The organism is Pseudomonas sp. JL3 (assembly GCF_031570575.1).
GTDB lineage: Bacteria > Pseudomonadota > Gammaproteobacteria > Pseudomonadales > Pseudomonadaceae > Aquipseudomonas > Aquipseudomonas cucumis.
The window spans coordinates 1-95,175 of the sequence record NZ_JAKWJK010000020.1; the positions used below are offsets into that span (position 1 = coordinate 1).

Annotated in this window: 63 protein-coding genes and 3 pseudogenes; 30 read left to right on the top strand and 36 right to left on the bottom strand. The window is 61.2% G+C overall.

Going from position 1 to position 95,175, the window contains the following annotated elements; all coding sequences use genetic code 11:
- Positions 1–263 precede the first annotated feature (263 nt).
- Complete coding sequence (locus MMG91_RS24970) at positions 264–491, top strand: DUF6555 family protein (RefSeq protein ID WP_305446257.1); 228 nt, start codon at positions 264–266, stop codon at positions 489–491.
- Positions 492–563: 72 nt separating this feature from the next.
- On the opposite strand, the gene MMG91_RS24975 is transcribed toward MMG91_RS24970, so the two are convergent.
- From MMG91_RS24975 to MMG91_RS24985, 4 genes and pseudogenes are all read right to left on the bottom strand, one after another.
- Positions 564–722, bottom strand: coding sequence for a metallothionein (locus MMG91_RS24975; RefSeq protein ID WP_223488708.1), 159 nt, complete (start codon positions 720–722; stop codon positions 564–566).
- 96 nt (positions 723–818) lie between these two features.
- Positions 819–1,640, bottom strand: coding sequence for a methyl-accepting chemotaxis protein (locus MMG91_RS29040; RefSeq protein WP_370694714.1), 822 nt, complete (start codon positions 1,638–1,640; stop codon positions 819–821).
- An 84-nt stretch (positions 1,641–1,724) separates the two neighbouring features.
- Positions 1,725–2,624, bottom strand: a pseudogene (locus tag MMG91_RS29045) (cache domain-containing protein); the annotation flags it as partial.
- Positions 2,625–2,688: 64 nt separating this feature from the next.
- Entirely contained in the window at positions 2,689–4,005 is a 1,317-nt protein-coding gene (locus MMG91_RS24985) for a Na+/H+ antiporter NhaC family protein (protein WP_310661011.1), read from the bottom strand.
- A gap of 631 nt (positions 4,006–4,636) precedes the next feature.
- Between MMG91_RS24985 and MMG91_RS29050 the strand changes: the two are divergent.
- Positions 4,637–5,707: pseudogene (locus tag MMG91_RS29050) on the top strand (HAMP domain-containing protein); the annotation flags it as partial.
- A gap of 102 nt (positions 5,708–5,809) precedes the next feature.
- Positions 5,810–6,565: a methyl-accepting chemotaxis protein gene (locus tag MMG91_RS29055; protein ID WP_405046561.1), complete on the top strand. Its 756-nt coding sequence runs from the start codon at positions 5,810–5,812 to the stop codon at positions 6,563–6,565.
- A 147-nt stretch (positions 6,566–6,712) separates the two neighbouring features.
- Here MMG91_RS29055 and MMG91_RS24995 read toward each other — a convergent pair whose 3' ends face one another.
- Genes MMG91_RS24995 through MMG91_RS25010 form a run of 4 tightly spaced genes read right to left on the bottom strand, consistent with a single transcriptional unit; the run spans position 6,713 to position 9,323 of the window.
- On the bottom strand, positions 6,713–8,026 hold the full coding sequence (locus MMG91_RS24995) for an ATP-binding protein (protein WP_310661013.1): 1,314 nt from the start codon (positions 8,024–8,026) through the stop codon (positions 6,713–6,715).
- Positions 8,023–8,691, bottom strand: coding sequence for a response regulator transcription factor (locus tag MMG91_RS25000; protein WP_305446261.1), 669 nt, complete (start codon positions 8,689–8,691; stop codon positions 8,023–8,025). Before MMG91_RS25000 ends, MMG91_RS24995 begins: the two co-directional genes overlap by 4 nt.
- A 3-nt stretch (positions 8,692–8,694) precedes the next feature.
- Positions 8,695–9,015 (bottom strand): PepSY domain-containing protein, encoded by a 321-nt coding sequence (locus MMG91_RS25005; protein ID WP_310661014.1) that lies wholly within the window; start codon positions 9,013–9,015, stop codon positions 8,695–8,697.
- Positions 9,015–9,323: a PepSY domain-containing protein gene (locus MMG91_RS25010; protein ID WP_305446263.1), complete on the bottom strand. Its 309-nt coding sequence runs from the start codon at positions 9,321–9,323 to the stop codon at positions 9,015–9,017. The genes MMG91_RS25005 and MMG91_RS25010 overlap by 1 nt, the downstream gene beginning before the upstream one ends.
- A 204-nt stretch (positions 9,324–9,527) precedes the next feature.
- On the opposite strand from MMG91_RS25010, the gene MMG91_RS25015 reads away from it, so the two are divergent.
- The 5 genes from MMG91_RS25015 (at position 9,528) to codA (ending at position 14,883) form a co-directional block, all read left to right on the top strand.
- Positions 9,528–10,607, top strand: coding sequence for a patatin-like phospholipase family protein (locus MMG91_RS25015; RefSeq protein WP_310661015.1), 1,080 nt, complete (start codon positions 9,528–9,530; stop codon positions 10,605–10,607).
- 95 nt (positions 10,608–10,702) lie between these two features.
- Positions 10,703–11,059 carry a 6-carboxytetrahydropterin synthase QueD gene (gene queD, locus MMG91_RS25020; RefSeq protein WP_003173033.1) on the top strand — a complete coding sequence of 119 codons (357 nt, stop codon included), beginning with the start codon at positions 10,703–10,705 and terminating at the stop codon, positions 11,057–11,059.
- Positions 11,060–11,285: 226 nt separating this feature from the next.
- A complete protein-coding gene (locus MMG91_RS25025) occupies positions 11,286–12,110 on the top strand; it encodes an alpha/beta hydrolase (RefSeq protein WP_310661016.1) in 825 nt (274 codons plus the stop codon).
- A 242-nt stretch (positions 12,111–12,352) separates the two neighbouring features.
- On the top strand, positions 12,353–13,624 hold the full coding sequence (codB, locus tag MMG91_RS25030) for a cytosine permease (protein ID WP_310661017.1): 1,272 nt from the start codon (positions 12,353–12,355) through the stop codon (positions 13,622–13,624).
- Between the two features lie 14 nt (positions 13,625–13,638).
- Positions 13,639–14,883, top strand: a complete 1,245-nt coding sequence (gene codA, locus MMG91_RS25035; RefSeq protein ID WP_310661018.1) for a cytosine deaminase — start codon at positions 13,639–13,641, stop codon at positions 14,881–14,883.
- Positions 14,884–14,984: 101 nt separating this feature from the next.
- Here codA and MMG91_RS25040 read toward each other — a convergent pair whose 3' ends face one another.
- Positions 14,985–15,974: a diaminopimelate epimerase gene (locus tag MMG91_RS25040; RefSeq protein WP_310661019.1), complete on the bottom strand. Its 990-nt coding sequence runs from the start codon at positions 15,972–15,974 to the stop codon at positions 14,985–14,987.
- A 167-nt stretch (positions 15,975–16,141) separates the two neighbouring features.
- On the opposite strand from MMG91_RS25040, the gene MMG91_RS25045 reads away from it, so the two are divergent.
- Positions 16,142–17,293: an MFS transporter gene (locus tag MMG91_RS25045; RefSeq protein ID WP_310661020.1), complete on the top strand. Its 1,152-nt coding sequence runs from the start codon at positions 16,142–16,144 to the stop codon at positions 17,291–17,293.
- A gap of 41 nt (positions 17,294–17,334) precedes the next feature.
- Here MMG91_RS25045 and MMG91_RS25050 read toward each other — a convergent pair whose 3' ends face one another.
- The 3 genes from MMG91_RS25050 to MMG91_RS25060 all read right to left on the bottom strand — a co-directional run bounded on the left by MMG91_RS25050 (position 17,335) and on the right by MMG91_RS25060 (position 21,371).
- A complete protein-coding gene (locus MMG91_RS25050; protein ID WP_310661021.1) occupies positions 17,335–19,758 on the bottom strand; it encodes a TonB-dependent siderophore receptor in 2,424 nt (807 codons plus the stop codon).
- 97 nt (positions 19,759–19,855) lie between these two features.
- Complete coding sequence (locus MMG91_RS25055; RefSeq protein WP_310661022.1) at positions 19,856–20,830, bottom strand: FecR family protein; 975 nt, start codon at positions 20,828–20,830, stop codon at positions 19,856–19,858.
- Positions 20,831–20,870: 40 nt separating this feature from the next.
- A complete protein-coding gene (locus MMG91_RS25060) occupies positions 20,871–21,371 on the bottom strand; it encodes a sigma-70 family RNA polymerase sigma factor (protein WP_007907700.1) in 501 nt (166 codons plus the stop codon).
- A gap of 287 nt (positions 21,372–21,658) precedes the next feature.
- Here MMG91_RS25060 and MMG91_RS25065 point away from each other — a divergent pair, with 287 nt between their 5' ends.
- Both MMG91_RS25065 and MMG91_RS25070 read left to right on the top strand, forming a co-directional pair.
- Positions 21,659–22,780, top strand: a complete 1,122-nt coding sequence (locus tag MMG91_RS25065; RefSeq protein ID WP_310661023.1) for an HlyD family secretion protein — start codon at positions 21,659–21,661, stop codon at positions 22,778–22,780.
- Entirely contained in the window at positions 22,777–24,369 is a 1,593-nt protein-coding gene (locus tag MMG91_RS25070; protein WP_305446274.1) for a DHA2 family efflux MFS transporter permease subunit, read from the top strand. The genes MMG91_RS25065 and MMG91_RS25070 overlap by 4 nt, the downstream gene beginning before the upstream one ends.
- A 23-nt stretch (positions 24,370–24,392) precedes the next feature.
- Here the strand turns inward: MMG91_RS25070 and MMG91_RS25075 are convergent, their stop codons facing one another.
- The 4 genes from MMG91_RS25075 to MMG91_RS25090 all read right to left on the bottom strand — a co-directional run bounded on the left by MMG91_RS25075 (position 24,393) and on the right by MMG91_RS25090 (position 28,247).
- The gene (locus MMG91_RS25075; protein WP_305446275.1) at positions 24,393–24,833 is read right to left on the bottom strand and encodes a carboxymuconolactone decarboxylase family protein; all 441 of its coding nucleotides are present in this window, start codon (positions 24,831–24,833) and stop codon (positions 24,393–24,395) included.
- A 172-nt stretch (positions 24,834–25,005) separates the two neighbouring features.
- Positions 25,006–26,451, bottom strand: coding sequence for a mechanosensitive ion channel family protein (locus MMG91_RS25080; protein WP_310661024.1), 1,446 nt, complete (start codon positions 26,449–26,451; stop codon positions 25,006–25,008).
- A 189-nt stretch (positions 26,452–26,640) separates the two neighbouring features.
- Positions 26,641–27,267: an isochorismate family cysteine hydrolase YcaC gene (gene ycaC / locus MMG91_RS25085; RefSeq protein WP_052963111.1), complete on the bottom strand. Its 627-nt coding sequence runs from the start codon at positions 27,265–27,267 to the stop codon at positions 26,641–26,643.
- Between the two features lie 113 nt (positions 27,268–27,380).
- Complete coding sequence (locus tag MMG91_RS25090; protein WP_310661025.1) at positions 27,381–28,247, bottom strand: pirin family protein; 867 nt, start codon at positions 28,245–28,247, stop codon at positions 27,381–27,383.
- Positions 28,248–28,352: 105 nt separating this feature from the next.
- On the opposite strand from MMG91_RS25090, the gene MMG91_RS25095 reads away from it, so the two are divergent.
- The gene (locus tag MMG91_RS25095) at positions 28,353–29,261 is read left to right on the top strand and encodes a LysR substrate-binding domain-containing protein (protein WP_305446278.1); all 909 of its coding nucleotides are present in this window, start codon (positions 28,353–28,355) and stop codon (positions 29,259–29,261) included.
- 137 nt (positions 29,262–29,398) lie between these two features.
- Positions 29,399–30,202 carry a 2,5-didehydrogluconate reductase DkgB gene (gene dkgB / locus MMG91_RS25100; RefSeq protein WP_310661026.1) on the top strand — a complete coding sequence of 268 codons (804 nt, stop codon included), beginning with the start codon at positions 29,399–29,401 and terminating at the stop codon, positions 30,200–30,202.
- 3 nt (positions 30,203–30,205) lie between these two features.
- Here the strand turns inward: dkgB and MMG91_RS25105 are convergent, their stop codons facing one another.
- The 5 genes from MMG91_RS25105 to MMG91_RS25125 all read right to left on the bottom strand — a co-directional run bounded on the left by MMG91_RS25105 (position 30,206) and on the right by MMG91_RS25125 (position 36,939).
- Positions 30,206–33,424, bottom strand: a complete 3,219-nt coding sequence (locus tag MMG91_RS25105; protein WP_310661027.1) for a transporter substrate-binding domain-containing protein — start codon at positions 33,422–33,424, stop codon at positions 30,206–30,208.
- A gap of 12 nt (positions 33,425–33,436) precedes the next feature.
- The gene (locus MMG91_RS25110; RefSeq protein WP_310661028.1) at positions 33,437–34,057 is read right to left on the bottom strand and encodes a response regulator transcription factor; all 621 of its coding nucleotides are present in this window, start codon (positions 34,055–34,057) and stop codon (positions 33,437–33,439) included.
- Positions 34,058–34,200: 143 nt separating this feature from the next.
- Positions 34,201–34,647: a response regulator gene (locus MMG91_RS25115; RefSeq protein ID WP_310661029.1), complete on the bottom strand. Its 447-nt coding sequence runs from the start codon at positions 34,645–34,647 to the stop codon at positions 34,201–34,203.
- A gap of 327 nt (positions 34,648–34,974) precedes the next feature.
- Positions 34,975–36,312, bottom strand: coding sequence for a lysine N(6)-hydroxylase/L-ornithine N(5)-oxygenase family protein (locus MMG91_RS25120; protein ID WP_310661030.1), 1,338 nt, complete (start codon positions 36,310–36,312; stop codon positions 34,975–34,977).
- A gap of 144 nt (positions 36,313–36,456) precedes the next feature.
- On the bottom strand, positions 36,457–36,939 hold the full coding sequence (locus tag MMG91_RS25125) for a sigma-70 family RNA polymerase sigma factor (protein WP_310661031.1): 483 nt from the start codon (positions 36,937–36,939) through the stop codon (positions 36,457–36,459).
- A 301-nt stretch (positions 36,940–37,240) separates the two neighbouring features.
- On the opposite strand from MMG91_RS25125, the gene MMG91_RS25130 reads away from it, so the two are divergent.
- The 3 genes from MMG91_RS25130 to MMG91_RS25140 are packed head-to-tail and all read left to right on the top strand — an operon-like array spanning position 37,241 to position 41,777.
- Positions 37,241–38,401, top strand: coding sequence for an efflux RND transporter periplasmic adaptor subunit (locus tag MMG91_RS25130; RefSeq protein WP_310661032.1), 1,161 nt, complete (start codon positions 37,241–37,243; stop codon positions 38,399–38,401).
- Positions 38,402–40,375, top strand: a complete 1,974-nt coding sequence (locus tag MMG91_RS25135) for a MacB family efflux pump subunit (RefSeq protein WP_310661033.1) — start codon at positions 38,402–38,404, stop codon at positions 40,373–40,375.
- 7 nt (positions 40,376–40,382) lie between these two features.
- Entirely contained in the window at positions 40,383–41,777 is a 1,395-nt protein-coding gene (locus tag MMG91_RS25140) for an efflux transporter outer membrane subunit (RefSeq protein ID WP_310661034.1), read from the top strand.
- Positions 41,778–41,917: 140 nt separating this feature from the next.
- On the opposite strand, the gene MMG91_RS25145 is transcribed toward MMG91_RS25140, so the two are convergent.
- Positions 41,918–43,543, bottom strand: a complete 1,626-nt coding sequence (locus tag MMG91_RS25145) for a PvdJ/PvdD/PvdP-like protein (RefSeq protein ID WP_310661035.1) — start codon at positions 43,541–43,543, stop codon at positions 41,918–41,920.
- Between the two features lie 214 nt (positions 43,544–43,757).
- Here MMG91_RS25145 and pvdM point away from each other — a divergent pair, with 214 nt between their 5' ends.
- The 5 genes from pvdM to MMG91_RS25170 all read left to right on the top strand — a co-directional run bounded on the left by pvdM (position 43,758) and on the right by MMG91_RS25170 (position 51,742).
- A complete protein-coding gene (gene pvdM / locus MMG91_RS25150) occupies positions 43,758–45,128 on the top strand; it encodes a pyoverdine-tailoring dipeptidase-like protein PvdM (protein ID WP_305446289.1) in 1,371 nt (456 codons plus the stop codon).
- Positions 45,125–46,411 (top strand): aminotransferase class V-fold PLP-dependent enzyme, encoded by a 1,287-nt coding sequence (locus MMG91_RS25155; protein WP_310661036.1) that lies wholly within the window; start codon positions 45,125–45,127, stop codon positions 46,409–46,411. Before pvdM ends, MMG91_RS25155 begins: the two co-directional genes overlap by 4 nt.
- Before the next feature lie 43 nt (positions 46,412–46,454).
- Positions 46,455–47,342 carry a formylglycine-generating enzyme family protein gene (locus tag MMG91_RS25160; RefSeq protein ID WP_310661037.1) on the top strand — a complete coding sequence of 296 codons (888 nt, stop codon included), beginning with the start codon at positions 46,455–46,457 and terminating at the stop codon, positions 47,340–47,342.
- Between the two features lie 156 nt (positions 47,343–47,498).
- A complete protein-coding gene (locus MMG91_RS25165) occupies positions 47,499–49,148 on the top strand; it encodes a cyclic peptide export ABC transporter (protein WP_310661038.1) in 1,650 nt (549 codons plus the stop codon).
- A gap of 113 nt (positions 49,149–49,261) precedes the next feature.
- Positions 49,262–51,742, top strand: coding sequence for a TonB-dependent siderophore receptor (locus MMG91_RS25170; RefSeq protein ID WP_310661039.1), 2,481 nt, complete (start codon positions 49,262–49,264; stop codon positions 51,740–51,742).
- 616 nt (positions 51,743–52,358) lie between these two features.
- On the opposite strand, the gene MMG91_RS25175 is transcribed toward MMG91_RS25170, so the two are convergent.
- The 6 genes from MMG91_RS25175 to MMG91_RS25200 form a co-directional block, all read right to left on the bottom strand.
- Positions 52,359–53,315 carry an alpha/beta hydrolase gene (locus MMG91_RS25175; RefSeq protein ID WP_310661040.1) on the bottom strand — a complete coding sequence of 319 codons (957 nt, stop codon included), beginning with the start codon at positions 53,313–53,315 and terminating at the stop codon, positions 52,359–52,361.
- Between the two features lie 76 nt (positions 53,316–53,391).
- On the bottom strand, positions 53,392–67,050 hold the full coding sequence (locus MMG91_RS25180; RefSeq protein WP_310661041.1) for a non-ribosomal peptide synthase/polyketide synthase: 13,659 nt from the start codon (positions 67,048–67,050) through the stop codon (positions 53,392–53,394).
- Between the two features lie 12 nt (positions 67,051–67,062).
- On the bottom strand, positions 67,063–74,892 hold the full coding sequence (locus MMG91_RS25185) for a non-ribosomal peptide synthetase (RefSeq protein WP_310661042.1): 7,830 nt from the start codon (positions 74,890–74,892) through the stop codon (positions 67,063–67,065).
- Positions 74,889–78,296: an amino acid adenylation domain-containing protein gene (locus MMG91_RS25190; protein WP_310661043.1), complete on the bottom strand. Its 3,408-nt coding sequence runs from the start codon at positions 78,294–78,296 to the stop codon at positions 74,889–74,891. The genes MMG91_RS25185 and MMG91_RS25190 overlap by 4 nt, the downstream gene beginning before the upstream one ends.
- A 228-nt stretch (positions 78,297–78,524) precedes the next feature.
- The gene (locus MMG91_RS25195; RefSeq protein ID WP_310661044.1) at positions 78,525–79,508 is read right to left on the bottom strand and encodes a TauD/TfdA family dioxygenase; all 984 of its coding nucleotides are present in this window, start codon (positions 79,506–79,508) and stop codon (positions 78,525–78,527) included.
- A gap of 41 nt (positions 79,509–79,549) precedes the next feature.
- The gene (locus MMG91_RS25200) at positions 79,550–80,290 is read right to left on the bottom strand and encodes an alpha/beta fold hydrolase (RefSeq protein WP_310661045.1); all 741 of its coding nucleotides are present in this window, start codon (positions 80,288–80,290) and stop codon (positions 79,550–79,552) included.
- Positions 80,291–80,505: 215 nt separating this feature from the next.
- Here MMG91_RS25200 and MMG91_RS25205 point away from each other — a divergent pair, with 215 nt between their 5' ends.
- Positions 80,506–82,329 carry a glycoside hydrolase family 15 protein gene (locus MMG91_RS25205; protein ID WP_310661046.1) on the top strand — a complete coding sequence of 608 codons (1,824 nt, stop codon included), beginning with the start codon at positions 80,506–80,508 and terminating at the stop codon, positions 82,327–82,329.
- Between the two features lie 158 nt (positions 82,330–82,487).
- On the opposite strand, the gene MMG91_RS25210 is transcribed toward MMG91_RS25205, so the two are convergent.
- On the bottom strand, positions 82,488–82,862 hold the full coding sequence (locus MMG91_RS25210) for a DUF6124 family protein (RefSeq protein ID WP_310661047.1): 375 nt from the start codon (positions 82,860–82,862) through the stop codon (positions 82,488–82,490).
- A 696-nt stretch (positions 82,863–83,558) separates the two neighbouring features.
- Here MMG91_RS25210 and MMG91_RS25215 point away from each other — a divergent pair.
- Entirely contained in the window at positions 83,559–83,948 is a 390-nt protein-coding gene (locus tag MMG91_RS25215; RefSeq protein ID WP_310661048.1) for a hypothetical protein, read from the top strand.
- A 36-nt stretch (positions 83,949–83,984) separates the two neighbouring features.
- Positions 83,985–84,089: pseudogene (locus MMG91_RS25220) on the top strand (alpha/beta hydrolase); the annotation flags it as partial.
- Here the strand turns inward: MMG91_RS25220 and MMG91_RS25225 are convergent.
- Positions 84,058–85,050, bottom strand: a complete 993-nt coding sequence (locus tag MMG91_RS25225; protein WP_310661049.1) for a GlxA family transcriptional regulator — start codon at positions 85,048–85,050, stop codon at positions 84,058–84,060. The pseudogene MMG91_RS25220 and the gene MMG91_RS25225 overlap by 32 nt on opposite strands.
- Positions 85,051–85,141: 91 nt before the next feature.
- Here MMG91_RS25225 and inhA point away from each other — a divergent pair, with 91 nt between their 5' ends.
- Positions 85,142–85,828: an isonitrile hydratase gene (gene inhA, locus MMG91_RS25230; protein ID WP_310661050.1), complete on the top strand. Its 687-nt coding sequence runs from the start codon at positions 85,142–85,144 to the stop codon at positions 85,826–85,828.
- A gap of 40 nt (positions 85,829–85,868) precedes the next feature.
- Here inhA and MMG91_RS25235 read toward each other — a convergent pair whose 3' ends face one another.
- The 3 genes from MMG91_RS25235 to MMG91_RS25245 are packed head-to-tail and all read right to left on the bottom strand — an operon-like array spanning position 85,869 to position 87,785.
- The gene (locus MMG91_RS25235; RefSeq protein ID WP_310661051.1) at positions 85,869–86,705 is read right to left on the bottom strand and encodes an SDR family NAD(P)-dependent oxidoreductase; all 837 of its coding nucleotides are present in this window, start codon (positions 86,703–86,705) and stop codon (positions 85,869–85,871) included.
- Positions 86,706–86,758: 53 nt separating this feature from the next.
- Complete coding sequence (locus tag MMG91_RS25240) at positions 86,759–87,016, bottom strand: Atu4866 domain-containing protein (RefSeq protein WP_305446306.1); 258 nt, start codon at positions 87,014–87,016, stop codon at positions 86,759–86,761.
- 31 nt (positions 87,017–87,047) lie between these two features.
- Entirely contained in the window at positions 87,048–87,785 is a 738-nt protein-coding gene (locus MMG91_RS25245; protein WP_305502684.1) for an SDR family oxidoreductase, read from the bottom strand.
- Positions 87,786–87,988: 203 nt separating this feature from the next.
- On the opposite strand from MMG91_RS25245, the gene MMG91_RS25250 reads away from it, so the two are divergent.
- Positions 87,989–88,918 (top strand): AraC family transcriptional regulator, encoded by a 930-nt coding sequence (locus MMG91_RS25250; RefSeq protein ID WP_310661052.1) that lies wholly within the window; start codon positions 87,989–87,991, stop codon positions 88,916–88,918.
- Between the two features lie 533 nt (positions 88,919–89,451).
- Here the strand turns inward: MMG91_RS25250 and MMG91_RS25255 are convergent.
- Positions 89,452–89,937, bottom strand: coding sequence for an SRPBCC family protein (locus MMG91_RS25255; protein WP_007907615.1), 486 nt, complete (start codon positions 89,935–89,937; stop codon positions 89,452–89,454).
- A 198-nt stretch (positions 89,938–90,135) separates the two neighbouring features.
- Between MMG91_RS25255 and MMG91_RS25260 the strand changes: the two genes are divergently transcribed.
- From MMG91_RS25260 to MMG91_RS25275, 4 genes are all read left to right on the top strand, one after another.
- A complete protein-coding gene (locus MMG91_RS25260; protein WP_310661056.1) occupies positions 90,136–91,083 on the top strand; it encodes an ADP-ribosylglycohydrolase family protein in 948 nt (315 codons plus the stop codon).
- Positions 91,076–91,474, top strand: coding sequence for a GFA family protein (locus tag MMG91_RS25265; protein ID WP_310661053.1), 399 nt, complete (start codon positions 91,076–91,078; stop codon positions 91,472–91,474). The genes MMG91_RS25260 and MMG91_RS25265 overlap by 8 nt, the downstream gene beginning before the upstream one ends.
- A gap of 102 nt (positions 91,475–91,576) precedes the next feature.
- A complete protein-coding gene (locus MMG91_RS25270; protein ID WP_310661054.1) occupies positions 91,577–91,978 on the top strand; it encodes a lysozyme inhibitor LprI family protein in 402 nt (133 codons plus the stop codon).
- Positions 91,979–92,127: 149 nt separating this feature from the next.
- Positions 92,128–92,382 carry a DUF1652 domain-containing protein gene (locus MMG91_RS25275; RefSeq protein WP_305449834.1) on the top strand — a complete coding sequence of 85 codons (255 nt, stop codon included), beginning with the start codon at positions 92,128–92,130 and terminating at the stop codon, positions 92,380–92,382.
- Positions 92,383–92,433: 51 nt separating this feature from the next.
- Here MMG91_RS25275 and MMG91_RS25280 read toward each other — a convergent pair whose 3' ends face one another.
- Together MMG91_RS25280 and mrdA are read right to left on the bottom strand one after the other, a co-directional pair.
- Entirely contained in the window at positions 92,434–92,790 is a 357-nt protein-coding gene (locus MMG91_RS25280; protein ID WP_305446312.1) for a hypothetical protein, read from the bottom strand.
- Between the two features lie 276 nt (positions 92,791–93,066).
- The gene (gene mrdA / locus MMG91_RS25285; RefSeq protein WP_310661055.1) at positions 93,067–94,959 is read right to left on the bottom strand and encodes a penicillin-binding protein 2; all 1,893 of its coding nucleotides are present in this window, start codon (positions 94,957–94,959) and stop codon (positions 93,067–93,069) included.
- Between the last annotated feature and the right edge of the window lie 216 nt (positions 94,960–95,175).

A 95,175-nucleotide genomic window follows, 5' to 3' on the forward strand; every position in this document is an offset into this window, starting at 1 on the left:
TAGACGCCTCGGCGTGGGCGAGTCCATTCAATTACAGGGAGCGAGCCTGCTCGCGATAGGGCCAGAACATTCAACATAAATCCCGACTGTGACGGTTCCGCCGGCGCACCTTGGGCCATAGGCTAGGATCATCGGGAGTCAGGAAGGCTCCATGATCACGAGGCGTCCGGCTGTCGCCAGTCACTGTCACCATCCGACAACTCGACTGAATTTTCCGCGCGCCGAACGATCCCTCTATAACAACAGGGAGGAATACAGGCTTTATGAACAACGCAAAACTTTTCGTCATTGAATACACCCTTCACGGCAAGCCCAAGTCTTTCATTATCCGCCTGGACAAAATGGACAATGCAGAAGCTTGGCACTGGGCAAGTTGCGACGCCGGAGTTGGCCGGATCCCGCGCTTTGGCCGTGAGAGGGTGCAAAAGACCAGTAAACCGCTGGCGGAGAAATTCGGCGTCGAAAATGTGACCTGGCGACCGGCGAATTAAGCTTTGAAAGGGAGGGTAAGGATTCAAACTGAAAGTGGAGCCTGGATGGCTCCACTTTTTTTGGCTGAACGGTCAGTGCTTGGCACATTTGCAGCCTTTGGTGGAACACTCTTCGCCGTGTTCATGATGCTTGGCGCAGCCTTCACAGCAATAGTGCTTGCCGTGACGCACGATGGGGTGTTCACCCAGTTTGCAGGAGCATTTCGGGCAGTCGCAGGTACCGTCGTTCATAGTCTGACTCCATGGTGATGGTCGTCTGGGTGCGACGGATGCGCACCGTAATACCAGTGTAGGAGTTTGTGTCAGCTCTGGCCCCCATTCATGACCTCAAATGCGGAACTGCCCGACCAATTGCCCCAAGCGCTGACCAAGGTCGGCCAGGCTGCGTGAGGTCTGTGCGCCAAGCTGGGTTTCGTCGGCGACGCTGTCTACGGCCACGGCAATTTGATGCACGCTGCGGTTGATCTCTTCGGCTACGGCGGTTTGCTCTTCGGCGGCGCTCGCGATCTGGGCGTTCATCGAGTTGATGGTGCCGATCAACTGGGCCATGGCGTCCAGAGAGGCCCCCGCCTCGTTGGCCTGGGCCGACGTACCGTCGCCGGCCTCGCTGGAGCGGCGCATGGCCTCGACTGCCGATTGGGTGCCGGCCTGCAAGCGGTCGATCATGCTCTGGATTTCCTGGGTGCTGATTTGCGTGCGACTGGCCAATGCCCGCACTTCGTCGGCGACCACCGCAAAACCACGCCCGGCCTCACCGGCGCGGGCCGCTTCAATGGCGGCGTTGAGCGCCAGGAGGTTGGTCTGTTCGGCAATCGAACGGATCACCCCGAGTACGCTGACAATCGACGACACGTCTTTCTGCAGGCTGTCGAGAGACACGCCGCTGCTGCGAATGTCGTTCACCAACGCATGAATCTTCACGATGCTGCCAGCCACCACGCGCTTGGCGGCCTGGCCTTCTTCGTCGGTCTGCTGGGCAGCGACCGCCGCGTTTTGCGCGCTTTTGGCCACTTCCTGAGCCGCCGCCGACATTTCGTTGATTGCCGTGGCCACCTGATCGGTTTCGTGACGCTGACGCTCCATGGCTTGATCCGAGCGCTGGGCCTGATCGGACACCTGATTCACCAGCCCGGTCAGTTGCGAGGTCATTTCAGTGATCTGCCGCACCAAACCGTGGATCTTGTCGACGAAACGGTTGAACGAGCCGGCCAGTTCGCCGAGTTCATCCTGGCTGGTGATGGACAGGCGTCGGGTCAGGTCGCCCTCGCCCGCCGCGATGTCGTCAAGGTTGGCTTTCATCAGGTTCAGCGGACGCAGAATGGTGTTGGCCAGCAGCATCCCGGCAGCAGCAATCGCCAACAGCACCACCACGGCAATCCCGACAATGCTCAGCACCACGCCTTGCATGCGTTCCTGGACCTTGGCCTCAACCACCGCCACTTGAGCTTCGATGCCGTCGAGGTTGACCGAGGTGCCGACCGCCATGTCCCACTTCGGCAGGTATTCGGTGTAGCCGAGTTTAGGCACCAGCACTTGGGTGTTACCGGGCAGCGTCGAGCTGTATTGCAGGTAGTGAGTGCCGTCCTTGGCGACTTTCACCAGGTCACGGTTGACATAGACGCCGTTCGGGTCGCGGTTGTCCTTGAAGCTCTGGCCCACGCCTTCGGGGCTGCTGGCCTTGAACAGGCGCACGGTGTTGGAGTCGTAGCCGAAGAAATAGCCGTCCTTGCCGTAGGTGATGCTCGACAGCAACTTGATCACCTGCGCCCGCGCCGCATCGTCGCCGGGGGCGGCTGCGTCGTAGAGCGGTTTGATCGTGGTCATGGCCACGGCGACGTAGCTTTGCAGGGTCGCCTTGGCATCGCTGAGCAGGCGCTGACGGGTTTCCTCGACTTCCTTGCGGGCCTGCTCTTGCAGGATGAACAGCGTGGTCAGGCTGATGACCAGCGCAAAGAGCAGCACCGGGAGGACGGCAAGGGACAGGACTTTAGCCTTCAGGCTCATGCGCATGACGTTCACTCTTATGATTTTGTTGGCGTGGTTAAAGGCTTTAACGGCAGGCCAAATCAAAAGTTGAGTCAGGGTCACATTGATCCTGTGGGAGCGGGCTTGCCCGCGATAGCGTCGGTACATTCAGTATCAATGCGACTGAAAGGCCGCCATCGCGGGCAAGCCCGCTCCCACAGGGTTAGAGGTGTTACAGAACCATCGCCGCCACCCAACCGAACGCCAGCAGCGGCAGGTTGTAGTGCAGGAAGGTCGGGACCACGGTGTCCCAGATGTGGTGATGCTGGCCGTCGATGTTCAGACCGGAGGTCGGGCCCAGGGTCGAATCCGACGCGGGTGACCCGGCATCGCCCAACGCACCGGCAGTGCCGACGATGCACACGATGGCGATCGGGCTGAAGCCCAGTTGCACGCACAACGGCACGAAAATCGCCGCCAGAATCGGTACGGTGGAAAACGACGAGCCGATGCCCATGGTCACCAACAATCCGACCAGCAGCATTAACAGCACGCCGATGCCTTTGCTGTGGTTGATCCACGACGCCGAGGACTCCACCAGCGTCTGCACATGACCGGTGGCCTTCATCACTTCGGCAAACCCGGACGCGGCGATCATGATGAAGCCGATCATCGCCATCATCTTCATGCCTTCGGTGAACAGGTCATCGGTGTCGCGCCACTTGACGATCCCCGACACCGAAAAGATCAGGAAGCCCACCAGCGCCCCGATAATCATCGAGTCCAACAGCAACTGAACGATGAACGCAGCGGCAATGGCCAGACCGGCGACCATCAGGCTCAACGGGTTGTACTGCACCGCGACCTGCTCGGCTTGCTCGATCTTTTCCAGGTCGTAAACGCGCTTCTTGCGATAGCTGATGAACGCTGCCGCCAAGCCAAACACCATGCCCAGCGCCGGAATGCCCATGGCATGGGTGACGTTGATGCCGCTGATGTCCACGCCACTACGGGCGACGTTGGCCAGCAGGATTTCATTGAGAAAGATGTTGCCGAAGCCCACGGGCAGGAACATGTACGGCGTGATCAGACCGAACGTAATGACGCAGGCAATCAATCGACGGTCCAGTTGCAGTTTGGTCAGCACATATAACAGTGGCGGCACCAGCAACGGGATAAAGGCGATATGAATCGGCAAAATGTTCTGGGAGGCGATGGCCACCACCCACAGCAGGCCGATCAGCAGCCATTTGACATTTGCGCCACCGTTAGCATGCTGGCGATCGACCATGGCCAAGGCTCTGTCGGCCAGCGCATGGGCCAGGCCGGACTTGGCGATGGCCACCGCGAACGCGCCGAGCAAGGCATAGGACAACGCAACCGTCGCCCCGCCACCGAGGCCGCTGTTGAAGGCTTTCAGGGTCGCGTCGATGCCCAGGCCACCGGTCAAGCCACCGACCAGCGCACCCACAATCAGCGCGATCACTACATGCACGCGGGACAGGCTGAGTATCAGCATGATGCCGACCGCGGCAATTACTGCATTCATTGTTGTTACCTCAAAAGCAGCGCGGTGAGGCAATCACCGCCAAACGGAATGAGTCCGGCCAGCAGTCTGTATGAGCGCCGCCAGCGGATGGAGAAAAGGGTTTTATTAGAGGGCGCGCACTGTGCCGGACCGATGCCACCTTGTCAAAGCCAACACCCCGTTTAGACCGGGGACATGGTTTACACCTGTGGCGAGGGGGCTTGCCCCCGTTCGGCTGCGAAGCAGTCGCAAAACCTGCCGATGCGGGTTGCCTGACAAGATGCTGGGGGCCGCTTCGCGACCCAACGGGGGCAAGCCCCTCGCCACAGGTAAGCCCCTCGCCACAAAGCTTCGGCTTACGACATAAAGAAAGCCGAATTCCGGCCGCTACAGTGCAAAGTCTCAGATATTTATCGAACAAAAGGACGTTCCCATGTCGCTCAGACAACTTTCCATTCAATGGAAAATCACCCTGCTGGCCGGGCTGTGCCTGGCGGGCATCGTGACCCTGCTGGTAGGGCTTTCGCTGTATCGCATGGAGCACAGCTCCGCGCTGGTGAAAGCCTCAAGCATGGAGATGCTGACCGAAGCCGCCCAGGCGCGCATCGAGTCCCAGGGGGAAGTCCAGGCGCTGGGCATTCGTCAGCAATTCATGGACGCCTATCAATATGGCCATGGCTTCTCGCGGCAGGTGCTGTTTTTGCGCGATCAGGCCGAGAAGCGCTTTCTCGATGCCTTCGACCTGCGTGAAGACCTGACCCGGCAGGTCAAGTCGGCCCTGCAAGCCAACCCGGAACTGCTCGGCCTGTCGCTGGTGTTCGAAGCCAATGCGCTGGACAACAAGGACGAACTGTTCGCCGACCAGGCGGAGCTGGGCAGTAACGACAAGGGCCGTTTCGCCCTGTACTGGTCGCAACCGACACCCGGCAAAGTGACTTCCATGGCCCTGCCGGAAAGCGACATGGCCGACACCAGCACCGGCCCCAGCGGCGAGCCGGCCAATGCCTGGTTCACGTGCCCGCGCACCACGCTAAAGCCTTGCGTGATCGAACCCTACTTCTATGTGATCGACGGGCAGAACGTGCTGATGACCAGCATCGTGTTCCCGCTAATGGTCAACGGCAAAGTCATCGCCTCGCTGTCGGTGGACATCAACCTCAACAGCCTGCAAGCGATCAGCCAGAGCGCCAGCAAAAAACTCTATGACGGCCAGACCAGCGTCAGCATCGTCAGCCCGGTCGGCTTGCTCGCCGGCTACAGCCCGGACGCCAGCAAACTCAGCCAACGCCTGGACGTCGTGGACACAACCGATGGTGCCGAACTGCTCCGCCGGCTGACCACCAACAGCAAGACCGAAAGCCTGCACAGCAACCAGCAATTGAAAGTGCTGTCGCCGTTCCAGCCGATCCCCGGTGGCAAATCCTGGGGCGTATTGCTCGACGTGCCGGAGAAAGTCCTGGTCGGCCCCGCCGAAACGCTGAAAAAACAACTCGACGACAGCAACACCGCCGGTACGCTGATTGAATTGTGCCTGGGTGTGCTGGCGGCGCTCATCGGTTTGCTGTTGGTGTGGCTGATGGCGCGCAGCGTGACCCGACCGATCCTCGGCGTGGCCCGCATGCTGGAAGACATTGCCAGCGGCGAAGGCGACCTGACCCGGCGCCTGGCCTACGACAAGCAGGATGAGCTGGGCCAGTTGGCCGGTTGGTTCAACCGTTTCCTCGACAAGCTGCAACCGATCATCGCCCAAGTGAAACGCTCGGTGCAGGACGCTCGAAGCACGGCGGATCAGTCGTCCGCCATCGCCACCCAGACCAGCGCCGGCATGGAGCAGCAATACCGTCAGGTCGATCAAGTGGCCACCGCATCCCACGAAATGAGCGCCACCGCCCAGGACGTCGCCCGCAGCGCCGCGCAGGCGGCACAAGCGGCGCGTGATGCTGATCAGGCGACCCGTCAGGGTTTGACCGTGATCGACCGCACCACCGCCAGCATCGACCACCTCGCCGCCGACATGAGCGCGGCCATGGTGCAGGTCGAAGGCCTGGCAGCGAACAGCGAGAAAATCGGCTCGGTGCTGGAAGTGATTCGCGCCATTGCCGAACAGACCAACCTCTTGGCGCTGAATGCCGCCATCGAAGCCGCCCGGGCCGGTGAAGCCGGACGCGGTTTCGCCGTGGTAGCCGATGAAGTTCGCAATCTGGCGCGGCGCACTCAGGAGTCCGTGGAAGAAACCCGTCTGGTGATCGAGCAGTTGCAGAGCGGTACTCAGGAGGTGGTGAGTTCGATGAACAATAGCCATCGCCAGGCTCAGGGCAGTGTCGAGCAGGTCGGTCAGGCAGTGACGGCGTTGCGGCAGATTGGTGATGCGGTGACGGTGATCAGCGACATGAACCTGCAGATTGCCAGTGCGGCTGAAGAGCAAAGCGCGGTGGCTGAAGAGATCAATAACAACGTAGCGACCATTCGGGATGTGACCGAATCGCTATCGGGGCAGGCCAATGAATCGGCGAGGGTGAGTCAGTCGCTTAACAGTTTGGCCAATCAGCAGCAGAGCTTGATGGATCAGTTTCGCGTGTAACGCATATTCCGCGTCCACCGAAGATCCAAATGTGGGAGCGAGCCTGCTCGCGAAGGCGTTGTGTCAGGCGACATCGATGTTGACTGTACTGCCGCATTCGCGAGCAAGCCCGCTCCCACAGGATAATCGGCGTTCTTTGGATTGGTGTTAGCGTTTGGGTAACTCGATCATCACCTTCAGCCCGCCCCACTCGCTTTCCTGCAACTTCAACACCCCGCCCCATGTGTCGACGATGTCGCGCACGATGCCCAACCCCAAACCATGTCCATCCGTCTGTTCATCAAGCCGGGTACCGCGGCTGAACACCTGAGCGCGCTGGTCTTCGGGAATCCCCGGACCATCGTCTTCCACGCTTAGCTCAAACCTTTCGGCCGTTTCGACCACGCTCAACCGCACCTCGGCATCCGCCCATTTGCAGGCGTTGTCCAGCAGGTTGCCGAGCAACTCCAGCAAATCTTCGCGATCCCACGGCAGTTGCAAACCGGCCGGTGCCCGGTAGCTCAGGTCAAGGTGTTCGCCGTGAATCATGTTCAACGTGGCCAGCAACCCAGGTAGCTCGGCATCACATTCAAACAACGCCCCCGGCAGTGCATCGCCGGACAACCGGGCACGGTTGAGTTCACGATTGAGCCGTTGCTGAACCTGCTCCAGTTGCGCCTGCATGACTTTGCGCAGCTGCGGGTGAGCATCGAGTTTTTCGCTGGAAACCAGGCTCAACAACACCGCCAGCGGCGTTTTCAAGGCATGGCCAAGATTACCCAGCGCATTGCGCGAGCGCTTGAGACTGTCTTCGGTGTGGGCCAGCAAATGGTTGATCTGCGCCACCAGCGGTTCCAGCTCCAGCGGCACTTCTTCGTCGAGTTGCGAGCGCTGGCCCTGTTGCAATTGGGCGATTTGCTCGCGGGCCTTTTCCAGCGGGCGCAAGGCGCGGCGCACGGTGATCCGTTGCAGCAGCAGAATCAGCAGCAACCCAACCAGCCCCAACCCCAGACCGACCTGCTGCATGCGGCAGAAACTATCGCGCACCGGGGTGTAATCCTGGGCGACGCTGATGGAAATCGCCTGACCCAGCCGACGATAGTCCGAACGCAACACCAGCAGCAGCTGCCCTTCCGGCCCCAATTGCAGGTTGCTTTGCAGACCTGCGTGTTCGAGCCGCGGCAGATCCTGATCCCATAACGAGCGGGAACGCCAATGGCGGTCGGCAAAGTCGATACGGAAGTAATGCCCGGAGAATGGTCGCTGATAGGCCGGCGACAGGTGACGCTCATCCAGCTGCACCCCTTGCGGGCCACGCACCAGCGCCACCAGCAGGTTTTCGCTGTCGTTGCGCAGCCCGGCTTCGAGGTAGCGCTGCAAACCCATTTCGAACAGCCACAGGCTGGTTTGCGCCAGCACCAGGCCGACGATCACCATCACGCTGATCAGGCCCAGGCTCAAGCGGCGCTGAATCGACCTCACTGGGCTTGCCCGCCAAACAGGTAACCCTGACCGCGACGGGTTTCGATCACGCTGCGGCCGAGTTTGCGTCGCAGGTGATTGACGTGGACTTCCAGCACATTGGAATCGCGCTCGGTTTCACCGTCGTAGAGGTGTTCGGCGAGGTGGCTTTTGGAAAGGATCTGTTCAGGGTGCAACATGAAATAACGCAGCAGGCGAAACTCGGCGGCGGTGAGCTGGATGTCGGCGCCGTCGCGGGTCACGCACTGGCGAGCTTCATCCAGATGCAAACCGGCGGCCTTGAGTGTCGGCTGATTGGCGTGACCGTGGGAGCGACGTAACAGTGCCTGGACTCGCAGGTGCAGCTCTTCGGGGTGAAACGGTTTGGTCAGGTAATCATCGGCGCCGGCCTTGAGGCCTTCGATCCGCTCGGCCCAGGAACCGCGCGCGGTGAGGATCAGCACTGGCGTGGCCAAGCCCCCGGCCCGCCATTGCGCCAGCACGTCGAGCCCCGGCAAACCCGGCAGGCCAAGGTCGAGGATGATCAGGTCATAAGGCTCGCTGCTGCCCTGGTACACCGCATCGCGGCCGTCGGCCAGCCAGTCCACGGCGTAACCCTGCCGGTTGAGGCCGGCCATCAATTCGTCGGCCAGCGGCACGTGGTCTTCCACCAGGAGCAAACGCATCGGTCAATCTTCCTTGTCTTTCAGTAAATGGCCGGTGGTGGCGTCGAGGTCCAGCTCGCGCACTACGCCTTCGGTGGTCAGCAGCTCGACCTCGTAAATGTAGACGTCGTGTTTTTCCTCAAGCTCGGCTTCCAGCAGCTTGGCCCCGGGATAGAGGTCCAGCGCTTGCTGCAAGAGCTGCTCCAGCGGCAGGATCACACCTTGTTGGCGCAGGCGCAGGGCCTCGTCCTGATCCAGATCACGGGCCATGACCACCGAGCAAAAAGCCAGGAGCGCCAGCGCCATATGACTGCTGGCGCGCCGATTAAGAGAAAACACCTTCATTACGTATCCTGATGATCCTTGAGAACCTGCCCGCTGACAGCGTCCAACTCCAGGTCCCACTCAAGGCCCTGCGAGTCGCGCAGTTCCACCTGGTAGATGTACTTGCCGTACTCTTCTTCGAGCTCGGTTGCGGTGATGTTGGCGCCGGGGTGTTTGGCCAATGCCGTGGCGTTGAGCTTCTCGAAAGACACAATGGTACCAGCGTCGCGCAGTCTCAGGGCTTCGTCGGGGCCCAGGTCGCGCGCGTGAGCGATGCTGGCGGTCATGGTGATGAGGGAGGCGGTGAACAGGGCAGTCAGGATTTTCATGGGGTGTCTCCGTATTTTTTATGTGTTGCTACCAGCGCCACCTTAGCGATTCGAACTTAACTGAAACTGAATTGCCATCATTAATGATTGCAACGTGACATCACTGACACCCACGAATCCCGGCAAGCCTGGCTCCTACAGATTGTGCGCTGCGCTGTCCGACACGCGCTTATAATCCCCCGCCTGCCAAACATCGAGACCGGTATGACCGCGATCCACATCAAGTTCCCTTCCCTGACGCTCAAGGCCGGCCCGCGTGCCCTGGCGCGCATCCGTGAAAACGGCTTGAGCGCCGCTGATGTGGGCACGCTGCCGGGCGCCGCCGGTGGCCCGAAAGCGTTGGGAATTCAGGGGCTGGATCTGGCGCTGTTCGGCGAATGGCTGCCGGCGGCACCCCGGGAGCGTTCGCTGATTGGCGCCTCGGTGGGTTCCTGGCGGTTCGCCAGCGCCTGCCTGCCGGATGCCGCTGAAGGCATCCGCCGCCTCGGCCATCTGTACACCGAGCAAAACTTCGCCAAGGGGGTGACCATGGCGCAGATCAGCCAGAGCTCCCGGCGCATGCTCGATGACTTGCTCGACGGCCGCGATGCCTCGATTCTGGCTAACGCCGACTACCGACTGAACATCATGGTGGTCAAAAGCCACGGCCTGCTGGCGGACGATCATCGTGGTCGGCTGGGGCTGGGCCTGTCGTCGGTGATCGCCGACAATCTGCGCGGTCGGGCGCGGCTGTCGCGGCATTTCGAGCGGCTGATCCTCCACGACCCGCGCCTGGCGCCACCGGTCAACGCGCTGAATGACTTCCCGTCGCGCTTCGTTGCGCTGGATGCCGGCAACCTGCGCCAGGCCTTGCTGGCCTCGGGTTCGATCCCGATGGTGATGCAAGGCGTGCGCGACCTGCCGGGCGCAGGCGCGGGGACGTTCCGCGATGGTGGTCTGCTGGACTATCACCTCGACCTGCCCTACAGCGGCAACGACATCGTGCTGTATCCGCACTTCACCGACCGGGTGATCCCCGGCTGGTTCGACAAGACCCTGCCGTGGCGCCGCGCTTGCCCGGCCCGTTTGCAGGACGTTCTGTTGCTGGCGCCGTCAAAGGAATATCTGTCGCGCCTGCCCTACGGCAAACTGCCGGACCGTAACGACTTCAAGCGCTTCATGGGCGATGCCCCGAGCCGGCAAAAATACTGGCGCACGACGATGGATGAAAGCCGGCGCCTGGGCGATGAGTTCCTTGAACTGGCCGCCAACGGTCGCCTCGGCGAGCGCTTGCTGACCCTTTAGTCAGTGTTTTCCCGCATCGCCAAACACAAGCTGGTAAACTCGCCACCTGCCCCTATCGCCGCGGCGATCGCCACCTGACAGAGCTGAACATCACTGTGGAAATCTTCAAAGAATTTACCTTCGAATCCGCCCACCGCCTGCCCCACGTGCCGGACGGCCACAAGTGCGGTCGTCTGCACGGGCATTCGTTCAAAGTAGCGATTCACCTGAGCGGCGACCTTGATCCGCACACGGGCTGGATCCGTGACTTCTCGGAAATCAAGGCGATCTTCAAGCCGCTTTACGAGCGCTTGGACCACAACTACCTGAACGACATTCCTGGCCTGGAAAACCCGACCAGCGAAGTGCTGGCCAAGTGGATCTGGAATGAATTGAAACCCCTGCTGCCGGAACTCAGCGCGATTCGTATCCACGAGACCTGCACCAGCGGTTGCATCTATCGCGGTGAATAAGCCGACCCCAAGCACAACATAAATCCCTGTGGGAGCTGGCTTGCCTGCGATGGCATCAACTCGGTTCGACGTTAAACCGAGCCGTCTGCATCGCGGGCAAGCCCGACTCCCACACAAGCCCGACCACACAAGAAATGCGTTTCGTCAGTGAATAGAGAAACAGCCTTCAATGGCTGTTTTTTTATGCCTATGCTTCTTGGCTCGCACATGCCAAGAGGACGTATCCATGGCTGACTGGCCGCTGGCTCAGACCTATCGCTTCAACGGGCACTCCGTGCGCTACGCCGTACGTGGCGACGGTCCGCCGCTGGTGTTCGTGCATGGCACGCCCTTCTCTTCTTATGTGTGGCACAGGATTGCGCCGCACTTCATCACCACGCACCGGGTGCACTACTTCGATCTGCTGGGTTACGGGCAATCCACGCAGCCGGACGGCGATGTGTCGCTGGGCGTACAAAACCAGCTGTTGGCGCAATTGCTGGAGCACTGGGGCCTGGAACGGCCAGACGTGGTGGCCCACGATTTCGGCGGCGCCACTGCGTTGCGCGCGCACCTGCTGAACGGCAAGGATTACCGCAGCCTGACGCTGATCGATCCGGTGGCGCTGTCGCCCTGGGGTTCGCCGTTCGTGCAGCATGTGCGTCAACATGAAGCAGCGTTCAGTGGACTGCCCGATTACATTCAGCAGGCGATTGTGCCGGCCTATATTCGCGGCGCGATCAAGCGCAAGATTCCCGATCATGAGCTGGCACCTTACGTGCGGCCGTGGCTCGGGGAGCCGGGGCAAGCGGCGCTCTATCGGCAGATCGCGCAGATGGATGAACGTTATACCCGCGAAGTCGAAGAGCTGTACCCGACGGTCCGTTGCCCGGTGCAGATTCTTTGGGGGGAAGACGATCAGTGGATTCCCATCGAGCGCGGCCGGGCGCTGCATCAGATGATTGCCGGATCGCAGTTTCACGCCATTGCCAATGCCGGGCATCTGGTTCAAGAAGATGCGCCGGAGGCAATTGTGGCAGCGATATTGCGGTTTTTGCCGTTGGCAGGGTGATTAAAAATCAAAAGACCGCTGCCTTCGGCAACGCCTACAGGGATCGGTGCAGGAGCTGCCGAAGGCTGCGATCCTGGCAACTTCAGCAACGCCACAAATGTTCCAATTTGACTCAACCCCGCACCGCTTTCGAGCCCTCCTCGGGCCAAATCCGCCTGCTCGTCTATAAATAACAACACCCTCGCGCCATTGGCACGAGCACTGCAACACCCCCGCGTCCTCCATCCAGCAAGGAACGCCACATGACGCAGAACGATCCGGGCAACGATTACCCCCTCAGCGAAGTCCCGATGCATGCCCGCAAAGGGCTCGCCTCCACCGCCATGGTGCTACTGGGTTTTACCTTCTTCACCGCGACCATGTTTGCCGGCGGCAAGCTCGGTGTGGCGTTCAGTTTCGGCGAGATGATGGCAGTGATTATCGTCGGCAATCTGCTGCTGGGGATCTACGCCGCGGGGCTGGGCTACATCGCCTTCAAGAGCGGCCTCAACTCGGTGCTGATGGGACGTTTCTGCTTCGGTGAAGTGGGCAGCAAACTCAGCGACCTGATCCTCGGTTTCACCCAGATCGGCTGGTACGCCTGGGGCACCGCGACGGCGGCTGTGGTGCTGGACAAGTATTTCGAACTGAGCGAGGGCACCGTTCTGGGGCTGATGGTGCTGTTCGGCCTGGGCTTCTGCGCCACGGCCTACATCGGCTATCGCGGGCTGGAGATTCTGTCGTACATCGCCGTACCGGCCATGATGTTGCTGCTGATGCTGTCGATGTGGATTGCGACGGTGAAGGTCGGCGGTCTCGAAGGTTTACTCGCGGTAGTCCCGACGGGAACCCTGGATTGGTCGACCGCGATTACCCTGGTGTTCGGCACGTTCGTCAGCGGTGCGACGCAAGCAACCAACTGGACACGCTTCTCCCGTTCGGCGCGGGTGGCGGTGCTGGCGAGCCTGATCGGTTTCTTCGTTGGCAACGGTCTGATGGTGCTGATCGGGGCCTACGGCGCCATCGTCTATCAGCAGCCGGATGTGGTCGAAGTGCTGCTGTTGCAAGGCTTCGCCATGGCCGCAATGGCGATGTTGCTGCTCAACATCTGGAGCACCCAGGACAACACGATCTACAACTTCGCCGTCGCCGGCTGCAACCTGCTGCGCACCGGCCGGCGCAGAACCGTGACCCTGGCCGGTGCGGTGATCGGCACACTGCTGGCGCTGCTGGGCATGTATGACATGCTGGTGCCTTACCTTATTCTGCTGGGCACGGTGATTCCGCCGATTGGCGGGGTGATCATGGCGGACTTTTTCTTCCGCTATCGTGGTCGCTACCCACGCCTGGCCGACACACGGTTGCCCGCGTTCAACTGGCCGGGGCTGAGCGCTTATGCAGTCGGCACAGTCGCCGCCTTCAGCTCGCCGTGGGTCGCGCCGCTGGTAGGGATTGCCGTAGCCGCGCTAACGTATGTGCTATTGACCGGGGTACTGGGTGCCCGTACCGCCGAAGCACCACTACAAGATCTCTAACAAGGATTCGCCTGATGCACATCATCAACGCCCGCCTGCGCAACCAAGAAGGCCTGCATGAGTTGCACCTGGAAAACGGCCTGATTCACAGCATTGCCCGGCAAACCGAAGCCCCGTCCCTGGGGCCTGACGACCTGGACGCCGGCGGCAATCTGGTGGTGCCGCCCTTCGTCGAGCCGCACATTCACCTCGATGCCACCCTGACCGCCGGCGAGCCGCGCTGGAACATGAGCGGCACGCTGTTCGAAGGCATAGAGTGCTGGGGCGAGCGCAAGGCAACCATCACCCAGGAAGACACCAAGACCCGCGCCAAGAAGACCATCCAGACCCTCGCCGCCCATGGCATTCAGCATGTGCGCACCCACGTCGACGTCACTGACCCGGAGCTGACAGCGCTCAAGGCAATGCTCGAAGTCCGCGAGGAAAGCCGTCACCTGATCGACCTGCAAATCGTCGCGTTCCCTCAGGAGGGCATCGAGTCGTACCGCAACGGTCGAGAACTGATGGAAGAAGCGATCCGCCTGGGCGCCGATGTCGTCGGGGGCATTCCGCATTTCGAGTACACCCGGGATCAGGGCGTGAGTTCAGTGAAATTCCTGATGGACCTGGCCGAGCGCACCGGTTGTCTGGTGGACGTGCATTGCGACGAAACCGACGACCCGCATTCACGCTTCCTTGAAGTGCTGGCCGAAGAGGCCCGCAGCCGCGACATGGGTTCGCGCGTCGCCGCCAGCCACACCACGGCCATGGGCTCCTACGACAACGCCTACTGCGCCAAACTCTTTCGGCTGCTCGGGCATTCGGGGATCAGCTTCGTCTCCTGCCCTACCGAAAGCATTCACCTGCAAGGACGCTTCGACAGCTTCCCGAAACGCCGTGGCGTGACCCGGGTGAATGAGTTGCTCGAAGCGGGAATGAATGTGTGTTTCGGCCAGGACTCGATCGTCGATCCGTGGTATCCGCTGGGCAACGGCAACATCCTGCGGGTGCTCGAAGCCGGGCTGCATATCTGCCACATGCTCGGTTATCGAAATCTGCAGAGCGCGCTGGATCTGGTGACCGACAACAGTGCCAAGGCCATGAACCTGGGCGATCGCTATGGGCTGGAACAAGGGCGACCGGCGAATCTGCTGATTCTGTCGGCGGACAGTGATTATGAGGTGATTCGCAGCCAGGGTTTGCCGCTGTATTCGATTCGTGGGGGCAAGGTGTTGATGAAGCGGCAGATGCCGGTGGTGGAATGGGCCGATCGGCTCTGAATTTTCGTTGACAGAGCGGGCGTCATCGCGGGCAAGCCCGCTCCCACAAGGATCACGCTGAACCTGTGGGAGCGGGCTTGCCCGCGATGGCGATGTCGACTTCACCTCATCAACCGCGCCGTACCAAACAACCTGACCCGGCTCAATTCGCCGCCCCGCTCTTCCAGCAGAATTGGCGCGGTGCCGCCGGGCATGACCACCTTCACTTCCCCCGCCGCCACCCAACCCACGCGCCACGCCACACACGCCACCGCACTGGCGCTGGTGCCCGACGAGGCGGTCGGCCCTTCGCCGCGCTCGAACACCCGCGCAACGATTCGCCCCTCGGATTCAAGCATCGCCCATTGCAGGTTCACACCTGCCGGACACGGCTGCCCTGCCCCGGTCGGCATGGCATAGGCGATGCGGGTCAATGATTCGGCCAATCCTGACTCACGCATCTGCGCGTTACTCGGCAACGCATCGACGCCGGTCACCAACGTCACGCAATGGGGATTACCGATGCGCACGAACTGGCTGTGGTTCCAGGCTGGGTCGAGCGTCGACAACGGCGGCACATGACTGACTTCGCGCCCCTTCAACATCACGGGTTCAACCCCTTGCGCAGCCACCGCTTCGGGCCCGAACGATGGCTGCCCCAGGTCCAGCCAGAACCCTTGCACGCCGTCGATTTCAGCGGGTGTCACTGAAGTCTCCACCGGCGAAACCGCATCGCTCTTGTCGTGATGAACCCGGAGCTGACAGGCCTCTGCCGGTATCAGCCCTTGTTCGCCAAGGGCCTGGGAAAAAATCGTCAGCCCATTGCCACTGCGCTCGGCCAGGGTACCGTCGGTGTTGACGATCAACAGGTCAAAGGGCGGCGACGATTGAAACGGCCCCACCAGCAGTCCATCGCAGCGATGCGCCTTGCTGCCGGGCGGTTGTGTACCTGGGGCCCAAGCGCAGAACGCCTCGATGGCCAACATTGCCCAGGCCTCACGGGTCTGCGCGGCATGGCTGGCCAGCACAGGCAAATCGATACCGCTACCGCGCACGTTGTCTGGCGTCACGACCGCATAGATATTCCCTCGAGCATCGTACATCCGCGTCATGGCGCCCCCTCTATGAACAATTGATACGTCGACGATATCGCGAAACAGCGGCTGGCTGTGCAAGGATGTCACCCTGCCTGACTGCGACCCGCCCGGACGAGGTGATCGAACCCTTTGCGGTTGTTCACTGTCCGTTGGGGATGCGACGTTTTTTGCCAAGGATCGATATGACCAACCTCAACACCCAAGCCACCTTCGTCCCCGGACGTCTGGAACAGATGTCCACCCGCATCGCCTTTTTCATCGCGGGTGTCGGCATCGCGGCCTGGGCGCCGCTGGTGCCTTACGCCAAGGCGCGGGCCGGGCTGGATGAAGGAACCCTCGGGCTGTTGCTGCTGTGCTTGGGGGTGGGCTCGATTCTGGCGATGCCCATGGCCGGGATTCTGGCTTCGCGTTTTGGCTGCCGTCGGGTGTTGAGCGGCGGGACTTTGTTGATCTGTGCGGCACTGCCGCTGTTGGCGACGGTGTCTACGATTCCGGCATTGATCGCCGCGTTGTTCATGTTCGGCGCGGGCCTGGGCACGGTGGATTCGACGGTGAACCTGCAAGCGGTGATCGTCGAACGGGCCAGCGGCAAGACCATGATGTCGGGGTTTCATGGGTTGTTCAGCCTTGGCGGAATCGTCGGCGCGGCGGGTGTCAGCGCCTTGCTCGGTTTGGGGATGTCACCGCTGGGGGCGATGCTGGTGGTGATCGTGCTGCTGGTGGTGGCGTTGCTCAAGGCCGCGCCGCATCTGTTGCCCTATGGCAGCGAAAGCTCCGGCCCGGCGTTCGCCGTTCCTCACGGCATCGTGCTGTTTATCGGCGGGATGTGTTTCATCGTGTTCCTGGCCGAAGGCGCGGCGCTCGACTGGAGCGCGGTGTTCCTGGCGCAGGAGCGCGGGATCGACACGGCGTATGCAGGGCTGGGTTATGCCGCGTTTGCGCTGACCATGACCGTCGGACGTTTGACCGGCGATGCGATTGTCCGGCGCCTCGGTGCGACACGAGTGATTGTGTTTGGTGGATTGACGGCCGCGGCGGGCCTGACACTGGCGACATTCGCACCGAGCTGGGAAGCGTCACTGGTGGGTTATGCGCTGCTGGGCGCTGGCTGTTCGAACATTGTGCCGGTGCTCTATACCGCCGTGGGCAAACAGACCGTCATGCCGGAGAGCATTGCCGTGCCGGCCATTACCACCCTGGGTTATGCAGGGATTCTCGCCGGGCCTGCGGTGATCGGCTTTATCGCCCATGGCAGCAGCTTGAGTTTTGCCTTTGGGTTGATGGCGGTGTTGCTGGTGGCCGTGGCGATTGGTGGGAAGGTGTTGAGGGTTTAAAAGCATCGCGGGCAAACCCGCGATGAAGTTAACTCGGTCGATCAGAACCCGACGCTGGCCTGCACGAAGAACGTACGCGGTGCGCCGACGTACATCCCCGAGTTGTTGTCGCTGGAGCGGGTGAAGTACTGCTTGTCGAAAATGTTCTTCACTCCCGCCCCGACCTTCAGGTGCGACAGTTGCGAGCCAAAGTCATACCCCCCACGCACGTTCCAGGTGACGTAACCCGGGATGTCGCCGTACTGGCCGTCCGCGCTGCCTTCGGTGATGTAGTTGCCACTGAAACTGCCATCTGCGTTCACCGCGGTGCCCGGCGAGCGCTGTTTGGATTGGGCAAAGGCATCGAGGTTGTAGGTCCAGCGGTTGACGTCGTAACGCAGGCCGGCGGTCGCCACCTGACGCGAGTAGAACGGTAGGTCACGGCCCTTGAAGCCTGGGATCTCACCTTCATAAACCGCGCGAGTGTAGGTGAAACCGGCGTTGGCGGTCAGACCGTCGAGCCGTGGGTCCAGCGCCGCCATGTCGTAGTGCACCGAGGCTTCAAGGCCCTGGTGCGTCGTCGCGCCGAGGTTGGTCCAGCCCACATCGTTGCTGATGTATTGCAATTCTTTATCGAAGTCGATGTAGAACAGCGTCACTTCCCCGCCCCACACATCATCGTTGTAGCGCGTACCGATCTCGTAGGTCTTGGCCTTTTCCGGGTTCAGGCCATTGGCGGTGTTGTCACCCGAGCCACCCTGACCGAGCTGGAAATATTGCAGGCTGCCAAACGAGGTTTCGTAGTTGGCGAACAACTTCCAGGCCTCGGACATGTGATACATCACGCTCAGCGCCGGCAGCGGCTCATTGCTGTCGATGCTGCGACGTTTCTCCTGCACAGGTCTGCCGGCGGTATCGAGAACCGACCGGTCGTGCCATTCGGTGCTGATGCTTTCAAAACGGATGCCGGGGGTCACGGTCCAGTTGCCGACATCGATCTTGTCATCGATGTAAACGGCGTGGGCTTCGGTGCCGCCGGTGCGATCCTGGAACACATGACCATCGGAGGTTCTGGTGACCACCGGCTGATTGTTCACCAGCGCCAGACGGCTCGCCTCTTCATGCATGCCTTCTTTCAGGTAGCGATAACCGACGCTGGCTTCCTGAGTGGTCGGGCCCAGATCGAACACATGGGACACACGTGGTTCGATGCCGAAGGTGTAGTAAGTGCGCGGATAGGAACTGAGAGTTTTCTGATCGCGCGCGGCGATGGTGCTGCCACGGAAGCTGTCGGAATAGTAGGTCAGCACTTCGGCCTGGGTGCGGTCGTCGATCTGCCGAATCCACTTGAAGGACACGTCTTTGCGGCGGCCGCTGAAGTTGTCGTGGTCGCGGTCGGACTGGAACGGATCGGCGTCGTACTGCTTCTGCGTCAGGCCGCCGGGCATGTCGGCGCTGGCGTCGTAGTAATGGAAATTGAGGCTGAAATCGTCCTGATCGGTGGGCGCCCAATGGGTCTTGAGGATCACGTCGTCGATGTCATTGCTGTTGTTGCTTTTGCGATAACCGTTGCCGTTCACGCCGGAATACAACAGCGCCACGCCCATGCCGTTATCGGCGGTGCCACCGAGAAACGCGGTGTCGATGTGCTTCCAGCCACCGCGCTGGGTGGTTTCCAGGGTGGTGCCGATTTCGCCCGTGGCTTTCTCCGGAATCGCGCGGGTGACGAAGTTGATCACGCCACCGACGTTCTGCGGCCCATAACGTACGGAACCGGCGCCACGCACCACGTCAATGCTGTCGAGGTTACCGGAAGAAATCGGAGCCATGGACAGCTGCGGTTGGCCATAAGGGGCGAAGGCAGCCGGCACACCGTCGATCAGCACGGTGGAGCGTGGCGACAGCCGCGAGGTCAGGCCGCGCACACCGACGTTCAGGGAAATATCGCTGCCGCCGGTGCCGTTGGCGTCCTGCACTTGCACACCGGGGACGCGACGCAATACGTCGCCGACGTTCATGGCGCCCTGCTCGACCATGGCTTCACGACGGATCACCGTGCGCGCGCCAGGATGGTTTTGCACCACGGCAGCATCGGCATCACCGAGCCAGTCGCCAACCACTTTGATGTCGGTCACGCCAAGTTCCAGCGGGCCATTGGCGGCGGAAGTCGGGGCTGGCATCAGGGTCACCGAGCCTTCATCGATCTGATATTCCAGACCGCTGCCTTGCAGCAATTGGCGCAAAGCCTGTTCCGGTGAGAGGTTGCCATCGACCGCCGGGGCCTGTTTGCCCGCCACCAGTTCCGGGCTGAAAAAAACCTGCAGCGAGGTTTGCTGGCCCAACTGACTCAAGGCCTGACCCAGCGGCTGCGCCTGAATATGAATGGCGTCGGCAGCGAACGCCTGGGGCAGCGCCGAGCTAACCGCCAAGGCGAGAGCAAGGGGCAGCCAGGATGATTTGTTATTTTTAGCGGTGGTTTTCTTCACGTCGAACATTGTCCTGTGGATCGCAAGAGTGTGCGGCTGTTAATGCAAACCAGTTGCAGTTGGACAAGAAGACGAAGAACTCGAAAAAAACCTGAATCTATCGGGCAATTATTTCCTGACTGCCGTCATCGAGGGTGCGGATGGCCACCGGCAGAATGCTCGGCAAGGCCTTGAGCAGTGCATCGGTGTTGTCGGACTTGAACACGCTGGTCAGGCGCAGATTGCCCACTTTGGCGCTGCCGACCGTCAGCGGTTTTTCACGATAGCGCGACACTTCTTCGGCCACTTCGCTGAGGCTGGCGTTGTTGAACACCAGTTTGCCGCTACGCCATGCGGTCAGTTCTGCAGGGTTAACCGTATAGGCGGCGGCCACTTTCCCCCGGGCATCGACGCGAGTGCCGAGGCCGGCGGTGAGGCTGATGAAATCGGCGCCGTTACCTTGAACCTTGACCGTGCCCTGTTCTACTACGACGCGGGTTTCGGCGCTGTCGCGACGCACGTCGAAACGGGTACCGGTGACTGTCACTTTGCCGCTGCCCGCCTCGACCACAAACGGTCGGTTGCTGTCGTGCTCGACGCTGAACATTGCCTCGCCTTGCGTCAACTCGATGCCGCGACGGTCCTTTTCATAGCGCACCTGCACCCGGCTGCGGCTGTTCAGATCGATCACCGAGCCGTCCGGCAACGCCACATGACGACGCTCGCCAAGGGCCGTGGAATATTCAGCCGTGTAGGTCGCCGGATGATTCAAGCCACTGAACAACCCCAGGCCAAGCGCCACCGCCAACACACTGGCGGCCACTGCATAACGCACCAGCGGATGACGTGTGCGGCGTGCCGGCGGGGTTTCGCACAACGCGTGCAAACACTTGGCCGGCAGCAGATCGGCCGCCGCCCACAGGCTCTGGAGCATTTGATATTCGTCGCGATGCTGAGGGTGTTCGTCCAGCCAGATCTCGAAGCGCCTCTGCTCTTCGGCGTTGACGGCAGGCTCCTGCAAACGCACAAACCACCGCGCCGCGTCGTCGCGAACCGTTGTTTGCCCGCACGCACAATCACGAGTATCCATCATGGAAAGTCCTGTTGGGCTGGGGATGAAAAGGCGCGGCAAATCATGGTTGTAACCCGTCCAGACGATCACGCAAATGCCGCAGGGTGCGGATCATATACTTTTCCACCATGTTCTTGGACAGCCCCAGGCGTTCGGCGATTTCGGCCTGGGTCAGGCCTTCGATCTTCTGCCAGACGAACACCTTGCGGCAGTTGACCGGCAACTCGGTGAGCGCCCGTTCGATGGAATCCGCCAACTGGATCGCGTGCATGAAATGCTCCGGGTCGCCGGACGACGACACACTGTGATCGATCGCCTCGGACTCCATGGCGCCCCGCCGATCCTCACGCCGATAACCGTCCACCGCAATGTTGCGCGCGGTCTGGTGCAAATACGCCCGAGGTTGTTGCACCGCCGCCGAATCGGACTCAAGCACCCGCACGAAGGTGTCGTGGGCCAGGTCCTCGGCTTGCTGACGATTTCTCAGGCGACGGGTCCAGGTGCCGATCAACTCTTCGTAATGCTCGAAAAAGCCGTGTCTGCGGGGCAGCTTGGGGGTCATTGCGGTGTGCTATGGAGAGGAGGCGTGAATAGTAATGCTTCCTATTAACTGGAAGCAATGGATTCCCTCGATCCCCGGTGTTGTGGCCCGTCGAAAGACTGGATGCAACGTTGAACCAGAATCAAAAACCGAGAACGGGCGGCCAAAGCGTTCGATAAAGAAGTCCGCCATACATGCTGCAACTCATAGCCAACCTGACGACCGGCAGCAGAAACCCATTGCCACACAATATTACCCACGTCATATTATACCTGTAATAAAGCATCGTTTCTTACAGGTATTTCTCCATGACCAGCATGCCCAGCCTTGAACCCGACCTTGCTGTCGCGGTAAACACACCCAAGCCTCCCCTGCTTAAAAGGCTGCTCTTGCTGACGGCGGCCATCGCGGCCCTGGTGTTCATCGGGCTGTACGCAGCCCATTGGTGGACCACCGGCCGTTTCATCGAAGAAACCGACGATGCCTACATCGGTGGCAACGTCACGGTGATCGGGCCGAAGGTCGCGGGGTATATCGAAGAGGTGCTGGTCACCGACAACCAGAGGGTCAAGGCCGGCGATGTGTTGATTCGGCTCGACGCCCGTGACTATCGCGCCAACCTGGCCAAGGCTGAAGGCGCGGTGGCCGCTGAAGAAGCGCTGCTCGCCAACCTCGACGCCACCGAACAACTGCAGCACGCAGTGATCGGCCAGGCCCGCGCCAGCATCGATGCCGCGGGCGCCGAAACCGCGCGCTCGCGGGACGATAACGCCCGCTACAAACGCCTGGTGAACAGCAATGCTGTCTCGGTAGAAAGCGCGCAACGGGCCGACGCTACCTTCAAGACTGCACAGGCGCAGAGTGCCCGGGCCCAAGCCGAACTGCTGGCCGCGCAACGCCAATTGAACGTGATTGAAACCCAAAAACAGCAAGCGCGCGCGGCGTTGATCCAGGCACGGGCCGAGCGTGATCTGGCGCAATTGAATGTCGGTTACACCGAGTTGAAAGCCCCCGTCGACGGCGTGATCGGTAATCGTCGGGCACGGGTCGGCGCTTACGCCCAGGCCGGTTCGCAACTGCTGTCGGTGGTGCCGGCCAGCGGGCTGTGGGTCGATGCCAACTTCAAGGAAGATCAGCTGTCGCGGATGACGCCGGGCCAGCGCGTGATCGTTCATGCGGACGTGCTCAAGGGGCGTGAATTCCACGGTCATCTGGACAGCCTCGCGCCGGCCAGTGGTTCGCAGTTCAGCGTGCTGCCACCGGAAAACGCCACCGGCAATTTCACCAAAATCGTCCAGCGGGTGCCGGTGCGGATCCTGCTCGATCCCGCTGACGGCGTACTCGGCCATCTGCGTCCCGGTCTGTCGGTGACTGCCGAAGTGGACACCCGCGCCGAACCTGAAACCCCGACTGTGGCCAGCGCACCATGAGTCGCGCCCTCGCCGCCCCCGCGCAGCCGTTCGACGCCGCCAACATGGCAACGGCGACCAAGGTGTTCGCCTTCGCCACGATGTGCATCGGCATGTTCATCGCGCTGCTGGACATTCAAATCGTCTCGGCGTCGCTGCGTGACATTGGCGGCGGGCTCTCGGCCGGCACTGACGAAACCGCGTGGGTACAGACCAGTTACCTGATCGCCGAAATCATCGTGATTCCGCTGTCGGGCTGGCTGTCCCGGGTGTTCTCGACCCGTTGGTTGTTCTGCGCCTCGGCGGTGGGTTTCACCCTGGCCAGCCTGCTCTGCGGCGCGGCGTGGAACATCCAGAGCATGATCGTCTTTCGCGCCTTGCAAGGATTTCTCGGCGGCTCAATGATCCCGCTGGTGTTCACCACCGCGTTCTTTTTCTTCACCGGTAAACAACGGGTGATCGCCGCCGCGACCATCGGTGCCGTGGCCTCGCTGGCACCGACGCTGGGGCCGGTGATCGGTGGCTGGATCACCGACATTTCGTCCTGGCACTGGCTGTTCTACATCAATCTGGTGCCGGGGATTTTCGTTGCGGTGGCGGTGCCGATGCTGGTGAAAATCGACCAGCCGGAACTGTCCCTGCTCAAGGGTGCCGACTACCTGAGCATGCTGTTCATGGCGGTGTTTCTCGGTTGCCTGCAATACACCCTCGAAGAAGGCCCGCGCTTCAACTGGTTCAGCGACAGCACGATTCTGACCACCGCCTGGATCAGTGGCCTGGCCGGATTGGCCTTCATCGGTCGAACCTTGCACGTGGCCAATCCGATCGTCGATCTGCGTGCTCTGAAGGACCGTAACTTCGCCCTCGGCTGTTTCTTTTCATTCGTCACGGGGATCGGCCTGTTCGCGACGATTTACCTGACGCCACTGTTTCTCGGTCGTGTACGTGGCTACGGCGCGCTGGACATTGGACTGGCGGTTTTTTCCACCGGGGTGTTCCAGATCCTGGCGATTCCGCTGTACGCCTTTCTGGCCAACCGCATCGACCTGCGCTGGGTCATGATGAGCGGCCTTGGGTTGTTTGCCCTGTCGATGTGGGATTTCAGCCCGATCACCCATGACTGGGGGGCCAAAGAATTGATGCTGCCGCAAGCCTTGCGCGGGATCGCTCAACAACTGGCGGTGCCGCCAGCGGTGACCCTGACTCTCGGCGGACTGGCGCCCGCGCGGCTCAAACATGCTTCGGGGTTGTTCAACCTGATGCGCAACCTCGGCGGCGCGATGGGTATCGCCGCGTGCGCCACGATCCTCAATGACCGCACCAACCTGCACTTCACCCGGTTGGCGGAGAACCTCAACAGCACCAACGAAGCGCTGAATCAGTGGCTGTCCCAGGTCGGCAATAACTTCGCCGCTCTAGGCCAGAGCGGTGACATCGGCGTCACCGCCAGCCTGCGTCAGCTATGGCTGCTGACCTACCGCGAAGCACAGACGCAAACCTACGGCGACGCGTTCCTGATGATCATGGTCTGCTTCATCCTCGCCACGGCGATGGTGCCCTTGATGCGCAAGGTACAACCACCGGCCGCGCCGAGTGCTGATGCGCATTGAGCCTGGTCGCCACTTCAAAAAAATCAGGCCTGAGGCATTTTACGAAAACCCACGGCCAAGCGGTTCCAGCTGTTGATGGTGGAAATTGCCACGGTCAGGTCGACCATTTCCTTGGGGCTGAACTCGGTGCTGAGCAGTGCATAGTCTTCGTCCGGGGCATGGGTCAGGCTCAGCTGCGTCAGGGACTCGGTCCAGGCCAGGGCCGCACGTTCACGGGGGGTGAAGAAGGGTGTTTCACGCCACGCCGACAAGGTGTACAGACGACGCTCGGTTTCGCCATCCTTGCGGGCATCGGCGGTGTGCATGTCGAGGCAGAAGGCGCAGCCGTTGATCTGCGACGCGCGCAGCTTGACCAGTTCGATCAGCGACTTTTCCAGCGGCAGTTTCGAGACGGCGGTTTCCAGGGCGATCATGGCGTTGAGGCCGTCCGGGGAGGCCGTGTAGAAATCGATACGAGGTTGCATGGTGAGCTCCAATCACAGGTGGGATTGGCGCTACGTTAATGCCGACCTGACGTTGAACAAATAGCCAATTATTGGGAAGTTGAGGATGCCAATAGACCAGAAGATTTTCAGTGACTGTTCCGGTTCTTTCGCGAGCCAGCTCGCGAAGGGGCCGGAACAGGCAACCGACACATCAATGGCTACGGCTGCGCAACCACTGCAAAAACCCTTTCTTCTCCACCACCTTGGGTGTTTCCTGAATCAGCGTCTGAGCCGTATGCATCCGGTAATCGAACAACGCCTTCATTGCTTCGCTGATGTCATGACGCGCATCCAGGCACGGCTTGAGGTATTCCTTCTCGATGCGGTAGAGGGTGCAAAAGGTCTTGGCCGAAAAGTCGGCGAGCGCCGATTCATCGGACAGAATCCCGGCCTCGCCAATCACCTCACCCGGCCCCATGCGCCCGGCCTCGAACTTTTTGCCACCGCGGCTCAGGGCGACTGACACCACGCCGGATTCGATGATGAACAGGTGATCGCTGACCTCTCCCGCCGGCAGGATCATTTCACCGGCGCGGAAGGTTTGCAGCTTCATGTTCTGGCTGAAGGTTTCTTTCTCTTCCTGACGCAGGGTCGAGAAGATGTTCGAGCTATCCAGCAGCGCCCGCGGGCGTGACAGTGCAACAGGCGCGTTGGGTTCGACGCTCGACAACAGGCTGACACCGGACGCCTGCAAATGCCGGAATGCCAGGTCGAACAACTGATTGCGCACCATGCGCTTCTGATCCATGGAGATTACAAATCCGCTGATTTCGTATTCCATGCCAGCGCTGCCGGAGCTTTTCAACGACACACTCGGCGCCGGTTTGGCCAACAGGAAGCGGCAGCCCTGCATGGCCCGCTCCAGTGCATCAATCACCGTTTGCGGACGCGCATGGGGGCTTACTTGCAAGCTGATTGATACCCCGAAAATGTCACTGGGTCGGCTGAAGTTGATGATCTTGGCCTTGGCCGCCAATGAGTTGGGAATCACCGCCATGCTGCCTTGCGCGGTTTGCAGGCGCGTGGCGCGCCAGTCGATGTCGGTGACCCGGCCTTCGGTGCCATCGATGGAGATCCAGTCATCCAGTTGATAGGGTTTTGTAGTGTTCAGGACGATCCCGGAGAACACGTCGCTGAGGGTACTTTGCAAGGCCAGGCCGACGATGATCGCCAACGCACCGGACGTTGCCAGCACGCCCTTGACCGGCAATTCGAGCACGTACGCCAGGGCAGCGATGACTGCGATCAGGAAAATCACCGCGCCGAGCAGATCTTGCAGCAAACGCCCGGTGTGCCCGACCCGTTGCATCATCACCGCGCCGATCAACACCGTCAGGGTGCGCGCTGCATACAACCACCAGCCGATCTGCAAACCGGTGGCCGCCAGGTGCAACGGCACATTGTCGACCCAAGGCGCCGGCGCCATGGGATTCAAGCCTTCGTTGAACAGCAGCACGCTGAACAACGAGAAAATCACCAGTCGTACCGCCAGTTTCCAGTTGCTGCCGCTGGCTGTGATCAAACGCCACAACACCAGATCGACCAGGATCAGGATCAGCGCGCTGAGCAACGGATGATCGGTGAGCAGTGACAGCATCAAGCAACTCCAGCAAGGGTACGGATGGGCACAGTGTAGGAGGATTTGATGTCTTCAGAACAACACAAAACACTGTGGGAGCGGGCTTGCCCGCGATGGCAATTGGTCAGTCACTGTGATGTTGACTGATCGACCGCTATCGCGGGCAAGCCCGCTCCCACAAGTTATGTGTGTATGTGCTGCCAGGGTTTACTTGGCGTTGGTCAGGGTGTTGTAGCTGGTCATCAGGTTGCGGTAGTCCGGGATGTGGTTGGAGAACAAAGTCGCCAGGCCTTCCACGTCGTTGCGCCAGTCGCGATGCAGCTCACAGGCCAGGCCGAACCAGGTCATCAGTTGGGCACCGGAGGACGACATGCGATCCCATGCCGATTGACGGGTCAGTTCGTTGAACGTGCCGGAAGCATCGGTCACCACGAACACTTCAAAGCCTTCGGCCAAAGCCGACAGCGCCGGGAATGCCACGCAGACTTCGGTCACCACACCCGCGATGATCAGTTGTTTCTTGCCGGTAGCCTTGATCGCCTTGACGAAGTCTTCGTTGTCCCAGGCATTGATCTGGCCTGGGCGAGCGATGTATGGCGCGTCCGGGAACAGTGCCTTGAGTTCCGGCACCAGTGGGCCATTGGGGCCGGTTTCAAAACTGGTGGTCAGAATCGTTGGCAGCTTGAAGTACTTGGCCAGGTCGGCCAGGGCCAGCACGTTGTTCTTGAAACGGTCCGGATCGATATCGCGCACCAGAGAAAGCAAACCCGCCTGGTGATCGACCAGCAGAACGGCGGCGTTATCTTTGTCGAGACGTTTGTAGGAAGTAGTCATGGGGTAATCCTCGCTTTTTATCGATGCCGAACGGGCCGGCGTAAGTGAACTCTGATTTTTCGTTTAAACGTGGCCAGGCAAGCCCGGTACGCCACAGCGCTACAACAATGATTTCAAACGGGCATCCGGCCGAACTGGCCCGACTGGAAGTCGGCAAAGGCCTGGTGAATTTCTTGCTCGGTGTTCATCACGAACGGGCCGTGGCCAACAATGGGCTCGTCAATCGGCTCGCCGCTGAGCAACAACACCACGGCGTCGTTATTGGCTTCCAGGCTGAGCTGATTGCCATGGCGTTCGAACAACGCCAACTGCCCTTCTCGCACCAGTTCCAAGCCGTTGACCTGAACCGTGCCGCGCAGCACCACCAGTGCGGTGTTGCGTCCTTCGTGCAGATCCAGGGTCAGCAACTTGCCGGCGTTCAAGCGAACGTCCCATACGTCGATCGGCGTAAAGGTGCGCGCCGGGCCGCGATGGCCTTCGAATTCACCGGCGATCAAGCGCAGGCTGCCAGTGTTGTTCTTAAGTGCGATGTTCGGGATGTCACCGTCGAGAATCGTCTGGTAACCGGGCGCGGCCATCTTGTCCCTGGCCGGCAGGTTGACCCACAGCTGCACCATTTCCAGGGTGCCGCCGCTCTTGGCGAAATCTTCGGAGTGGAACTCTTCATGAACAATCCCCGAGGCCGCGGTCATCCATTGCACGTCGCCGGGGCCGATCTTGCCGCCGCTGCCGGTGGAGTCGCGGTGTTCCACTTCGCCCTTGTAAACAATAGTCACGGTTTCGAAACCACGGTGAGGATGCTGACCAACACCACGACGCTCGGTGGTCGGGCTGAATTCAGCGGGCCCTGCGTGATCCAGCAGCAGAAACGGGCTGATGTGTTTGCCCAGGTTGTCGTAGGAAAACAGCGTGCGAACCGGAAAACCGTCGCCGACCCAATGGGTTCGTGGGCTGGTGTAGACACCGATGATGTTCTTCATCTTTTCCTCCAAATCTGTTGTGTGACGCGATGGACAAAGCTTAAAACCGGAGCCTTTGGTGCGCTAGACTGCAAAAATCAGCCTTAGCGTTCTATTTGGAGAACGATGGTGGAAGACCTCAACACCCTGTACTACTTCACCCAAGTGGTGGAGCATCGCGGTTTCGCCCCGGCCGGGCGGGCGCTGGACATGCCCAAATCCAAGCTCAGCCGACGCATTGCCGAGCTCGAAGAACGCCTCGGCGTGCGCCTGCTGCACCGCACCAGCCGGCATTGCTCGTTGACCGAAATCGGCCAGGCCTATTACCAGCGCTGCCTGGCCATGCGGGTGGAAGCCGAAAGCGCCGCCGAACTGATCGAACGCAATCGCTCCGAACCCCAGGGCCTGGTGCGCATCAGTTGCCCGACGGCGCTGCTGAATTCCTGGGTCGGGCCGATGCTGACCCGCTACATGCTCAAATACCCGTTGGTGGAGTTGTTTATCGAAAGCACCAACCGCCGGGTCGACCTGATTCACGAAGGGTTCGATATCGCTCTGCGCGTGCGCTTTCCACCGCTGGAAAACACCGACATGGTGATGAAGGTGCTGGGCAACAGCACCCAATGCCTGGTGGGCATTCCGGCGTTTTTGCAGCGCTTGTCGTCACCGGCCACGCCGGCTGATCTCAGCGGTCTGCCGAGCGTGCATTGGGGTGGCGCGCAGCGTGAATATCAGTGGGAATTGTTCGGTGCCGACGGTGCCAGCGCGCTGATTCGTCATACCCCTCGCATGGTCACCGACGACTTGCTGGCCTTACGTCACGCGGTGCTCGCCGGCATCGGCATCGCCCATTTGCCGAGTGTGGTGGTGCGTGATGACATTGCTGCCGGTCGACTGGTGGAACTGGTGCCGGGCTGGACACCCAAGTGCGGGATCGTGCATGCGATCTTCCCGTCACGACGCGGATTGTTGCCGTCGGTGCGGGCCTTGATCGACTTTCTGGGCGAGGAATTCAGTCATAGTGATATTGCTTAAGAGCTGCGATCTTTTGCGCTTAGCAATTCTCCATTCATGACTTTCGGTAAACAGTGCTTTGCCGATCCAGCGGTTTTTCTCAAGGATTCAGCCGGGGATACTCCCGCTCATTCCCACTGCAACCCCTGGAGTCATTGATGTCTATCCCCGCATTCGGTCTTGGTACGTTTCGCCTGCAAGGCCAGGTGCTCATCGATTCAGTGAGCACCGGTCTTGAGCTGGGCTACCGGGTCATCGATACCGCGCAAATCTATGAAAACGAAGCCGAGGTCGGCCAGGCCATCACTGCCAGCGGCATTGCTCGTGAAGAGCTGTTCATCACCAGCAAAATCTGGGTCGCCAACTTTGCCAAAGACCGGTTGATCGACAGCCTCAAAGAGAGCCTGAATAAACTGCAAACCGATTACCTGGACCTGACGCTGATCCACTGGCCGTCGCCGGAAGATCAGGTGCCGGTCGAAGAGTTCATGGGTGCGCTGCTCGAAGCCAAACAACTGGGCCTGACCCGGCAGATCGGGGTGTCCAACTTCACCGTTGACCTGATGCAACAGGCCATTGCCGCCGTCGGTGCCGAGAACATCGCCACCAACCAGATCGAGTTGCACCCGTACCTGCAAAACCGCAAGGTTGTCGAATTCGCCCAAAGCCAAGGCATTCAGATCACCTCTTACATGACCCTGGCCTACGGCGAAGTGCTGAAGGATCCGCTCATCCAGCAGATCGCCGATCGCCTTCAGGCGACACCGGCTCAGGTCACGCTGGCGTGGGCCATGCAGCAGGGGTACGCGGTGATTCCTTCCTCCACCAAACGCGCCAACCTGCAAGGCAATCTGCAAGCCTGCGCCTTGCCCCTGAGCGATGCCGACATGGCGCTGATTGCAGGCCTGGATCGCGGCCAGCGCCTGACCAGCCCCAAAGGCATTGCGCCGCAGTGGGATTGAACCTCAGCCTTGGTTCAAATGTTTGTCCAGCGATGACATGGCTTGCTGCAACCGATCGACGGCTTCGTCGAGCAGCGCCGTGTTCTCCTCATCGACGACACGCTCCAGTTGTTCGCAATGCTCGATCAAACGCACCGCCCGGACCATACGCGCACTGCCCTTGATGCGGTGCGCCAGGTCTTGCAGACCTGGGCGATCGCCACTGGCGTGCGCCTGGAGCAGATTGATCCGATCACTGCGGTTTGTCACCGCCAGTTCGCGCACCAAGTGATCAAGCAGCGTGCGGTCCGCACCGACGTATTGCTCCAGCCCACTCAAGTCCATTTCGGGTATAGGTTGCTCTTCGAGCGTCTCTGGCGCTTGGCTCACAAACCTGGACGCCAGCCATGCACTCAAATCCGCCAGCAGGATGGGTTTGAACAGGCAGTCGTCCATACCTGCCTCCAGGCAGCGGACTTTTTCCTCGGGCTGCGCATTGGCGGTAAAGCCCAGAATCACCGTCGGCGGCAATCCCTGGGCACGCTCTTCATCGCGGATTGCACCCGCCAGTTCATAACCACTGAGCCCGGGCATATTGCAATCGGTGACTACCAGATCGAACTCATGTTCGCGCCACAGCTCAAGCGCCCGTGCGCCCTCTTCGGCCTCCAGAACACGATGTCCAAGGTGGCTCAGTTGCCGTGAAAGCAACAGGCGATTAGGCGGGTGATCGTCAACCACCAGAATCGTCAGTGGCCGCGTCGGCACCTGCAACCCGTACTCCACGGCCTCAATGGAAGGCAACGCTTGCAATGCGATCAGCTCAAGGTTGATGTCGACCTGTGTGCCTTGTCCGAAGACGCTATCGAGTTGCAACCGGCCGCCCATCATTTCGCACAGGGTGCGACTGATCACCAACCCCAGGCCAGAACCGCTTCGAGCTGACTGCCGGCCGTTATCGGCCTGAATGAACGGGCTGAACAACCGTTGTCGGTCGACGTCGCTGATGCCAATACCGGTGTCTTCAATGCGCACACTGACCGCCAGATGCTCCGGCGTCACGGGTGTCACCCGCAGCGTCAGGCTCACCTCGCCTTCACGGGTGAACTTGATGGCGTTGCTCAGCAGATTGGACAGCACCTGCTTGAAACGGGTGGGGTCGATCAACACATCGCCGTCGCTGTGTTCATCCAGATCGATTCGCCACGCCAGCTCTTTCTGCCGTGCCAGGCCTTCGAAAACCCGACACACCGATTCCACCAGCCGCCGAAGATTGGCCCGCTCAGGTGTCAGGGATAAATGCCCGGACTCGATACGGGCGATATCCAGAATGTCGCCGATCAGCGCCAGCAATTGTTGTGCGGCACTGGACGCCACCTCAATGGCGAAACGATCGGTGACGCCCTCGTCGGCACGTTTCAGGGCCAGTTCAAGCATGCCGATCAGGGCGTTCATCGGTGTGCGGATCTCATGGCTCATGGTGGCCAGAAAAGTGGTTTTGGCGCGGTTGGCATCGTCGGCCTCGTTCTTGGCATCCTGCAATTGCTGCAACCACTGCTGACGCTGGCGGATCTGTCGGCGCTGCCAGGCAATCCAGCCAAAAGCGAGCAACAGCAAGGCGCCAGCCACGGCAAAGGCCTGAAGAATGCCCTGACGATGGCGCAGCCAATAGCTGTCATCCAGCACCACATCATGACTCCAGCGAGCCACCAGAACGTCCATTTCCTGAGGCGAAATACTCAGCAATGCCTTGTTCAGAATCGAGTGCAACTCCAGCGCACCACGGTGAGTGGCCAAGGCGATACGGGCAGGTTGATCACCCACGGTGCTGCTGACGCGCAGGCGATCCCGGTAATGCCGGGCAATCAGGTAACGGGCGACGATCAATGAACTGAGCGTCGCATCAGCCTGCCCCTTGATCACCCATTCCATGCCCTCGGCCGGGCTTCGCGCTTCGACCAGGCGAACCTGCGGCGCCCGGGTCTGTATATATCCGAACAACGGATGGCCACGATAAATTGCCAGGCGTTTACCGGCCAGATCGTCCAGTGTCCTGGGGCTGCCCGTGGTCGTTGCACTGACCAGCACAAATGGATTGCTCAGGTAGGCGCGGGTAAAGAGCAACGCGTCTTCACGCTCGCTACTGGGGGTGACCACAGGTAACAGGTCGATCTCTCCGGCCTGGAGTTGCTCGATTTGCCGGTCCAGTGAGCGGCCGCGTTGTACCTGAAAGGTCAAACCGCTGCGCTGGCTGATCAGCATCAGCAACTGCGCCGTCAACCCGCTGAGCCGGCCTTGGGCATCGTAGAACGTCAGCGGAGCAAAGTTGTCGATCGCGCCGACAGTGATCGTCGGATGCCGCTCCAGCCAGCGCTGCTCACTGACGCTCAAACGCACCGGTTGCTGGCCCATCGTATTGGCCCTGCCGGCACTCCAGCGCACCTCGATGACCGCGCGCTGTTCCATCGGTATTGCCGCCAGAGCCTTGTCGATGATGCTTTTGAGACGCGGATTGTCCATCGCCAGAGCGAAGCCGAACGGATTGGCATCCAGACCGGAAGGCCCCGCCAGATGGACATTGTTGAGGTAGTTATTGTTGATCAGATAATTGGCGCTGATGAAGTCGCCCAGGTACACATCGTCCGGCCCGAACGCTACTGCTCCGAGCGCATCGAGTGCCGAGGGATAAAGCTGCAAGGTCGCGTCGGGGTAGAACGCTTCCACAGTCTGGGCCGGCAAATAATCTTCGACCATGGCGATACGTTTGCCGCCAAGATCGACAGGCATTCGCTCGTCCAGTCGAGTGACCAGCATCGGCTGATCTTCGGCATAGGCTCGGGACCGGTTCAGCGCCGGGTCCGCCGCTTCGAAGTTGTTCGATGTCCCGAGCAGATCCAGCTCATGGCGTTTCAGGGCGTCCATGGCGGCTTCACGGGTGGCATAACGCAACACGTCAATCTTGACGTGCAGCAGTTGCCCCAGCAGATCGGCGTAATCGGCCGTGATGCCCTCCAGCTCACCGCGGTGGCGCGTTACTTCGAACGGCGGGTAATCCGCCCCCGTTACACCGACGCGCAAGGCCCGTTTATCGCGTAGCCATTGCCAGTCCCTTTCATCCAGCTTGACCTGAAAACCCTCCACCGTGGAACGACCCAGCAGGTGCAACTGCTGCGGTTCGTCGGCCATCGCCGCAGGCAACTGCGTTAAAAGGCTCAGTGCCAAGGCCGACAGAAACAGGCGCATGATCGGGGTCATTCAGATCAAACGATTACGTTTGGCGAAGTCTCGCAGGTGCACCGCCGCGTTCACCCCCAGCTTTTCGATCAAGCGAGTCTTGTAGGTGCTGATAGTCTTGTGGCTCAAGTGCATAAGTTCGCCGATGACCTTGTTAGACATGCCTCGGGCCAGGTATTGCAGGATGCTCAATTCGCGGTTGGAGAGTTTGTCGATCATCTGTTTTTCGCTGCTTTGCAGGCTGTCCTGAGGTCCAGAAGGCAGATGCGCGAAATAGGTGTAGCCGGCCATGACCGCATGCACGGCTTTTTGCAATTGACTCAAATCGTTGGTCTTGGCGACATACGCCATGGCCCCGGCGCGCATGCAGCGATCCTGAAAGAACAGCGGATCCAGCGACGAGAACACCAGCACCCGGCAGGACAAGTCATTGGCCTTGATCCGTTCAAGCACATCCAGCCCATCACCGCCGGGCATGACCAGATCCAATATCACCAGATCGACTGCATGCTCACGAAGTATCGACAAGGCCTCGCCAACACTGAACGCCTCATAAATGAGTTTGAAACCCTCTGGTTCAAGGACAATTCGGACTGCGGCACTCACCACAGGATGATCGTCCACAAGCAGCGCTTTCTTCATGGCAATTCCCTGTGCAAAAACTCGACGATTACCCTCGGATAGCGCCGAGACAGACGCGACGGCTGCGCAAAGATTTTTGCATGGTAGACAGAAAAAATGTACCTGACAGAATTGATAGTACCGACGAACGGTAGCCCCGAAAATCAACCGATCCGTTGCCGATATCGCTCTTGATTCAAGTAGGGTGCAGCTTCACACGCCGGCGGATCGATGAGCGTCATCAGCCGTTGAATGGACACAAAATCTGGCAATGCCTCGCGGCTCACCTGAATCCTTTGCGGAACCTGCTGTTGAAAGCCGGCAGGGAATGGCGGCAACTGTGCCTGCTGGTCAGCGTAGATCAAGACGTAATGAACCTGGCAGTTATCGAGGAAGAACCCCACCAGGTCCAACGCACCATCCGCCAGTGAGGCATTGATGACCACCAGATCGAACGGCTCGCAGCTGTAGTCGACCAGGGTCAGCATGTGCGCAAGGCTTTGCACCGGTGCCACCCGGTAATAACCGAGCTGATTGAACAACCGCTCGGTTTTCATTCGGTGAAAATGCTGTTCGTCGGCGATCAGGATACGCAAGGCTTTGTTGATCATCGCGAGCCTCCAGGTCAATCAATGACTGATGAGTGAGGCGGCAAGGCTACGCAAGACCGAGGAAGCGTTCTGTAGGACATTTCCTAAAAACGGTGTCACTTATCCCTTCAGGACGTGGTTCTCAGGGAACGGGCCGGGATTCGCCGCGCAGTTGCAGCGCGGGGTTATTCCGCAGGGTTCAGGATTCTACATTTGTGGTGCTTTTGAGAGCCCCATCGCGGGCAAGCCTGCTCCCACAGGGATCTTCAGTGAACACAGATTGGGTGACTTAAGATCAAACTGTGGGAGCGGGCTTGCCCGCGATGGCGGCTGGCAGACGCCGAAGATTTAGCTGGCAGTGGCCAACAATAAATCCATCACCGACCGGCCATGCCCACGCGACTTGCCATGGTCATACAGCGAGCCGGCAATTTCATCGGCGCGGATCGGCAGGATCGACAGCAAGGTGTCGCTCAAGCCGTGGCTGGCCTGGCAGAAGCCCTGCATATAGATGCCGGCCTTGCAACGCTCGTCGGTGATCAGTTTGTAATTGCGATCGACCTCAAAATCACCCAGGTACTGTTCCAGCGGCGCCAGCAGTTTGCGGTGCATCTGACGCTCGTAACCGGTGGCCAGCACCACGGCGTCGTAGCAACGAACAGTGACTTCACCGGTGGCGTTGTTGCGCACCGCCAGTTCGATACCGCGCTCGGTGGCGGTAGCTTTTTCGATGGTGGTCAGGGTACGGAACGCGTGGCGCGCGATGCCCGAGACTTTCTGCCGGTAGAAGATGCCGTAGATGCGTTCGATCAGGTCGATATCCACCACCGAATAGTTGGTGTTGTGGTACTCGTTGACCAGGCGCTCACGTTCGCTGCTGGCCTGCTGGAACACCAGGTCGGTGAACTCCGGCGAGAACACTTCGTTGACGAAGGGGCTGTCATCGGCTGGCTTCAAGGCCGAGCCACGCAGGATCATGTCCACCTGCACCGACGGGAAGCTGTCGTTCAGGTCGATGAAGGCTTCCGCCGCACTCTGCCCGCCGCCAATGATCGCGATGCTCATCGGTTGGTTGTTCACACACGGCTGGCTGGCCATGCGCTCCAGATACTGGGAGTGATGGAACACCCGGCCGTCATCCTTGAGTGCCTTGAACGCTTCGGGAATGCGCGGTGTACCGCCAGCGCTGACCACTACCGAACGGGTGGTGCGCACATGCTGCTGACCTTGCGTATCACGCGAGATCACCCGCAGTGCTTCGACCTGCTGGTGGTGCAGCACCGGTTCGATGGCCAGCACTTCCTCGCCATAGCGACTCTGTTCGGTAAATTGCCCGGCGACCCAGCGCAGGTAGTCGTTGTACTCCATGCGGCATGGATAGAAGGTGCCGAGGTTGATGAAGTCCACTAGACGACCGTGGTGCTTGAGGTAATTGACGAAGGAATACGGGCTGGTCGGGTTGCGCAGCGTCACCAGATCCTTGAGAAAGGAAATCTGCAGTTCGCTCTGGGTGACCAGGGTATTGCCGTGCCAGCGGTAGTCCGCTTGCTTGTCGAGAAACAGCACATCCAGCTCGCCCTGGCTCGGCCCGCGCTCTTGCAGGGCGATGGCCAGAGCCAGGTTCGAAGGGCCGAAACCGACGCCGATCAGGTCGTGAACGATGGGCGATGCAATTGCCTGTGTCATTTCCAGTGTCCTCTGGATGAACCCCGGACCAGCGGGGATAAAGCCTGGGTGACCTGACCGGCCTTGTGCGGCAGCAGATCGTCTGTTGAATAGGAACGAGGACAATGAAAAAAAATTTAACGTGGCCTGATTAAACGGTGGCGATCAGGGAGCGTCCCACTGGCGCATTCGCACCCGGCAATGCTTCATGGCATTGACGATGTGCTTTTCCACCAGCGCCCGGGAAATACCCAGCTGCCCGGCGATTTGCGGGTGCGACAAGCCATCGATTTTGCGCAGAAGAAAACTCTCGCGACACAACCGTGGCAACTCCGCCAGTGCGCGCTGGAGCATGTCCAGGCGCTGACCGTGATCGAGGCTGTTGTGAGGGGATGGCGTGAAGTAGCGTTCTTCGCTGTCGAGCACGTCCAGGGATTCGACCTGCCGCAAGGCATTGCGTCGGTGGTCGTCGATCACCAGATTGAGCGCGGTGCGATAAAGAAACGCCCGGGGTTGTTCGATCGGCGTGTCACTGGAACGCTCCAGTACCCGCAGATAAGCGTCATGCACCACATCTTCGGCCACCTGACGGTTGCCCAGCTTGGCGTTCAGGAAACACACCAGCTCGCGATAGTAGTTTTCCAACATGACTCCCAGTCCTTGAGCCAGATCTGCGCCATAAAAGAGATGGCGGCACGATGATGGCAGCGCGCAAGAGGCGTAATTTATAGTAATTCTCATATAGATTTAAAGCACTGGATCCACTTACCTGAGAAATAACCTCATTTGTCGTCCTGTAACCCTATGTATCAAGGCTTAAATTCTGCTCCGGGGTTCTCGTTTACAGGACAGCTTCCCGTGTCTGTCGGTCCATCGACAGCGTTCAGCGGCGCCGGTCACTGCCGTGCTCGCCGAGCGACGGGCCGATTTTCACCGGCTGGAACCCCGCATGAAACGTCCCCGCCCCACCCGACGCGCCCTGTTTGTCGCTCTGTGCCTGATCCCCGCCGTGGCCCTCGCCGCTTGGCAAGTGATCCCGCCGGGGCGTGAGAAACTGGCCACCGCCGCCGTGACCCGCGCCGATATCGAAAACAGCGTGACCGCCCTCGGCACCCTGCAACCGCGACGTTACGTCGACGTCGGCGCCCAGGCGTCCGGGCAGATCCAGAAGATTCATGTCGAGGCCGGCGATCAGGTCAAGGAAGGCCAATTGCTGGTGGAGATCGACCCCTCGACCCAGAAAGCCAAACTCGACGCCGGGCGCTTTTCCATCGACAACCTCAAGGCCCAGTTGCAAGAGCAGCGCGCCCAGCACGACCTGGCGCAGCAAAAGTACCAACGCCAGCAGAACCTCAAGGCCGGCGGCGCGACCCGTGAAGAAGATGTGCAGACCGCCCGCGCCGAAGTGCGGGCGACCCAAGCACGCATCGACGGGTTCCAGGCGCAGATTCGTCAAGCCCAGGCCAGTTTGCGCAGCGACGAAGCGGAGTTGGGTTACACACGGATCTACGCGCCGATGTCCGGCACGGTGGTCGCCATCGGCGCCCGGGAAGGCCAGACGCTCAACGCCCAACAACAGACGCCGCTGATATTGCGCATTGCCCGGTTGTCACCGATGACCGTATGGGCCGAGGTGTCCGAGGCGGATATCGGCCAGGTCAAACCCGGCATGACCGCCTGGTTCACCACGCTCAGCGGTGGCAACCGGCGCTGGAGCAGCACCGTGCGGCAGATTCTGCCGGTGCCGCCGCGCCCGCTCGAACAGATGCAGGGCAGCCCCACCAGCGGTCGCAGCGGCAGCGAACGGGTGGTGCTCTATACCGTGCTGCTGGATGTCGACAACGCCGACAACGCCTTGATGACGGACATGACCGCCCAGGTATTTTTCGTCGCCCGGCAGGCGCAGAACGTGCTGACGGTGCCCACCGCGGCCCTGCAAAACGGCACCGCGGCAGATCGCCAAGTGGCGCAAGTGGTAGCGGCCAACGGCGAGGTTCAGCGCCGCGAGGTTCGCACCGGGATCAGCGACCGGCTGCGCACGCAGATTCTCGACGGGCTGGCGGAAGGCGATCACGTGCTGAGCGCTCCGCTTACCGGCAGCGGAGGCTGAATGCAAACACCCCTGATTGACCTGCGACAGATCCGCAAAGCCTACGGCGGTGGCGACAGCCCCTTGGTGGAAGTGCTGCGCGGCATCGACCTGTCGATCCATGCCGGCGAATTTGTCGCCATCGTCGGCGCTTCCGGTTCCGGCAAATCGACCTTGATGAACATCCTCGGCTGCCTCGACCGCCCCACCAGCGGCGACTACCTGTTCGCCGGGGAAAACGTCGCCGGCCTGGGCAGTGACGAACTGGCCTGGCTACGGCGTGAGGCCTTCGGCTTCGTGTTTCAGGGTTATCACCTGATCCCATCCGGATCGGCCCAGGAAAACGTCGAGATGCCGGCCATCTATGCCGGCACCCCGGCGGACGAACGCCATGCCCGCGCGGCGGCCCTGCTCGAGCGCCTCGGCCTGGGTTCGCGCAACGGCAACCGTCCGCATCAGCTTTCCGGTGGCCAGCAGCAACGGGTATCGATCGCCCGGGCGTTGATGAACGGCGGTCACATCATCCTCGCCGACGAACCCACCGGCGCCCTCGACAGCCATAGCGGCGCCGAGGTCATGAGCCTGCTCGACGAACTGGCCAGCCAGGGGCATGTGGTGATCCTCATTACCCACGACCGCGAAGTGGCCAAACGCGCCAACCGGGTCATCGAAATCCGCGACGGTCTGATCATCAGCGACACCGCCACCAATCCCGCGGCCGCCCCCCGCACGGCCCGTTCCGGCGCGCTGCAAGCCGTGGACCTGCGCCAGCGCCTGAGCGCCGGCAGCGAAGCCAATGGCGCCTGGAAAGGCGAATTGCTGGACGCGGTTCAGGCGGCGTGGCGGGTGATGTGGATCAACCGCTTCCGCACCGCCCTGACGCTGCTAGGGATTGTTATTGGCGTGGCGTCGGTGGTGGTGATGCTGGCGGTGGGCGAAGGCAGCAAGCGGCAGGTGATGGCGCAAATGGGCGCCTTCGGTTCCAACATCATTTACCTCAGCGGCGCCGCGCCCAATCCGCGTACGCCGCCCGGCATCATCACCCTCGACGACGTCGCCGCGCTCGCCAACCTGCCTCAGGTACAGCGGATCATGCCGGTCAACGGCGCGACGGCCGGCGTGCGTTTTGGCAATGCCGATCACACCGCCTATGTGGGCGGCAACGACACCAACTTCCCGAGCATCTTCAATTGGCCGGTGGTTCAGGGCAGCTATTTCACTCAGGCCGATGAAGACAGTGCCGCCGCGGTCGCGGTGATCGGGCACAAGGTCAGGGAGAAGCTGTTCAAAGACCTGACCGACCCGATTGGCCAGTACATCCTGATCGAAAACGTACCGTTTCAGGTGCTCGGCGTGCTGGCGGAGAAAGGCTCCAGTTCCGGTGATTCCGACAGCGACAACCGCATCGCCGTGCCCTACTCGGCCGCCAGCGTGCGTCTGTTTGGCAGTCGTAACCCCGAGTATGTGGTGATTGCCGCCAAGGATGCGCGCAAGGTCAAGGAAGCCGAGCAGGCCATCGAACAAACAATCCTGCGCGAGCACAAGGGCAAGCGCGATTTCGAACTGACCAACAACGCCGCCATGATCCAGGCCGAGGCCCGCACCCAAGGCACGCTGTCATTGATGCTCGGTTCGATTGCGGCGATTTCGTTGCTGGTCGGCGGCATCGGCGTCATGAACATCATGCTGATGACCGTGCGTGAACGCACCCGGGAAATCGGGATTCGCATGGCCACCGGCGCCCGTCAGCGCGACATCCTGCGCCAGTTTCTCACCGAGGCGGTCATGCTTTCGGTGGTCGGCGGTGTCGCCGGAATCGGTCTGGCGCTGCTGGTCGGTGGCGTGCTGCTGCTCGGCAATGTCGCAGTCGCGTTCCAGTTGTTCGCCGTGCTCGGCGCCTTCGGCTGCGCCCTGGTCACCGGTGTCATCTTCGGCTTCATGCCTGCCCGCAAGGCTGCCCGGCTCGATCCGGTCACGGCCCTTACCAGTGAATGATCGACCTATGAAAGTGCCCCTGAGCCTTCTGGCCGCCAGCCTGTTGCTGGCCGCCTGCAGCAACCCTGCGCCGCGCCCCGACAGTGGCCTGCAACCACCCGCCGCCTGGCAATCACCGAACACTTCAGCCGCCGCACACAGCAATCGCCAATGGTGGACGCAGTTCGGCAGCCCGCAACTCAATCAACTGATCGAACAGGCACGGGTGGGCAGCCACGACCTGGCCGCCGCCGTCGCCCGGGTGCAGCAAGCCCAGGCCAGCGCCACCATCGCCGGCGCCCCGCTGCTGCCCGAGCTCAAGGCCGGCCTCAACGCCAATCGCCAACGCTTGCTGCATGGCAAGGGGTACAGCCAACTGGACGTCAGCCCTGATAATCGCTCGCTGAATTATTACGATGCGCAACTGAGCGCCAGTTACGAAATCGATTTCTGGGGCGGCAAACGGGCGGCCCGGGACAGTGCCCAGCTCGGCTTGCAGGCCAGTGAGTTCGATCGGGCCACCGTAGAACTGACCGTGCAAAGCGGTGTGGCCAACAGCTACACCCAAGCCCTGTCGTTGCGTGAACAGCAACGGATCGCCGAGCTGAACCTGGCCAACGCCCAAAGCGTTTTGCGATTGGTGCAGACCCGCTACGACGCCGGCAGCGCCACCGCGCTGGAACTGGCTCAGCAAAAAAGCCTGGTGGCCGAACAGCAACGCAAACTGCCGCTGGTGCAGCAACAGGCCCGGGAAGCGCGGATCACCCTCGCCGCCCTGCTCGGCCAACCGGTGCAGGCGCTAACGCTGACGGAGCAGCCGTTCGATCAATTGCATTGGCCAGAGATTGCCAGCGGCGTGCCCAGTGAGCTGTTGAGTCGCCGCCCGGACATCGCCAGCGCCGAAGCCAAACTCGCCGCCGCCCAGGCCGATGTGACCGTCGCCCGTGCGGCGATGTTGCCCACCCTGACGCTCACCGCCAGCCTGGGCACCGGCGCCGACCTGGCCTCGGATCTGTTGCGCACGACTTTTTACAACCTGTCCTCGGGGCTGGTGGCACCGATCTTCAACAATGGTCGCCTCAGCGCCGCTCGCGACAAAGCCACGGCGCGCCAACAGGAATTGCTGGAAACCTATCGCGGGGCAATCATCAACGGCTTTGCCGATGTGGAAAAAGCCCTCAACAGCATTCGTGGGCTGGACGAACAACGTCAGTGGCAAGGGGAGGAACTGAGCCAGGCTCAGACCGCTTTCGACATCGCCCAGAGCCGCTACCAGGCTGGCGCCGAAGACTTGCTCACGGTGCTGCAAACCCAGCGCACGCTGTATGCCGCCCAAGATATGAATGTGCAGCTGAGGTTGTCGCGGTTGCAGGCCAGTATCGCGCTGTACAAGGCGCTGGGTGGGGGGTGGCAGGTGCTTTAGCTCAGGGTGAGCATTGAGTTCGCTATCGCGAGCAGGCTCGCTCCCCCATTGGATTTGCGTCGTACACAAACGTTGTGTTCAGCAACATCCAGTGTGGGAGCGAGCCTGCTCGCGAAAGAACGATAACGCGGTCTATCTGATTAAACCGGCCATCCCTTGACCTTCAGATGCCGCGCATACCACGGCCGTCGCGGCACTTTGCGCAACAGGTCGCTCATGGTGTCTTCATCGCCAAAGGTGATGCGCAACGCCAGCTTCATGGTTTCGGGGTCCATTTCCATCGAGCGCCCCGCTTGCAGACCCGGGGTCGTGCTGCAACCGTGGGTGTCCGGCCCGAGCCACGGATCGCCGACTTCCACCCAACGCCCCGGCGCAAACCACGGCACACCGTTGACCTCCAGTCGACTCAGTTCGCCAGGGTGAAAACGCTCATGGGCGCGGAACCAGTCTTCGATGCGATCGTCGATCCAGCCGTGGAAACGCCAGAACACCGGGTTGACGTGGGACGAAAACGGATCGCCGAGAAAGTCGTTTTCCGGGGCATACCAGCGCGCCGCGAAGTCGGCCTGATCCCGGGCCATCGGCACCGGTATCTCGTTGGACGGGTCCCGTGCCACCGATGCCCAGCGCATGTGCAACCAATCGTGCAGGCCCAGCTCGACCTCCGAACCGAACTGGCCGAGGGTCAGTTTCGACAGATAACGCGGATCCCGGTACTGCGACTCCCAGACCTGGAAGTTGCTGTGATACGTCTCGGCGGCTTTGATGTCGCTGACCCATTTGGTGTACTCGTCGTCGCCTTCGGTCAACCAGGTCGGCGGCAAGGCATTGCCATCGTGATTGTCGAAGTAGCGCGCGAAGCCCTGGCGATCACGCTCAAGCTCCGGCTGCGGCAAGGGGAATGCCGGCCATGAAGGCAAATCCTGCATGGAGCGGGCGATGCCGAGCATGTGCCGGTGCATGAAGAAGAAATCGATGCCCGAACCGTTTCGGTCCTTGCGCGGCCCGCGGGCATCACGCTCTTTGTCCCGTGGTCCGGGTTGCCAGCCGATACCGCGCAACGCCTCGCGCTTTTTCTCCGAGAGCTTGTGCCATTTATCCCGGGACGCGTGCCAGAGCTGATGAAACAAACGATGTTCGGGGGACACCAGCCACGCCAGAAACGCCGGGTTGAGGGCGACTCGCTCCCGCGCTTCGGGAAACCGGCGCTTGATGGCGATAAAGCGATTGTCGAGTTCGGGCAAACCCAACGGGCGATTCAGGCTCAGCACCTGGCCGCTGAAGGTGCCACTGCCGGCGTTGCCGAAAGCCGCCCAGACTTCGTCGAGCTTTGCCTTGAATTCATACACCGGCGCCACCAGCGGGGCGTCAGTGCGCATCAGTCGCCAGTACAGTTCAGCGCCAGTGGCCGGTGCCAGATCGCCGATGACCTGATAGCACGGCGGGCCTTCCCCGCGCAGGTGAGTGCCGGTGTCCAGGCAACCGCGCAACCCGCGCCCGCGATGAGCGATGTCGAGAAACAGCTCCAGCCCGTCCTGCGGCAAGCCATCGAGCCCGGCATCGCTGCCGACAAAACGAATGTCCCAGATTCCGCGCAAGCTGTCGGCCAGTTGCTGCCCGGCGGTGCTCGCCAGGTCGACCGTGGCCTCCCCCGGCGTGATCGGTTCCTTTTCCCGGGTCAGCTCACGATGTGCATAAAAAGCGGCAGGCACCGCAGCGCTCGTGAGCGCCAGGCCCGCCATGAACCAGCGTCGAGAAATCGTCATTGCCCTACCTGTGTCAGCCATGAAGCAGGCTTTATCCAAGCTAGAACGTTTGTTGCCTCTACAAATTTATGGGAGCCCTCAAAGATCGCAGGCGCCTGCATATGAAATGCGATCTTTGCGGGGTCACCTAAATTCCTGCATCGGTCACTCGTTCTTCCCAGATAGCAAAGGCCCCTGCGCCTGCACCGGGGCGGCGAACCTGACTGAGATGGCGATGACAAAAACACGTTCGAAAAAAGCTCTGTACCTCGGCCTGCCACTGGCCTTGGCGATCAGTGCCGGCGCAGGCTGGCTGGTCTGGGATTACGGGTTCAAGGACAACCCCGGCTACCCGGTCAAGGTCATGAAACAGGCCACCGAACTGCAGGAGCGGATCCTGTCCTTCGACAGCCACATCACCGTCCCCCTGAGTTTCGGTGCCCATGGCAATGAGGCCGACAAGGACGGTTCCGGCCAGTTCGACCTGATCAAGGCCAACCGTGGCCGACTGTCCGGCGCTGCCCTGACAGTCTTCGGCTGGCCGGAAATGTGGAACGGCCCGAACGCGCCGCACAGGCCCACCGACGGTTTCGTCGAGGAAGCACGCAACCAGCAGGAAGTGCGCTACAAAATCATCTCCGGGCTGGTTCGCGATTTTCCCAATCAGGTCGGCATCGCCTACACCCCCGACGACTTCCGACGCCTGCACGGCGAAGGCAAGTTTGCGATTTTCATCAGCATGCTCAACGCCTACCCGCTGGGCAATGACCTGAGCAAACTGGACCTGTGGGCCGCCCGCGGCATGCGCATGTTCGGTTTCAGCTACATCGGCAACAACAGCTGGGCCGATTCGTCACGACCGCTGCCGTTTTTCAACGACTCCCCCGATGCCCTCGACGGGCTGTCGGACATCGGCAAACAAGCGGTGCAGCGCCTCAACGATCTGGGCGTGATCATTGATGTGTCGCAGATGTCGACCAAAGGCCTGGAACAAGTGGCGCAACTGAGCCGCACGCCGATGGTGGCCTCGCACTCGGCGCCACGGGCCTCGGTGGACATCCCGCGCAACCTCAGCGACAAGGAGCTGCAGCTGATCAAGAACAGCGGCGGCGTAGTCCAGGTAGTCGGTTTCTCGCAATACCTCAAACCGCTGACCCAAGACACACAGGACAAACTCAACGCCCTGCGCAAACGTTTTGATTTGCCGCCATTGCCCAACCTGGCGATGGCATTGATGCCCGGTGACCCGATCATCACCGCCTGGTCCGAACAGAAGCTCGGTCAATACGCCAGCGGCCTGTACGCCATTCTCGAAGAAGAACCCAAGGCCACGCTCAAGGACCTCGGCGATGCCATCGATTACACCGTGCGCAAGGTCGGCATCGACCACGTCGGCATCGCCTCGGACTTCAACGACGGCGGCGGCATCAAGGGCTGGGAAAATGTCGGCGAAATCCGCAACGTCACCGCCGAACTGATCCAGCGCGGTTATTCCGAAGCCGATATTGCCAAGCTCTGGGGCGGTAACTTCCTGCGGGTCTGGGAACAGGTGCAAAAAGCCGCGAAGCCCACGCTGATTTCTCGCCAGGAAACGGTAAAACCATGAGTGACCGTCGTACTTTTCTGAAACAGGCCGGGATCCTCGCCGCTGGCCTGCCGTTGGGTGCCAGCCTCGGGACCCCGGCCGCCGCCGTGCAGCTGCAAGCCGTGTCCCGGAACAAGTGGGTGCAATTGCACCAGTTGTTCGAGCAGGATCCGAACTACATTCACTTCGCCAATTTCCTGGTGACCTCCCACCCCAAACCCGTGCGCGAGGCCATCGCCCGTCACCGCGCCGCGCTGGACCTGAACCCCGGGCTGGCCATGGACTGGGACCTGGGCGTGACCCACCAGCGCGAAGAAAACGTGAGGCTCTGGGCCGGTCGGTATTTGCAGGCCAAACCGACACAGATCGCCCTCACCGGCAGCACCACCGAAGGCCTGGCGATGATTTATGGCTGCGTCCAGGTGCGTCCCGTTCAGGAAATCCTCACCACGGTTCACGAGCACTATTCCACGAACAACATCCTGCATTTTCGCAACCAGCGCGATGGCACCCGGGTGCGCAAGATTCAGTTGTTCGAGCAACCACAGTCGATCTCGGCCGACCAAGTGCTGGATACCATCAACCGCAATATCCGCCCCGAGACCCGCGTGCTGGGCATGACCTGGGTGCACTCGGGCAGTGGCGTGAAGCTACCGATCAGCGACATCGCCGGACTCGTCGATGAACACAATCGCCAGCGCGACGACAAGGACCGGATCATTTACGTGGTCGACGGCGTGCACGGTTTCGGCGTCGAAGACCTGAGCTTCCCGGCGATGAACTGCGACTTCTTCATTGCCGGCACCCACAAATGGATGTTCGGCCCCCGCGGCACCGGCATCGTTTGCAGCCGCAGCGAAGAGCTGAAATACGTCAGCCCGAGCGTACCGACCTTCTCCGAAGCCACGACCTTTTCCACCACCATGTCCCCGGGCGGCTATCACGCTTTCGAACATCGCTGGGCCGTGGACGAAGCATTCAAATTGCACCTGGAACTGGGCAAGGGCGACGTCCAGGCGCGTATCCATCAGCTCAACAGCTACCTGAAACAACGATTGCTGGAGCAGCCGGGCGTCGAACTGGTCACCCCGGTCGACCCGAAGTTTTCGGCGGGGTTCAGCTTCTTCCGGGTCAAGGGTCAGGACAGCGATGCGGTGGCCGCTCATCTGATGCAAAACCGGATCGTCAGCGATGCAGTCAGCCGCGACGTCGGCCCGGTGATCCGCACCGCCCCCGGCCTGCTGAATACCGAAGCCGAGGTGGACCGTTTCATCGACGTGCTGGGCAAAAAGCGCTCCGCGTGAACCCTCTCTGCGAGGCACCGTTTTCCTTTAACCGAGACGACTTATGAAAACGCTCCCTATGCCCTCTTCCCTGCGAACCCTATCGGCCCTGGCACTGACCGCATTGCTCGCCGGTCTGCCGGCCGGCACCGCCCAGGCCGCGAACCCGCCAGCCCCCGGCAAGGTGTTCAAGGACTGCAAGGACTGTCCGGAAATGGTCGTGCTGCCCGCCGGCCGCTACACCATGGGCACACCAGCGGATGAAGTCGGCCACCAGCCCGATGAAGGCCCGCTGCATGAAGTGACCTTCACCCGCCCTTTCGCCATCAGCCGCTTTCAGGTACTGGCCGGCGAATGGGACGCCTACGTGCGCGCCACCGGCAACACCCCCGCCGACTTCGATGATCGCCCGGGCCGTCGCTGCACCGCCGGCAAACCCAGCTTCAAACAGACCGCGCGCCACCCGGCCGTGTGCATGAACGTGGCTGAAGCCGAGGGCTACATTGCCTGGCTGTCGAAGAAAACCGGTCATGCCTATCGCATGCCCAGCGAGTCGATCCGCGAATACGCCGCCCGCGCCGGCAGCACCGGGGCTTTCCCGTTTGCGTTCGATGAAGGCGCCGACTATCAGATCTCGAAAAACGCCAACACCTACGGCGCCGCCGACGGCTACAACTTCACCTCCCCGGCTGGCACCTTCCCGGCCAACGCCTTTGGCGTGTTCGACATGCACGGCAACGTTTATGAGTGGGTCGCTGACTGCTACCGCGAAGACTATGTCGGTGTACCCAGCGACGGCAGCCCGTGGCTGGAGCAGAACTGCAAACGCCAGGTGATGCGCGGCAACGACTGGGGCGAAGCGCCGGTGTTTTCCCGCTCCGGCAATCGCAACAGCAGCCTGCCCACCAGCAGCGGCGATTGGCTGGGATTTCGCGTAGTGCGTGAGCTCTGATTTTTCAGGCCGACACAAGCCTTGTAGCAGCTGCCGAACGCAGGCTTCGCCAGCTGCTACCCGGGCATTACCGCCCACTGCCGTTTAAATAAAGTCCGCAACCATTCGTTTTCCTTAAGTACCGGCACTCCCTCCGCATCGAAGCAGGAATCCTCCATGACCAAGCCAACGCGTGGGGCGATCAACGAATTGTTCGCCCTGCTCAAGCCCTTCCGCCTGATCGTCTCAGTGTCCATCGTGCTCGGCATGATCGGAGGCCTGAGCGTCACCGTGTTGCTGGCGACCATCAACAATGCCCTGCACTCCGCCGATGGCCTGACCCGCACCGTGGTGATGATTTTTGCCGGGCTGTGCGTGCTGGCGCTGCTGACCTCGATCTTGTCCGACATCGGCACCAACTACGTCGGTCAGCACATCATCGCCAGGCTGCGCAAAGAGCTGGGGGAGAAAGTGCTGTCGGCGCCGATCGACCAGATCGAACGCTACCGCAGCCACCGGTTGATCCCGGTGCTGACCCATGACGTGGACACCATCAGCGATTTCGCCTTCGCCTTCGCGCCGTTGGCGATTTCCCTGACCGTGACCCTGGGTTGCCTCGGCTATCTGGCGATGCTGTCGTGGCCGATGTTTCTGATGATGCTGGTGGCCATCGCCATCGGCACCACCATCCAGGCCATCGCCCGGGCCAAGGGCATGCGCGGTTTCTACGCGGCGCGAGACTCCGAAGACGAGCTGCAAAAGCACTACAACGCCATCGCCGAAGGGGCCAAGGAATTGCGCATCCACCGCCCGCGGCGTCAGCGCATGTTCGTGTCCGGCATCCAGAAAACCGCCGAGAAAATCTGTGACACGCAGATCCGCTCGATCAATACCTTTGTCATTGCCAAGTCGTTCGGCTCAATGCTGTTCTTCGTGGTCATCGGCCTGGCGCTGGCCCTGCAATCGTTCTGGCCCAGTGCCGACAAGGCCGTGATGAGCGGCTTTGTACTGGTGCTGCTGTACATGAAAGGCCCGCTGGAACATCTGGTCAGCACCCTGCCAATCATCAGCCGGGCGCAGATTGCGTTTCGCCGGATCGCCGAGCTCAGTGAACAGTTTTCCTCCCCGGAACCGCACCTGCTGCTAGAGGACCAGGGCCACACACCCGGCCCGGTCCACAGCCTGGAACTGAGCAACGTGCGTTACGCCTTCCCCCCGGTGGATGGCAGCGAGCCCTTCCGCCTCGGCCCGGTCAACCTGCGCATCGAGCAAGGCGACATTGTGTTCATCGTCGGTGAAAACGGCTGTGGCAAAACCACGTTGATCAAGTTGCTGCTGGGTCTTTATGCGCCCACCGAAGGCGAGATCCGCGTGAACGACCAGCCGATCACCGCGCTCAACCGCGATGACTACCGACAGAACTTCACCACGATATTTGCCGACTATTACCTGTTCGATGACCTGATTCAGGGCGACCGGCAAGTGCCGCAGGATGCCACGCGCTACCTCGAACGCCTGGAGATCGCCCACAAGGTCAGCGTGCGCGACGGCGCGTTCAGCACCACCGATCTTTCCACCGGCCAGCGCAAACGCCTGGCGCTGGTCAACGCCTGGCTCGAAGAACGACCGGTGCTGGTGTTCGACGAATGGGCCGCCGATCAGGACCCGACCTTCCGCCGCATTTTCTACACCGAACTGCTGCCCGACCTGAAGCGCCTGGGCAAAACCATCATCGTCATCTCCCACGATGACCGCTACTTCGACGTTGCCGATCAACTGGTGCGCATGGAGGCCGGCAAGGTCAAAAGCGAACTGCAACTCGCGTAATCGACGAGGCCGTGGCCGACCGGGAAAATAATTTTCCGGTTTGCCGCGGCCTCCTCGTCTTAATGAGACGAATAAGAACCATTACCAACTATACCTGCCAAGGTCTTAACCTCATGTCCGCATCCCGCTTTATGCTTCGACCTCTGACCCGCGCCCTGTTAATGAGCAGCACGACTCGCTCGCGCATGACGTCCACCGGCCTCGGCCTGGCGATGACCCTGGCGGTGACGCCGTATGTCCAGGCCCAGGAATGGACCCTGAACATCCCGGCCCAGCCATTGGCTCAGGCGCTGCAGACGCTCGGTCAACAGACCAATCTGCAAATCATCTACAGCCCCGAGAGCATTCAGAACCTGCGTTCCAGTGCCCTCAACGGCCGCTATCAGGAAGACGATTCGCTCAGCGCGCTGCTCAAGGGCACCGGGTTGCGCCATCAGCGCGACGGCAACACGGTCACGCTGCTGACGCCCGCCACCGGCAATGCGATGGAACTGGCACCGACCAGTATCAACGGGCAGCGATTGGGCGCGACCACCGAAGGCAGCAACTCCTACACCACCGGGGCGGTGACCATTGGCAAGGGTGAGCACTCGCTCAAGGAAACCCCGCAGTCGATCACCGTCATCACCCGCAAGATGCTCGATGACCAGAACCTGAACACCATCGAACAGGTCATGGAAAAGACCCCGGGCATCACCGTTTACGACTCGCCCATGGGCGGCAAGTATTTCTACTCCCGGGGCTTTCGCATGACCGGCCAGTATCAGTACGACGGCGTGCCGCTGGACATCGGCAGCAGCTATGTGCAGGCCGATGCCTTCAACAGCGACATGGCGATCTATGATCGGGTCGAAGTGTTGCGCGGCGCAGCCGGGATGATGAAGGGCGCCGGCGGCACCGCAGGGGGTGTGAACTTCGTGCGCAAGCGCGGCCAGGACACCCCGCACACGCAACTGTCGTTATCCGCCGGGACCTGGGACAACTACCGTGGTCAGGTCGACACCGGCGGCCCGCTGAACGACGCCGGCACCATTCGTGGCCGGGCCGTGGTCACCCAGCAGACCCGTCAGTATTTCTATGACGTTGGCGAACGCAGGGACCAGATCTACTACGGCGCGCTGGACTTCGACCTGAGCGACTACACCACCCTGGGCCTGGGCATGGCCTATGAAGACGTCGATGCCACTCCGTGCTGGGGCGGCCTGCCGCGCTACGCCGATGGCAGCGACCTGAAGCTCTCTCGCTCCACGTGCCTGAACACCGCCTGGAACAACCAGCGCAGCAAGCGGGCCACCTACTTTGGCGACCTGAAACACGAGTTCAACGACAACTGGGCGCTGAAGGTCGCGGGGGTTTACTCGAAAAACACCCAGGACATGGAATACGCCTTCCCGAGCGGTTCGGTACCGGTTGGCGCCACCAGCACCAGTACCCCGATGATCGGCAGCATCTTTGACTACGATCAGGTCGACTACGGCCTCGACGCTTATGTGGACGGCAAGTTCGACGCATTCGGCCAAGAGCACGAGCTGATCGTCGGCGCCAACGCCAGCCGCTCCCACAAAGATGACTTCTACGCCGTGGCCCTCCTGCCTGATAGTCAGAATGTGCTGAACCCCAACCATCACCTGCCCCAGCCGGATGAAAGTTTCTACCTGGCCAACGCCACCCGGGGTGGTCCGGTAGACATGCGGATCAAGCAATATGGCGCCTACTCCACGGCACGCCTGAAACTGGCCGATCCGCTGACCTTCGTCTTGGGCAGCCGCGTCAGCTGGTACAAGTCCGAAACCGACTCCGTCTCGTTCTGGCGCGGCGAAGGCACACCGATCAGTTCCGAGGCCAAGGAAACCGGGCAAGTCACCCCGTTCGCCGCGCTGCTGTTCGATATCAACGATAACCTGACCGTCTACACCAGCTACGCGGATATCTTCACCCCGCAAGGCAACTACAAGACCATCACCGGTTCGACACTCAAGCCATTGATCGGTCAGAGCTATGAACTGGGGATCAAGGGTGAATGGTTCGACGGTCGCCTGAACAGCTCCTTCAACCTGTTCCGCACCGTCCAGAAAGACGCAGCCCAGGATGACCCGGCCTGCCCGGACAGCACCTGCTCGCAAAACTCCGGCAAAGTGCGCGCCCAAGGCTTCGAAGCTGAAGTCAGCGGTGAAGTCATTGACCGCCTGCAGTTGCTGGCCGGCTACACCTACACCCAGACCAAGGTGCTGGAAGACGCCGACGCCAGTCAGGACGGTGTGTCGTATAACTCGTATGTGCCGCGCCACCTGCTGCGCGTGTGGGGCGACTACGCCCTCAGCGGCCCACTGGAACGCGTCACCGTCGGTGCCGGCGTCAATGCTCAAAGCAGCAACTACCGCGTCTCGCCGAGCAGCGGCAACAACATCACCCAGGCTGGCTATGCGGTCTGGAACGGTCGCATCGGCTACCGCATCGACGACACCTGGTCCGTGGCACTGAACGGCAACAACCTGTTCGACAAGCGCTACTACGCCACGATCGGTTCCGAAGGTTGGGGTAACTTCTACGGTGAACCGCGCAACTTCGTGATGTCGGTCAAGGCTGACTTCTGATTGCAGCGCCAATGAAAACGCCCCGCAATGCGGGGCGTTTTTTTGTGCCTGTTGATCGTTCCCACGCGCAGCAAAGGAATGCAGCCCGGGACGCTCCGCGTCCCCTCCAGAGCCGAACGCGGAGCGTCCGTTGAGGCATTCCCACGCAGAGCGTGGGAACGATCAACAAACTCTGTTTAAACGACACGTCCAGATACTCACCCAGGCTACACATCCTTGCGCCGCTGCCTACGACTACGCCAGAATCCGCCGGCTTGTGCGCCTTGAGGCCGGGCTCTATCGTTTCCGGGTCGCTGACGAATCAGCGATCGGGTTTAGCAGCTCGGTAAATATCAAGGCACGCAGTGTCACCTCTCGATGGTGGCTGTGCGTGGGGCACTTCGGTGCGCCGGGTTCCTTGATCCCTGGTCTGCTAACCCGCGTACAGTCGCCACCCGATTTGATCGTTCCCACGCTCTGCGTGGGAATGCCTCAACGGACGCTCTGCGTTCGGCTCTGGAAGGGACGCGGAGCGTCCCGGGCTGCATTCCTTTGCTGCGCGTGGGAACGATCAAACGATCAACATTCCTTTGCTGTGCGTGGGAACGATCAATCGCACTATCCGCAGTTTCCACGCTCAGCCCAAATGTCGACTCAATGCACGACTCAAGCGTTCATGCACGCTCAGCACATCCGGCATCACCGAGGCCAATCTGAGCAGGTCATGGGTCAAACCCGGGCACTGTTCGAGTTCGACACTCACCCCCTGCGCGCGCAGTTTATCGACGTAGGCCTGGCCTTCATCGAGTAACGGATCGAACCCGGCCAGCAGCACAATCGCCGGTGCCACAGCGTGCAGATCCTCAGCCAGCAACGGTGAGAAGCGCCAGTCCAGCAGGTCTTCGGGGCTGCGGGCGTAGTGCTGGTAGAACCAGGCCAGCGTGTCGTTTTCCAGCAAATACCCTTCACTGAACAACAGGCGCGAATCGTGGGTGCGCGAGGCGTCGGTGACCGGATAACACAGCAATTGCACCTTGGGGGCGATGGCCACCGTGTGTGGTTGAACCACCGCTTGCAAGGCCAGCACCGTCGCCAATGTGGCACCGGCACTGTCGCCACCGAACGCGACGCGACCGGCATCCAGCCCCAGGGCCAGCGCCTGTTCCGCCAGCCAGGACAAGGCGTCTTCACCGTCCTCCAGCGCTGTCGGAAAGCGGTGCTCCGGCGCCAGCCGATAGCCAACCGACAACACCGCGCACGGCGTACGCCGGCAGAATTCGCGGCAGACACCGTCATGGGAATCCAGGCTGCCCACTACAAAACCACCACCATGAAAATACACCAGCACTGGCATCGGTGCCGTCGCCCCGGCCGGGCGATACAAACGCAATGCCAGCGGCGCACCGTCCCGGGCCGTGGTGTTGACCTCCAGCACATCAAGATCCTGAGGGGCATTCCAGCGCAATTGCGTGGTGGTTTGTTCGAAGATCGCCCGGGCCTCGACCGGTGTCATTTGATGCAGCGCCGGCAGGCCTGCGTCCTGGCCGTCTTGCGCCAGGTCGAGGAAGGCTTCCAGATCAGGGTGTAACGACATCGAAAAAATCCTTATGTCCGTAAAAAAGGGGCGCGCCTCGGCAACGCCCCCCCTGCAATGATTAAAACCCTGGCAATCAGCCCACCCGCGCCATGCAATGCTCGATCAACGCTTCAAGCTCGCGCTGATAATCCTGCATGAACGACTCCAGGGTGCTGGCCCGATAACGCTGGGTGCTGTAGATGCAGCGCAGCGCCAACTGACCGTCATACACCTGGCCGACAACCTCCAGCCAGTTGCCCAGATTGGCCTGCAGGCTGTAGTTGTCGCCGGTTTCTTCCAGCGCCGGCACCAGTAGGGCCTGCTCGTCGAAGCTCTGATCGAACTGGCCCAGATAGTTGAACGTCACCCGCGCCTGCGGCAGGTCGGCCAATTGGCGGGCCAGTTGCGGGCCGGCCAGGTGACGCAATACGCCGTAGCCGATGCCCTTCTGCGGGATGGCCGCCAACTGCGCCTGCACGTTGACGATCGACGCGCCGATGTCCGCGCTGTCGGGGGTGAGCCGGACCGGGAACATGCTGGTGAACCAGCCCAGACTGCGACTCAGGTCGATGTTCTCGAACAGGTCCTCGCGGCCGTGGCCTTCCAGCAAAATCAGCGCCGACGGCTGTTCGCTCCAGCGACACAACGCCCGGCTCAGGGCCGACAGCAGCAAATCGTTGATCTGCGTGCGGTAGACCGCTGGCGCCTGCTTGAGCAACTGTTCGGTGTGCTCGCGAGACAACTTGAGCCGCGCCTGGGCCTGGTGACGCACCTGATTCTTGCCGCGACGGTTGTCGCACGGCAGGTCGATACCCGGCTGATCCAGTTGCTCCAGCCAGTAGCTCAATTCCTGCTCGGCAATCACCGGCGCCTGCGCCTGCAACGCTTCGGCAAACGCGCGATAGCTGCTGGTGCGGATCGGCAGTTGCGGTTCGATGCCCATCACGCAGGCCTCGTAGGCCACCTTCAAGTCATCGAGCAAAATCCGCCACGACACGGTGTCGACCACCAGATGGTGGATGACCATCAACAGTCGCGCCTGGCCGTCCGGCAAGGCGATGTGCACCACACGCCAGGCCGGTCCATCGTCGAGTTTGAGGCTGCGCTGAGTCAGGTTGGCCAAGGCTTCGACCTGCTCGCTGTTTTCGGCCTCGCGGCGCCAAAGCACAGGTTCGCTGCGTTCGGTCGGTGCGGCATAGCGCTGCAACCAGCGCCCGCCTTCCTGACAGAAGCGCAGGCGCAAGGTGTCGTGATGGTTTTCGATCCAGCCCAGCGCTTGTTCCAGGGCATCCAGATCCAGCGTCTGACGCGCACTCAGCAAAAACGACTGGTTGTAGTGATGAGACTCGGCCATGCCCTCGGCAAAGAACCACTCCTGAATCGGCAGCAGATTGAACAACCCTTCACGGGCCACATGGGTGAGGTCCACCGACGGTTGCGCGGTGCTCGCTTTCACCACGTCCTGGTCGACGATGCCGGCGATGGTCTGGTAGCGCATCAGATCCCGCAGCTTGAGTTCCATCTGCAGGGTCGGGTGGTTCCTGACCCGGGAAATCACTTGCAGGCTCAGGATCGAGTCGCCGCCCAGTTCGAAGAAGTTGTCGCTGATACCGACCTGCTCCACCTGCAACACCTGTGACCAGATGTCCGCCAGCAGTTGTTCCTGCTGATTACGCGGGGCGACGTATTCCTCGCTTTTGAATTCCGGCTCGGGCAGTGCCTTGCGGTCGAGCTTGCCGTTGGGGGTGATCGGGAAGGCGCTGAGGCAGACGATCTGCGCCGGCACCATGTATTCCGGCAAGGTGCTGCGCAGCCCGGCCTTGAGCTCATCACCCAGCTGCTGACCGGCATCAGTGACGACGTAACCGATCAGTTGCTTGCCGGAAGCATTGTCCCGGGCGATCACCAAAGCGTCGCTGACCTGCGCCAGTTGCCGCAAGCTGGCCTCGACTTCACCCAGCTCGATACGGAACCCGCGCACTTTGACTTGATGGTCGATGCGGCCGACGTAATCGACCACGCCATCCTGGCGCAAGCGCACCAGATCGCCGGTGCGGTACAGCCGCTCGCCGCCGGCAAACGGGTTGGGCACGAAGCGTTCGCAGGTCAGGTCTGGCCGACCGTGATAACCCCGGGCAACCCCGTAGCCACCGATGTACAACTCGCCGGCAAAACCTGGCGGCAGCGGATTCAGCTCCTCATCCAGCACATACAGCGAACGTGCCCCCACCGCCCGGCCGATCGGCGCATAAGCCGCTTCACACTGCTGGCTCACCGGCACTTTCCACAGCATCGGCGTGACCACGGTTTCCGTCGGGCCATAGCCGTTGGTGAAGTACTCGGGACGCAGCGCCGCCTTGACCTGTTCGAAAGTCTGGTCCGGCACCGCATCGCCGCCGAAGCAATAGATGCGCACTGGTGGCGGTGCAATTCCGCTGGCTGCGGCGTACTCGGCCAGTTGCTTGAGGTAAGCCGGCGGGAAGCAAGCGATGGTCACGCCATACTCGTGCAGCGCCTGATAAGTCTGCTCCGGCGTCCACAGGCAACCGTCGCGCACCACCAGCCGGCCACCGCTGTACAGCGTACTCAACCAACGCTCATGGGCCCCGTCGAAAGCGAACGACATGAAGTGCAGCTCGCAACTGCGGGTGTCCATTTCATACAGTTTGGCGATGGCCTGACAGTGCATGCTCAGGGGTCCCTGGGTGACTGCCACACCTTTTGGCCGTCCGGTGGAACCCGAGGTGTAAACCAGATAGGCCAACCCTTGCTCCAGCACGCGGCACACCGGCGCCTCATCGCCATATCGGGACTCGTCGAGGTGATCCAGCTCAAGGCGCAACAGGCCCTCGGGCGCCGGTAACGTCGCCCGCAGGCTGCTCTGGGTCAGCAGCAACGCCATGCCCGAATCTTCGATCATGTACGCCAGACGCTCCGGCGGATAATCGATGTCCAGCGGCACATACGCCGCGCCGCTTTTGAGCACGGCGAGGAAACTGACGACCATTTCCAGCGAACGCGGCAGTGCCACGCCGATCACCACTTCCGGCCCCGCGCCATGCTCGATCAGGCAATGGGCCAGACGATTGGCCCGTCGTTCCAGCTCGCCGTAACTCAGGCTCAACCCGGCGCATTGCACCGCAATGGCTTCTGGCTGAGTCAGGGCGTGGCGGCCGATCAGCTCCGGCAACAGTTGCGGTTGATGCTCCGCCGGCGGTTCTGCGCTCCAGGTTTGCATTGCCTGCCATTGCTCGAGCGACAGGCGCTGCAGGTTACCCAGACGTTCGTAAGGCGCGCGCATCATCGCCTCAAGGGTGTTTTCCAGGGTCAGGCGAATCCCCTCCACCGCCTCGGCACTGAAGTGGCTACGCAGGTACAGGTATTCAATCGACAGTTCGTCGCCGAGCATCACCGCCAGGTCCATCGGCACGTTCGTCACGTCATGGCCGATGGATTTGCCGAAGCTCAGGCCGGTATCGTTGTCCTCTTGCAGGCGGTCGTCGATCGGGTAGTTCTCGAACACGATGATGCTGTCGAACAGCGCCTGCCCGCCCAGGCCGGACCAGCGTTGCACGTCCGCCAACGGCGCCTGGGAATGGTCGCGGATATCCAGGTTGTAAGCCTGGATCCGGTTCAGCCAGTCTGCCAGAGGCTGATCCGGTTCCAGCGTCTGAATGATCGGCAAGGTGTTGATGAACAGACCCAACATGTTGCCGACATTGGGCAAACTCTCGGGACGCCCGGACACCGTGGCGCCAAAGGTCACGGTGTTTTTTCCGGTGTAGCGCTGCAACAGCAGCAACCATGCGCCCTGGATCAACGTGTTCGGCGTAATCCGCAGATCGCGGCAGAACTGCAGCAGACGCCCGGTCTGTTGCGCGTCCCAACGGGAGTAAATGGCGTTGTGGCCGGGTTCATCGGACACATGCCGTGGATGGATGGCCTGGCTCAACGCCGTCGCCTCGTTGACCGGGGCCAGCCGGGCTTTCCAGAACAGCTCTCGGGCGTCCTGGTCCTGGGCTTGCAACCAGGCGATGAAGTCGCGGTAGCGACCGTTTTCAGCGCTGATTTCACCCTTGGCGTAGTGCTGGATCACCTCACCAAACAGCCGCGAGCTGCTCCAGCCGTCCATCAGGATATGGTGACTGGTCCAGACCATTTGATACTGATCTTCAGTGCTGCGAATCAACAACACTCGCTGCAGTGGCGCATGGGTCAGCTCGAAGCCTCGCGCGCGGTCCTCGGCGGCCCGCGCGGCGATGTCTGCCTCGCTGGCGTCGCGATCGCGCCAGTCGAGCACCTGCAAATCGAGCGTCGCCTGACGCTGGACAATTTGCAGCGGTTTGGCCAAGCCATCGTGCCAATGGAAACTGGTGCGCAGGATGGCCTGACGCTCGATGACCGCCTCCCAGGCCTTGCGGAAACGCTCAACATCCAGACCGCCCACCGGCAAACTGATCTGATTGACGTACAGGCTCGAACCATTGTCCGACAAGGTGTGGAACAGCATGCCCTCTTGCATCGGCGACAGCGGATAAATGTCTTCGATCCGCGACGGGGCTACCGGCAAGGCGTCCAGACGGGCCTGATCCAGATGCGCCAACGGGAAGTCCGACGGCGTGACGCCGTGGCTGTCCGGCAGGCAGCAATGCTCGATCAGCAGTTCCAGTTCCCGGGCGTACTCCTCGGCCAGGCGTTCGATGGTCGAGGCGTTGAACATGTGCGTGCTGAACGACCAACCGACACTCAACTCGCCGCCGTACACCTGGCCATTGAGCGTCAGCCAGTTACCCAGCAGCGCATCGGGACTGTGCTCTGCGCCCTTGACCTCATCGGCCGGCACAAACAATGCACCGCTCTGGCTATCGAAACTACCATCGAACTGGCCCAGGTAGTTGAAGGTGATACGCGGCGTCGGCAAGGTCCGCAGCGACGCCTGACAAGCCTCGTCCCCCAGATAACGCAGCACGCCGTAACCAAGGCCACGATCCGGAATCGCGCGCAGTTGCTCCTTGATTTGCTTGATCGAGCCGGCCAGTTCCTGGGTCGGGGTCAATTTGACCGGGAACAGGCTGGTGAACCAGCCTACGGTGCGGGTCAGATCGAGGCCGTCGAACACATCTTCACGACCATGGCCTTCGAGCTGAATCAGCACCGACGACTGTTCGCTCCAACGGGCGATTACCCGTGCCAGCGCCGTCAGCAACAGGTCGTTGACCTGTGTGCGGTAAGCCGCCGGGGTCTGTTGCAGCAGCCGTCGGGTCAAGGTCGGGTTCAGGCGACTGTAAAGCGTCAGGGCATGTCGGCTCTGCAGGCTGCCCTGGGGGTTATCTTGCGGCAGCGGTGCGCCGTCCGAGCGCTGCGCCTGCCAGTACGGCAGTTGTCCAAGCAGCGATTCACTGTGGGCGTGACGTTGCAATTGCTCCGCCCAATGCTTGGAGGACGTGGTTTTGGCCAGTAATGCCAACGGTTCGCCGGCCAGTAACTGGCGGTAGCTGCCTTGCAAATCCTCCAGCAGGATCCGCCACGACACACCATCGACCACCAGGTGATGAACGATCAACAACAAGCGCTGTTCGCCCTCAGGCAAATCGAACAACACCGCGCGCAACAACGGGCCTTGTTGCAGATCCAGGCTGCGTTGGGCTTGTTCGGCGACGCGTTCCAGGTGAGCGGCATCACTGACCGATTCCAGCCATAACGGCGACAGGCGCTGTTGCTCCACGGTCCGATAGCTCGCCGACCAGCTGCCTGGGGTTTGTGTAAAGCCCAGGCGCAAGCCGTCGTGATGATCGATCAGCGCGTGCAAGGCCTGCTCAAGCGGCGCGGCCACCAGCGGGTTCAACGGTTTGAGCAGCACCGACTGATTCCAGTGATGACGCTGCGGCAAGGGTTGTTCGAAGAACCATTGCTGAATCGGCAGCAAGGGTGTCTCACCTGTCACCGGGCCTTGATCGGTTGGCGCCAGGGCTTTGCCGAGCTGCGCGACAGTGGCCAGCCCCTGGACGGTCTGCTGCTGGAACAGATCCTTGGGGGTGAAGCTGATTCCCTGCTGGCGCGCTCGGCTCACCACCTGAATGGAGATGATCGAGTCGCCGCCCAGGGTGAAGAAATTGTCGGTCAGGCCGACCCGTTCGAGTTTCAGAATGTCCTGCCAGATCCCGGCAATCTGCTGCTCCAGCGCAGTGCGCGGTGCCACGTAATCGCGTTGCAGCTGGTTGGCGTCCGGGGTCGGCAAGGCCTTGCGGTCGAGTTTGCCGTTGGGGGTCAGCGGCAACTGTTCGATGAACAGCCATTGCGCCGGCACCATGTAATCCGGCAGCTGCGCCTTGAGTCCGGCCTTGAGTGCTTCGCTCAGATCGTCCTGCTGTTGCGGGCTCAGGTCGGCCTGGACCGGCACCACATAAGCCACCAGTTGCTGACCGCTATGGCCTTCCACCGCCAGCACCACGCCTTCGCGCACGCTGTCGTGGGCCAGCAGGCGCGCTTCGATTTCACCCAGTTCGATACGGAACCCGCGCACCTTGACCTGATGGTCGATACGGCCGATGTATTCGATCACACCGTCGTCACGCAAACGAGTCAGGTCACCGGTGCGGTACATCCGCTCGCCATTGCTGGCCAGCGGGTTGGGCACAAAGCGCTCGGCGGTCAGGCCCGGGCGGAACAGATAACCACGGGTAATGCCGTCGCCGGCCAGGTACAACTCGGCGGCAACCCCAATAGGCGCGGCTTGCAATTGAGCATCGAACAAGTGCGCGGTGGTATTCACCAACGGTCGGCCGATGTTCGCTTGGCCGCCGGCTTCGCGGCGGGTGCAGGTCGAATAAGTGGTGTCTTCCGATGGCCCGTACAAATCGTAGACGTGCTCGACCGAGGTCTCGCGGTACAGCGTGTCCACCAGGCTTTGCTTGAGCGGTTCACCCGCAAGATTGATGATGCGCACACCTGAAGGGATCTGCCCGGCACGCTGCAAGGCCGCGATGGCCGACGGCACGGTGTTGATCAGGCGCACCTGATCGCGTTCCGGCAGGTCCGGCAATTCCAGGGCGTTGCCAGCCATGATGATCGAGCCGCCGCGGGCCAGGGTGACGAAAATCTCCCACACCGACAGGTCGAAGCACACCGAGGTCGAGGCCAGCACGCCTTGCAGGTCCGCCTCGCTGTACACCTCGTGCGACCAGTGGATCAACGCCTGCACGTTGCGATGAGCAATCGCCACGCCTTTGGGTTTACCGGTGGAACCGGAGGTATAAATCACATACGCCAGGTTGGCGGAGTCGATCCGGCCCTCAAGGTTGTGCGACGCCAGGTCGGCGAAGGCCTGACCGCCCGCCTCGACCCACACCACTTGGGCTTGGGTCTCGGGCAACTGCGACAGCAAGTGCGGCTGGGTCAGCAACACCCGCGCCTGACTGTCGTCGAGCATGTAGGCCACGCGATCCGCCGGGTAGTCCGGGTCCAGCGGTACATAGGTGCCACCGGCCTTGAGCACTGCCATCAAGGCAATCACCAGCTCGGCGGAACGGGGCATCGCTACGCCCACGCGGATTTCCGCGCCGACACCCAGGGTTTGCAGATGACGGGCCAGTTGATTGGCGCGACGATTGAGTTCGGCATAGGTCAACCCAGCACCGGCATGGTGCAAGGCAATCGCCTGTGGCCGCGCTTCGACCTGGGCTTCAAAGCCCTGATGGATCAAGGCCTGGGCCGGGTATGGCGCGTGATGGTCGTTCCATTCGGCCAGAGTGCGCAGCTCGGTGGCCGGCAACAAGCCGATCTCCCCCAGCACCCGTTGCGGTGCATCAAGGAACTGGCGCAGCACTTCTTCCAGATGAGCCGCCAGGCCGATAATGCTGCGCTCGGCGAAGTGCTCGGTGAGGTAGTTGAAGTCCAGGCTCAACACTTCGCCGGCACCGGCGATCAGCGTCAGGCCGTAGTTAGTTTGCTCACGGTGTTCGAGACCGCTGAAACGCAAGCCACCCGGATTGGCCTCCAGGGTGTCGGACACCGGGTAGTTTTCGAACACCAGCAAGGTGTCGAACAACGCTTCGCCGTTGAGCGCGGCCAGGCGTTGAATGTCTTGCAACGGCGTCTGTTCGTAATCGCGCAGCAGCAGATTCTTGTCCTGCACGCTGCGCACCCAGTCGCTGACACTGCAGGTCGCTTGCGGGCTGGCGATCACCGGCAGGGTGTTGATGAACAGGCCCAACTGTTGCTCGATACCCGGCAGGTCCACCGGGCGACCGGACACCGTCGCGCCGAACGCGACACTGCTCTGCCCGGTGTAGCGCTGCAACACTAGCAGCCACGCGGCTTGCACCAGGCTGTTGAGTGTCACTTGCTGCTGGCGCGAGAAACCGTTGAGGCGCTGGGTGAAGGCGGCGTCAAAGGTCAGCTTATGCACGCCTTTGCCGGGGCCGGGCACGGTTTTCCCGTGGCAGGCCGAGGCCAACCGCGTCGGTTCGTCCAGTTCGGCCAACTGCCCGTGCCAGAAGGCTTGCGCCGCGTCCTTGTCCTGGCGTTGCAGCCAGGCCAGGAAGTCGCGATAACGGCCCTGGGCACTCGGCACCGGATGCCCGGCGTAATCCTGCAGCACTTCGCCAAACATCCGCGAGTTGCTCCAGCCGTCCATGAGAATGTGGTGGCAGGTGAAGATCAGGCGATGACGGTCATCGGCGGTGCGCAGCAGGCACAGGCGCAGCAGCGGCGGATTCTGCAAGTCGAAACCGCGTTCGCGATCGGCCAAGGCACGGGCCTCAAGCACAGCTTGCAAGTCCGGTTCGGCGCGCACATCCACTTCCGGCATTTCCAGGGTCAACTGGCGATAGATCACTTGCAGCGGTGTATCGAGGCCGTCACGGCCCCAGATGAAACCGGCGCGCAGCACTTCATGACGGTCCACCACCCGCTGCCAGGCTTGCTGGAAGCGCGGTACATCCAGACCGTCGATATCCAGCAGCATCTGATAGACGTAAGCGCTGGCGTCGGCGTCGTACAGGCTGTGGAACAGAATGCCCTGCTGCATCGGCGCCAACGGGTAAATGTCCTCGATCCGCTGCGCGGCGATTGGCAAGTTGTCCAGATGCGTTTGGGACAACCCGGCCAATGGCACATCGGAAGGGGTCAGGCCGCCGCTCGGATGGCTCAGGCAATGGTCGATCAACTCGCCCAACGCGACTTCATAAGCGCGGGCCAGTTTGTTGATGGTTGCCTCTTCGAACACATCACTGCTGTAGGTCCAGGTCAGGCTCAATTGCCCCTGGTAGACGCGGCCGTCGATGGTCAGCCAGTTGCTCATCGGCGCCTGTTCATCCTGCCCGGCGCCCTTGTCTTCGGTGGCCGGCACCCACAGGGCGCCCTCGTCGAAGTTGTTATCGAACTGCCCCAGGTAGTTGAACGTCACCTTGGGTTGGGACAAGCCGCTCAGGGCTGCTTGCGCAGCCTCGCTGCCCAGATACCGCAGCAAGCCAAAGCCGATGCCTTTGTTGGGGATCGAGCGCAGTTGTTCCTTGATGCCCTTGATCGACGCTTCGAGGCTGGCCTGCGGAGTCAGGCGCACCGGGAACATGCTGGTGAACCAGCCCACGGTACGGCTCAGGTCGAGGTCGTCGAACAGGTCTTCGCGGCCATGCCCCTCGAGCTGCACCAGGGCACTGTCGGAGGCGGTCCACTCACACAAAACCCTGGCCAGTGCGGTCAACAGCAAATCGTTGACCTGAGTGCGATAGACAGCCGGTGCCTGTTGCAACAGCTGCCGGGTGCACTCGGCATCCAGACGCGTGTCGACGCTGCGCTCGAAACGGTTCTGCAGTTGTCCATCAGGGTTGTCCAGCGGCAAGTCCGCCGGCGCTTCGGCCAGCTGCCCGCGCCAGTAATCCAGCTCGGCTTCCAGCCCGGCGCTGCGCGCATAACCTTGCAGGCGTTCACCCCAATCCTTGAACGCCGTGGTCTTGGCCGGCAGGCGCAACGGTGTGCCGGTGCTCAGTTGCTGATAAGCGGTTTGCAGGTCTTCCAGCAGAATCCGCCACGACACACCATCGACCACCAAATGGTGGATCACCAACAGCAGGCGCTGGCTGGCATCGGGCAGGTCCACCAGTGCAGCACGGAGCAACGGGCCGTCACTCAGGTTCAGGCTCCGTTGCAACTCCAGGCACAGCGCCGGCAAGGCCTCGCTGCTTTGCAAAGAAACCGTGCGCAACAGTGCGTTCGGCTGATCGATGGCGGCATGTTCCTGCGCCCACTCACCTGAGGTCTGGCGATAGCGCAGACGCAAAGCATCGTGATGCCGTTGCAGATGTTCCAGAGCCTGCTCCAGTGCAGGCGCTTGCAGTGGCTCGGCCGGGGTCAGCAGGATCGACTGGTTCCAGTGCTGACGCTCGGGAATGTCGGTGGCGAAAAAGTACTGTTGAATCGGGGTCAGCACGGCAGTGCCGAACACATCACCTTGCATCGCCTGCACCGCATCGCTCTGCTGTGCGACGGTGGCCAGGCGTTGCACGGTCTGGTGCTGGAAGATGTCCTTGGGCGAGAAGCGGATGCCCGCCTGGCGCGCCCGGCTGACCACCTGAATCGAGATGATCGAATCGCCGCCCAGTTCGAAGAAGTTGTCGTTGAGCCCGACCCGTTCGACTTTCAGCACGTCCTGCCAGATCTCGGCCAGGCGCTGTTCGAGTTCGCTGCGCGGTGCCGCGTAAGCCTCTTGCACCAGGCTCACATCGGGGTTGGGCAGTTGCTTGCGATCGAGCTTGCCGTTGGCCGTCAGCGGCAGGCGTTCGAGGAATACCCAGCTGACCGGCACCATGTAGTCCGGCAGGGTTTCACGCAATTGCGCCTTGATCGAATCGCGCAAGCCGGCATGGGCGTCCGCGTCCAGTGGCTCGCTCGGCACGATCCACGCGGCCAGTTGCTGCCCACTGAGCCCTTCGACCGCCAGCACCACGGCTTCACGCACCGCGTCATGGTTGAGCAATTGGGTTTCGATTTCCCCCAGCTCGATACGGAAACCGCGAACTTTCACCTGATGGTCGATACGACCGATGTACTCGATCACCCCGTCGCCGCGCAGCCGCGCCAGGTCGCCGGTGCGGTACAGGCGTTCGCCGGCCAGAGGGTTGAACGGATCCGGGACGAACCGGGTGGCGCTCATGCCCGGCTGGTTCAAATACCCCCGCGCAAGCCCGGCCCCGGCGATGTACAACTCGCCGATGCACCCTTGGGGCACCAGATTCAGCGCGTCATCGAGCAAGTACCACGACAGGTCGACAATCGGCTTGCCGATCGGGCTGCTGTGGGTCTGTTGCAAGTCCGCCATGGACAGCGGGCGGTAGGTCACATGCACGGTGGTTTCGGTGATGCCGTACATGTTGATCAGGGTCGGCGCGCGGTCGCCGAATCGTTCGAACCACGGGCGCAGGCTCTGTACTTCCAGCGCTTCGCCGCCAAACACCACGTAACGCAGCGCAGAGTTGCGCGTCGAGGCGCTGGCCACTTGCATCAGTGGTTTGAACGCCGACGGCGTCTGGTTCAGCACCGTGACCTGTTCGTCGCAGAGCAAGGTGTAGAAGTCTTCCGGCGAACGGGTGACGTCGTGGGGCACCACCACCAGTTTGCCGCCGTGGAGCAGTGCGCCAAAAATTTCCCAGACCGAGAAATCGAACGCGTAGGAATGGAACAGCGTCCAGCTGTCTTCGGGGCCGAAACCGAACCAGTGATCGGTGGCGCTGAACAGACGAATGACATTGCCATGGGGCAGCAATGCGCCTTTGGGCTTGCCGGTGGACCCGGAGGTGTAAATCACATACGCGAGATTGTCCGCGGTAGTCAGGCAAGGCGGGTTGGTCGTGCTGCTTTCCTGTAGCGGTTGATTCAGGTCCAGACAGGCCAATCCCGGTGGAATCGGCAGCTGCGCCAACAGGTGGCCCTGGGTCAGCAACAGCTCGATCCCGCTGTCTTCGATCATGTAGCGCAAACGGTCGTCGGGATAGCTCGGGTCCAGCGGCACATAAGCGCCACCGGCCTTCAACACAGCAAGAATGGCAACGATCATGTCCAGCGAACGCTCCACCGCCACGCCCACCCGAACATCCGGGCCAACGCCACTGGCGATCAGCTGATGCGCCCATTGGTTGGCCCGGCGATTGAGTTCGGCGTACGTCAGCCGTTGCCCGGCGAACACCACCGCTGGCGCATCCGGACGACGCTCGGCCTGAGCCTCGATCAACTGATGAATGCACTGGCTGACCCGGTGCACCACCGGGCTCGGGTTCCAGTGTGCGAGGAGTTGCTGTTGCTGCGCGTCATCGAGCACCGGCAGTTGGGCAATGCGCTGGCTCGGGTCTTGAACGATCGCCCGCAGCAGGTTGCGCCAATGCTGCGCCAGGCGCTCGATGGTCGCAGCTTCGAACAGGTCGGTAGCGTATTTGAGCACCGCTTCAATGCCATGGGCCTGCTCGGTGGTGTTCAGCACCAGGTCGAACTGCGCGGTTGCGCTTTGCCATTCCAGCGGCTCGATACTCAAGCCGTTCAAGCGGGTCTCGACACTGATCCGGCTTTCGGCCTGGTGATTGAACATCACCTGGAACAACGGGCTGTGGCTCAGGCTGCGTCCCGGCTCCAGGGCTTCCACCAGTTGTTCGAACGGCAGGTCCTGGTGCGCTTGGGCTTCCTGGGCGGTTTGCCGAACCTGACGCAGCAGATCGACGAAGCTGGCTTGCCCGTCGACGTCCGCCTTGAGCACCTGAGTGTTGACGAAGAAACCGATCAGACGCTCGATCTCCACGCGCCCGCGGTTGGCCACCGGCACACCGACACGGATGTCGGCCTGGCCGCTGTAACGGTGCAACAAAGCCTGGAACGAGGCCAGCAACAGCACAAACAGCGTGACGTTTTCCCGTCGGGCGAAGGCCTTGAGGCTGTCGCTCAGGGCCGGGTCCAGAATCAGGTTATGGCTGGCCCCGGCAAAGCTCTGCTCCACCGGACGCGCACGGTCGGTGGGCAGCTCCAGCACCGGTTGCTCGCCGCCGAGCTTGTGTTGCCAGTAGGCCAGTTGACGCTCCTGTTCGCCGGCCTCCATCCATTGCCGCTGCCACAGGGCGTAGTCGGCGTATTGAATCGGCAGGGCCGGCAGCCCGGCGTCATGCCCGAGGTTGAAGCCGGCATACAACTGCACCAACTCCTCGATCATCACCTGCAACGACCAACCGTCCGACACGATGTGGTGCAGGGTCAGCACCAGCACGTGATCCTGCGGGGTGACTTGCAGCAGCGCCGCGCGCAACAGCGGGCCGGTCTGCAAATCGAAAGCTTGCTGGCTCTGGGTCTGGACGAAGGCCTGGATCGACGCCTGCGGATTTGCCGCCAGCTCAGGGCTCAGCTCGTGAGTATCCAGGGCAAACGATCCGGCGGGCAGGATCGTTTGCAAGGGTTGCCCAGCGTCTTGAGTGAACACCGTGCGCAAGGTTTCGTGACGTTCGATCAGCGCCTGGACGCTGCGCTGCAACGCGGCCACATCCAGCGGGCCCTGCAAGCGCAGGGCCGTGGGAATGTTGTAGGCCGCGCTGTGCGGCGCCCATTGCCAGAGAAACCACTGGCGCTGTTGAGCGTAGGACAGCAACAACGGTTCTTCAGCCGTGCGCTTGAAAACCGGGGCAATGTCAAAAAGGTTGACGCCTTTCTGCTTGAGCAGAACCGCCAGAGCCTTTCTTTGCTTAGCCGAAAGTTGTCCTACCGACTCGATTAACTCTTGCACGCGTTGTTCCCCTCAAGAAATCAGTTTTTCCAGATCATCGAGGGATAGACGTTTGAGGGCCTCCAGGGATTTAGCCAATTCGTCCTGAACCGGCGATAAATCGACGCGCAACGCTTCGATGCGGGTGCAGAACGCTTGCAGGGTGTCGGCTTCGAACAGCGCCTTGAGCGGCACCTTGTCCCCCAGGCGCTCCTTGATCCGGGTCACCACCAGCGTCGCCAGCAGCGAATGCCCACCCAACTGGAAGAAATTATCCGTGAGGCCGACGCGCTCGACTTCCAGCACCTCTTGCCAGATGGTCGCCACTTCCCATTGCAGCTCGGTGCTTGGCGCTTCGTAACGCTGTTGCAGCGGATTGCCGCCCAGCGCCATCAGGGCCTTGCGGTCGAGTTTGCCGTTGGGGGTCAGCGGCAACGCGTCGATCAGGTGCAGATGGCCCGGCACCATGTGTGCCGGCAAGCGACTGGCCAGAGCCGCGCGCAGGGTTTCCACCAACGATAAATTGCCCGGTTGGCTCGCTACGACGTAGGCGTGCAGATGCTTGCCCGCCGCGCCCTCCTGCGCGAGCACCACGGCTTCGCGCACATCGGGTTGCTCCAGCAACCGAGCTTCGATCTCGCTCAGTTCGATGCGGAAGCCGCGAATCTTCACTTGATGGTCGGCACGACCGATGTACTCAATCGTGTCGTCTGGCCCCTGGCGCACCAGATCGCCGGTGCGATACAGCCGCTCACCGTTGGTGGCGAACGGGTCCGGCACGAAGCGTTCAGCGGTCAGGCCGGGACGCAGCAGATAGCCTCGGGTCACGCCGGCACCGGCCAGGTACAACTCGGCCGCCAGCCCTGCCGGCAGCACCTGCAACTGGCTGTCGAGCAGGTAGGCCACGGTGTTGTCCAGTGGCCGCCCGATGTTCGCCCGGCCGTTGGCAACGCGCAGGGTGAAGGTCGAATAGGTGGTGTCTTCCGACGGCCCGTACAGGTCATAAACCTGCTGGACCGAGGTGCTGGCATACAGCGTGTCGACCAGCGTCTGCTTGAGCGGCTCGCCGGCCAGATTGATGGTCGTGACCGACGCCGGAATCTGCCCGGCCCGTTGCAGCGCGGCAATCGCCGACGGCACCGTGTTGATCAGCGTCACTTGCTCACGGGCCGGCAACTCGGACAGCGCCAGGGCGTTGTCCGCCAGCACCATGCAACCACCGCTGGCCAGGGTGACGAAAATCTCCCACACCGACAGGTCGAAGCAGATCGAGGTCGAGGCCAGCACGCCACGCATCTGCTCATCGCGGTAAACACCTTGCGACCACTGGATCAGCGCCGCGAGGTTAGCGTGGGTGATCGCCACGCCTTTGGGCTTGCCGGTGGAGCCGGAGGTGTAAATGACGTAGGCCAGATTCTGCGCCACGATCCGGCTGACGGGCGCCGTGGACGGATACCCGGCGAGCCATTCGGCGCCCTCTTCGACCAACAGCACTTGAGACGGCAACGCCTCGGGCAACATCGCCTGCAACGCGGCTTCGGTCAGCAGCACCGCTGCGCAACTGTCCTCGAGCATGTGCAGCAAGCGCTCTTGCGGATACTCCGGGTCCAGCGGCACGTAGGCACCGCCGGCCTTGAGGATCGCCAGCAGCCCGACCAGCATGTCTGGCGTTCGGCGCATGCACACGCCAACCCGCACTTCCGGCCCGACACCCAGCGCTTGCAGCTTATGCGCCAGTCGATTAGCCCGGGCGTCGAGGGTGCGGTAATCGAGGGTCTGCTCGGCGAACAACACCGCCGCAGCCTGTGGTTGGCGTTGTACCTGCGCGTCAATCCGTTCGACCACACTGCGCGAATCAAGCGCCGTGACCGCGGCCTTGCCCCAGTCGACAGCCGCTTGACGCGGTGCGCCGTCCAGCAGTTGCAACGCCCCCAGAGGCCGCGAAGCATCCGTCATGAATTGCATCATCAGGCTTTCGAGCTGGGTGCTCAGGTCGGCGATGATGGCGTGATCGAAACAGGCCTGATCGAAGCTCAAGCCCAGGGTCAACTCACGACCGGTGACCGCCACCAGCGTTAGTGGATAGTGGGTCTGCTCCTGACGCGAGAGGGTGGAAAACTCGAGCCCGGTGGCAGAGCCTTGGGCCAACGCTTCGGCCATCGGGTAGTTCTCGAACACCAGAATACTGTCGAAGAGCGCACCCGCGCCCTGCCCCGCCCAACGCTGGATGTCGTAGAGCGGCGTGTGTTCATGTTCGCGCAGGGCCAGGTTGAGGCTCTGCACCTGCTGAATCCACTGGCCGACCGGGATCTCGGCAGACGGCGAAGCCACCACCGGCAGGGTATTGATGAACAGGCCGATCTGCTGCTCGACGCCGGGCAAGTCCGTCGGGCGACCGGCCACAGTGGCGCCGAAAGCCACGGTGGCCTGGCCGGTATAGCGCTGCAACAGCACCAGCCACGCGGCTTGCATCAGGGTATTGAGGGTGACTTTCTGTTCGCGGGCGAAGCGGTTCAAATCACCGGTTTGTTGTTCGTTGAACACATGTTGGTAATCGGCATAACCGCTGGCCGGCGTCTGACTGACCGGCATGGCGCTGGCCAGGCGGGTCGGCTCCTGAAGGTCAGCCAATGCCGACGTCCAGAACTCGCGACTGGCCTGAACATCGCGCTGGCCCAGCCACTCAATGTAATCGCGATAGCGTCCCGGGGTCGCCGACGGCGTCATGCCGGCATAGCGTTGCAACACCTCGCCGAACAACTGTGAGGTGCTCCAGCCGTCCATCAAGATGTGATGACTGGTGTAGATCAAGTGATGCTGCGCCTCACCGGTTTGCACCAGCAGCACGCGCAACAGCGGGGCCTGGTCCAGTTCGAAACCGGCGGCCAGATCCTCCCGGGCCAACTGATCGAGCGCCGCTTGAAGGTCATCACGACCACGCCAGTCCTGCACAGTCATGGGCATCTGCACCGTCTGCCGGACAATCTGCACCGCCGCATCGGCGTCTTCGGGCCAGACGAATACTGTGCGCAGAATCTCATGGGCCTCCAGCGTCTGCTGCCAGGCCTGACGGAAACGCTCGGCGTCCAGCTGCCGCACATCGACCCGCAACTGATTGGTGTACGCCGGGCCGTCCGGCTCGTTGAGGCTGTGGAACAGGATGCCCTGCTGCATCGGCGACAACGGATAGAGATCGCTGATCTCCCGCGCCGGTACCGGCAGCGCCGACAGTTGCGCTTGCGACAGACGCAGCAGATTGAAGTCCGACGGCGTGACCCCGGCATGCTCACCGGCGGTGCAATGTTCGATCAGTCGTTCCAGTTCATGGCAATAGGCGTCGGCCAGCGCCTGAATGGTTTGCGGGCGGTACATGCCCTGGCCGAACGTCCAGCTCAATTCCAGCTCGCCGCCGTAGACCTGGCCGTCGATACTCAGCCAGTTGCCCAAGGGCGCATCATCGTCCTGATGCTCACCGGTGCTTTCGGCGGTCGGCACGAACAGCGCGCCGTCAGCGGCACTGAACGCACCGTCGAACTGCCCGAGGTAGTTGAACGTGATGCGCGGCGGCGCCAAGTTATGCAGCGGTTCGAAGCCTGCGAGGTAGCGCAGCACGCCATAGCCGATGCCTTTGCCCGGCACCGCTCGCAGTTGTTCCTTGATCGCGCACAGCGAAGTGCCCGGCTCTGCTTGTGGGGTCAGGCGCACCGGGAACAGGCTGCTGAACCAGCCGACGGTGCGACTCAAATCCAGGTCGTCGAACAGGTCTTCGCGACCGTGGCCTTCAAGCTGGATCAGCACCGAATCCTGTTCGCTCCAGTCACACAGCACCCGCGCCAGGGCGGTCAGCAACAAGTCATTGATCTGGGTGCGATAGGCGGCCGGTGCCACTTTGAGCAGTGCGTGGGTCAGTGTTTTATTCAGACGTGAAGTGGCCCGAGCGGCCTGACGGCGAGTCTGGACCGTCTCAAGGAAATCCCTCGGCAAGTCGCTATTACCGCCCTCCAGCGTGCGCTGCCAGTAGTCACGCTCAGCTTTCAAAGCATCGCTCTGCCCGTAACGGTGCAGGTGTTGCGCCCAAGCCTGGAGCGAACTGCTTTTGCTCGGCAACACAATCGCCTTGCCTGCCGTCAACGCGGTATAGGCCTGCTGCAAATCTTCCAGCAGCACCCGCCAGGACACGCCATCCACTACCAAGTGATGGATCACCAACAGCAAACGTTGTGTAGCGTCAGGCAGGTTCACCAGCACCGCGCGCACCAGCCGACCCTGTTGCAGATCGAGACTGCGCTGGGCCTCGGTGGCCAGCGCTGATAAATCGGCAAGGTCGTCCAGTGCCCGCACCCACAACAGGTCTGTGTGGCGCTGCGCCTGGAATGTCGCCTGCCAAGTCTCGCCCGACGCCTGGAAACTCAGGTTCAACGCGTCGTGCTGCTCGATCAGGGCGGCCAATGCGTTGCTTAGATGGGCCGCGTCGAGGGGGGATTGCGGCTGCAACATCACCGACTGGTTCCAGTGGTGACGCTGGGGAATGTCGGTCTGGAAGAAGCGGGCCTGGATCGGCAACAACGGCAGCTCGCCGCTGATTTTTTGCGCGACGCTGGCCGCCGGTTTGCTCTCGATCAGCTTGGTCACTGCCGCCAACTGGCCGATGGTCTGCTTCTCGAACAGTTGCTTGGGGGTCAGCTTGATGCCCTGGCGTTTGGCCCGGGCGATGATCTGCAGGCTGAGAATCGAATCGCCACCCAGCTCGAAGAAGTTATCGGTACTGCCCACCTGTTCAAGTTTCAGGACATCGGCCCAGATGGCGGCGAGTTTCTGTTCGATCTCGCCCACCGGAGCAACAAATTGCTGCGTCACCAGCCCCGGCGCTGGCAAGGCACGCTTGTCCAGTTTGCCGTTGGCGGTCAGCGGCAGACGCTCCAGCACAACGATCTGCGCCGGCACCATATACTCCGGCAGACAGGTCTGTAATTGCTGCCGCAAGGCGTCGACATTCAATGGCAATTCTGGCGCGGCCACGCAGTAAGCCACCAGTTGCAGGCGTGTTTCATCACCGTCCAGCGGCAAGGCCAGCACCGCGGCTTCGCTCACGCCGCTCAGGCCCAGCAATACACGGGCGACTTCCGCTGGCTCCACGCGATAGCCGCGCACCTTGACCTGATCGTCGGCACGACCGATGAACTCCAGCGCGCCCTGACGATTGCGGCGCACCCGGTCACCGCTGCGGTATACCCGAGCCCCGACGGCGCCAAACGGATCCGGCAGGAAGCGTTCGGCGGTCAGCCCCGGCTGCCCCAGATAACCCAGCGCCACACTGTCGCCGCCGATGTACAGTTCGCCCGCCACCTGATCGGCGACCGCGTTGAGCACATCGTCCAGCACGTAGACATGCGCGCCCGACAACGGACGGCCGACCGGCACGCTGCGGGCACCCGAGTCGAGATCCTTGAGCTCATGGGTCAGCACGCCGACCGTGGTTTCACTCGGGCCATAGTGGTTGATGAACCGGCAGCCCGGCTTGAGTCGCCGCACCTGCTCCAGCAATGCCGGCGAGCAGGCCTCACCGCCCACGATCAGTGCGTGTTGCGGCAACACATCGGCGGCCCGAGATGCTTGCATCAGCGCCAACAAATGCCCCGGCACGATCTTCAATACGCCCACTTGGTGCTCAGCCATGTAATCGGCAAACCGGTCCGGGTCGAAGCCCAGCTCTTCGGGCAATACATGCAACAAGCGACCGGAACACAAGGCGCCGAACAGCACGGTAAACCCCAGGTCCGCGGCAATGGTTGAAACCAGCGCCATGCTCGCCGCCGGCTCCAGCGCCAGACGTTCCAGCGCACCGCGCACATAACTGGCCAGGGCGCCGTGGCTTACCAGCACGCCTTTGGGTTGGCCGGTGGAACCGGAGGTGTGAATCACATAGGCCGGTGCATCCGCCGACACAGTCAGCGAAGGCTTCGTCGTCGGCTGGTCCTGCCAGCGTTCAGGCGAGAAGGCCAGCCCTTGGCAACCGGCGACCACCAGTGTGTTTTCCCGCGAGTCGCCTGCGGCACACAGCAGGACTTTCGCCTGCGCGCCTGCGAGCATCTGCTGCAATCGCGCGGCCGGCGCCTTGACGTCCAGCGGCATGTACACCGCCCCGGCCTTGATCACCCCTAACACACAGGTCAGCCATTCCAGTGAGCGCTCCATCAGCACCGCCACTGGCTGCCCGCTCTGCACGCCCTGCGCACGCAGGTAGTGGGCCAGGCGATTGGCGTCCTGATCCAGCGCCTGAAAACTCAATGTCCGCTCAACGCAGCGCGCGGCCAGCACTTCAGGCTGTGCGGCCACCTGGCGATCCCATTGCTGCAACACCGACTCCGCCGGTTCCAATGGCGCCAGCGCCGGCTGCACCGATGTGGCTGCAAGTGTGTGCAACGGCGCCTGCGGGGCACTGAGCAATTCGCGGAACAGGCCGAGCAGCGTCGGGATAAACCCTTCGATGGTCGAGTGTTCATACAGATCACTGGCGTAGGTCATTTGCCCGTGGATCAGCGTGCCGTCATCGGTGATGTCCAGCGCCAGATCGAAGTGCGTGCCTTCTTTGTCCAGTGGATACTCGGTGACGCTCAGGCCCGGCAGGTTCATCGAACGCTGGGTCTGCATGCCGACGTTCTGGTTGAACTTGGCCTGGAACAAAGGGTTATGCCCCAGGGTTCGCTCGGGCACCAGTTCATCCACCAGTTGCTCGAAGGGCAGTTCCTGATGGGCCTGGGCACCGAACGATGCTTCCCGGACCCGGGCCAGCAAATCGTCGAAGCTGCCGCGCTCATCGACCTGGCAACGCAATACCTGAGTGTTGACGAAAAAGCCGATCAGCCCTTCGACCTCGGAGCGCCCGCGGTTGGCGTTAGGCACGCCGACGCGAATATCGCGCTGGCCGCCAAGACGCGACAGGAATAGCGAAAACCCGGCCAGCACCAGCATGAACAAACTGATGCCCTGAGCCCGGGCAAACCCGTTCAACTGCCGGGACAGGTCCGCACCGAAATCAAAGCTCAGGGTCTGGCCTTCAAAGCTCTGGGTCAGCGGCCGGGGGAAATCCGCCGCCACGTCCAACAGCGGATGCTCTTCACCCAGCTGCTGGCGCCAGTAATCGAGTTGCCGCTCGCCCTCGCCAGCCTCCAGCCAGCGGCGCTGCCAGATCGCGTAGTCGGCGTACTGCAACGGCAACGCCGGCAACTGCGGTTCGCGCTCCAGGCTGAAGGCCTGATAGCAGTGCACGAATTCCTTGACCATGACGTCCATCGACCAGCCATCGGAGACGATGTGGTGCATGCTCACGATCAGCACATGTTCATCGTCCGCCAGACAGAACAGGCTGGCCCGCAGCAATGGCCCGTGGAGCAAATCGAACGGTTGCGCAGCCGCTTCCTGAACCCGCCGCGTCAGCTCGGCTTCACGCTCTTGCACGGCGACGTTCGACAGATCGATGCGTTGCAGTGGCACGCTCTGCTGCTCGAGGATGACCTGGCTCGGCTGGTCGTTGTCGGTCTGGAACACCGTGCGCAGCACTTCATGGCGCGCCACCAGATGATCGAAGGAACGCACCAACGCTGCCTCGTTCAACTGCCCGTGCAAGCGCAGGCCGGCGGCCATGTTGTACGCGGCGCTTTGCGGGTCGAGCTGCCAGAGAAACAGCAGGCGCTGCTGGGCAAACGAGAGCGGGATCACCGCGCAGTCGTGACGACTGACCGGCAGCGGCAGCAGGCTGAAGTCCTTGCCCTCCTCGCGCAGTTTGGCGAGAAACAGTCGACGTTGCTCCAGCGGCAAACCGACGAACCTTTTAGCGATACGCTCCGCCATAGTGCCGCTCATACTTCAACTCCCTCCAAAGAACTCATGAACTGATCCATGTCGGACCAGTCGTTATCGCTTGCACCGTCTGCCAGCGCGGCCAACTCCAGGGCCAGATCACCCAGCAGCGGTGTCTCGAACAGGCTGCGCAGCGGCAGCACCACGCCCAATTGGCTTTTGATCCGGGCGATCACTTGCGCGGCCAGCAACGAATGCCCGCCCAACTCGAAGAAATGGTCATCGACACCGACCCGTGGCACTTGCAGCACTTCGATCCAGATCTGCGCCAGAGCCTGTTCGGTGTCGGTTTGCGGTGCGCGGTAGGCACTCTGCAATTGGCTCGGATCGGGGATCGGCAAAACCTTGCGGTCGAGTTTGCCGCTGGGGGTCAGGGGCAAACGCGGCAACAGCAGCAAATGGCCGGGCACCATGTAGTCCGGCAGGTTCTTCTGCAGCGAGGCCCGGATTTGCTGACGCAGAATCGCCTGCTCCGCCGTGCTGCCGAGCACGCGCTGATCGACGACCAGGTACGCCACCAGTTGCGCACCACCGGTCAGAGGCAAGGCCAGCACCACCGCCTCACGAATCCCTGGGCATTGCTGCAACCGCGATTCGATTTCCCCCAACTCAATGCGGAACCCGCGGATCTTCACTTGGTGATCGATACGGCCGATGTACTCCACCGCGCCGTCGTCCCGCAGCCGGGCACGGTCGCCGGTGCGATACAGGCGCTCGCCGACCGCGAACGGATCGGCGATAAACCGCTGGGCGCTGAGCGTCGGCTGCCGGTGATAACCACGGGCCAGGCCCGGCCCGCCGATGTACAACTCGCCCACCGCCCCTTGCGGCAGCAGGTTCAAATCGTCGTCGAGCACGTACAACCGGCGTTGCGCCAGGCCGTGACCGATCGGTATGCCGCGCCACGACACCGCCTCGGCGATCAACGCGCTGCAATCGTGGATGGTCGAAACCACCGTCGCTTCGGTCGGGCCGTAAGTGTTGAGCAAACGAACATGGCCCAGCCCGGCGCGCTGCCACAGGCGCAGCCCATCCACCGCCATCGCCTCGCCGCCCACATGAATCTGGCGCAAGGCGCCGAAGTGGGCAGGCGGATTGGCTGCGTAATCCTGCACCACCGAATACCAATAAGCGGCCGGCAAATCCGCCAGGGTGATGCCCTGTTCGACGATCACCTGATGCAAGGTCGCACTGTCCCACAGGCCCGCATCGCGCAGGACGACGCAGGCGCCATGGCACAGCGGCGGGAAGAATTGCTCGACGAAACCGTCAAAACTGCTGGTGGCGAATTGCAGCACGCGATCGCCTTCGCGCAAATCGCTGTAGTCGATCGCACGCGCGATGAATTCGCTCAGTGCGCCGTGGCTGACGGCCACGCCCTTTGGCTGGCCGGTGGAGCCGGAGGTGTAAATCACGTAGGCGAGGTTCTGCGGATCCACTGTCACTTGCAGGTTTACTTGATTCTCAGCATCACTGTCCGGCAGTTGGTCCAGACACAGGCAGTCGATGCCATCGAGCGCCGGCAGGCTGCTCAGCAGCGGGCTTTCGGTCAGCAACAGTTTCAGTCCGCTGTCATCGAGCACATGGCGCAAGCGTTCAGCCGGGGTGTGCGGGTCTAGCGGCACATAGGCGCCGCCGGCCTTGAGCACGGCCAGCAATGCCACGGCCAGTTCCAGCGAGCGCCCCAACGCCACACCGACCAGCACATCGGGGCCGACGCCCTTGGCGCGCAACTGATGAGCCAGACGATTGCTGCGAACATTCAATTGGGCATAACTGAGTGAGGCCGACTGCTCGCCCGCCAGGATCACGGCGCTGGTGTCGGGAATGCGCGCAGCCTGGGCCTCGAACAGCTGCGGCATGCCGGACAGCGACGCCGGGATGGCGACGGGTTGAATCAAGCGCTCGCGCTCATCCGTGCCGAGCATCGCCACCTCGCCCAACGGTTGTTGCGGGTCACGGCAGACCGACACCAGCACGTTGTGCCAATGCTCGGCCAACGCGGCAATGGTCTGTGCGTCGAACAGGTCGGTAGCGTAGGTAAACGCGGCGAACAATTGCTCGCCCTCCTCCCGGGTGTCGAGCATCAAGTCGCTGGTGGCTGCATGCTGACGCCCGCTGCCGGCCAGTTGCTGCTCACTCAGATAGCCGACCTGCAAACCGCAATCGAGCCGCACATCCTGCAGATCGGTCACCAGCGGCTGGTGATTGAACATCACCTGAAACAGTGGATTGTGACTCTGGCTGCGGGCCGGTTGCAGGGCTTCGATCAACGCGTCGAACGGCAGCTCCTGATGGGCCTGGGCGCCCAGCGCCGCCTGACGCAGGCTCTGCAGCAGGTCGCTGAAGCGGGTCTGCGGGGTGACCTCGCTGCGCAGGATCTGGGTGTTGACGAAGAAGCCGATCAGGCCTTCGGTTTCACTGCGGGTGCGGTTGGCGATCAAGCCGCCGACACGGATGTCGGTCTGGCCGCTGTAGCGATGCAGCAAGGTCTTGAAGGCGGCCAGCAGCACCACGAACAGCGTCACACCCTGACGCTGGGCGAGGGTTTTCAGCGCCTGGCGCAGGGCTCCGTCGATGACCTTTTCCAGACGCGCGCCCTGGTGGCTGGCCTGGGCCGGATAGGCACGGTCGGTGGGCAATTCGAGGATCGGGTGCTCTTCGCCCAACTGCGTACGCCAGTAATCGAGCTGACGCTCGCGCTCCCCGGCTTCCAGCCAGCTGCGTTGCCACAGGGCATAGTCGCGGTAGTGCACGGTCAGTTCCGGCAAGGTCGGTTGCCGCCCTGCCACCAACCCGTCGTAGGTGCGCATGAACTCGTCGATCAGAATGTTCATCGACCAGCCATCGGCAATGATGTGGTGCAGCGTCAGCAGCAGTACGTGCTCCTGTTCGGCCAGGCGCAACAGGCGAATGCTCAGCAGCGGCCCCTGTTGCAAATCGAACGCCTGAGTGGCTTCAGCCATCATGTACTGCTGCGCCTGCGGCCAGCGCCGATCCTCAGGCAAGGCACTCAGGTCGTTGATCGCCAGTGTCAGGTCATGGGGTTCGGTCACCCGCTGGAACGCACGCTCGCCCTCCTGGCCGAAGGTGGTGCGCAGACACTCATGGCGCGCCACCAGCAGGCTGAACGCGCGCTCAAGCGCCTCGGTTTGCAGCGCACCGTTCAGGCACACCGCCATCGGCAGGTTGTAGGCCGCGCTCTGCGGGTCCAGCTGCCAGAGGAACCACATCCGCTGCTGGGCATAGGACAGGCCGTCACGCTCGTCGACCCCGACGCAGGAGGTCATGGGAAGCTGCGCAAAATCGATGCCTTCGCGGGCCATGCCCGCCAGAAACAAGCGGCGCTTGTCCTGCGGCAGTTCGATAAAACGGCGGGCGAGTTTCTGTGCGTCTGCGGCATTCATGCATTGGGTCCTTGCTGATCGGCGGCGTGACCAGGAGGCCCGGTCGTATCAACAAGAACGAATGGCTGACGCGATGATTTAGCGGCACTGACAAACGTGGGCCCAACGGTTAATTCCGCTCCCACAGGTTCCGCATCAGGCATTAGACCCAACAGTGGACAGCGCACAAAAACGCCGAAGCCGGTGCAAGACCAGCTTCGGCGACAGGCGTGTCAGGGCGCTTTCAGTTCAGCGCGCGTCCTGGGAATGCCCTTCGGCCATCGCGACAATCACCTTGCGCTTGCCTTCGAAGGGCGCGCGGGCGTGGGCCGAGAGCATGTTGTCGAGCATCAGCACATCGCCCTCCTGCCAGGGAAAGCTGATGGCGCAGTCATCGAGCACGGCGCGAATTCCATTAAGCACTTCATCCTCGATGGGCGAGCCGTCGCCGTAATAGACGTTACGCGGCAGGTCTTCCTCGTCGACGATGTCCAGCAGGGTTTCGCGCACCTCCGGCTGAAGGTTGGATATGTGGAACAGGTGAGCCTGATTGAACCAGACCCAATCGCCGGTCACCGGATGCCGCGCCACCGCCTGGCAGGTCTGGCGGGTGCGCAATTCTCCGTCGTCCTTCCACTCGCAAATGATGCCGTGGGCCTTGCAGTAGGCCTCGGCCACCGCGCGGTCCTGGGTGTTGAACACTTGCTCCCAGGCCACGTCCAGCCCGTTACCGAAATTGCGCACGTACATCAGGCCTTTGTTGACGAAGCGCTCGCGGATCGCCACAGGCATGCGGCGATAGACTTCCCGGCTGTCGGCAATCGGCGTTTCACCGCCCGAGGTGGCGGCGATCATGCTGTAGAACCAGATTTTCATCGGCCAGTCCCGGGAGTAGGCCTGCTCGTTGTGCAACGGAATGCTCTGATGCGCCGGGTATTCGGTGGAGGTGTAGACCCCTTGGGTGACGTTGGTGCGCGGCGTCGAGCCGAACTCGTAATTGAGCAGCGGATGGCCGAAGCCGGCGGCGAATTGGCGGAACTGCTCGGCGCCATCCAGCTGGAACCCGCGAAACAGAATGCCGCCGTCACGCAGCAAATGCTCATCCACCAGCTCATTCAATTCATCGAACACCGCCAACAGGCTGGTATTCGGCTCGGTCGCCTCCACCAACAGCGGCAAACGACCCCGCGCCGGCAGCAACGGCCGCACGGCAAAACCCACAGCAACACCCATGACGGGCCTCCTGTTAACACCGATAAAGTGAACCGCGCGCGTTAAAAAACCGGCGCGGCCAGTTGCGCATGACGGCGCTGATGGACTTCCAGATGATTCTTGATAATCCGGATCACTTTGGCTTCATGCTCATGAATGAAGAAATGCCCGCCGGTCATCATGTCCACCGAGAAACTGCCCAGGGTTTCCTGGCTCCAACCGATCAATTGCTCGGTGGTAGCCTTGTCTTCCTTGCCGCCGAGCACATGCACGGGGCACTTGAGCAGCGGGCGCTGCATCGGACGGAAGCGCCCGCAGAGCATGAAATCGGCGCGCAGGATCGGCAGCGTCAGGCTCATCAACTCCTGATTGGCCAACACAGCCTCGCTGGTGCCCTGGAAAGTGCGCAGTTGCTCGATCAACTGTTCGTCAGTCTGGGGCTCGGCGAAGCCACGGTCATAGTCGCTGCGCATGGTCGGGGCGGCCGTGCCTGAAGCAAACAGCGCCACCGGCTCAGGAGCACCGAGGGCACGAAAGGCGTGAGCCATCTCGCAGGCCAGCAACGCCCCCAGGCTGTGACCGAACAAGGCGTATGGGCCGTGCAAGGACGGCTTGTGTTCCCTGGCCAATTGCAGGGCCAGGGCGCGCATATCGGTCTGCAAGGGTTCGTCGTAACGGGCGCCCCGCCCTGGCAACTCCACCGGCTGCAAGTGCAGCCACGGCGGCAACTGGCGCCGCCAACGGCTATAAACCATGGCGCTGGCGCCCGAATAGGGCAGGCACAGCAGTGTCAGCTTTGTCACCGCACTTACCTCAATTGGTTATCTGTTTAGGAGAACGGATGGGGTGCGATGAGAATTAGTCTGTGGGGTTAACGCACGCTTTGTAGCAGCTGCCGAGCCTGCGAGCCTGCGTCGAATTGTTGGTTGAGTGTGAACGGCAGTTTGCCGGCAAATGAACTCTCTGTAGCTCAAACCGGTCAGCTAGTTAGGCCCTCAGCCCCCGGAGCACTGCAGCAATGGCTGATCATTCCGAACGACAAAGCGCCATCGACGCCCACGGCATCATTGGCGACATGCGCAGCGCGGCGCTGGTCAACGACAAGGGCAGCGTGGATTTTTTCTGCTGGCCGGAATTCGATAGCCCGTCGATCTTCTGCGCGCTGCTGGACAGCCCCGAAGCCGGCATTCTTCAACTGGCCCCGGACCTGCCCGACGCCCGCCGCGAGCAGATCTACCTGCCCGACACCAACGTCCTGCAAACCCGCTGGCTCAGCGATCATGCGGTGGTCGAAGTCACCGACCTGCTGCCCATCGGTGACAGCGAAGATGATTTGCCGATGTTGATGCGCCGGGTGCGCGTGGTCAGCGGTCAAGCGACGATTCAGATGTTGTGCAACCTGCGTCATGACTATGCGCGGGCTCCCACCAAGGCCCGGGCGCGTGGTCAGAGTGTGTATTTCGAGGCCTCCGGGCAGCCGCCCATGCAGCTGTGTTCGGATCAGCCCTTGCGCGTCGAAGGCAATGCAGCGATTGCCGAATTCACCCTCGAACAGGGCCAGAGCGCCGAGTTTCTGCTCGGCGGCGTTGACGATCCGCGCTTCAAGGAAGGCGCCGCCGATCTGTGCCTGGAGCGCACTCTGAAGTTCTGGCGCGACTGGATCGGCCAGTCCAATTACCGCGGGCGCTGGCGGGAAATGGTCAATCGCTCGGCCCTGGCGCTGAAACTGCTGACCTCGCGCAAACACGGCGCCATCCTCGCCGCCGCCACCTTCGGCCTGCCGGAAACACCCGGCGGCGCACGCAACTGGGACTACCGCTACACCTGGATCCGCGATGCCTCGTTTACCGTCTATGCCTTCATGCGCCTGGGCTTCGTCGAGGAAGCCAATGCTTATATGCGCTGGCTGCGTGGCAGGGTCAGTGATTGCCGCGGCAAGCCGATGAAACTCAATATTCTGTATGCCATCGACGGCCGCCAGGAGTTGCCGGAAGTCGAACTGGCGCACTTGTCCGGCCATGGCGGCGCGACGCCGGTACGCATCGGCAATCAGGCCTACGAGCAAATCCAGCTCGACATCTTCGGCGAGTTGTTGGACGCGGTGTACCTGGTCAACAAGTACGGTGAGGCGATCTCCCACGAAGGCTGGAAACACACCGTGGAAGTGGTCGATCAGGTCTGCGAAACCTGGCAGCAAAAAGACGTCGGCATCTGGGAAATGCGCGGCGAGCGGTATGATTTCCTGCACTCGCGATTGATGTGCTGGGTGGCGCTGGATCGGGCCATCCGGCTAGCCTCCAAACGCTCGCTGCCCGCCCCGTTCGCCCGTTGGGACCAGACTCGTCAAGCGATCTACAGCGATATCTGGAGCAACTTCTGGAACGAAGAACGCGGGCATTTCGTCCAGCACATCGGCGGCACTGGCCTCGATGGTTCGATGCTGCTGATGCCGCTGGTGCGCTTCGTCAGCGCCAAGGATCCGCGCTGGATTGCGACCCTTGAAGCCATCGAGAAAAACCTGGTGCGCGCGGGCATGGTCTACCGCTACCGCAACGACGACAGCCAGATCGACGGCCTGCCCGGCACCGAAGGCGCCTTCGCCGCCTGCTCGTTCTGGTACGTCGAATGCCTGGCCCGGGCCGGTCAGGTAGAAAAGGCGCATCTGGAGTTCGAGCAATTGCTGAAGTATGCCAACCCGTTGGGGTTGTACGCCGAAGAGTTCGACAGCCACGCCCGACACCTGGGCAACACTCCGCAAGCATTGACGCATCTGGCGCTGATCAGCGCGGCGAGCTTTCTGAACAGGAAGCTGAGCGGGGAGAAAAACGTCTGGCAGCCTTGAGACCGAGGCGCCGCCATCGCGGGCAAGCCCGCTCCCACATTGATCTGTGGCGTTCACAAAACCTGTGGGAGCGGGCTTGCCCGCGATGGCGGTGTGTCAGACAACATCAATGGTGAATGTCACGACGCCTTCGCGAGCAAGCCCGTTCCCACAATGGATCAGCTGTGTGGCGCAGGCTTCGGTACGTCGACGTTATCCAGCACCCGGTTCACCGCCAGCTCGGCCAGCATGATCACCTGCTGAATCGCCAGGAGCGTATGCCGCTGCGGGGCGTCGACATACGCGGCAATGTCGCTGGTCATTACACTGGCCGAGGCCAGTGATTCGCAGACATGGGCCAGCAGACTTTCGTTATCCATATCCGGCGCAACCAGAAACATCCTGCTTGGCTTACGGCCTTCGGTTTTTTTCGGGGTAGGTTTGAGGTAGTGGTCGAGCGCGCGTTCGGCGGCGTCGTGGAGTTTTTTCGAATCGAGGGATTCGTAGGGGGAAACGTCGTCGGTTTCGGGGGGATTGGGACTGTCTTTTACCATGGTATAACTCCTGACATTCATGAAGCTCACCACCGTCGTGACCAAACGATGGGTGGTGGGCGGTACGCAGNAACGTCGTCGGTTTCGGGGGGATTGGGACTGTCTTTTACCATGGTATAACTCCTGACATTCATGAAGCTCACCACCGTCGTGACCAAACGATGGGTGGTGGGCGGTACGCAGGTTGGTCAACCGGGAAGTCAGGCACCCGGCGCACTCGAAAGTGCCCCGCGCACAGCCCACCGCGAAGCATACCGACAAGCACAAGAAAAAGCGCCGACATGCTCACGTTGGCGCTTGCACGCCTGACATTGCACGGGTGACCAAACCCGGTCGCTGAATTTGCAACGACCCCCAAAGCCTATCGGCTCCCTTTCCTAACCTACAACCGCCAAAACTCGTCGGAAATGTCCCCTTTTACGACGCTTTTTGTAGGATCCAAGCTTACAAGCAATGAACTTAAACACCCTCCGCCTGACACTACTGACGACCTGTGGCGAGGGAACTTGCCCCCTCGCCACAGGATCGTGTAGGCCAAACGCCTACAAACACCAAACAAACCTGCCCAATCAACACGCGGTAACTCTTTCCTACATCCGGAAATACCTTGTTGCCAGCACCTGCATCCATCCCTACCATCCACGCTCAACGGGCACAGCGGAGCTGTCCAACAAAACCCGAATTCAAGGAACCAGAATGACCCAGCGCATCCATCGCAGCATTGATACCCCACTCCGATCGGGCCTGAACAGGATTGAATTGTGGGAAGGCCCCGACAAAGGCTTGATCAAATGCTGGGAAATCGGCCGTCAACGCGCCGCCCGCTTCCCCGACCTCGCCCACCAATGCCTCATCGGCGAACTCCCGGTGCTGGGCTGGAAAGGTGGCGTCAGCCGCAGCCTGAAGAAACTCGAAAAATACGGAAGTCTGAAATACCTTGCCCAATGGCAGGGGTTGCGCGGGGAAGATCTGGATATTGATCTGAGCGCGGAACGGGCACTGACCTGTTCCCGGACCAAAATGGTCGTGACATTTACGCCGGATCGGTCGAAGTATTTCAACCAGGTGGCGGACGTGGAAGCCTGAGAAGCAAGACCTCAGGTCAATCTGAATCAGCCGTTGACCGGCCCTTATGAACGCCGAGTGCTGACGGGCGTCGGCCATAACATTCCCGAGGAAGCGCCCGAAGCGACGCTCAAGGCATTACTGGATCTGCTGAAGGGCTGACGGAAAACCGCTCGCGATAGGCTTGCGGTGTCACGCCCATGGCCCGCAAAAAACTGCGGCGCAAGGTCTCTTCGCTGCCAAACCCGCACTGCACCGCGACCCGTTTGATCGGTACGCCGGTGTCGCTCAGTAGCCGTCGTGCAGTCTCGACCCGAATCAGTTCGATGGCCCGCGCCGGGGTCTGGCCGGTGTCGGCGCGGTAATGACGTACGAAGCTGCGCTCGCTCATCCCGGCCTGCAAGGCCAAGGTCGGGATGCCGAGGTCCTTGGTGAGGTTTTCGCTGATCCAGGCATGAAGTTCGTCGAAACGATTACCTTCTTTCTGTAAAGACAGGGTCACGCTGAACTGTGACTGGCCCCCCGGACGCTTGAGAAACACCACCAGTTGCCGGGCGACGTCCAGGGCCATGGTTCGGCCGAGGTCTTCCTCGACCATCGCCAGGGCCAGGTCGATGCCCGCAGTGACCCCGGCCGAGGTCCAGACCGGGCCGTCGTTGATGAAAATAGGGTTGGGTTCGACCTGGAGTTTGGGATGCTGGTGCGCCAATTGCTCGCAACGGCTCCAGTGCGTGACCACCCGCCGGCCATCGAGCCAACCGCTGGCCGCCAGCAAAAACGCCCCGGTACACACCGACGACACCCGCCGACACCCCGTCGCGTGCTCACGCACCCAGGCCACCAGCGGCTCGTCTTTCGCCGCCGCGTAAACGCCCCAGCCACCGGCAATGATCAAGGTGTCACTGCCCTGATCCGGCAGCGGCTCGGCCAACAACGCCAACCCCGCCGACGACATCACCGCCCCGCCACCACTGGCAATCACCGACGGCGCATAGGGTGGCGGCAAACCTTGCTGGCGAGCAATGTCGTTGGCCGAGGCGAACACCTGCAACGGCCCGGTGACGTCGAGCAATTGCACATTGGCAAAGGCCAGCACATGAATGGTTTTCGGGTTGTTTGGCATGTTTGGCGTAATTCGTGGGGTTATTGGCGTATGCGCCAGATCCTACGAGCCTACAGTGAAGCCGTCCACCCCAATCAGGAGAAAAAACGCCATGACGTTGCAGATCGGTTTTCTGTTGTTTCCACAGGTTCAACAACTGGACCTGACCGGCCCTTATGACGTGCTGGCCTCGCTGCCGGACGTGAAGGTGCACCTGATCTGGAAGGACCTGGTCCCGATCACCGCAAGCACCGGGCTGGTGCTGAAACCGACCATCACCTTCGACGATTGCCCGCCACTGGACGTGATCTGCATTCCCGGCGGCAGCGGCGTCGGGCCGTTGATGGAGGATGATGAAACTCTAGACTTCATCAAGGTGCAGGCCGCTAACGCGAAGTATGTCACTTCGGTTTGCACCGGTGCGCTGGTGCTTGGCGCGGCGGGGTTGCTCAAAGGCAAACGCGCCACCACTCACTGGGCGTATCACGAATTACTCGGGGTTTTAGGAGCGATCCCGGTGAAGGATCGAGTGGTACGCGACGGCAATTTGCTGACCGGTGGCGGGATCACCGCGGGGATCGATTTTGCCCTGAGCCTGGCTGCTGAATTGTTCGATAAGGACACGGCGCAACTGGTGCAGTTGCAGCTGGAATATGCCCCAGCACCGCCCTTTGCTTCGGGCAGTCCCGAGACAGCGCCGGTCAGCGTGCTGGATGAAGCCCGAAAGCGCGCTGCCGGATCGTTGAAATTGCGCTCGGAAATCACCGAACGCGCAGCGGCGAAACTCGACCGTCAGTAAAAAAAATGGCTGCGGGAGCCATCGCCCCCGCAGCCAGTACTCAGGCCGGAAAATCCGTCGCCAGCGATGTGGCTTTCCACTGGTTCAAGTCCTGCTGCACCTGTGCGATTTTCTGTTGCGCCAGGTCAACCGCAATCTGGCCCATGAACAAGTGCAGCGGTGGCTCGCTGACGTTGGCCGCCTGGATGATTGCCAAGGCAATCTTGTCCGGGTCGCCGGCCTGCTGACCATCAAGGGTGTTCTGGTGCAGGTCCAGTGAGGCTTGCGCGGCGGTGTAATCATCGATCCTGCGCTCGGCAACGGCCAGCGACGCGCTGGACAGGAATCCCGTACGCACCGGTCCCGGATAAACCACGGTGGCCTTGATTCCCAACTCCTGAGCTTCTGCCGCCAGCGCTTCGGTCACGCCACCTAGGGCGAATTTGCTCGCCACGTAACTGCCCCAACCGGCATAACCGCCATCGAAGCCAACGATCGACGAGATATTGATCACGTGCCCACTGCGCTGCGCCCGCAACTGCGGCAAGGCGTGACGCAATACATTGAGCGGCGCAAACAGATTCACATCGAAATTGCGCCGCAATTCGCTGTCCGACAGCGCTTCGAAGGTGCCCTGCTGGCCGTAACCGGCGCAGTTGACGACGACATCAAGGCTGCCGAAGACTTCAACGGTGCTTGCGATAGCGCTGGCCACGCTGGATTCATTCATCAAGTCGACTTGCAATGGCAGAAAGCGCTCGCTGGCGGCCTGCAGCTCCCCGAGGTTACGGGAGGTGGCGGCGACGCGATCCCCCAAGGCCAACACCTGTTGCGCGAGGGCCAAGCCGAGGCCCTTGGAGGCGCCGGTGATAAACCAGATTTTAGGAGAGTTTTTCATGAGTAGGTTCCTCTGTTTCAGTGCATGACTTGCTCGATAAAAACGATGACGCGTCATTCCGGCCGGCGGTACAGCACCATCCCGGCGTGATAGAGCACCCCGTCGCGAAAGTCGCCATCAGCCGTGAAACCGGTGTCGTCGACGTATTCGATGTGGTCACCCTCCAGCCAATAGCGCCCCAGATAAGCGCTTTCCCGCCGGCCGCGCGCTTCGTCGTAGCGGCCGCCGGGCAGCAGTTGGTGGCGGATCACGCCGTCAGCGGTGACCCATAGCCCGACGTATTTGTCTTGATTGCCTGATGTTTTAGTCATTTCAGCTCTCCCGACTTCGACAGGTGACGATTCAGAACGGACTGGCCGTCGGCCGCACGATCAATTCGCTGACATCCACATCGGCCGGCTGATCGATGGCGTAGGCAATGGCCCGGGCGATAGCCTCGGCAGGAATGGCAATCTTGCGGAATTCACGCATTTCGGCGCGGCCACCGGCATCGGAAATGCTCTCGGCCAGCTCGGATTCGGTCACGCCGGGGGAAATCACCGTGACTCGCACATCGCCACCGACCTCCTGGCGCAAGCCTTCGGAAATCGCCCGCACGGCGAATTTGGTGGCGCAATACACGGCGGCGGTCGGGCTGACGGTGTAGGCACCGATGGAGGCAATGTTGATGAACTGGCCGCAGCGCTGACGCTGCATCAATGGCAACCCGGCAGCGATGCCGTGAAGGACGCCACGGATGTTGACGTCGATCATCCGGTCCCACTCCTCGACCTTCAGCGCCTCGAGTTTCGACAGGGGCATGACTCCGGCGTTGTTGACGATTACATCGACCCGGCCAAAGCGTTCGACGGCGAAATCGATGAAGGCCTGCACATCATCGCGGCGGGTGACGTCCACCGCCCTGAACGCTGCGCTCTGGTCGGCCGCGTTGAGTTCTGCAACCAGTGTTTCCAGGCGATCGACGCGCCGGGCACCGAGAACCACATGGGCGCCCTGACTGGCCAAAAGACGTGCACTGGCTTCGCCGATTCCACTGCTGGCACCGGTAATGACAACCACTTTGCCTTGAATGTTGGACATGACTTTTTCCTTATCTGGAAGCTGGAACATCCCGGATGGGGACGTTGCGACAGGTCCAGATTAGGGACGCTTCGATGGGTTTCGTTAGCCGGTTTCTCCTGGGTTCTTGCACGATCCTGTAGCAGCGAAACCGAGGCTGGTCGACACGCGCGCAATCGGTTTTACTAGCCCGATTCAACCATCGGCCCAGGAGATTGTTCAGCATGACGACTTCTATTTCCGCGAACGCCCAGGACGGCGTCGACGTTCGGCGCGCCGAACTGGTGAGCCTGATGAAGCGCTTTGCCCCGGAATACGGCGTTCACGCCACGCCGGTCAAGGACTTGCACCTGATCCGCAGCGACCATCCCACTGAAGATCTGCACACGGTGCACAAACCGGGACTGTGCGTGATTGTCGAGGGACGCAAGGAAGTACGCCTGGCCGCTGAAAGCTACATCTACGACCCGCTCAATTACCTGGTGGTGTCGGTCACCCTGCCCTTGGCCGGCAAAGTGATCGAGGCCAGCGCGGATCGGCCTTATCTGTGTCTGCGTCTGGACATCGACCCGGCGCAGATCTGCCGTTTGATCGCCGACGTCAGCCCGATTGGGGTGCCTGGCGTGAGGAATACTGGACGTGGGCTGTTTCTGGACCGGATCGACGCCCCCTTACTAGATGCCGTGTTGCGGCTACTGAGGTTGCTGGGAACACCGGACGACATCGCAACCCTGGCACCACTGGCGCAACAGGAAATTTTCTATCGGTTATTGCGCGGCGAGCAGGGTCAACGCTTGCATGAAATCGCCATCCCCGACACCCAGACCCACCGCATCAGCCGTGCTATCGAATGGCTGAACAGCCATTACGCCGAGCCCCTGAGCATCGAAAACCTGGCGCAGATGATCAATCTCAGTACCTCGGCGCTGCATCACCGCTTCAAATCGGTGACCGCCATGAGCCCATTGCAATACCAGAAGCAATTGCGCTTGCAGGAAGCGCGGCGGCTGCTGTTGTCGGAGAACAGCGACGTTTCGTCAGTCGGCTACAAAATGGGCTATGAAAGCCCTTCGCAATTCAGCCGTGAATACAGCCGTCTGTTTGGCGCCTCGCCGAGCAAGGACATCGCCCGACTACGCGCTCAGGCGATCTAGCGGTTCACGCAGACAGAATCAGGCAAATCAAAGGTAAAAAAAAACCCGCCTAAGCGGGTTTCTCAAGACCATTGCGACATCCTGTCGGCAGCCATCCTGGCATATGGTCGATCATCCGTGATCCTGAGCACTTCCTGTGCTTCAGTTGATGGATCCAGATTAGACGCATCTGTGAAGCATCAAAAGACGACATACCATCGACTACGTGTAAGCCATTGACCATTCAACGCTTGAAACTGCCCTTGTAGCAGCTGCTGTTTTCTGCGGACGAAAAAAAACCCGCCGAAGCGGGTTTTTCCCAAGACCATATCGACTCCCTGTCGGCAGCAATCCTTGCTATGGTCGATCGTCCGTGACCCTGGAGCACTTCCTGTGCTTCAGTTGATGAGGCTAGATTACGCTTGGGATCCAATCTCCAGTAGACGACATAGCTACTACCGCGTGTAAGACATTCGCTATAGCCGCCCTTCCGAAAACCCTTAGCCGAGCCCGTCATTATGCACTGAAGCCACGAGTTACGTGGCCTGCAGCTGTCAGCCGCCCTGACGCTCGTGGTCCTTGGTGTCTACCAGAAATTTTTCGATATTGCTCATCTGTTCATCCCAACCCCGGCTGTCCATGCGGAACGCCTTGAGCCTGCGTGACTGAGGGATGTGATCGAAACCGGACTCGACGACCGTCAACAACGTGCCTTCGTCCATATCCTGAAGTTCGAACTTCACCAGTGTGGTGGGCTCCTGGGAGTAATCGGTATCGGGTTCGACTGCATACGGGTGCCAGCGAAAAGAAAACACCCGCTCCGGCTCGACCCGCTCCACCAGTACATTCCACAACAAGTGCTCATAACCAGGATAAGTAATCTGCCCCTGGGTCCACTCGCCAGCGACAAAGCGCTTACCTTCGAGTGCCACGCCGAACCATTGCCCAAAGGCTTCGGCATTGGCCAGCACACGCCACACCTGCGAGCGCGGCACCTTAAGCAGGATTTTCCTTTCGATGCGATCTGATGCTGGGTTCATAAGTCATCTCCTGTATTGAACAGTAGGCCTGTAAAGCCCATAAGACCAACCTTAAAGTTGTATCAAACGGGTGCGGCAATCACCCGTACCTGAAATATTCGGCCTCAGTTTTGGCCATAAGTTCTGGTTTGAAGGGGGGAGTCAGCGGGCTGAAACTGCTAACGTTTGCAGCAAGGTGCCCCCTTACAAGGAAAATTCATGCAGCCTTCACTCACGGAACGTTATCGCGCAACCCTGCTGGGGCTTGCTTGTGGGGATGCCGTTGGAACCCGTGCCGAATTTCAGCCGCGCGGCTCGTTTACCCCTCTGACCGATATGGTTGGGGGCGGCCCTTTCAATCTGAAGCCAGGGCAATGGACCGATGACACTTCCATGGCACTTTGCCTGGCAGAAAGCCTGCTGAACAAAAAAGGTTTTGATGCGGCCGACCAAATGGGCCGTTATCTCAACTGGTGGCAATGGGGTTACCTGAGTTCGACCGGCGTATGCTTCGACATCGGCATGACCGTACGCGAAGCGCTGGCTCGTTATCAGGAAACCGGTCAACCATTCGCTGGATCCACCGATCCCTACACGGCCGGCAACGGCTCGCTGATGCGGTTAGCGCCAATAGTGTTGTACTACTTTCCCGATTCCGACCGGATCAGAACCTTTTCCGCAGACAGCTCGCGCACTACCCACGCGGCACCAGAGGCGCTTGAATGCTGTCAGTTGCTTGCCGATCTGATCCGCAAGGCATTGCAAGGCGCGCCCAAGCCGGATTTGCAGAGCCTGCCAGAGACGACGTTCGTGGAACCGAAGGTCGCGAGCATCGCACGAGGCGATTACCTCGGAAAATCCAAAGACGATATTCGCGGTACCGGTTACTGCGTTGCATCACTGGAAGCGGCCTTGTGGTGCTTTCACCACACTGACAGTTTTGAAGCCGCCATCCTCGAAGCCGCGAACCTGGGCGACGACGCCGATACCACTGCCGCCATCGTCGGCCAGTTGGCCGGGGCTCACTACGGTGTACAGGCCATCCCTGAAGGCTGGCTGGCGAAGTTGCACATGCGCGAAGATGTCGAGACCACGGCTGACGCCCTGCTTCGGGCCGCCGCCGCTGCCGACATCTCAGCCACACAACCAGGAAAGCCCCATGAATAATTTGCATGGCAGCTGCTTGTGCAAAGCCATCGAATACGAACTTGATAGCCTTGACATGCCCATCAGTCACTGCCACTGCCACACCTGCCGCAAGGCACATGCAGCAGCATTCGCCTCGACGGCCGGGGTCATGCGTGAGCATTTTCACTGGATAAAAGGACAGAATCGGCTAAGCACCTATGAGTCGTCGCCGGGCAAGCTTCGGCATTTCTGTTCGATCTGCGGATCGCATCTGATGGCAGAACGCTTGGCCCAAGCCCATGTAATCGTTCGCGTGGCGACTCTCGACGATGATCCGAAAACGACGCCTCAGGCTCATATCTGGACTTCCCATGACGTGTCCTGGCTTGAATATGAATCGAATGAGAGATGTCCGGAGTGGCAGACATAGTTTTCCGGATACACCATAAGGGCTACGTCAGACTCTGATTTGTTGGCTGGCGGAGCCCCGCTACACTGCCCCCCAACTTTCCATCACCACCGCGAGCCCACCATGCCCCCACGTTTTCTCCTTGCGCTGACGCCGCTGCTGTTCACTCCTATTGCGCATGCCATCGACTGCGACAATGCCACTGACCAGACGACGATGAATCAGTGCGCGGCGCAGCAGAACAAGACGACCGACAAAGAGCTGAATGCGCTTTACCAGCAAATCACAGCGCGATTGAAGGACAGCCCCGATACCAAAAAGCTGTTGGTCGGCGCTCAACGCTCGTGGATTGCATTTCGCGATGCCGAGTGCAAGTTTTCGGCGTCCGGGGTGGCGGGTGGCAGTGTGTATCCGCTGATCTACAGCAACTGCATCACCGAGCTGACGAAGGCGCGGGTCGAGGCTTTCAAGACTTACTTGAAGTGTCAGGAAGGGGATTTGAGTTGTCCGGTGCCTGGGGCTTGATGTGGTTTTGTCGCGAGTCGCGACAGCCGATGAGACGACGAGACCTGTTACGGTCTTGAGACACCCTCTATTCAGGATTAAAATTTTTGGGCTAAGGGTGAATGACGGAGCATTTGCCCGGCCACACATCTGGCGTGAGGGAGGTAGCGATGTTCCTTTCGACCCTGGAAATTCAAAACATCATTGAGCACAGTTTTCTGCCCGCCGTCTGCACTTGCAGCCTGGAAGCGGACCAGTCCATGACGATTCGTGTTTGCGATTGCATGACTGGCAAAGTGGATCTGGTGGCCACCCATGTTCCGGTATGGACATTGGACAGCCCCCACGCGATCGCATCGCTGCTGGCTGATATGCGGCAAGAAATCGCAGCTCACAAAGGCCAACATCCGAAGTTTTTCAGCTGAACCGGTGCGCGCCGCACCACGACGGTGGTGCGGCGCAAGTCCGTCGTCGGCTTATGACGGAATTTTTCGGGAAATTTCTTCAAATGTGGCGCTATCTACAGCCGCCAGGAACCTTCGGCCATCCTTGAGTGTAGCCAGAAAGGTCACTTCGGTTTCCTTGCCCGCCAACATGAAACCGGCAATTGCGCCGATCGGTCCCAGCAACATGGCACCCGCCACGCCGAAGCCGATAGCACCCTTAATGTTGTTGATCGAATCCTCATTGGCCACTTCTATGCGCTTGAACGATGAAAGCGGGAGGGTGATGCCGGGCCACGGGTGAATCGACGTCCTGAGCGTAAAAACGCCGTCTCTGTACTCTCCATCACCCTGCAGAAAGTCCCCCGCCAGGACCATTATGCTTGCCATTTTTTACCCTCTGACTGGCAATCGGTGAACAATCATTTCGCGCTTGCGCTCGAACGTCGTCAATCGGCGGGCGATGAAATGTTCCGAGCGGGGGTATCTGTGCTTGTCTCAAGCTGCAATAGCTGACGCAACATTCTGCAGATGGTTTCGTTCTGACGCGCTAAAAAGCCAAAAAATTTACGGGTTCGTGTGAAATCCGATGTCGTGGACCGTATTTTCTGGAAGCTTCCAGCACATGCTTGGTATTCGTGAGCCTGTACTGTGAAGCTTTCATGGTTAGACGTGAGAATCGCCCGGTGCTTTGCTCGGCACGGCGTATTGAGGCTTCAGGTGACCATCCTGATCGAGCAACCAGGCGTCCATGATTTTCCGTACTACGGGACCGGCGACGCGACCTCCGGCCTCGCCGTTTTCGATCATGACCGAGATGACAATTTTCGGATGTTCGGCCGGGGCGAAACCGACGAACAAGGCATTGTCACGGTTGCGCTCCGGAGTTTTCGCCCGGTTGTAGCGTTCACCCTGCTTGATCGCCACCACTTGCGCGGTCCCGCTCTTGCCGGCAATGCGGTACTGAGCCCCCGCCGCTGCCGCTCGGGCGATCCCGTGAGCATCGTGCATCACCATCTGCATGCCGTGATTGACCTGCTCCCAGTCATGCGGGTCCTTGAGCAGGATGTTCGGCTTCGGATGCTCGTCCACCGGCGCTAGGCCATCCACTGTTTTGGCCAGGTGTGGTCGGTTCCACACACCTTTGTTGGCGATCAGCGCGGTGGCTTGGGCCAGCTGCAGGGGCGTGACCTGCATGTAGCCCTGACCGATACCGAGGATCACTGTCTCGCCGGGGAACCACGACTGACGGCGTGTAGCGCGTTTCCAGGCCTGGGATGGCATCAACCCCGCAGACTCTTCGAACATGTCCAGCGAGACTTTCTCGCCGAGACCGAACATGGCCATGTAGTCATGCAGGCGATCGATACCCAGCTTGTGCGCCAGGTCGTAGAAATAGGTGTCGTTGGAGCGCATGATCGCCGCGTCCATGTCCACCCAACCATCGCCGCTGTGGTTCCAGCTACGGTATTTATGATCGAAATCCGGTAGCTGGTAATAACCCGGATCGAAGACGCGAGTCTGCGCAGTGACCACCCCGGCGTCGAGGCCGGCAATAGCTACTTCCGGCTTGATGGTCGAGCCCGGCGCGTAGAGCCCACGCAGCACACGATTGAACAGCGGCCGGTCGATAGAATCGTGCAGCGCCGCGTATTCCTTGAAGCTGATGCCTGTCACGAACATGTTCGGGTCGAAGCTTGGCTTACTGACCATGGCCAACACTTCACCGGTCGACGGGTCGAGAGCAACCACCGAGCCACGGCGATCACCCAACGCCTCCTCGGCTGCTTCCTGAAGTTTGACGTCGAGGCTCAGTACGATGTTTTTACCGGGGACCGGGTCGATGTGTTTGAGCACTCGCAGCACGCGGCCCTGAGCGTTGGTCTCGACTTCTTTATAACCCACATGGCCGTGTAACTCGGACTCGTAGAATTTCTCGATGCCGGTCTTGCCAATGGATTGGGTGCCACGGTATTCCACCGTATCCAGAGCCTTGGATTCTTTTTCGTTGATGCGGCCGACGTAGCCGATCGAGTGTGCGAAGTGTGTGCCCATCGGGTAGTGGCGAACGAACTGTGGCTCTACGTCGATCCCTGGCAAACGGAATTCGTTGACTGCCAACACCGCGATCTGTTCTTCGCTGAGTTCATAGAACAAGGTGACGGGCACGAAGGGATGTCGAGCCTGCTTCATCGCCTTGTCGAACAGCGTGCGGTCTTCAGCCGGCAAGTGCAGGAGGTTGACTACATCATCCAACTCTTCTTTGACATCGGAGGCGCGTTCGCGGGTGATGGTCAGGTTGTAACTGGGCCGGTTATCCGCCAGAAGCACACCGTTGCGGTCATAAATCAACCCGCGGGTGGGGGCAATCGGCAATACGTGTACACGGTTGTTTTCGGAGATCGTCGAGTGGTAGTCGTATTCGACCACCTGCAGAACATACAGCCGCACCACCAGCGCACAGGTAATAGCGACGACGAACAAGGCGCAGGCCATCAGTCTTTTGTTGACCAGGCGCGTCTCTTTTTCGTGGTCCTTGATTGGTATCGGTTCAGGCATTTCTGCGGCAACTCTTTGACTGTAGAGGAGGTGCCGATCCATGGGCTTGAAATCAGCCCGTGAAAAAGGGCTGCACCATTCCAAAAACGGCGTGGCTACTTTAGCCCCCGTTCTCCCGAAACTTCATGAACAATGCAGCTGTTACCCAAAATAGCTACCACGGCACTTTCCTCCAGGCAAAACAAAACCCCTACCTGCATACGCAGATAGGGGTTT

Coding starts and splice junctions, on each gene's coding strand:
- MMG91_RS24970 (WP_305446257.1), top strand. CDS start 264: ATGAACAACGCAAAACTTTTCGTCATTGAATACACCCTTCACGGCAAG.
- MMG91_RS24975 (WP_223488708.1), bottom strand. CDS start 722: ATGAACGACGGTACCTGCGACTGCCCGAAATGCTCCTGCAAACTGGGT.
- MMG91_RS29040 (WP_370694714.1), bottom strand. CDS start 1,640: ATGACCTCGCAACTGACCGGGCTGGTGAATCAGGTGTCCGATCAGGCC.
- MMG91_RS24985 (WP_310661011.1), bottom strand. CDS start 4,005: ATGAATGCAGTAATTGCCGCGGTCGGCATCATGCTGATACTCAGCCTG.
- MMG91_RS29055 (WP_405046561.1), top strand. CDS start 5,810: ATGGAGCAGCAATACCGTCAGGTCGATCAAGTGGCCACCGCATCCCAC.
- MMG91_RS25000 (WP_305446261.1), bottom strand. CDS start 8,691: ATGCGTTTGCTCCTGGTGGAAGACCACGTGCCGCTGGCCGACGAATTG.
- MMG91_RS25005 (WP_310661014.1), bottom strand. CDS start 9,015: ATGAAGGTGTTTTCTCTTAATCGGCGCGCCAGCAGTCATATGGCGCTG.
- MMG91_RS25010 (WP_305446263.1), bottom strand. CDS start 9,323: ATGAAAATCCTGACTGCCCTGTTCACCGCCTCCCTCATCACCATGACC.
- MMG91_RS25015 (WP_310661015.1), top strand. CDS start 9,528: ATGACCGCGATCCACATCAAGTTCCCTTCCCTGACGCTCAAGGCCGGC.
- MMG91_RS25025 (WP_310661016.1), top strand. CDS start 11,286: ATGGCTGACTGGCCGCTGGCTCAGACCTATCGCTTCAACGGGCACTCC.
- codB (WP_310661017.1), top strand. CDS start 12,353: ATGACGCAGAACGATCCGGGCAACGATTACCCCCTCAGCGAAGTCCCG.
- codA (WP_310661018.1), top strand. CDS start 13,639: ATGCACATCATCAACGCCCGCCTGCGCAACCAAGAAGGCCTGCATGAG.
- MMG91_RS25040 (WP_310661019.1), bottom strand. CDS start 15,974: ATGACGCGGATGTACGATGCTCGAGGGAATATCTATGCGGTCGTGACG.
- MMG91_RS25045 (WP_310661020.1), top strand. CDS start 16,142: ATGACCAACCTCAACACCCAAGCCACCTTCGTCCCCGGACGTCTGGAA.
- MMG91_RS25055 (WP_310661022.1), bottom strand. CDS start 20,830: ATGATGGATACTCGTGATTGTGCGTGCGGGCAAACAACGGTTCGCGAC.
- MMG91_RS25060 (WP_007907700.1), bottom strand. CDS start 21,371: ATGACCCCCAAGCTGCCCCGCAGACACGGCTTTTTCGAGCATTACGAA.
- MMG91_RS25065 (WP_310661023.1), top strand. CDS start 21,659: ATGACCAGCATGCCCAGCCTTGAACCCGACCTTGCTGTCGCGGTAAAC.
- MMG91_RS25070 (WP_305446274.1), top strand. CDS start 22,777: ATGAGTCGCGCCCTCGCCGCCCCCGCGCAGCCGTTCGACGCCGCCAAC.
- MMG91_RS25075 (WP_305446275.1), bottom strand. CDS start 24,833: ATGCAACCTCGTATCGATTTCTACACGGCCTCCCCGGACGGCCTCAAC.
- MMG91_RS25080 (WP_310661024.1), bottom strand. CDS start 26,451: ATGCTGTCACTGCTCACCGATCATCCGTTGCTCAGCGCGCTGATCCTG.
- ycaC (WP_052963111.1), bottom strand. CDS start 27,267: ATGACTACTTCCTACAAACGTCTCGACAAAGATAACGCCGCCGTTCTG.
- MMG91_RS25090 (WP_310661025.1), bottom strand. CDS start 28,247: ATGAAGAACATCATCGGTGTCTACACCAGCCCACGAACCCATTGGGTC.
- MMG91_RS25095 (WP_305446278.1), top strand. CDS start 28,353: ATGGTGGAAGACCTCAACACCCTGTACTACTTCACCCAAGTGGTGGAG.
- dkgB (WP_310661026.1), top strand. CDS start 29,399: ATGTCTATCCCCGCATTCGGTCTTGGTACGTTTCGCCTGCAAGGCCAG.
- MMG91_RS25105 (WP_310661027.1), bottom strand. CDS start 33,424: ATGCGCCTGTTTCTGTCGGCCTTGGCACTGAGCCTTTTAACGCAGTTG.
- MMG91_RS25110 (WP_310661028.1), bottom strand. CDS start 34,057: ATGAAGAAAGCGCTGCTTGTGGACGATCATCCTGTGGTGAGTGCCGCA.
- MMG91_RS25115 (WP_310661029.1), bottom strand. CDS start 34,647: ATGATCAACAAAGCCTTGCGTATCCTGATCGCCGACGAACAGCATTTT.
- MMG91_RS25120 (WP_310661030.1), bottom strand. CDS start 36,312: ATGACACAGGCAATTGCATCGCCCATCGTTCACGACCTGATCGGCGTC.
- MMG91_RS25125 (WP_310661031.1), bottom strand. CDS start 36,939: ATGTTGGAAAACTACTATCGCGAGCTGGTGTGTTTCCTGAACGCCAAG.
- MMG91_RS25130 (WP_310661032.1), top strand. CDS start 37,241: ATGAAACGTCCCCGCCCCACCCGACGCGCCCTGTTTGTCGCTCTGTGC.
- MMG91_RS25135 (WP_310661033.1), top strand. CDS start 38,402: ATGCAAACACCCCTGATTGACCTGCGACAGATCCGCAAAGCCTACGGC.
- MMG91_RS25140 (WP_310661034.1), top strand. CDS start 40,383: ATGAAAGTGCCCCTGAGCCTTCTGGCCGCCAGCCTGTTGCTGGCCGCC.
- MMG91_RS25145 (WP_310661035.1), bottom strand. CDS start 43,543: ATGACGATTTCTCGACGCTGGTTCATGGCGGGCCTGGCGCTCACGAGC.
- pvdM (WP_305446289.1), top strand. CDS start 43,758: ATGACAAAAACACGTTCGAAAAAAGCTCTGTACCTCGGCCTGCCACTG.
- MMG91_RS25155 (WP_310661036.1), top strand. CDS start 45,125: ATGAGTGACCGTCGTACTTTTCTGAAACAGGCCGGGATCCTCGCCGCT.
- MMG91_RS25160 (WP_310661037.1), top strand. CDS start 46,455: ATGAAAACGCTCCCTATGCCCTCTTCCCTGCGAACCCTATCGGCCCTG.
- MMG91_RS25165 (WP_310661038.1), top strand. CDS start 47,499: ATGACCAAGCCAACGCGTGGGGCGATCAACGAATTGTTCGCCCTGCTC.
- MMG91_RS25170 (WP_310661039.1), top strand. CDS start 49,262: ATGTCCGCATCCCGCTTTATGCTTCGACCTCTGACCCGCGCCCTGTTA.
- MMG91_RS25175 (WP_310661040.1), bottom strand. CDS start 53,315: ATGTCGTTACACCCTGATCTGGAAGCCTTCCTCGACCTGGCGCAAGAC.
- MMG91_RS25185 (WP_310661042.1), bottom strand. CDS start 74,892: ATGAGCGGCACTATGGCGGAGCGTATCGCTAAAAGGTTCGTCGGTTTG.
- MMG91_RS25190 (WP_310661043.1), bottom strand. CDS start 78,296: ATGAATGCCGCAGACGCACAGAAACTCGCCCGCCGTTTTATCGAACTG.
- MMG91_RS25195 (WP_310661044.1), bottom strand. CDS start 79,508: ATGGGTGTTGCTGTGGGTTTTGCCGTGCGGCCGTTGCTGCCGGCGCGG.
- MMG91_RS25205 (WP_310661046.1), top strand. CDS start 80,506: ATGGCTGATCATTCCGAACGACAAAGCGCCATCGACGCCCACGGCATC.
- MMG91_RS25210 (WP_310661047.1), bottom strand. CDS start 82,862: ATGGTAAAAGACAGTCCCAATCCCCCCGAAACCGACGACGTTTCCCCC.
- MMG91_RS25215 (WP_310661048.1), top strand. CDS start 83,559: ATGACCCAGCGCATCCATCGCAGCATTGATACCCCACTCCGATCGGGC.
- MMG91_RS25225 (WP_310661049.1), bottom strand. CDS start 85,050: ATGCCAAACAACCCGAAAACCATTCATGTGCTGGCCTTTGCCAATGTG.
- inhA (WP_310661050.1), top strand. CDS start 85,142: ATGACGTTGCAGATCGGTTTTCTGTTGTTTCCACAGGTTCAACAACTG.
- MMG91_RS25235 (WP_310661051.1), bottom strand. CDS start 86,705: ATGAAAAACTCTCCTAAAATCTGGTTTATCACCGGCGCCTCCAAGGGC.
- MMG91_RS25240 (WP_305446306.1), bottom strand. CDS start 87,016: ATGACTAAAACATCAGGCAATCAAGACAAATACGTCGGGCTATGGGTC.
- MMG91_RS25245 (WP_305502684.1), bottom strand. CDS start 87,785: ATGTCCAACATTCAAGGCAAAGTGGTTGTCATTACCGGTGCCAGCAGT.
- MMG91_RS25250 (WP_310661052.1), top strand. CDS start 87,989: ATGACGACTTCTATTTCCGCGAACGCCCAGGACGGCGTCGACGTTCGG.
- MMG91_RS25255 (WP_007907615.1), bottom strand. CDS start 89,937: ATGAACCCAGCATCAGATCGCATCGAAAGGAAAATCCTGCTTAAGGTG.
- MMG91_RS25260 (WP_310661056.1), top strand. CDS start 90,136: ATGCAGCCTTCACTCACGGAACGTTATCGCGCAACCCTGCTGGGGCTT.
- MMG91_RS25265 (WP_310661053.1), top strand. CDS start 91,076: ATGAATAATTTGCATGGCAGCTGCTTGTGCAAAGCCATCGAATACGAA.
- MMG91_RS25270 (WP_310661054.1), top strand. CDS start 91,577: ATGCCCCCACGTTTTCTCCTTGCGCTGACGCCGCTGCTGTTCACTCCT.
- MMG91_RS25275 (WP_305449834.1), top strand. CDS start 92,128: ATGTTCCTTTCGACCCTGGAAATTCAAAACATCATTGAGCACAGTTTT.
- MMG91_RS25280 (WP_305446312.1), bottom strand. CDS start 92,790: ATGGCAAGCATAATGGTCCTGGCGGGGGACTTTCTGCAGGGTGATGGA.
- mrdA (WP_310661055.1), bottom strand. CDS start 94,959: ATGCCTGAACCGATACCAATCAAGGACCACGAAAAAGAGACGCGCCTG.